Genomic DNA, 115343 nt, shown 5'->3' with positions numbered 1-115343 from the left:
CAGATGCTCCGCATGGCACGCGTAGGTGCACAGTATGTCAACGATCTAGAAGACCCCAGTTTCTTCGAGCGTGCCGTCCACGCCACCGGAGATCTAGACGAGCTGGGGCAGGGCACGACTGCTGACAAACGCCTCTTTGCCACCATCGCGGACGAACGCACGATTCTTCACTTTGGTTCGGCCTATGGCGGTAACGCCTTGCTAGGCAAGATCGCACACGGCCTGCGTCAGGGTTCATACGACGGCTGGACCTCAAAGAAGTTCATGGGCGAGCAGTTCATGCTCATTGGAATACGCGACAAGGAGACTGGACGCACCTATCACATCTGCGGTGGTATGCCCTCTGCTTCTGGCAAGACCAACTTGGCCATGATGTTGCCTCCGGCAGCGCTGGGAGAGCGCTACGAGGTGGAGTTCTATGGAGACGACATAGTCTGGCTACGCGTGGCGGAGGATGGCCGCGTGTACGGTATGAACCCCGAATACGGCACTTTCGGCGTCGCCAAGGACACTAACTGGGAGTCGAATCCCAATGCCATGAAGGCTGTCGCCGAGGGCACCGGGACACTTTTCGTAAACGTAGCGTTCAACGAGGATACAAAGGAGTTGTGGTGGGAGGGAAAGACCCCCGACTACCCCGAGGATGTCACCGGGTGGCGCGATTGGAAGAACGAGCTCATCTCCGCACGCCCGTTGGAACGCCAACGCTCCGGCGCAGACGAGGACCTGTGGTCCCAGAAAAACTCCCGCTTCACCGCCCGCCTTTCCGTGGTTCCCAATATCGCCCAGGACTACGAGCGAGCTGAGGGCGTCCCGATCGACGCCATCATCTTCGGCGGTCGTTGCCGCGACCGTGAGCCACTCATCCGTGCGGTAACGGATCTAGCCGAAGGGGTCTATGACGGCCTTACCTTGGGTGCAGAAGCCACCTTCGCCGCAGAAGGGACCGAGGGGCGCCTGCGCTATGACCCCATGTCCATGCGTCCTTTCATGTCTTTCCCGGAGGGCGCGTATGCCCGACACTGGCTGGACATCCTGGGTGCTGCAGAGCACAAGCCGATTTTTGCCCATGTCAACTGGTTCCAGCGCGATCCACAGGATGGCCACTTCCTGTGGCCCGGTTACGGGGAGAACCTACGCGCTCTGCTATGGCTTATGGATCTCAAGGAAGGGCGAGTTCAGGGCGCTCGGACACCAGTAGGCATCGTCCCAACGGTCGAGGAGCTCAACTTGGAGGGCTTCGAGGGTAATCGCACTGACCTAGAACAGCTGCTGAACATTGATATCGCCCGTTGGAAGCAGGAAATGGTGCTGCGTGAGGAGCACCTAGCGCAGTTCACGGACCTGCCTGAAGAAATCTGGGAAGCGCACCGCCGTGTAACCCAAGCACTTGAGGAGGCAGAATCCTCAGAAACAGCTGAGTGAGGCGGTTCTGGGGAGCGGATAGAAGCTGCTGCCGCTCCCCAGGCCCTCAGAGCAAGTTGAGGATTTCCCCGGTGACTGTGTCCACGTCGCCGCCCTCCGCAGCTGGATAACTAAGCAGTCCCGGTATGGTCGAGATGTTGCCGCACAAGACGTAGACATAACCGGCACCGGCAGCGTTGAGGTCTTCTGCGGTGACAGGTTCTCCCTCAGCGTTACGCGCCACCACAATGGCGCCCAAACGACGACGCAGATCGTCAAGGTCTGTGCCAGCAACATGATGACCATGACCTCACTGGCAGGAGTAATGTCAAAAGAGGCTTGGCGGGTGACGCCATCAGTCTTGTTCCCTAGGCCGATGATGATGTGTCGCAGGGCGCGATCGTTGACGGCTAGGACGCGCGGCCAGGTAATGGTGCCTTCCTCGATGCGCAGAGCCTTGCCGTGGTACAGGTGGTTGTCGATGATTGCGGCCAGGATGCTGCGGTGCCCGCGTTGCACCAGCCCCTCAGACAGGTCATCGCTCATGACAAGACAATATAGGTTTTCTGTTCCACACGGTGCTATTGAAAGAATGTTCCAGCCCCTCAAGCTTCCCCAATGAGCCGCAGCTGCGGCCTGAATAGACACTAAAAGACATCTGGTAATTCTCTGAGTTGGTTTCGCTGAGGGCCAGAAACGATGGACTTAGTCATTTGCTCCTGAGGTACCGTCACTGGGCAGCCACAGATCGCCGCGGCGTTTTATCGTCGAGCAGCTATTTCAATCTCAAGCCAAAATCGACAGGAATGCTGACGGCGTCAGCAGATGGCTGCACGCGATGGCACGAACCGCCGTTGGGCCCTGAAGCTGACGTGCGGGTGAAATTAAGGACGAGCATGCGCAAGCGGAGCATCAGCGCGGTACTGGCCACCTCTCTCATGATTAGCGGTGCCTTGGCAGCCTGCTCGGGGACAAACAAAAAGGCCGCAAACGAGTCTGCTGCAACACCTGTGGCTGCCGCAACCTTAGACTCAGGTGCAGCAACCACACCGTCTCCCAGCAGCGCCCCAAGTTCCGGGCCCGAGGAATGGGGGCTGCGCAAGCCGCTGGCCGAGGTCACTGGTATAAGTCGATTGACTAATTGGTCAGACAATGGCCTGACCTACGTGGCCTCTGTCGACCCCACAACCAAGGCGTTGGACGTTCATCACTTGCGTTGGGATGGCACTGAGGCTTGGAAAGCAACTGTTACGCCGCCGCAGGACGCGGACGCCACGACCCTTACGCCACGTATCAGCTGGGACGACGGTCTGGGCGCCGTGGCCTTCTGGTATTCCACGGATGCGGCCACTGAAAAAGCTGCCCTTGTCTCCTCCCCCATCTCCTGGTTCGACACCAAGACCGGCAGTGGCGGCGAAATCGTGCTCAGTTCTACCAAGACTGGGACCATTTTCCGCAATGCGGAGACGGTTATCGGCGGCGTGGAAGTTGATCCCGCTGACTCAGATGGAAACCTGGTCTCAGCCACTTATCTTGGAACTGGCATGAGCACTGCCCATGCCTCTCGGGAAGAGCTGACTGCCGGGCACTCAGGCGAATTGGAAATCTTCCAGAAGAACGGTGTGCTGCTCTCCACGCTGAACTCAGATTCAGCCACAATCCTGCTGACCGCGGGCAGTGAGCTTGGCGAACTCAGCATGCCGTTTCGGATCTTGAGCCAGCCCGGGCAGGCTCCCCTTGTGGTTTCTGCCGCTCCCCAGACCGTCAGCCGCCTTGAGGGCACCAGCCTGAAGTCCATCGAGGCGCCAGAGTGCACTCTGGCGCGCGAGGACGGTATTCACGCTCAAAGCAGTGCGCAGGCAGCCCTCGTCGGCAACCTGGTGGTGCCTTCTCAAGGCACGGCTTTCTGCCTGGATGACGTTGTTCAGCAGACCGATATGGTGCCCTCTGAATACCTACCTGACGGCAAGATTCTCTTGGTCTCTAAGGATCCGGTTGGCGCACCTGCAACTGCCGTAGCCACCCCCGGGACTACCGCAACACCAAGCGGGGCGACGCCGGCGACGCCAGCAAGTCAAGCTAGCCTGCCAGCGCCGGGAACCGCCACTGCACCAACAAGCACAGCGTCCACTGCACAGCCCCAGGCTCCAGGACAAGCACGGGAGCACAGCTACGCGGTCTACGACCCTGCTTCCAAGACAACTACTCCGCTTGGTCAGCGCATAGCCATCGGCGTCTCCGCCGACGCAGTTACCGTCAGCGCCATCGACGAGGCTGCTGGCACCGTGTCAGTCAAGGTCTATCAGGCCACGGACCTGGACCTGACCAAGCACTAACCGCCGCTACAGCCTGTCCCGGGAGCCTCACAAACACATATAAGGCTTCAGGGCTCTCCCTTTTAGCCCTCCTCGCGAAGGGCCTGGTCTAGGGCCTGCGCGGCGACGTCGGCTGGGTAGCCTTTGCGCCCCAACAGCGCCAGCGTCCGGCGCTCGCGCACCAACAAGTCCAGGCTGCTAGTAGTCCGGAGCTTCTTGCGGGCCAGCGCCAGCGCAGCTTGAGCCTCGTCTGAGTCGTCAATCTGTTCTAGCGCAGCGCGGATATGCTGCTCCGCTAGGCCTTTGCGTCGCAGTTCCTGCGCTACCGCGCGCCGGGCTGCGCCTTTTTCAGCGAAGCGGGTGCGGGCGAGGACGGCGGCGTAAGCGGCGTCATCTATGACCCCAGCGGTCTCCAAGCGGTCCAGCACCTCCTGGGCAATCCGCTCATCAACGCCTTTGACCGAGAGCAACTGAGCCAAGGCAGCGCGAGGTGCCGGGGAGCGGTCGAGTCGGCGCAGGACTAGGTCCCGCGCCTGCTCAAGCTCCTTGGTGTGCTCATCTGCCTGAAGCCAGGGCATCAGAAGCCTCCGGCATCCTCACCAAAAGCCGAATCCACGTCATCTAGTGGGGCGGTGCGGGCGCGCCCACCTGCCGCCTTAGCTTTGGTCTTGCCCTTTGGCGCCGTGGCCGCGGGCTCCTGCGAGTCCTCAGCAGCCTTAGCTGCCTGTTGAGCAGCAGCCTGCTCCGCTGCTGCCTGGGCGGCCGCCTCACGGGCCTGGCGGCCCGGCTCCCCTACCCCCAGAGCCGCGAGGATCTTCTCCTCAATCTCGTCAGCCAGCGCGGGATTATCCTTGAGGAAGTTGCGGGCGTTCTCCTTACCCTGTCCCAGCTGGTCCGTGCCATAGGTGAACCAGGCGCCGGATTTGCGCACGATGCCGTTGTCCACGCCCAGGTCCAGTAGGCCACCCTCGCGGGAGATTCCCTGACCGTAGAGAATGTCAAACTCGGCCTGCTTGAAGGGCGGAGCCATCTTGTTCTTGACGATCTTGACGCGGGTGCGGTTACCGACCGGCTGGTCGCCGTCTTTGAGCGTCTGGATCCGGCGCACGTCAATGCGCACTGAGGCGTAGAACTTCAGGGCCTTACCGCCAGTGGTGGTCTCCGGGCTACCAAAGAACACGCCGATCTTCTCGCGCAGCTGGTTGATAAAGATGGCGGTGGTGCCAGTGGCAGACAGCGCACCGGTGATCTTGCGCAGGGCCTGGCTCATGAGGCGTGCCTGCAAACCCACATGGGAGTCACCCATCTCCCCCTCGATCTCCGCCTTAGGCACCAGGGCCGCCACGGAGTCGATCACGATAATGTCAATGCCACCGGAACGAATCAGCATATCCGCGATCTCTAAGGCCTGCTCACCGGTATCCGGCTGAGAGACCAGGAGATTGTCTGTATCCACGCCCAGCGCCTTGGCGTACTCCGGGTCTAGGGCATGCTCGGCGTCAATAAAGGCCGCATTGCCCCCCATCTTCTGGCAGTTGGCGACGGCGTGCAGGGCAACCGTGGTCTTACCGGAGGACTCTGGCCCATAAACCTCTACCACGCGACCACGGGGCAGCCCGCCAATGCCAAGGGCTACGTCTAGGGCCACCGAGCCGGTGGGGATCACCGCTACCGGCGGACGGGTGTCATCCCCTAGGCGCATGACTGAGCCTTTACCGAAGGCCTTGTCAATCTGGGCGAGGGCGGTGGACAGGGCTTTGGCGCGGTCCTGGTTCTGCGTTGCAGCTGGCATGATGTTTCTCCGGTCTCAGGTGGCTGGGCCACGGCTTGCGGGGGCTGGTCTGTGCTGACGAGTTCCCCCTCACCGGGGGCTCGTGGACGACGTTATGCCCGACCACTGACACGAACTCCGCTGCTCAAGCCCGCTAAGGCTCAAGCACCAGATGGGCCGTCCGTGGAGAACACTAACCGAACACCTGTTCGATCTCCATCTGTGCGTCCCCGCGTGTCTCTCCCAGTTCCAGACACCGGCAAGCCAATCCATCAAGGCCTGCGTCGCGGGTCCTCGCGGTAAACCCAACGTTGCGAGTCGCTGGCATCGGTCTCATCGCAGAGCGCATCCCACACCTGGCGTGGCGGCACTCCCCGCGCCAGGGCTTGCTCTGCGGTGCAGCCCATCTCTGCTAACACCAGGTCCTGCGCTAAGGAACGGCCTAGCCCCGCGCCGTGGACCTCCTCCAGCGCACGCCAGAACTCCGAGTGTTTCACTAGCCACCTCTCACCCGGACCGGAGCTTTTAGCATAGCCAAAGGCTTACCCTGTCCCACCTTCAGAGACGGCGCCTACGCAGCCGAGCAAACAGGAGTGCCAGCGCCCCAAGGAGACAACCACCGAAAAGAAAGACCTCTGCGCCCGTGCCGCCCGTCAGAGGAAGAACTGGAACAGTGACTTTGTAATTCTTGAAACTTTCCGCAAAGGCATGCTCTATATGATCTTTACCCAACCTGAACTTGTGCTCAGTGCTGGAATCCAGCCGGAAACCAGCCGGAGAGGCCTGCTCGACCAAGACATAGTCACCCCAGGCTAAGTTCTCCACTTTGAATCTTCCCGGGAGCGGGTCTCGATCCAGGCCGAGGCATTGGCTCACACTATCTTTGACACAATCAGCGACCAGCTGCGCAGGGACAGTCGACCGCCCCGGAGAACTAAGACTCCAGACTGAACCACCTAGAAGCTCACCGTTGTCACCGTCAATTTTACTCCAACTGACTGAGCCCGTGCCCGCACGGTTAACAAACCTACCTGCCTTAATGGTCTTACCTATGTCTTTAGACTCGACCTTAACACCGTGCGGAGTGTCATCCCGAACGTAACCTGAGGGAGGGGTTTTCTCCGTCAGGACATACTCTCCGAGAGCCACAGACTTCAACAGGAACTTCCCTCCAGCAGGATCCTTGTCTGCGCCGAGGCACTTGTCAGCAGAGTCCTGCACACAGTCCGCGACTTCCATCTCACCCTGCGCTGGAGTTGTCTGTTTCCAAATCCAGACCGAACCCCCGATGATATCACCATTCTCAGTCTCCTTAACCTTGGTCCACGACACCTCTGGCAAACGCTGATTCGTGACTGACCCGATCGCTACTGTCTCACCATCATCCTTAACCGTAACAGTCCTCGCCTCATCGCTCTTCACATACCCTTGAGGAGCCGACTCCTCGACCAGGGAATATGTGCCGTAGGGAACTTCGGTGAGCCGGAAGTAACCTGCTCTGGAGTCCTGGTCTCCGCCCGGAGAGCATGGGATGGTTTTGCAGTCAGTAACGTTTTTAGCCTTCCCGGTAGGACGGGTAGGGGTAAAGGTCCAGATTGACCCAGGCAGGACCTTTGCGTCTTCATCCACTTTCTCCCAAGTAATGACTCCCTTAATCCTACGATTAGGTATAGCTTTAAGGTCCAACGGGGTAGTGGCATGCCTCTCCTCTATCTGGAACGTTGTATCCTTCTTTGCGGGAGTGTATCCCTCGGGGGCACTAACCTCATGCAAGGTGTAGTTACCCAAAGGAAGCCCTGTGACCTCGAAGTCACCGACGGCGGTATTCTTGTCAGACCCGTTATACCCTTGCTGCCCGGCGTTGTCCGTGACTTCGACGATCTTTCCGCCCGGCGCCTCTGGGATGATCCGCCAAGCCGACCCTGGCAGCCTGTCGCCAGTCTCCGCAGCAGTTTTAACCCACCTAACAGTGCCATCCTTGGACTTAGGGGAGTTGACGAACGTACAAGTGATGTCATTGGCAGAGCCAGCAGCGATATTCAAGCCGTAGGTAGGGTGATCATCGTCGCGACCTAATTTTTTATGAAGAGGAAGCTCTTTCCCAGTGTAGGAGTCTACACAGGACAGGCTACTGTCATAATCCGACATGCGTGTAGCACCGTTTGCAGGACCCTCCGCTAGAATGTATTCACGGCCCTTCTTGACGACGAATATTCCTGCGTATGCGAGAGCCCCGGTATTCTCGGTACTAGTCTCATCCTCCGCGAGCAGCACCTCATCCTTCCCCTTGACACTAATCTTGAACTGGTCCCCAGGTTTTGCTCTAGCTTTAACGTCTTTCACCAAGAACAAGGTGGAGGGAGAAGCGCAACTAGCAAGGTCGGTACCAACATTCTTTCCGACTGGATACATCTCCTGCGCATCACTATTGTTCTTGCCATTGTCTGGGTCAATAGAATATCCTCCAGTATTGGTAGCGCCTGCATCCGAGTACTGCAGAAACAAATTCCCATCTTCATCAAAAGCGGCACCGTTGAAACGGTCTGCTCTATCAACCTTCAGGTTGGGAACCTTCCCGGCTACCGGGATCTCGCGACTATTACGCTCTTTGAGTGCTTTCTCGATTTCTTCTCTCTGAACTGACACTATTTTGATGTCTTTGTGTCCGTTGCTCCACAGTAGGAACATGTCTCCGGCCGCATTAAAAACGATATCACCGTTGTCATGGTGGTCATCATTATCCAGCTCGGTAACCCTGATATACCCCACCGACCTAACCTTACTGTTCTCAAAGGTGAGCAACTCAAAGTACACTATCTGCCTGCCTTCTCTGCGATTCTCCCGATAGAATCCACCAAAATAGAAGTTGGCGTCCGCTCGTAGCGGTTCTATACCTCCAGCCACGAGGTTTTTTCTCTCCACCTTCAAGCTTGCAGGCAGATAGTCGCGGAACAGAGTCTCAGTCTGCCTCTCAGGAGTCCATCGATACAATGCAACCTTGTCGTGGCTTGAGCCAGCCCTGCGGTTAAAGGCATAAGCGACCGCGCCATTAGCGCCAATACCTAGACCATTAAACTCTTTATCTTTCTCTGAATCACTGAAGACAAAGGCCTTGACAGCCCTAGCGTTGGGCTTTCCATTTACAGAGGTGAACTTAGAGACCGTTCCGTCATCATTGCTGATCGTGTAATAGTCCCCCCGCGCACAAGATAGCTCCCCGCCGAAACGCTGCAACGGGAGCACTCCTGGAAGCCTCCCATGGGCCGCCGATACCGATATCGCCCCCAACGACCCGCTGACAGGGACAAGACCCCCGGCAAGCGCAGGGACACCATGTGCCGAGGTAAGAGACAATAGCAAAACCCCAGTAGACACCATAAGCCACAGCTTGTGCCCGATTCTCCCAACCCATCTCTTACCTAGCATCTGAGAGTGCCTCCTGCGTTCCTGTTCCAGCCCACCCAAGCTGAGGGCAGACACTAACTAGACAGGACGCTAGCAACCACATAGCCTCACTTAGTCAGCCGTTATCAGTCCGATAGTGCTCCTTTAGGCAGTAGCAACCCTGTTATGCAGCGACTCATAATGCCTTCTCATGACTCCAAGGAAACAGGCAGTAACAGGGACAGCCCCGACTCCTCAAAAGAGCCGGGGCTGCTTGCCGCTAGGAAACTCAGCGCAGAGTGACGCCCTGCTGGCGCAGCAACTCGTCCGGAACAGTGTCCGGGATCACTGATTCAGTCAGCGCAATCCGGTCAGAGACCTGGCGAAGCACCACTGACAGCGGTACGTCCAAGGCCTGACAGATTGAGGCCAGGAGTTCGGAGGAGGCTTCCTTCTGCCCGCGTTCAACCTCAGAGAGGTATCCGAGGGATACGCGAGCCTGTGAGGAGACTTCACGGAGGGTACGCCCCTGATGCTGACGGGCAGCACGCAGGACCTCACCGATCTCTCGGCGCAGCAGGACGTTCTCATGCTTGGGCATGTCCATGGCCACACGGTACCCCGTCGAAGCCACCGGGCGCATCCCTGGCCGGGCGGCAGGACGTACAGAGCGGGGGGCACGGGTAGAAGAAGCGTTTTTCATCGTCTGGCACAACCATTCATGAAGGCAGTTCATTCCCGGATCACAAGGGGCGATCGAAGAGCGCCATCTGGCTTCCGGTGAAAGAGATCCTCAGCTCTCAGGCTGAAAGAACCCTCGGAAGACGGTTGACCATTGCCGGAAGTCCAGTGCGAGAGTCATCACGCCCCTCCAGCCTTGGCCTCCAGGAGCGCAATGCCCAGTTTCAACGCTGCCACCACGCTGCCTTCACGCACTTCCTGGCGGCCCCCGCTTAGGTGCAGCTCCTGATGCAGCACACGCTGCGAACTCCAGGCAGCCACATACACAGTGCCAGCTGGGTGCCCCTCAGCTGGCCCAGGACCGGCCACCCCCGTCGTCGCCAAGCCCAAATCAGCGTCCATAACTCGTGCCACGCCAGCCGCCATTTGCCTGGCCACCTCAGGATCCACAGGGCCGGTGCGTGCCAACTGCGCCGCCTCAACCCCTAACAGCTGGGCTTTGAGTTCGGTGGCGTAGGCGACCACCGCCCCGCGCATCACCGCAGAGGCACCCGGCACACTCACAACGGCGTCGGCAAGTAAACCACCAGTAAGGGACTCAGCGACCGCCAGGCGCAACCCGTGCGCCTTGGCCAGTTCCAGCAGCCGCGAGGCGTGCTCAGCGGCAGTCACTCCGCTGCCTTCGCCTCACGCGCGAGCCGCAGAGCTTTGACTACATAGTCGACGCCGGTAGCCACCGTGACCAGCAAGGCAGCTCCGATCGCCACATACCCGACCACCTTCATGGCCTGCACCATTCCGGCCGGGGCAAACAAAGACCACGGCATCAGCAGACAAACCAACCCCAGCATTTGCAAGGTGGTCTTGAGCTTGCCTCCCATAGACGCTGGCATAACCACGTTACGGCGCAGCAGCACGAAGCGCAGGGCGGTGATGCCAAGCTCTCGCACCAGAATCACCACGGTGACCCACCACCACAGGATTCCAGCCACTGACAGCAAGATGAAGGCTGTAAGAGTCAGTGCCTTATCCGCAATCGGGTCAGCGATCTTGCCGAAGTTCGTCACCAGGTTCCAGGAGCGCGCCAGGTGCCCATCGAGCTGGTCGGTCAGCGCCGCCACCATGAACACGATGGTGGCCCACAGGCGGGGTACCCCACCGGACTGAAGCATCAACCAGATGAAGACCGGCACCAGGATCAACCTGGTCACTGTCAGGGCATTGGCGATGTTGCACAGCGGGGTTTCCTTCCCCTTCCGGGGAGTAGTTGCGGACACCGTTGACTGACCCATGGCACCAAGGTTACCCGTAAGCAGTAGGGCGCAACCCTCAGACCAGGCAGATTTTCTACCTTTTAGTTACCCTGATCACATGCCCTGCATTAAGAAAGCCTTTCAGAACGAAGCCTTGCGCCGTTTGCGCCGCCCTGGCCGCAGCCGGTCTCTCACCGCTTTGGGCATCCTTAGCCTCGCTTGGCTGCCACTGCAGGCTTGCACACCTGGCGCCCCCCACAACGGCCCCGGTACAGACCCCCGCACCAGCATCTTCAACGAACCCGTCGCCCTCCCCCGCGCCGGAGAATGCTCATCTGACCATCGGCTACTCCGGAGACCTCCTCATGCATATGCCGGTTATGGAGGACACCCCCGGTGGAAGTGGCGACATCTCAGGCCCGGTGACGGCAGCGCAGCCTTGGATATCCGGCGTTGATTTAGCCCTGTGCGGCATGGAGCTGCCGGTTTCACCTGATTCCATTCCCTCGGGATACCCCAGGTTTGCAACCTTGCCCGGCCTGCTGCAGGCGGTGGCAAAGGTCGGCTGGGACGGCTGTGCCACCGCCTCCAACCATGCAATAGACCAGGGCGAGGCTGGGGTGGATGCCACAATCGATGCTCTCACCGCCAACGGACTTGGTTATGCCGGTACCAACCGCTCTGAGGCCGAGGCGAAGAAGCCGTACCAGCTCTACCGGCTGGAACGCGCGGGACGCACCATTACGGTGGCGGAGTTGTCTACGACCTACAGTCTGAACGGTTTGGTGGATGAGACCGGCTGGAAGGTGCAGTTGAACGACGTCGCCGCCATCGCTGCCAATGCCAAAGCTGCGCGGGCAGAAGGCGCCCACGTGGTGGTGCTCCACTCCCAACTGGGTGAGGAATACAGCCCGGAGCCAGTGGCCGAGCAAGTGGAGTACGCCAAGCAGATCGCGGCCACCGGCGAGGTCGATGTGTTCTTTGGGGCGCACCCCCATGTGCCGCAACGCGCCGAAAGACTGGAGGGTGGTCCGGGCGGCAAAGGCATGTGGGCCTCCTACTCGGCAGGAAACTTCATCTCTAACCAGTCTGAGGAAACCGTTGGGGTCCTCACTTCAGCGATCGGGAACTTTGTCTGGGTGGAGGTCACGGTCACCCCTGAGGGCACGGCCCAGGTGGATGCTTTGCATTGGCATCCATTCACGGTTGATCACTACGCCGGTCACCAGCTGCGCGACCTGGGGGCGCTGCAGCGCGGGGAGTTTCCTGCGGGTTGTCAGATCAGTCAGGCGGAGGCCACCCGCCGCTGGAACTCCCTCATGGGGGTTATGGACGCCAGCACCTACACGGATACCGTGCCGCAAGCTAGTGGCTCAGCGCCAGTGGTGGTGAGGCGCCACTAGCTAGCATATAAAAGGTCTGACTGGCCCACAGGTCTGCAGAGCGGCCTAGCGACGGCGGGGCCGGTACCTAGCTGCCCCGTGGGACTCTCACCAGGAGGGGCCGCGGCCAGTCAAGCTCCAGGCGTCATCAGACTCTTCTCCCGCGGACTCGTCATCCCATGATTCTGACTCCGGCAGACCTTTGCCAGCTTGCAGTGGATCGGCGGCGTAGCGGTCCGGCAGGACGGTGGTGTTGCCGTCTACAGGACCGCCGTCCCAGTCCTGAGCTGCCCCAGCTGCTGGCGCAGCCGCCCCCGCTGAATCGGCCTCGTAAGCATCGTCTGCAGGCGCAGCCGGGGCCGCAGCATCGCCCTTGATCCACGCCAGGGTCTCCTCCAGCTGTTCAGGTTGGACCAGCACCACCCGCGCTTTGGAACCTTCGGAGGGACCGACGACCTCACGTGACTCCAACAGGTCCATGAGGCGTCCTGCCTTGGCGAAGCCCACGCGCAGTTTGCGCTGCAGCATTGAGGTGGAGCCAAACTGGCTGGAGATGATGAGCTCAGCGGCCTGCAGGAGCAGGTCCAGGTCGTCGCCGATTTCCTCATCGATCTGCTTCTTGACTTCGGGGACGATCACGTCCTCGCGGTACTCGGGTTGGAGCTGGCTCTTGACGTGCTCCACCACGTCGCGAATCTCGGATTCGTTAACCCAGGAGCCCTGCACCCGCACCGGCGAGGAAGCGCCCGGCCCCAGGTAAAGCGCATCACCTTGACCGGTGAGGGTTTCGGCGCCGTTTTGATCCAGGATCACCCGAGAGTCCAGCTGGGAGGCGGTAGCGAAGGCTAGACGCGAAGGCACGTTGGACTTAATCAGGCCGGTGACTACCTGCGCCACGGGACGCTGCGTGGCCAAGACCAAGTGGATACCAGCAGCGCGGGCAAGCTGCGTGATGCGCTGGATGGAGGCCTCTACGTCCTTGGGGGCAGTCATCATGAGGTCGGCGAGCTCGTCTACCACCACCAGCAGGTAGGGGTAAGGAGCGAGCACTCGCTGTGAACCAGGCAGGGGCTGGACCTCCCCGGCGCGCACGGCCTTGTTGAAGTCGTCCACATGCTTGAAGCCAAAGGAGGCTAGGTCGTCATAGCGGGCGTCCATCTCCCGCACCACCCATTCCAGGGCTTCAGCAGCCTTCTTGGGGCTGGTGATAATCGGCGTGATCAGATGCGGAATACCCTCGTAAATGGTCAGTTCCACGCGCTTGGGGTCTACCAGCACCATGCGGACTTCCTCGGGGGTGGCACGCATCATGATGGAGGTAATCATGGAGTTCACGAAGGAGGACTTACCTGAACCGGTCTGACCGGCCACCAGCAGGTGAGGAGTCTTGGCCAGGTTGGTGACGACGTAGTCACCCTCAACGTTTTTGCCCAGGCCCACCACCAGTGGGTGGGTCTGCTTCTTGGCGGCGCTGGAGCGGAGCACGTCGCCAAGCTTGACCATCTCGCGGTCGGAGTTGGGGATCTCAACACCGATGGCGCTCTTGCCAGGGATGGGGGTTAGCAGGCGAATCTCATCTGAGCCGACGGCGTAAGCGATGTTCTTCTCCTGGCTGGTTACCCGGGAGACGTTCACGCCACGGCCCAGTTGCACCTCGTAGCGGGTCACCTGGGGACCTCGGGTATAGCCACTGACGGTGGCGTCCACCCCGAACTCATTAAAGACGTCCTGTAGGCGGGACACAATGGCGTCATTGGCCTCGGAACGGGTGAAGTGGCCTGGGCCGGGGGTCAGCAATGAGTCCTCGGGCAGCGTGTAAGTGCGTCCATCGGGCAGCGCCATAGAGCTCATGGCGATCTCATCGGCCAAGTCCAAGGCGTCAGCGCTAGGCATGACAACCTCGTTCTCCTCCGTGATGGCGTCCGGCTCAGTTGGCGGCACTGGTCGCTCCGTGGTGCCTGCCACGGCATGGGATTCGTCAGGCGGCAGGGCGGCTGGCAGCGGCTGGCCGAATTCGTCTAGAAGCACCGGCTCGGCGTCGCCAGGCAGATCGAGCGGCACGTCAACCACGGCAGATGAACTGGCGCCGACTGGTCGGCTCGCACCAAGCCGCCCCTGGCGCCCTTTCGCGCCGGTCACACCACGGGCCGGACGGGCGGCGGTGGGGTTAGCAGGCGCCGCGCCGGTAGGCGATGCCGCAGTCGGGCTCGTGGCAGCTGGCTCAGCCTGGCTCGTGCGATTACGGCGCCCGTTGCCGCGTGGACGCGTTTCAGTCTCAATGGCAGAGCGGAAGGGTTCGTCGCCGTCATAGGAGTCCAGGCGGGCGGTGGCAGCGCCATCAGCTAAGGGGGCATGACGCCTGCGCACCAGAGCCAGTGCGCGCCCAGCCAAGGTGTCACCAGTGTCGGGGCGGAGGCCGCGCCGCTGTTCATGCGCTTCCTTGAGGTCCGCCACAGTGCGGCCGGAGACCACCAACAGGGAGAAAGCGGTCAGAAGCACCAGCAGGATTACTGCCCCAACCGAGGAGAAGAGGACGGCCAGCGGGTAGCCCACAAACCAGCCCAGCAGACCACCGGCCGACTCGAGTTGCCCCATGCCCGCTCCAAAAGCGGGGTTGCCTTTAATCACCTGCAAGATGCCCGTAACTCCGGCAAGAATCCCTAAGGTCCCCACCGAGAGGCCGAGGCGCCTGCCCGTGGAGGCGCGCAGGCGCAGCATCATAATGCCCAAGATGCCCAGGAGCACCGGCACCAGCACGCTAAGTAAGCCAACCGGGCCAGCTGCCAGGTGGTGCAAAGCTGCGGACGCAGCCCCGGATACCTTGAACCACTCGCGCAAACCGACCACAACCGCCAAGGCCAGCACTAAGAAGGCCCAGGCATTTGAGCGCAGGCCATCGCCGGAGGCGGTCTTCCGGGGTTCAGTTATGGGCCCGGATGAGGTGTTCTTAGAGCCACCCCGGGAACGCTGCGGCGAGATGCGTTCGGTCTTGGAAGCGCGTGAACGAGAGTCAGCCATGATGACTCCACGCTAGCGGCAGGCGGGCAGGGGTGCCGGTCAGCCACGCCGCCCAAGCTGCTGGGGCTTTATCACGCCTTCCTGAACTCAGTCATCGTGGGAAAGCAACCGGTCAATCTCATCGGCTCGCGGCGCGCGGGCGGGCCCCACGCGAGCCACTGCCTCAGCCGCCGCCGCATTGGCCCGGCGCGCAGCAGCAAGCACATCCAGGCCACTCATTAGGCCAGCCACAAGTACTCCGGTGTGGGTGTCACCAGCACCGGTGGTGTCCACGACGTCGCGAGCAAAGCCCGGCACCTCCACCGGTCCCCCACCGACTGGCCACAGCACGCAGCCGTGCACTCCGGTGCGTCTGACGATTAGGGCGTTCGGTGCTGCCGCCCGCATGGCAGCGGGCGATCCAAGCCGGGCTGAGAGCCCAGAAATTTCCAAGTGGTTGCCAGTTAACAGGGTGGTGCGAGCCAGCAGTGCCTTTAGGTCCTGGTCACCGATCTCGGCCTCTACCGGCCCCAGGTCGATCACCAGTCCAACGCCGTCGGGCAGTTTGAGGAGCCAGGGCATTAGCAGGGCGCGGGAGGAGGGATGGACTAGGTCATAGCCGGTGGCATAGACCCAGTCGCCTGGCCGCAGTTCCAGCAGTTCCAGGTCCTCAAGCTGCGGCTCGTTCTCCACGCCTTCAGTGGTGATGAAGGTGCGTAGGCCGGAGGCATCCACCAGGGTGGTGCAGGTGCCAATATCTCCCACCAGCTCGCCAACTAGCAGCTCGACGCCGTCGCGCATCAAGGCCTCCCGCACCAGCACCGAGTTGGGTCCGGTACCCAAGGTGGCGGCCAGGCCGGCGGGAACGCCCTGACGCGCTACCGCAGAGACCACGGTGTAGCCGCCCCCAACGGCGGGGCCGGAGGAGGTTGCGGTCACCGCGCCACCGGGCGCAGGGATGCGGTTGACGTGCAGCGGCAGGTCGATCAGAACCGAGCCGGTGGAGATGAAGCAGGCGGGACGACGCATGGGGGTCGCCTCAGGCCTCGATGACTACGGGCACGATCATGGGGCGACGGCGCAGGCGACGCCCCACCCAACGGCCCAGCGTGCGGCGCATAGCCTGCTGCATGGAGTGAGCGTCGGCGTTGCCGGAGTCCAGGGCCTGTTCCAAAGCAGCGGTGACGTCTGGGAGTACCTCATCAAAGACGGAGTCATCCTCAGCGACGCCGCGAGCCTGAATATGCGGACCGGCCAGGATGGTGCCGGTCTTGGTCTCCACCACGGCGTATACGGATACGAAACCTTCCTCAGCCAAGATACGGCGGTCCTTGAGCTCGGACTCGTCGATCTCTCCCACGGAGGAACCGTCCACATAGACGTAGCCGCAGGGCACGGCCCCGGCAATGCGGGCCTTGCCATCCAGGAGGTCCACCACCACCCCGTCTTCACAGAGCATGACGCGCTCTGGCGCCACGCCAGTTTTGACAGCAAGTGCACCATTGGCCACCAGATGGCGTATCTCCCCATGGATAGGCATCACATTGGCGGGCTGGACGATGTTGTACACGTGCAGCAACTCCTCGGAGGAGGCGTGCCCTGAAACGTGTACGCGCGCATTGCCTTGGTGGACCACCCGCGCCCCCAGCCGCATGAGCTGGTTGATAACCCGGTACACGGAGTTCTCATTGCCGGGAATCAGTGAGGAGGCAAAGATGACGGTGTCACCGGGCTCAAGGGTGATGGATTTGTGCTCACCGTGAGCCATGCGGGACAGAGCCGCCATAGGTTCCCCCTGGCTGCCGGTCGCCATAAGGACGCGCTCGTGGGGAGCTAGGGAGGCAATGTCACGGGCATCAATGAGCACTCCTCGCGGCACCTTCAGGTAGCCGCGTTCCGCGGCGATACCCATATTGCGCACCATGGAGCGGCCGATCAGGGCCACCCGCCGTCCGTGGGCGTCAGCAGCATCAAGCACCTGCTGCACGCGGTGCACATGGCTAGCGAAAGAGGCGACTACGATCTGCTGGTCCGATTCCGCGAAGACATTGTCCAGCACGGGGCCGATCTGGTTCTCGTGCCCGATCATGCCGGGCACCTCAGCATTGGTGGAGTCCACACAGAACAGGTCCACGCCTTCCTCCCCGAAGCGGGCAAAGGAGCGCAGGTCGGTGATGCGGCCGTCGATGGGCAGGGAGTCCATCTTGAAGTCACCGGTGACCAAGGCGCTACCAGCGTCAGTGCGAATCATGACGGCCATGGCGTCTGGGATGGAGTGGTTTACAGCCACGAACTCCAAGTCAAAGGGCCCGTAGCTGACCTCCTCGTGTTCCTGTACCTCGTGCAGGATCGGCCTTAGGCGGTGCTCCTTGAGCTTGGCTTCCACAAAGGCGAGGGTGAGCTCGCTGCCCACCAGCGGGATGTCTTCACGCAGGCGCAGGAGGTAGGGCACGGCGCCAATATGGTCCTCGTGTCCGTGAGTGAGTACGAGAGCGACGACGTCGTCGAGGCGTTCACGGATGTGGTCGAAGTCCGGGAGGATCAAATCAACACCAGGCTGGTCCTCCTCCGGGAAAAGGACGCCACAGTCAACGATGAGGAGCTTGCCCTCAGTCTCGAATACCGTCATATTGCGTCCGACCTCACCGAGGCCACCTAGCGGCACCACTCGCATCGCGCCGTCTGGAATCGGACCGGGAGCCTTTAGCTTGGGGAAACTCGTCACGGCACGAGTCTAGCTGCGTGTGGAAGACCCCAAGGCCCAGTCCTAAACGCACAGAAGCCCAGCCATCGCTGACTGGACTCCTGAGATCTGGTACCCCGTACCGGATTTGAACCGGTGCCGCCGCCGTGAGAGGGCGGTGTCCTAGGCCGCTAGACGAACGGGGCCTGTATTTTGTTGTGACCGGTGAACCGGCTGGTACCCCGTACCGGATTTGAACCGGTGCCGCCGCCGTGAGAGGGCGGTGTCCTAGGCCGCTAGACGAACGGGGCCTGTATTTTGTTGTGACCGGTAAACCGGCTGGTACCCCGTACCGGATTTGAACCGGTGCCGCCGCCGTGAGAGGGCGGTGTCCTAGGCCGCTAGACGAACGGGGCCAGTATTCTGTTGCGGTGAGCACACCTGTGCTGCATGAACTCCAAGGACTTAGCAGGCACGAGGCGCATTCGCTGGGGTACCAGGACTCGAACCTAGAATGGCTGAACCAGAATCAGCTGTGTTGCCAATTACACCATACCCCAATGAGGCTCTACGCCATCCAACCCGTGGGCGGCGCAGCGGGTCAGAATCTACAGGCAGGCCTGCATGGGAGCAAATCCCCATCGCGTGAACACAGACACACAGGCGACTATAGGATCTGTTTGCTTCCCTTCCAGTTCTGACGATGAGGTCCTGATGTCCCGAAAGACCTTTGCCGCCGCATTGGCTGTAGCCTTGGCCGCCTCCCTCACCCTGTCCGGCTGCGGCAACGCGAGAGGTTCAAAGAGCGCTGCTGACTCCGCCGGCCCAGTAGCAAGCTCCCGGGAGCGCGAACCGCAAGGGGATGAACCCAGTTCACAACCTGAGCCGGGTTCCTATCTGGTCAGCCCGGGTGCCCAGCCAACCGTAGCTCCGCCGCCAGGGGGGTCTTCCCAAAGCGGGGTGATCTCTATCGACCCGTCCGCTCGCCCCACCTTGGCCGCGCCACCAACTCCCTGGAGTCCACCCGAGGTCAAGTTCTACATGGAGGACGCCTCCGTCTGGTTCTACGACCAGAGCGTGGTCAATGTGGAGGCCGTCTCCAAGCAAGGCAATATTGAGGGCTATCGCACCTACGACGGGCAGTGCCTTGGCTATGTCACTCGCGATATCGAGGAGAAGACCCACAATTCCATTCTTGGAGACCGCCCGCTGTCCAGCGTGCTAGCCACCGCCAATGAGGCGAAGGTTTCTAACCTTTCCAATACTCCTGAGCGAAGCGTTGAGGCAGTTCGAGACGCAGGTGGCACCATGGAGGGCTTCTGGGTCTCTTACTCCGGCGTCTTCACTTACCACGATGGCACCCAGGAAAACGTTGAAGGCTACCGCTTTGCCCGGGTCGTGACCTCCGCAGGCTTGAAGTTCTCGGTCCAGATCATGTGCCGTCAGGGTGCGAATATCAGTCAGGACCAGTGGCTGACCATCCTGAAGGGAATCCGCCTGGAAGGCATAACCGCGGGCAAAATGAGCTGACCCTGCGGCGAAAGCAAACTGTGTGGGGCTGAGCGTAGCGGCGCTCAGCCCCACACAGTTATCTGCGAACTTAACTCCCCCAGCTCAGCCCTTAGCCCAGACGCTCCCTTAGGGAACGCAGCCGGACCAGGCAGGAATCACGGCCCAAGATCTCCATGGACTCAAACAGTGGTGGAGAGACCTGACGTCCGGTTACAGCCACACGTAGCGGCCCAAATGCCAGGCGCGGCTTAATCCCCAGCCCCTCAACGATGGCCTCGCGCAGTACTTCCTCCAGGCGCTCTGTGCCCCACTGCTCCGCAACCACTGGCTCCAGGGCGGCGATGGCGGCGTCTAGAACGGCAGGCGCAGAATCCTTGAGTTTGTCCAGGGCTTTACCATCCACGGTGAGCTCGGCGTCGGCAGTCAGCAGGAAACCGAGCATCTCCCGGGCTTCACCCAGCAGTTGGATGCGCGTCTGAATCAGAGGGGCGGCGGCAGTGAGAATCTCCTGCTCCCTGGCGCTCAGATCAGCGAAGGTGCTGCCGGATACCAGCGGCTTAGCGACCCACTCAGGGTCAGCGGGGTCGGGGTAAACGTCGGCCAGGTAAGGAACTAGACGGTTGCGGAAGTCCGCGGGATCCAGCTGGCGCACATGCTCCGCGTTGATGGCCTCGCATTTCTTGGGGTCAAAGCGAGCCGGGTTTGGGTTGACGTCATGCACGTCAAAGCTCTGCACCAGCTGAGTGGGGCTGAAGACATCCTCATCCTTGGACAGGGACCAGCCCAACAGCGCTAGATAGTTGAGCAGGCCCTCGGGGATCATGCCGCGGTGGCGATGAATAAGCAGATTGGACTCGGGGTCACGCTTGGAGAGCTTCTTGTTGCCCTCCCCCATGACATAAGGCAGGTGCCCGAACTCAGGCATGACCTGGGCGCGACCAATTGCCATGAGAGCCCGGTAGAGAACCACCTGGCGGGGGGTGGAGGAAAGTAGGTCCTCACCGCGCAGCACATGGGTGATGCCCATGGCGGCGTCGTCCACAGGGTTCACCAAGGTGTAGAGCGGGTCGCCGTTGGCACGCACCACGACGTAGTCAGGAACAGCACCAGCTTTAAAGGTGATGGGGCCGCGCACTAGGTCATTGAAGGTGATGTCTGCTTCAGGCATGCGCATGCGCAGAACGGGCTTGCGACCCTGCGCGCGATAAGCAGCCTTTTGCTCCGCAGTGAGGTCGCGGTCGAATCCGTCGTAACCGAGCTTAGGGTCCTCCCCCTTGGCGCGGTGCCGCGCTTCGATCTCCTCAGGGGTGGAGAAGGACTCGTAAAGGTAACCGGCCTCCAGCAGTTCTGCCGCCACCTGTTTATACAGGTCCATGCGCTGAGACTGGCGGTAAGGCTCATGGGGGCCGCCCTTGCCAACGCCCTCGTCCCAGTCGAGACCTAACCAGGCCAAGGAGTCCAAGATTGCCTCGAAGGACTCCTCGGAGTCACGAGCAGCGTCAGTGTCTTCAATGCGGAAGACGAAGGTGCCGCCTACATGCCGGGCGTAGGCCCAGTTGAACAGGCAGGTGCGGACCATGCCGACGTGTGGGGTGCCGGTGGGTGAAGGGCAGAAGCGGACCCGAACGGGTGAGCTGCCGACGGCGGGGATAGCGGATGCGGAAGAGGCTGTGTCACTCATGGTGAGACCAGCCTAGCGCTGGGATGTAGCCCCCAAGCTGCACCGGCACCCTCAGCCGGTGTTGCCCAAGACACCAAACCAGAGTCCGCTCAACCTGCGTGCCAGCCTGAATCCGCACCGCTAGCCTTGGCACATGGACGCCGCCAGCACTATCTCCAGCTTTGACTCAGTGACTCCTGAGGTCCTGCGTGAAAGAGCGTCACTAAAGTGGGCTCGCGATCCACAAGCGATTGGCGCCTGGGTGGCAGAGTCTGATCTAGGCACAGCACCGGCGATCACTGCTGTGTTGGAACAAGCGGTGCAAGATGGCGCCTTCGGCTACCTGCCTCCGGCACTGTCGGCGGCAGTGGCGCAGGCGACCGCCAATTTCCAGGCCCGTCGCTTTGGCTGGCAAGTGGATGCCGCTGATGTGAGTCTGCTGCCGGATGTGCTCTGCGCCTTTGCCGCTTTGCTGGACCGGCACAGTCGCCCGGGCTCAGCGGTGATTGTGCCAACCCCGGCCTATATGCCTTTTCTGACCATCCCCAGCATGTATGGGCGCAAATGCGTGCAGGTCCCATCCCGGCAGGAACCCGGGCCTGATGGCTCCTCCGCTTGGTCCCTGGACCTGGATGGAATTGCGGCAGCCATGCGGGATGGTGCCGGGGTGCTGGTGCTTTGCAACCCGTGGAACCCGGTGGGGCGGGTGCTAAGCACCGTGGAACTCGACGCCGTCGCTGACTTGGCCTGTCGTTACGGGGTGACGGTTTTTGCTGATGAGATCCATGGGCCTCTGGTGTTGGATCCCCGGCTGCAGCATGTGCCTTATGCCTCCCGGCCCGGCGCGGATCCCGCTTTGACTTTCACCGCTACGGCAGCTTCCAAAGGATGGAATGTTGCGGGTTTGAAATGCGCACAGCTGATCGCCTCAGGTGGGGCGCGGGCCAAATGGGAGTCGAGTGCGATCTCCCGGCATTTGGCATTCGAAGCCTCAATACTGGGGGCTAAGGCAGCGGTGGCGGCGCTGAGCCCCGATGGTGTGGCTTGGTTGGATGTGTTGCGCGGCTACTTGTGGGGCAATGCGCAAGTCCTCACGCATGAGCTATCCGAGGTTCCGGGTCTCACGCTTAGCTGCCCGGAGGGTACCTACCTGGCCTGGTTGGACTTGACGGGCACGCGCGCAGCCAGTGACCCGGCGGGCCACCTGTTGCGGGAGGCCCAGTTGGTGGTCAACGAGGGTGAGGCCTGCGGCAGGGGTTACGAGTCCTGCTGCCGACTAAACCTAGCTACCAGTCGGAGCATTCTGACCGAGATGGCGGGGCGAATTAGCCAAGCAGTGGCTTAAGCCGGAGCTGCTTGCCGAGGCCGTTATGAGAGCGCGCAGCTAGCTGCCAGTGCAGCTGCGCCGTCGGCCCCACCGCCCTTAGCGGCGCACCACAGGGTTGGAGAAGGCCCCTAAGCCTTCTATCTCCACCTGCACCCGCTGCCCGGCGCGAATTGGGCCTACGCCTGCGGGGGGTCCGGTCAGCACCACATCTCCTGGCAATAGGGTAAAGATGCCTGAGACGTAGGCGATGAGTTCGGCCACCGAGTGGATCATGTCGGCGGTGTTGCCGGTTTGCATCACCTGCCCGTCTACGCGTGTGCGCAGCACGGCGCTGGCGGGGTCAAAGGCAGCGGGCTTGCCAGGCTCGGGGACCTCAATCCAGGGCCCCAGCGGGCAGGAGGTGTCAAACCCTTTGGCGCGGGTCCAGGTGGCGTCGGCGCGCTGGCAGTCGCGGGCCGAGACGTCGTTGGCGACGGTGTAGCCCAGGATCACACGCTGAGCATCCTGTGGACTGAGGTCCTTGGCCAAAGATTTGATGACGACGGCGAGTTCGGCCTCGTAATGGACCTCCTGGGACCACTCGGGCAAGACGATTGGGGCGTCTGGCCCGATCACTGAGGTATTTGGCTTCAGGAAGACGATGGGCTCGGCGGGCGCCTCAGTTCCCATCTCTTGCGCATGGGCAGCGTAGTTCTTTCCAATTCCCACCACCTTTGAGCGGGGAATCACTGGAGAGACTAGGCGAGCCTCTGACAGGGGTACCACCTGGCCAGTGGCCTCAGGCAGGGTGTAGAGCGGGTCTCCTTTGAGAACCACTAGGTGGCCTTCGCTCTCCCCACCGGGGGTGGGATCGTCTGCCGGCAGGCCCTCAACAATGCCGTAGAACAGCTCGTCACCGGTAGAAAAGCGCGCAATCTTCATGGGCTTAGAGTAGTGGCTCACTGCGGCCTGCGGTCACAGACTCTGCCGCCCCACACCAGTCAAGGGTGCGGGGCGGCAAGATCCATGGCCAATTAGCGTGGCTCAGTCCTTCTGGGCGGATGAGGGCTGCCGGTGGGGACCGCCTGCCCATACTTCACCCGGCAATTTGCCCGGCAGGAAGGGGTTGTTGGTGGAGTTAAAACGGATGTGCTCCAGCTTGCCTGCCAGGTGGAGGCGGTGCTGGTGCTCCCAGTCACGCAAAGCCCCGAAGGCCCACTTGCCGAGCAGAACGATTGAGACGATGTTAATGATCGCCATCAGCCCCATGGCTACGTCAGAAAGGTTCCACACGAAGGTCAAAGTGGAGGTGGCGCCAATATAGGTGGCCACCAGAATCATGGTGCGCAGCCAGTAGTGCTTGGAGCCTTCCTTGCGGCTGAGGAAGTCCACGTTGACCTCGGCGTAGGTGTAGTTACCTAGCAGGGAGCTGTAGGCGAAGACGAAGATAATGAAGATCATCAGGTACTTTGCCCAGCCGCCCAGGGTGGCGACGGTTGAGGCAGTGGTCAAAGTGCCTGCGGCTTCTTTGGCAACCGTCTCGCCCATAGCCATGGTTGTGGCTGGGTCGTAGACGCCAGAAAGCAAGATGATCAGTGCGGTGGCGGTGCACACCACGATCGTGTCCACAAAGACACCCAGGGACTGGATGAAGCCCTGGTTGGCGGGGTGCGCAGTGGTGGCGGTGGCAGCAGCGTTAGGCACGGAGCCCTCACCGGCCTCGTTGGAGAACAGGCCACGTTTGATCCCATTGATCGCAGCCGCGTAGATGCCACCGCCAATACCGGCAAAGGCCTGGTCCAGGCCGAAGGCGCCCAGGAAGATGGAGGCGACAGCCCCGGGGATGGCGTCAAAGTTGAGCACCAAGATGACAATCGCGATGAGCGCATACAAGCCAGCCACGAAGGGAGCCATCCATTCCGCAATAGTGGCCACCTGCCGGATGCCACGGAAGACAATCGGCGCGCTGATGAGCACCAGCACCAGGCCGGTGATCCAAGGATCGATATCGAAGGCCCCCTTCATATTGCTAGCGATGGTGTTGGCCTGGGTGGCCTCGTAGGCAAAACCGAAGACGAAGACGATCACGACGGCGAAGATCGAGCCCCAGGTCTTGGATCCCAAGCCCTGACTGATGTAGTAGGCCGGTCCACCCCGGAAGGAGCCGGAGGTGTGGGGCACCTTGAACATTTGAGCCAGGGTGGACTCGATGAAGCCAGTGGCCATGCCGACCAGCGCCACCAGCCACATCCAGAACACTGCCCCGGGCCCTCCCATGGTGATCGCGATGGCGACACCGACGATATTTCCGGTGCCCACTCGGGAGGCGATTCCGATTGCAAAGGCCTGGAAGGAGGAGATGGAGCCGGCCACCTCGTCTGACTCGCGGGAGTCTGCGATTACCTTGACCATGTGGCCGAAGAAGCGGAACTGCAAGCCAAAGGTACGGATGGTGAAGTAGACGCCAACAGCGATCAGCAACCAAGCCAGGAAGCCGCCGTAGAGGTAGGTGGAAACATCGTCCAAACGCTTGGCAGCGCTATCAAAGTACTTGCCCAGGTCAGGGCCTGAGGCTGCCAGAAGTGGGAGTTGAAGGGTCATAGCCGAGAAGAATATAGGCTCCTTGTGTCCTGCCGATAGGGAAAATGTTTCGGCCCCGTGTCCGCACAAAGGACACGGGGCCGAAGCGGAGCCCACTGGGGTCAGGCAGCCCAGACGTCATCGGGCAGCCTGCCCGGCAGATGCGGGTTGCCTGTGCTTACGAAGCGCAACTGCGGCCTCTCCCCCACGATGATTTGGTATCGCTGGTGTTCCCAGTCCCGCAGCAGCCCACGCACCCACGGGGCGAGGGCCACCAAGGCCACCAGGTTGATGATGGCCCCTAGGCCCAGCGCAATGTCTGCCAGGCTCCATACGGTGGTAAGGGCCGCGCCACCGCCCAGGAAAGTGCAGCCGACGCCAGCTACGCGCAGTGCCCAGCTGGCCCAGGGGGCGCGGGTGAGGTAGTCCAGGCAGACCTCCGCGTAGGAAAACGCTCCGAGGATCGTGGAGTAAGCGAGCACCAGGATCAACAGGGTCATGGGCCAGTTGGTCCAGGATCCCAAGACGCGGGCAATAGCGTCCTGCGTAAGGGTGCCGGAAACATCTGCCTCGCCAGCTCCGGTGATTCCAGGGGTGTAGACAGCGCCATCAGACTTGCCGGCGATAAGGATCGCCAACGCCGTCGCCGTGCACACCAGCATGGTGTCCACCAGCACGCCAAAAGCTTGGATGAAGCCCTGCTGAGCAGGGTGGGCGACCGTCGCTGAGCCAGCCGCACAGGCGACGCCCCCCAGGCCAGCCTCATTGGAAAACAGGCCCCGGCGTACACCATTGAGGATGGCTGCGATCAAACCACCGGCCACGCCAGATAAGCCTGAGCGCAGGTTGAAGGCACCCGCGAAAATATCCAGGATGGCCTCCGCGGCCTGTAGTGGGTGCGTCAGAATGATGATCGCCACCAGCAGCAGGTAGCCGATAGCCATAAGCGGGGCTAGCCACTCAGTGACGCGAGCGATGGACCGCAGGCCACCGAGCAAAACCGGCGCAACTAGCAGGCTTACCAGGGCCGCCCTCACCCAGGGGCTGAGGTCTGCAGTCTGCCCCAGGGCCGCTGTCATCGCATTGGCCTGAACCATCGGCATGGCCATCCCGTTGGCAAACATGAATACTACGGCGAACACACCACCGGCCACCGGCCAGCGAAGCCCGCGAGCAATGTAGTAAGCGGGGCCTCCGCGGTAGCTGCCGTCATGGCGAGACACTTTGAACAACTGGCCCAGGCTGGCCTCACTGAAGGCGGTGGCCATGCCCAGCAAGGCCACTAGCCACATCCAGAACACCGCCCCCGGGCCGCCGAGAACCAGGGCTAGGGCCACGCCAACGATGTTGCCGGTGCCTACCCGGCAGGCCAGCCCTACCGCGAAAGCTTGGAAGGAGGAGATGCCACCTTGTGCCCCGGACCGGGAGCCAATCATTGACCGCAGTACCGCACCTATGTGCCGCAGTTGCACGCCTCGGGTAAAGATCGTCAGCCACAGGCCCGCTGCGAGCAGGAGCCATACCAGGACTGTGCCGAAGAGCAGGTTGGAGGCCCAGCCGAGTGCCTCATTGAGCTGGTGCATATCTCAGTCCTTCCAAACGCCGCTGGCGACGTCACCCGGCAGATGCGGGTTGTTGTCGCCCCGGAAGACCGGGACTTCGCCTGCGCACAGTTGTGCCTCGAAGTCGCGCAGCGCACCCACAGCCCAGGGGGCCAGGCGAACGATAGCGACCAGGTTGAGGGCACCCATGACGCCCAGGGCGATATCAGTGAGGGCCCAAACGATCGGCAGGGTGAGGACGGTGCCCGCGAAGGCAGCGCCGGTCAGGACGATGCCTAGCACCTGCTCAGCCCGGTGCTCGCCACCTAGGAAATTCACGTTGACTTGGCTGTAGGAGTAGCAGCCCAGGACAGTGGAGAACACCAGGATGAAGATTAAGACGACCATCGGCCAAGTGGTCCAGGAGCCGAGGTGCTCAGCAACTGCCTGCTGGGTCAGAACCGCCCCTACAACTCCCTTATTGCCAGGCTGATAAGTGTTGTTGGCCAAGAGGATCAGCAGGCCCGTAGCGGTACAGACCAAAATCGTATCCACGAAGACGCCAAAGGACTGGATGAGTCCTTGGCGTGCAGGGTGGGGGGTGGTCGCGGTGCCGGCAGCATTGGGGGCGGTGCCCAGACCGGCCTCGTTGGAGAACAGGCCGCGGCGCACACCGTTGAGGACTGCTGCGGTAATGCCGCCAGCCAGGCCGAAGAGGGCCTGGTCCATGCCGAAGGCGCCGCGGACAATCTGTGAGAGGACGGCGGGAATCTCAGCAATATTCAGCAGGATTACCACCAGGGCTACGAGCACATAGAGCAACGCCATAAGCGGAGCCAGCCACTCAGTCACCCGGGCCACGGATTTGAGGCCGCCCAGGACGATAGGGGCGGTGAGGAGAATGAGAGCGACGCCGACCATCCAGGGAGCTACAGCCGGGACCGAGGCGTTGATGACGCCAGCTAGAGCATTGGTCTGCACCATGACGACGGTGACGCCCACACTCACGATGCACAGGACGGCAAAGACACTGCCCCACAGCCGCGAACCGAGACCGTTCTTGATGTAGTAGGCGGGACCACCCTTGAAGGTCAGGTCGCGGCCGCGCTCTTTGAAAACCTGCGCCAGAGTCGACTCAACGAAGGCCGTGGCCATACCGATAACGGCAACGACCCACATCCAAAACAGAGCCCCAGGGCCACCGGCTACCACCGCCAGGGCTACACCGGCCACGTTGCCGATACCCACGCGGGCAGCCAGGCCTACGGCGAAGGCCTGGAAGGAAGAAATACCGCCTTCGGCACCACTGCGTGAGGTGGTGATAGTGCGGATCATTGTGCCGAAGTGACGCAGTTGGACGCCGCGGGTGCGGATCGTGAAGTAGATGCCGACGGCGATGAGCAGCGCAGAGAGGACGTAGCTGTAGAGCTTGTCGTCGATCGTGTTGAGGAAACTCTCCACCTCGGCGGTGGTCAGCGCGGGATTTAGCTGGGGAATGAGGACAGCTGCGTTCATCGTTCAGCCCCCGTTGCTGCTGCTGGCTGGCTGGTTTCTGGCGCAATGACTGTCATTTGGGTTCCTTCCGGTCAGGTCTTGCTGGTCTGTGTGGGGCTCAGTCCCAGATATCTGTGCTGAGGTCCGCGGGCAGGTGAGGGTTCTTCTTGCCGTGGAATACAGGCTCGACGACGCCGTCGCGCCGCTGCGCCTCGTAGTCCCGCAGGGCGCCGACGCCCCATTTGAACAGCCAGATAAGCGCCACCAGGTTAGTCAGGGTCATGACGGCCATGGCGATGTCCACCGCGTTCCAGACGACTTCCAGGGTTAGGACGGCTCCGGCGGTGGCGGAGACGGCGGAGACGATGCGCACCAGCCAGCTGCCCCAGGTCTTACCTCCGGTCAGGTAGGACATATTGATGTCGGAGTAGACGTAGGCCGCAATGATCGAAGAGTAGGCCAGCACGAAGATCAGGATCGCCATTGGCAGGAGGGTCCAGCTGCCTAGTCCGTGGGAGATGGCCAAGGTGGTGAGGGTGGCTGGGTTGGCGTCGGCACGGGTCCAGGTCTCGGGGCCTGACAGGAGGATCACGAAGGCCGTGGCGGTGCACACCACGATGGTGTCAATGAAGACCCCCAGGGATTGGATGAAGCCCTGCTGCACGGGGTGGGAGACGGTGGCGGTGGCGGCGGCGTTGGGGGCCGTGCCTTGACCAGCCTCGTTGGAGAACAAGCCCCGCTTGGTGCCATTGACGATGGCGGCCAGAATCCCGCCACCTAGGCCACCCACCAGGGGTTCGGTGGCGAAGGCTGAGGAGAAAATCTGGCCGATAACCTGCACGAACTGTGGCAAGTTCAGCAGGCAGATAAGGGCCACCAGGATCACGTAGATAAGCGCCATGATGGGCGCCATCCACTCGGTGACGCGGGCGACAGCGCGTATACCTCCAAATACGACGACGGCGGTGAGCACGAAGACCAGGGCTGCCACCACGATTTGGGCGCCGGAGAGGCCCGCGAATCCGGGAAGGGTGGAGTTCTCACCGGAGCCGAAGGCGGCCGCGAGGGTGCCGGCGACGGCATTGGACTGCACTGAGGTGATAACGAAGCCGCAGGTGACCACGGTGATAGCCGCGAAGATGCTGGCCAGAACCGGGTTGCGCATACCTGCACGCATGTAGAAGGCAGGGCCACCGCGGAAGGTGCCGTCCTGGGCCCGGACCTTGAAAATCTGGGCCAGGGTGGCCTCAAAGAAGGCGGTGGCCATACCTACGAATGCCACCACCCACATCCAGAAGATGGCTCCAGGCCCGCCCATTAACAGGGCTGCAGCCACCCCAAAGACGTTGCCGATACCTACACGGGCAGCCAGGGAGATGGCGAAGGCCTGGAAAGAGGAGATCCCGCCGTCGGCGTTACTGCGTGAGCCGAGAACCTGGCGGACCATATCTGGTAGGTGACGCAGTTGGACGGCGCGGCTAACTACGGTTAAAAACACGCCGGTGGCGATCAGCACCCACATGGTGATGTGGGCGGTGATCCAGTCAGCGATGGTGAGCAGGTTGGCTGCTAGTGCGTCCATAGAAGATGGCCTTTATACGCGAGGCGTTAGAAACGCGACGCATGCTCTCACAGTCTCACGGTTTGTTCTGCATCTGTCTCATCCTGTGCCTACTTCTTAGGTCAGGCAGGCAGCCAACTTCCACATGAGAGCATGGCCGCATGGCCTCCTCCCCCAACACTCCGGCACTTAACGCCCTGCTGGACTCACTGATTCCTGCCAGCGAACCCGAGCGAGTACCGGAAGCAGAGGATATTTACCTGGCCTTCAACCAGTGGGCGGAGGATACTGGCCGTCCTCTTTACCCCCACCAAGATGAGGCGCTGAGCCAGATCCTGGAAGGTCGCCACGTCATTGCTGCTACCCCAACGGGCTCCGGCAAGTCGATTATTGCCTTGGCTGCACATACGGCCTCACTGGCGCGCGGGGGGCGTTCCTATTACACGGCCCCGCTCAAGGCTTTGGTCAGTGAGAAGTTCTTTGAACTGGTGCGCCTCTTTGGGGCAGATAACGTTGGCATGGTCACTGGGGACACCTCCATCAACGCCGCTGCCCCCATCATCTGCTGCACCGCGGAGATCCTGGCTAACCAGGCCTTGCGGGAGGGCACAGAGCTGGACGTGGACTCGGTGGTGATGGACGAGTTCCACTATTACGCGGATCCACAGCGGGGCTGGGCTTGGCAGGTACCCCTTCTAGAACTCCCTCATGCTCAAATGGTGCTGCTGTCAGCCACCTTGGGTGACGTCTCTTTCTTTGTGAAGGACCTGGAAGCGCGCACGGGCCGTGAGGTGGCGGTGGTTGATGACGCCGTGCGCCCGGTGCCTCTGGAGATGGAGTACTCGGTGGAGGCCATAGGCGAGCTTTTAGAGCGCCTGGTGGGTCAGGACAAGGCCCCGGTCTATGTAGTGCATTTCTCGCAGAAGGAGGCGATTGAGCGCGCTACCTCCCTGCTGAGCGTGGACCTGAAAGCCAAGGCCCGGAAGGCAGAGATCGCTGCAGCTTTGGGCGACTTCCGCTTTGGTGGTGGCTTCGGGCAGACGCTATCCCGGCTGGTGCGCGCCGGCATTGGGGTACACCACGCGGGCATGCTGCCGCGCTACCGGCGCCTGGTAGAACGTTTGGCTCGTGAGGGGCTGCTCAGCGTCATCTGCGGGACGGACACTCTGGGCGTGGGCATTAACGTGCCGATCCGCTCGGTGGTGCTCACCAGCCTGGTGAAGTTCGACGGCGCCACCGAGCGTCATCTCACAGCCCGAGAGTTCCATCAGATTGCGGGCCGGGCGGGCCGGGCCGGCTTTGACACCCGCGGTTTCGTGGTGGTGCAGGCCCCCGAGCATGTCATTGAGAACGCCAAGGCTCTGGCCAAGGCAGGCGACGATGAGCGCAAGCGACGCAAGATCGTCCGGAAGAAAGCCCCGGAGGGGCGCGTCAACTGGACAGACAAAACCTTTGAGCGGCTGCGAGACGCCGCGCCAGAGACTCTTACCAGCCAGTTCCAGGTAACCACCACCATGGTGCTGAATCTCTTGGAACGTCCTGGTGACCCAGTCGCCGCAATGGCGGCCTTGCTAGAGCGAGTGCAAGCTGCGGAGGCTGAGCGGCGGGCACTGCGGCGCCGAGCGGTGGAGATCTACTTGTCTTTGCGCACTGCGGGCGTCGTCGAGCATGTGTCCAGCAAGCAGGCAGCAGCTGACGGCTTGCCACGCCTGCGCCTAGCGGTGGATCTACCTGCTGACTTCGCTTTGAACCAGCCACTGGCGCCTTTTGCCTTGGCGGCTATGGACCTGCTGTCCTTGGAATCTCCGGAGCACACGGTGGAGGTGGTCAGTGTGGTGGAGTCCACGCTGGACGATCCCCGACCGCTTCTTTACGCCCAACAGCGGGCTGCCCGCGGTGAGGCGGTGGCCGCTATGAAGGCTGAGGGCTTGGACTATGACCAGCGGATGGCAGCTCTGGAGGAGGTCACCTGGCCGCGTCCGCTGGCCGAACTGTTGGTGCCTGCTTTGGAGATGTACCGGCAGGCAAACCCCTGGATCGCACAGTTTGAGCTCTCCCCTAAGTCGGTGGTGCGGGAGATGGTGGAGAATGCCATGACCTTCTCGGACTTGGTCTCCCGCTATGAGTTGGGCCGCAGCGAGGGCGTGGTGCTGCGCTATTTGACGGACGCCTACCAAGCTTTGCGACAGGTGGTGCCAGAGGAGCACCGCACTCCCGAGGTAGAGGAGTTGATTGAGTGGCTGGGTGCCCTGGTGCGGGCAGTGGACTCCTCCCTGCTGGACGAGTGGGAGGCGCTAGGGGCGCTCCAGTCCGGCCAGGAGGTGCTGCCCGGCGATCGGCCGGGGGCGGATGATTCAGCGGGGGTAGAGCGTGCTTTCGGGGCCGACGCTGACGGCAAGGTGGCTTTCACCCGCAACCGGCATGCCTTCCGAGTGGCGGTGCGCAAGGAGCTGTTCCGCCGCGTGGAGTTAATGGCGCGCGACGACGTCGAGGCTCTGGGGCGTCTGGATGCTGCCGCAGGTTGGGGTGAGCAGCGCTGGGATGAGGCCCTGGGCCGTTACTGGGAGGAGTACGACTGGCTGGGCACGGACCAAGCCGCCCGGGCGGTATCCTTAGCTCCGCTAGATGAGCAGCCGGAGGACTCGGCGCTGGCAGCCGCAGGAGTATCCGAGGCTTTGCGGGAGGCACTGGAGCGTTCGGGCCGTGAAGTGTGGCTGGCCACGCAGGTATTGGAGGACCCGGAGGGCGACCATGACTGGCGGCTGGTAGCGCTGGTAGATCTGGCTGCCTCCGATCAGGCGGAGCAGGCGGTGCTGCGTCTGCTGACGGTGGGACCTCAATTCTGAACTGTGGCGGCTCCTGGGTCATCTTGTATCAGGAGCTTGTGTGTCTTGGAGTCTGCCCGGGGCGCCACGAGGCGACATCACGCCGGGCAGCACGCCAGGCCATTAAGGCTGAGCCAGATGCGCCGACCACAGTGAATATAAGTGCTCCACAGGTCAGGATCGGGCTAGCTTTCCAGTTGGGCAAGTTGGGGTCGCCGATTATGTGCTCCATCCCTAACGGCAGGATGTTGTATACGATGACTCCTAATACCCCGGCGGTTAGCAGCGGTATAGATACGCTCCAAGCCGTTGCACTTGAGGCCACAGCGGGATTCCCTGTCACGGACCCCACTGGGGCCACTATCGCGCTCACCTGCCGAAGATCCTCAGTGAGAGCCACGCCCAGGGCCAGTATCAGTATCAATCCGCCGATAGTGGAGAAGAACAACACCCATCCCTCTTCCAGAGCCACATCGGCACCAGCCACGTGCCAGCTAGAACGCACAGATACGATTGTACCTGGTAGGTAGCGGCTGGCTGTACTTTGCAGGGAGTCGAGGTCAAGTCCGGTTTTAGTTGGCGAGACAAGGATGAGTTCCTCGGAGTCTCGCGGTACCTCCTCAGTCTGGGTGACGAAAAGCCGAGGAAGCTGGCCCACCGCATAGCGCACACGGTCCGAGCCGGTAACCACTGGGGTCTTAACCGCTTGCCTGTCAGGGCACGGCAATTCCAGAGCCTTCAGCGCTGCACAGGAACCGCTTAGGTTCAACGACTCAGCGGCGCCAGGTTCAGGCGCCGATTCCCTATGAATAGCCAGGACGCCTATCTCCGGTGGCAGCTGTTCGATTATTGGAGCAGGGCTAGCATTCGCCGGGACATGCAATGTGAGCACGCTGGTACCGTAACGAGCCAGGTCTTTTTGAGATTGAACAATTATCCCGCTCAGGCTGGAAGTGTGCAGATGAACCAGTCCAGCCAAAATGATGACAGCACACATACTGAGCGCAACTGAGCTAACGCGCCTAGGCAGATGCTCGAGGAACCTACCTGCTATGAGCATTCCCGGGAAGGAGCGCAGTTGAGATACACGTACCAAAATGCGACCAACCCACAGACATACCAGGCTAATGGGAGCCCATGACAGGATGATGGTGGCAAATCCTGCTGCCGTTGCAATGTGACCAACAAAAGGCCAAGGGGCCAGCAGCGCCGGCAAAGATGCCCCAGCAGTAAGAGCCAGAAGAAATCCTGCACTGTAAATGTCGCGATCTGCCTGACGAACCCGTCTACGGCGGCGCTTACGCTCACGGATACGGGTGCGGACCAGCCCCACCATGGCTAGGCAGGCACCAACTCCTGCAAATATTGCGACTAACAGCAAGGGTGCAACCTGCCGAGTGTCTGCTGCGTTGTAGCGAGCATCCAGGAAAGGCAGAATTATGTCACAGCTCATTGCCCAAATCATGGTTGAACAGGCGATAAGAGCCGCCGCTAGGCAGTAAGGCAAGTGCTCCAAGCAATCTAGTCGGACCAGCTGACGACGACTGAGGCCTATGGCAGCGAGCATCCGCCCGGTCCTGCATAACTTCTCAGCCCCTACCGCCGCACCGATTCCCACTGTTACGAGGCCGGGGAGGAAGAGGCTACTCAAAACCAGCAGAACTGAACGCTCCAAACCGCTGCGATAGAGGTAACCCGTGCCATGAATCGCCTCTTGCCAGTCCCTGTAGCCAAAGCCCCATACCGGGAGCATTGCCTGAGTTTGCAGAGTGTCTGCAGTAGCCCTGAGGTAAACACGGCGTTCAGTCGGTGTTTCCAGCCCGGTAGGGTCTATGTAACCGGCAACCTTTCCATAGAGCAGGCTCCTACTTCCCACTAGTTCATTAGCGAGTTGCGGCGATACATATGCTTCTCCGAGGGCAGGCCAACGGTCTAGGCCCGGTGGTAGAGGCGCATCGGCGATCAATGGTTCCAGAACAACCAAAGTGACAGGGCGATTGTCAATCTCACCGAAGACGGGCAGGTATAACAGCTTGACATCACCCTCGTGTAACTCGGCTGGAATCGGGGATATTGCAGCCGAGCGTGCTTGGCCGAGCCACACGTCGTTAACCAGAACTACAAGGGACATCAACCCTAGGCAGGCCAATAATGTACCCAGCATTACTACCAAGTAGGAAGCTCTGTGACCAGCGCGTCGATGTTGAGCACGTAGTGCCCTGGCAGCCACCATCATGGAATGGCTCATGAGCATGCCTGCCTCAGACGACCTTCATCCAGGTGGTACCAGCGATCGGCAGACGCGGCAATATCTTCATCATGAGTTACTAACAGCAATGCCCGATTTGCACCTCTTACCTGCTGACAGAGGCAGGAGATGACATTCTCACGATTAGCGCGGTCCAGTGAAGCAGTGGGTTCATCAGCGATCAGCAGTCGAGGAGAACCAATCAGGGCGCGTGCTATCGCCACCCGCTGTTGTTCTCCTCCAGACAAGGAGGAGGTTTGCCGCGCTTGCACCTCTATACCTAGTTGGGCTAGTAAAACGCGCCCTTTACTAGCAGCAGCTTCGAAGGCAATACCGCCGGCCAAAGCAGGCAGAATAACATTTTCTAGAGGCGTTAGTTCGTCAAGCAGATAGCCTGCTTGGAACACCATACCGATGGTTTCACGTCTCATTTTCGCGGCAGCTGAATTGTTTCCAAACTGCACTGTTCTCCCGTTTACTCTCACCTCGCCTCGGTCTGGCTTGAGTAGACCAAGGACGAGGGAGAGTAGAGTGGATTTTCCGCTACCGGAGGGGCCCGTGATCGCAGCTACTTCACCGTTGCCTAGCGTCAAGTCAAGGCCGTTGAGTACCAGCCGGCCTCCATAACTGAAGGTAAGGTCGCGCAGGCACGCGATGGGGTTACTCATCTAGACCGCCACAGCTTCATTCCACGCATACGAGCAGCAACATCAGCCCCAGTTTGAGCATCTGTCATATTGCCACTGCAGGTCAACACATGCCCGGACCGCCGTCACTCTAAACGTATACGTCCTGTTAACAGTTGTCCCCACACCACTGTAGTTATTCAGACGAGTAGACGTGGTATTGACATTGGCGTATACGCCGTGATCATCTCCTGATGTGTCACTAAGGTACACAGTATTACCAATACGCGAGGCACTAGCACCTATGACACTAACAGTCTGAGCCGCAGCCGGAGCTACCCCCAGACTCACAGAGGCTATAAGCATAGCCGAGACGAGTAGCCGATTCTTCTTCATGGCGTTCCCTTCCGTCATTAGGAATCCATGACACCAGCATCAGTACTGGCATCAGTACTGGCATCAGTACTGGCATCAGTACTGGCATCATTGCCAGCGTAACACTATGATACCGACCTATACCACAAAAGTCGATATCTAGCACAAATATAAGTAATCGCCATTAAAACCTGCTGACTGTCAGCGGTGCACTTACCAAAAGACGCGCTGGGCGATCGCGTCCGCGAAGTTGTCCAGCGCAGCGGGCGCGGAACTGAGGTACAGGCCGGCGTCAATCAGCGAAACCTCCATCAGGTAGAAGCTCCCCTGCCCGTCTGAGACCACGTCAACGCGGTTGAACAGCAACAGGATGTCCCGCTGGGAACGCTCCTTAATGAGCCCGTGGATGGCCTTGCGAACCTTCTCACCCCAGAGCCACTCCTGCTCGGAGGGTTCGCGGGCAGTGACGATCTCCTCGTGCACCTCTTCCTCATCGGTGGAGCGGAAGGAGGGGTGCAGCATGGGGGCTTTCTCCACAGCGTGAGAGAGCACTCCGTTGAAGTAGACCAGGGAAAGCTCACCTTTGCGGTCCACCTCTTCCAGATAGCGCTGCACCATGACCGTGCGGCCGCGGCCCAGATGGTGGACGGCGTCGTTGATGGCCTCAGAGCGGGACTTGGCGTCAATGGCGGTGTAGCGGCCGGTGCCGCGTCCGCCGGAGGAGATGGCGGGCTTGACCACAAAGTCACCGAAGGCTGGGAAACGAGTGTGCACCTGGTGCTTGGAGAGCTGCTGCTCCGGCTCCAGCCACATGGTAGGGATGGTGGGCACGCCCCGTTTCTCCAACTCACGCAAGTAGTGCTTGTCTGAGTTCCAGTCCACCACGTCCGGATGGTTTAGCAGGCGTGGCACACAGCGGGCCCATTCGCGGAAGGCGTCGTAGTGGCGGCGCTTGGCGTAGTCACGCACCGAGCGCAGGACGACGATGCCAGCGTTGTGCCAATCCACGTCCGGGTCGTTCCACACCGCGATGCGCGGGTCGATGCCCCGCTCCGCCAGTGCGTCAGGCAGGGCCAGGTCGTCCGCGTCAAGGTTCGGGAAGTCAGCAGAGGTCGCCAGTGTCACGATGGGTTTTGCCACAGGGCACACGGTACCGTGTGGCAGCCCTATGGGGGACCAATGGCACAATGCGGTTATGACCACTGACGCTCAGGGCCGGCCTTTGCGCGGCTTCTATCCTCCAATCGAACCCTACGAGTCTGGTTTGTTAGACGTGGGTGATGGCCAGCAGGTCTACTGGGAGACCTGCGGTAACCCCGACGGCGTGCCAGCGGTGTTCGTGCACGGTGGACCCGGTGGCGGCTGTGCCCCTGAGCACCGACGCTGTTTCGACCCAGAGCGCTATCGAATCGTCTTGTTTGACCAGCGGGGCTGCGGACGCTCACTGCCCCACGCTTGGGAACCTGAGGCAGATCTGTCCACCAACACCACCTGGCACCTGGTGGCGGATATGGAACGTCTGCGGGAACACCTAGGGATCGGGCGTTGGCTGGTTTTTGGCGGCTCCTGGGGTTCGACGCTGGCCTTGGCGTACGCGCAGAAGAACCCGGAGCGGGTGACCGCCTTGGTGCTGCGCGGGATTTTCACACTGCGCCAACGCGAGCTGGACTGGTACTACGAGGCTGGTGGCGCGGACCTGGTTTGGCCCGACGAGTGGGAGCACTACGTGGCTGCCGCTGGTGCCGGAGTGGAGCCGGGAGGTTACATCCAGCGCTATCACGAATTGCTCATGGACCCGGACCCGGCAGTGCATGGTCCGGCAGGACGGGCTTGGACCACTTGGGAGGCGGCCACTTCCACGCTTCTGCGCGACCACCAGCATATTGCTGAGGTGCAGGATCCGGCCTTCGCCATCACCTTTGCCCGCATTGAAAACCACTACTTCTTGAACCGCGGTTGGATGGAAGACGGTGAGCTGCTGCGCGGCGCACATGTGCTCTCAGAGCATGGCATCCCAGGAGTGATCGTGCAAGGCCGCTATGACATGTGCTGCCCAATTGGCACTGCCTGGGCGCTGCACCGGGTATGGCCGGAGGCCGAGTTATGCATCTCCCCCACCTCCGGGCACGCCTTCAGCGAGCCGGAGACCCTTTCTGCGCTGATCTACGCCACCGACCGGTTTGGCTTAGAACTGGCCGAGGAAGCGGTCTCGGGTGCCACCGCCGAGGACCAGTCATGAGGTTTGGGGAAAGCATTCGCTTCACAGACCGCCAGAAGTACCTGGCATCTTTGCTCAGTATCGGTGTGGTGACCCTGCTGCTGGTGGGCTTGATTGGCGGCTGGGTGGCACTGCACGATCGCAACGAGGACGGCTCTGCCGGGCTTATTTCTGGTGTGGTGATCGTAGTGATTGCTCTGCTGGGCTGGAATATCGGCTACCGGGTGCGGGAGCGCTACCGCTTGCGTCTGCCCTTGTGGGGAGGCCTGGATGAAGAGCAAGCGCGTCTGCTGGCCCAGTACCGGCAGTGGCGGCGCTCCGGGAAGATTGGGGAGCCGCCGTCGTCGGAAGTGAAGCATGCCTCGCGTTCGGTGGCTGGTGCGGCGATGGACCACGTGCCGGGCCTATCCAAGCGGGACCGGCAGCGGCGAGCTCAGGTGCAAGCCCAGTTAGAGCAGCGCCGCGCCAAGGAGCGGGGCCAGGACTGAAACTTTGTGGGCGGCTTGCAGCTGGAGCCGTTGAGCAGGCAGTGCCCTGCGTCTCCTGAGTGTCCCGCACATCACGTCGCCACAGTCGGTCTCGACTGGACTCGCACCGGTCCGGCACGTAAAGTCTTCCTTCGTCGCCAGGCGGTAAACGCCTGCGGGACATGCCTCCTTAGCTCAGTTGGTTAGAGCACCTGACTCTTAATCAGGGTGTCCAGGGTTCGAGTCCCTGAGGGGGTACCACGGCTGGGGTTTAGGCTCCGGCAGTGAATTTCTAACCAAGCCTCCTTAGCTCAGTTGGTTAGAGCACCTGACTCTTAATCAGGGTGTCCAGGGTTCGAGTCCCTGAGGGGGTACCACGTGAGGCCGCACCGGTTCGAACTGGGTGCGGTGCGGTGTTTCCACCGGTTTCCTGCTATCCACACCGGCAAGGTTCATGGTTTTTGCAGGCACAGGATGTCTAATCGTCTAGGCGTGGGAACAACTACCTGTAACCATGTGTTGCCACTCACGTGAGCGCCTACAAAGTAGGCACGGCAGACCAGTTGTCCCACGGGCAACCAGTGGTCTGCGTCAAGACCACATGGCACCCAGGCCGCAGGGAGTACCTGCAATCCGCCTGGCGCCCCGGCCTATCAGGGCCACAGATGAGGAGAAGAAGAGAATGATGAACAAGTTGAACATCACGCAAGAGGCCGCAGCGCGCGAGCTGGAGGCCGCCCAGGCAGAGCTTGAGTCTCTGACCGCCACCGCCTCCCCTTCCCGCCTGGAGCGCGCGCTTGAGCGCGTCAATGCGGCGCAGGAGGCACTGGCACTAGCTGCCTGAACCGGCTAAGGGCCGCGCAGGCGGCGTCTTGGCGGGAGGTCTCTGCCAATCGAGTTCTTGTGGGGTCGGTACCAGATGGTGCCGACCCCACGGTTTCGTTTGCGTGGCAGGATGGTGACAGCTCTCCCAGGAAGGAAAGTCCATGCCTGCTTTAACCGTCGGTGACACCGCCCCTGATTTCAGCCTGCCGGGAGGCGACGGCGACGTCGTCGCCCTGGCGGAGTTGCGCAAGCGCGCCAAGCGGGGCGTAATCGTCTACTTCTATCCCAAGGCCTCCACCCCCGGTTGTACTAAGGAGGCCTGTGACTTCCGTGACTCGCTGGCTGCTTGGCGTGCGGCAGGCTACGAGGTGGTGGGCATCTCACCTGACTCCTCCGCAGCTATTGCACGCTTCGTTGAAAAGCGTTCCCTACCTTTCCCCTTGCTCTCCGATCCAGAGCACAAAGTCATGGAGGCATGGGGTGCCTGGGGTGAGAAGAAGAACTACGGCAGGGTGTACACGGGCGTGATCCGTTCCACGGTGGTGGTGGATCGGGCTGGCAAAGTCACTCTGGTGCTTTACAACGTCAAGGCCCTTGGACATGTTGGACGGCTGCGACGCGCCCTCGGTCTGGGGGACTGAGGCACCAGCCGGGGCTCACAGCAGGTATGGTGTGTCCCTGAGCGCGAGTGGCGGAATTGGTAGACGCCCCAGATTTAGGTTCTGGTGCCTTCGGGCGTGAGGGTTCGAGTCCCTTCTTGCGCACTACGACTTGTCGTTGGCGGCAGCTCAGTACTCTTATGGACCTGAGCTGCCAGAGCTTGATTGGGCGTTCTGGTCAGCCTATCCAAGCTGAGCTACCTGCGGCGGTATGCATGACCAGCAGCAGTTGGCTACTTCTCACAGGCAATGCCGTCGTGGTCTCGATCCAGACCGTCCCGATAGCCCGGGTTGCCGCGGTAGAGCGGAGCCGCTCCTGCCGCTTTAGCCTCCTTACAGTTGGCGTAGTAAACCTGTCCTTGCCCTTGGTCTCCCCCACCCACGAAAGGCTGAATCTGCTGCGACGCAGGGGGCTAAGCCTGTTTTGCCGCTGGCTCCTGAGGCTGCGGTTTGTGCTGCGTCGGCTGCTTAGCTGTCTGATTCTGAGGCTGCAGTTTCTACTCCGCCTGTTGCTTGGCCGCCTGTGCTTGTGCCTGACGTTCTTGCTCCGCCTGTTGCTTGGCCGCTTCTTCTTTTGCGGCCGCTTGTGCAGCCGCCGAAGCCGAGGCCGACGCCTGAGCTTCCGCCACATCATTGCGGACCTTTAGGTTCAGCTCCTGGCCAGCAGACACCTTCGTGCCTGCAGCTGTGCTCTGAGATAGAACCGACCACTCGGCTTCATTCTGAACTCCACCGCCTCCCTTCGCGGCCTCCAGGTTCACAGGCCCGGTCAGTCCGGCAGCACTGAGCGCGCTGCGGGCTTGATCTACTTTCATGCCTACCACGTTGGGGACCGTGACCTGCGCTTCAGCAGTAGCAGCTCGACTGGCGAAGGTGGACTGCTTCTCCGGCATTTCATTACAAGCACTGAGGGCGGGTCCAGCCATCAAACAAGCAGCCAGAAGTACAGCTACCTGAGAGTGACGAGCAGTCGAAGCGGGGAACCAGATTAGGGAGGGTTTTCATGCGTGATGCCTTTTGAGATGCCGGATCGGGAAAGTGGGATAGCAACAAGCAACAGATTCTCTTACTTGCATGCCGGTTTCTAACCTACATCAGATTGCCGCCCGCCCCCCACACCTTTCTGCCTACCCTCGGCCACACCTACCTACCCTGAGCGAGAGGCCAGCCATACACCGGAGACATTGGTTCCCTTGAGACACAGGCCACTGGATTCCAATTCCTCGCGCACTACGGCCAGGCCAGGATGATGGACAGTCATTACCGTCGAGCAAGCATCGATGACTTTGCCGTCATCGATCGTCAGGTAGGTCATAGTCCAGCGCATCAGTTGGTCATCCAAGGGCTCCCCTTTAGCCCGCCCCTGGTAGCGCAGCTGACCGAGCCTGGCGTCCGCAAAGACATGCTCAGCTACCACCTCAGGCCGGTCTGGAGCCTGTATATCTAGCAAGACTGGTGCACCCTTGCCAAGCCTTGAGGCGAGGCACCCAAATAACTCACGGCGCTCATGGGCAGAGAAATGCCCTAGGACACCAAACATAAGGGCGCCACTAAGGCTGTCTGGCCAGGGAGCCTCAAGCGCCCCTTCTGGACGGATCGTGACGCGCTCGCGCCAGGCAGGCTGGGCGGTCAGGCGGGCCAGAGCTAGGGCCCTCATCGCGGGGCTGGGCTCGATCCCAACTACGGTAAGCCGAGCCGCACGACTAAGGAGGAACTGCGCGGCCCGACCCGATCCACAGCCAATGTCGAGCACCGGCCCATCCGCGCTGCGAAGCATTGCCAGGAAATCTGCCAGCGCCCGCTCTTGGTCAGCAACGTATTCTGTCGCCATCAGTTCATACACAGAGGCGACTGCGGCATAGGCGTCATCACTCACGAAGATTAACGATACTGGCTCTCATTTATATCTGAGGATGGATGAGCATACGCCCCGTCACCATCAGACGGGTGCTGGCCGCCACCCCCGACCCACCCGGTAGTCTTCGCTAACGTGACTCCCACTGAGATGACCCGCAAGGATGGCCGCGCAACCGACGAATTGCGCCCCGTCACCATCACCCGCAACTGGAACGTTAACGGAGAAGGCTCCGTCCTAATCGAGTTCGGTCGCACTCGCGTCCTCTGCGTTGCCTCCTTCACGGAAGGCGTGCCGCGCTGGCGCAAAGGCAGCGGCGAAGGCTGGGTGACCGCCGAATACGCCATGCTCCCCCGCGCCGGCTCAGAGCGCTCCGGTCGTGAATCCGTCAGGGGCCGGGTTGGCGGTCGCACCCACGAAATCTCCCGTCTGATCGGCCGTTCACTGCGCGGCGTCATCGACGTCGCCGCCCTAGGTGAAAACACCATCGCCTTGGACTGTGATGTCCTCCAGGCCGACGGCGGCACCCGCACCGCCTCCGTGACTGGCGCCTACATTGCGCTGGCAGACGCCGTCGCCTGGGGCACCAAGCGCGGCTTCGTGACCCCACACGCAGGTAAGCCAGTCCTGTCTGACTCGGTGAGCGCAATCAGCGTTGGCATCATCGACGGCGTGCCTTGCTTAGATCTTCCCTACGAGGAGGATGTGCGTGCCATGACGGATATGAACATCGTCCAAACCGGCGACGGCCGTTTCATTGAGGTGCAAGGAACTGCCGAGCACCAGCCCTTCGACCGCACCGAATTGGGGGCCCTGCTGGACCTGGCAGCAAAGGGCAATGCCGAGTTGACAGCCCTGCAGGCTCGCGCCCTAGCTGGCCCCGCCGATACCCCCTTCACTATCCGCTCCGGCGAGTTGGCCTGAGCATGGCGACGCCGTCGGTCAAGGTGCCCCCGAGCGCCCTACTAGTGCTAGCCACCCACAACCAGGGCAAATTGCGGGAACTGCGTGAGGTGCTGGCCCCACTGGTGCCAGGACTGGACCCGGAGTCCATTATTTCTGCCGCCGAGTTGAATGCTCCTGAGCCGATGGAAGACGGCCTGAGCTTTGCGGCCAATGCACTCATTAAGGCGCGTGCCTTGGCCAAGGCCACTGGTTTACCAGCGATGGCTGACGACTCGGGCCTGTGTGTAGACGTGCTGGGCGGGGCGCCGGGGATCTTTTCCGCGCGCTGGTGTGGTCATCATGGTGACGACGCCGCCAATCTGCGCCTGTTGCTGGATCAGATTGCTGATGTCGCCGACCCACACCGCACAGCCCGTTTCACCTGTGCGGCGGTGCTGGTGGTTCCCGGGCAGGCCGAACCGGTGGTGGTGGAGCGCTCCATGGAGGGGCGCTTGTTGCGTGAGCCGGTGGGTGAGGGAGGCTTTGGCTACGACCCAATTTTTGTGCCCGTACAGGAGGACCTACCGGGTGCAGCTGGGCGGACGACCGCCCAGCTGAGTGCGGCCCAGAAGAACGCGATCTCTCACCGCGGGCAGGCCGTTCGCGACCTGGCCCCGCTGGTAGCCCAGCTGCTGCACGACTGAAGCTACAAGCCGTGGCCGTCACGGATTACCTTAGTGGCGCTTTACAGTTACGGTGGGTATAGCTGAGGTCTAGTGGCCTTGGGCTTCTTCTGCTTGGTCAGTGAGTACCGCGGTGTATTCCTTGACGTTGAAGGGCGTGGTGGTGTTGGTGGTGGTCACTGTGCCTGCTACCGGGCGGGTGACCCCATCAGGGGTGGTGTAGGTAGCACTCCAACTCGTAGTCAAAGTTACCTGCAGCCCTTGAGCAGGGGCCTGGTAGTAGTGGTAGACAGTGTGCTCAGGATAAGGATGGCCAGGGTCTGTAGTACGAGTGATGGTGCCATCACCCCAAGACCAGGCATAACTCTTAGGAGTGGCAGTAATAGTCACCGTGACACCCAGAACCTCAGTGCTCAGAACCCGGGGCTCTGGGTTGGTGTAGACAATCATGGGCATATCCCGGCGAGTATTTAACGACGGCGGCTGGCGAGTAATACCAGAACCATCCACCAACAGCCTAGAAACCTGGGACCGACTCACCCTAATAACCCGACCACCCTCAGAGCGCGCCGGCGCAGCGACATCTGGAACAGCAGGCTCAGCAGGCTGCTGCACACAAGACCTCCACACCTCAAAATAAATCTCAGGATCATCCACCGCAGCACAGAACTGCGTGCGCTGATTAGATGTTGAAGGATTGTCCGCACCTTGAACGTACTCACCGGTATTCATACCCGGGTAGCCAGTGAGTGCCGATGCTGCAGGAGTTCCACTAGAAACGATTTCATTACTAGTGCCGATAACCTGTACAGTATTACTCCCTGAATTGGCATCAAAATCAAAACCGGTCATAGGCGTGAGTGCATTGGTGACCAATACGGCTGCAGACATGTGCCGCAGGAGGCCTTTGACCTTCATTTGAGAACCTCACCCTCTCGCACCTTCCAGCGGCCATCCGTGTGGCGCATGGCCAGCCGCAGGGTACGATGCTCCTGCACCTCGGTCGGAGTTCCATTCCCAAATTCGTCATACTCAATAGTTCCCGGATTCGTCAGTTCAACGTCAACTCCTGAGTACTCGTAGCCTGGGGCAGGTGCGATATATGAAAGCGTGTACACCTCAAAGTTCCAATGGTCCGCCCAACCGCCATTGTCGTGCAGGTTCTTCGAATTATCAGCTACTTTTTGACAGAAGACGCAACCCTCTTCGCTTATGGCCAGCCAGGGCTGAGTATTACCGGTCGTGTAGGTGTAGGTGTACAACAACATGATGTATTTGGCAGTCTGGTTTGCTCCATCCACACTGTTTTCATCCATGCGGTCTAGTTTTCGGGGTTCAGGGGTGGACAGTGCCTTGTCCTTGCTGGCCTGCGCCTCCGGCGACAAAGACGGGGCCTGAGACGGGATCGCTGAAGCACTAGCACTAGCAGGCGGCCAAGGCACACCCGCCGCGACAGCAGAAGCCGAAGCCTCCGCCGAAGCCGAAGCCCTACGCTCAAGCTCCCGCGACACCAAATCATTCACACTCAAAGTCGGACTAGCCTCAGCCGAAGGCCTACCACTACACGCACCAACCGGCAGCACCAACAAAACCAAAGCCAACACCCCAGCCACCACACGCCCAACACGCCCGGACACCCTCTGTCTAGACCGCCGCAACCGAAAGCGGCCTCGCAAGCGATAAGCCCCAACACCCACCCCAGGCGCAGCAAACAGGTTAGGACCGACAGACCGATCCCCCTCAACCGCCCCAGGCAAAGAAACATCAACAGGCACTGAAACGCTCAACGGCCCAATAACTAGCAAGACTGTCCTCACAAAACTCAGGGAAACAAACAGGACCCGCACCCACCTCAGACCCAGATGACACCCTTGCCACCCACCTCAAACAGGCACAAGCAAAGTCTAAGCACACCACACTCCCCCAGACCCAGACTGTGGATAACCAACTACAAAATCATTAGGGCCATTGGGGAGCTGTCCGAAATTCGGTGTGTGGGGTCCGGCGGTTTTCATCAGTGAGTGATTCTCTCGAACCGTCCGGCGAAGGTGATCGCGAACGCGTTCAACGCGGGCTTCCACCTCATCACCCAGCGTGCCCGGCCTGCGCCGGTGGGGTCAAGCGACCGCGTCACGAGGTAGAGGCACTTGAGTGCGGCGGCCTCGTTGGGGAAGTGTCCACGTGCCCTGACGGCCCGCCGATACCTCGCGTTGATCGACTCGACCGCGTGCGTCGTGCAGATCACCCGCCTGATCTCGACATCGTACTCAAAGAACGGCACGAACTGCGCCCAAGAGTTCCGCCACAGTTGCACGATCGCGCGATAGCGTTCGCCCCACTCGGCGGCGAACTCCTAGAACCGGTCCTTGGCCGCCTGCTCAGACGGAGCCGTATAGACCGGCTTCAGTGAACGGACGATCGCGTCGCGGTGCTGCCGTCCTGCGTATCGGAAACTGTTGCGAATCAGGTGGACGATGCACTACTGCACGACCGTCTGCTCCCAGGTCGTGTTGATCGCCTCAGGCAGACCCTTCAGCCCGTCGCACACGGCAATGAGGACGTCTTCGACACCCCGGTTCTTCAGCTCGGTAAACACCTGCAACCAGAACCTCGCGCCCTCCTGCCCGTCACCTGCCCAGATCCCGAGGATGTCGCGTTCCCCGTTCACGGTCACGCCCATCACGGACCTTCACTTTCGAATCGCGTCGACGAAGATTACCGGATAGAGCAGATCAAACGGGCTCTTCGCAGATGGGCGGGTAGCTGGCTGAGCGCGTCGGTGCTGGGGTGAGGGTCGAGGTCTTCCGATGATGGGAGTTCTCACACTGACCATCCGGCGGAAGACCTCGACGTGCTCACCGCTACCTTCGCGATCCCTGACCTGACGGTGTTGTGCCGTCTCGACGAGCTGGGCCTTGTGGCCGTCGGCCAGCGGCTGGCCTCGGATCGGGTGGTGATCGAGTGCCGGGTCGCCGCAGGGCTGGGGATGTCCTGACACACGGCCAATGATGCGGTCCTCGCCGAGGGACGCCGCGTGCTCATCGATGACCCCGGCCGGTTCGACGGGGTTCGGCTGCTCGGCGTCGACGAGCACGTCTGGCGCCACACGAGGTCCAAGGACACGTACGTCACCGTCATCATCGACCTCACCCCGGTGCGTGAGAAGACGGGCCCCTCGCGGTTGCTAGACATGGTCGAGGGGCGCTCCAAGCAGGTGTTCAAGACCTGGCTCGCCGCCCGACCCCAAGGTTGGCGGGAGGGAGGGGCGAGGTCGTCGCGATGGACGGGTTCACCGGGTTCAAGACCGCCGCCAGCGAAGAGCTACCCGACGCGACCGCGGTGATGGATCCATTCCACGTCGTCCGTCTTGCCGGCGACGCGCTGGACCAGTGCCGTCGCCGGATCCAGCGCGACACATTCGGGCGGCGGGGCCGGAAGGACGATCCGCTATACAAGGCCCGCCGCACCCTCCACACCGGCACCGGCCTGCTAACCGAGAAGCAGCAGACACGCCTGACAGCACTGTTCGCCGACGAGCAGCATATCGAGGTCGAGGCGACCTGGGGCATCTACCAGCGGATGGTCACCGCCTACCGGCAACCCGACCGCAAGCTAGGAAAGTTCCCCATGCAGTCCGTCATCGACCCGCTGACCAATAGTGTCCCGACCCTGCTCATCAAGCTGCGCCGCCTCGGCCGCACCCTCAAGCAGCGCGCCGCCGACATCCTCGCATTCTTCGACCGCCCCGCCACCAGCAACAGCCCCACACAGACAATCAACGGCCGCCTCGAGCACCTCCGCGGATCAGCCTTGGGATTCCGGAACCTGACAAACTACATCACCCGATCGCTACTTGAAACCAGCGGCTGCAGGAACCACCCACACCCTCATTTACAACGAGCCATCAAACGGCCTGCTCGACCATTCGCCGAGTTCGCCGGCGACTTTCTCCGGGATCCGGCTGATCGTGTCCCTGGACACCTTCGCCCCGTAGACCTTCGAAGTACGCGGCAATCTCACCGGTCGTCAGACCCCGCGCGGTCAACAACACCACGATCTGATCGATCCCATCGAGACGGCGCTTCCACTTCGGGACAATCACCAGCTCGAACGACCCATCACGGTCCCTTGGGACCTCGATCTCGACGAGACCGATCTCGGTGAGCACGGTCCTCGCGCGCGTCCCGTTGCGCATGTTCTCGGCGATCGGGGTCCCGCCGTGCTCGTGGCCAAGATGTTCGATCAACTCGGCGTTCAGCACGGTCTCCAGGACATTCTTCGTGAGCTGGTTCAGCAGCCCTCCCGGGCCGACCAAGCTCATACCTGCTCTTTGGCCTACGCGAGCAGGGGTTCTACGAGTTCTTTCTGATCAATGATCTCCTCGGTCACGAGATCAATCATCTCGTCATCAGCGATGACGTCAGTCATGTCAGACACGGCCATCTCCTATCGAATTCAGGCCGGACCCTCACACACCGTCTTCCTTACAGTCTCCCATTGGGCCCTGATCTCATTAGCACCCATGGTTGACAAGAGCATCACAGCCACTGTGACGTCCGAGTTACTGAGTGTGGGTGCGGGCAGCGCCTGGGTGTTAGTGGCCTTGGGCTTCTTCTGCTTGGTCAGTGAGTACCGCGGTGTATTCCTTGACGTTGAAGGGCGTGGTGGTGTTGGTGGTGGTCACTGTGCCTGCTACCGGGCGGGTGACCCCATCAGGGGTGGTGTAGGTAGCACTCCAACTCGTAGTCAAAGTTACCTGCAGCCCTTGAGCAGGGGCCTGGTAGTAGTGGTAGACAGTGTGCTCAGGATAAGGATGGCCAGGGTCTGTAGTACGAGTGATGGTGCCATCACCCCAAGACCAGGCATAACTCTTAGGAGTGGCAGTAATAGTCACCGTGGCACCCAGAACCTCAGTGCTCAGAACCCGGGGCTCTGGGTTGGTGTAGACAATCATGGGCATATCCCGGCGAGTATTTAACGACGGCGGCTGGCGAGTAATACCAGAACCATCCACCAACAGCCTAGAAACCTGGGACCGACTCACCCTAATAACCCGACCACCCTCAGAGCGCGCCGGCGCAGCGACATCTGGAACAGCAGGCTCAGCAGGCTGCTGCACACAAGACCTCCACACCTCAAAATAAATCTCAGGATCATCCACCGCAGCACAGGTAAAGACACTCTTATCGACTTTCGGTGCATCATATTCAGAATTCACATTGTCTTCCGCCCCAGCACTTTCACTATGAGAGAGTGATGATCTTGTGGGAGTTACATGTTCTATTGCCACCTGTTCCTCGACCCCGGAAACTCCAAAACTGTCGGAGCCGACATTCACGTCAACACTCGGCTTTAATGGCACTGCGACAGCCCCAACAGCCATTACTGAGTAGAGCGCGACACAAAACACCTGAGACGTGTTCACTTGACAACCTGTCCGCCACGCAGCATCCACTTGCCATCCACATAATCCAGTGCCAAGCGCAGAGTCTTGTTTTCTTCACGCTCGGTTTGAGAACCGTTTCCAGAACTGTCATATTCCATGGTTCCGGGATTCGTGATTTGTAAATCAACCACACTGTAAGTGTTACCAGCAGAGGCTTTCCTGTGAGTAATGGTATATAACTCAAAGCTCCAGTGATCCGCCCAACCACCACTGTCGTGCAGTTCTTTAGTTACATCCACCAGATGTTTACAGAACTTACAATCATCTTCCGTAAGATCCTGCCAAAGCTTGGTGTTTCCCGTGGTGTAGGTGTAGGTATAAAGCAGTAAGAAGTACTTAGCTGCTTGCGCTACACCATCAAGACTGTTCTCGTCCATACGCACCGGCTTCCGGGGTTCGGGTGTGGACAGTGCCTTGTCCTTGCTGGCCTGCGCCTCCGGCGACAAAGACGGGGCCTGAGACGGGATCGCTGAAGCACTAGCACTAGCAGGCGGCCAAGGCACACCCGCCGCGACAGCAGAAGCCGAAGCCTCCGCCGAAGCCGAAGCCCTACGCTCAAGCTCCCGCGACACCAAATCATTCACACTCAAAGACGGACTAGCCTCAGCCGAAGGCCTACCACTACACGCACCAACCGGCAGCACCAACAAAACCAAAGCCAACACCCCAGCCACCACACGCCCAACCCCAGAAGGTGGACACCAGCGGCTAGCCCAACTCCGAGTTCCACCAGCAAACCCAGGCAAAGAAACATCAACAGGCACTGAAACGCTCAACGGCCCAATAACTAGCAAGACTGTCCTCACAAAACTCAGGGAAACAAACAGGACCCGCACCCACCTCAGACCCAGATGACACCCTTGCCACCCACCTCAAACAGGCACAAGCAAAGTCTAAGCACACCACACTCCCCCAGACCCAGACTGTGGATAACCAACTACAAAAATCAGGGATTACTTGAAGCCTCGCCAGCATCCTGTTCAGCTAGACGCCGCTGCACCGCCTTGGGAACCATGGAGTCATGCGCCTTCGCATAGCCATACAGCCAGCGCCACCCCTCCATCGCCACCACGAGCAGCACCGCAGCCATGAAGCACCAGTTCCAGCCAGGCCAGCCACCGCCAATATGGCCCTGCGCCGTCAACCAGCCTAAAAAGGTCCAAACGGTTACCGCGTAGCCATCGGGCCAAGGGACCTCCAAGTGGTCACCTCCGCTACGCCATCTGCCCATCCACCAGGCAACCAACCAACCCAACAGCAGACCCACGAAGGGCCCCCACAAGACGCTCCCCCACTGCGGCAAGGTCTTAGTAGAGGCTGCTCCCAGCGCTGTGGCAACCACGACTGCCAAGACATCAGCTGGGAGCACCAACCACCAGCGGCTCCGCCGTCCCCGAGTCCAGGGCCGGTCCGGACCGTCCGGCACAGGTGGCCTGTATGCCACTAGCCCCGGCTTCTCCTCAATGCCCTCCCCCAAGCTTCAACTCCCGGCTCAGAAAGCCCAGGTGGCGCCTGCAGTAGCCACATCCACCGGACCGGCATAAACCTCACGCGCCTCAGCTGCGGGGATTGCAGTGTCGGTCCAGGGTTGAATATGGGTCAGCACCAGGCGCCCTGCGGCTCGACGCCCACCCAGTCCACTAGTGCCAGCAGCTAGTTGCCCAGCTCGGCGTCCAGTCATATGCATGCCGCGTGGCTCATTGCCTTGCTCTGTGAAGGCAGCCTCGGCGAGCAGTAGGTTCACGCCGTCGCTCATTTCCTCAATGCCCTCACACAGGTCCGTGTCACCAGTGAAGGCCAGGGAAACAGTACTGACACCGTCCTCTCCCGGGCCCTCCACGCGGTAGCCATAAGCCTCCACCGGGTGCAGCGCCACAAAAGGAGTGATGGTGAAAGGGCCGATCTGCAGGGTTTGGCCGGGCACCGCCGTCGCAAAGGTGAACTCGGTGGCGTAAGTTTCCTCAGGTGGGGTGCCATCAACGCCGTTTAGGCGCTCCAGTAATTCTGCTGGCCCAATTGTGGGAATTGGACCTAAGGCACCGGCAGGATTCCAACGCCGGTAAACGTGCATTCCCACCATGTCGACCATATGGTCGGCATGGCAGTGAGAAATCAGCAAGCCATCAAGCTCAGCGGGGTCTAAATAGTTGAGCATTTGCCCCATGGATCCAGGCCCCAAATCCAGCACCAATGACCAGGTGCGCTCAGCACCATCGGGGCCTGCGGCACGAGCCTGGACCAGGTAGGAGGAGGCGGTGGAGCAAGGGCCGGACATCGACCCTGAGCACCCGATGATGGTCAGCTTCATGCAGTCTCCGTATGCAGAACGGCGGGGATATTGGGGGCAGCAGGCCTAGGGGGGCGCACGGCGTCCACCTCCGGGCCAAGAAAGCGACGCGCCAAGGCAGTAAAAGCCTCGGGGTCTCCGGTAGCACGGAACTGGTGAACTGGGTCTGGGGCATCGGGGCTGCGCAGCAGGTCGGCCTCCGCGAGCGCCCGGTAAGTGTCCTTCGCGGTTTCCTCAGAGCTGGTGACCAAGGTGATGTCCTGGCCCATCACATAGGAGATCGGGCCCAGTAGCAGCGGATAGTGAGTACAGCCCAGCACCAGGGTATCCACGCCCTTTGCCTTCACGGGTGCCAGGTACTCCTCGGCCACATCCAATACCTGCGGACCGGTGGTCACGCCCATTTCCGCGAGTTCCACAAAGCGCGGGCAGGCCTGCTGCACCAGCTCGATCCCGGGCACTGCCTCCAGGGCATCCGCATAGGCACCGGACTCGACTGTTCCTCGGGTAGCGATCACTCCCACCTTTCCATTGCGAGTGACGCGAGCAGCAGAGCGCGCAGCTGGGTGAATCACCTCAACCACGGGCACACCGCGCCCCACCGTGTAGCGCTCACGCGCGTCATGCAGGACGGCGGCACTGGCGGTATTGCAGGCAATTACTAGAAGCTTGACGCCAGCGTCCACCAATTCATCCATGACTTTGATGGCCAGGCCACGTACCTCAGCGATGGGGCGGGGACCATAGGGACCGTACTTGGTGTCCCCGATGTAGAGGATCTCCTCGCGAGGCAGCAGGTCCAACACGGCGCGCGCAACTGTCAGACCGCCGACTCCGGAGTCAAACATGCCGATGGGCGCGTCGTTCATATGGTCGAGACTATGTCTGCCCTTAGTTTTCCTCGACTGCGGCAAGCAGTGATTCCTGCCACCAGGTAACCATTTCATAAAGCACAACCCGCATATGGCGCAGATGCGCCTGTGGAATAGCACTCAGCGGTGGGGTCTCAAGCAACTCTTCATGCACTGCCTCGGCGGCCTGTGGTGTGGTTATCTCCAGACGCTGAGCCAGGAAGAGGCGTAGGTCATTTAGCGCCCCCAACCAGTCGGGCAACTGCCTGGCTACCACCAGCACCTTTCCGTCTGGACCGCTTGGGGCCAGCAGCTCGCGGGCCATCGCAACTAGCCGCCGATGCTTATCATCGCGCAGAGGCTCACGGATTAGCGCAGCCAAGTCGGCAGCAAGCTGTGGGTCCTCACTGGCTTGGGGCAGCAGAGCAGCCAGAGCTGGGTCCTCGGCAGGATGAGCGAGATAGGTGGTGGGTGCCTCCGCATCCTCCCCCGGCGTAAAGTCCAGGGCAGCCAGGGTGCGAGCATCAGCCAAGCTCTCTCCTTCGCGGGGGCGCGGTGGCTGGGTTACAACCTCGGGGCACTGAGCCGCATCTGACTGTGGGGCGTTGGCGACGGCGTCGCCAAGCTGAGCTGGTGGAAAGCTGCTCTCCTGAGCTGAGGTCTTAGCCTGGTTAGAACTGGGCCCGAGGATGCCCGCTACCTCACGTACCAACTGCTCCAGCACAATCCGTTCCCAGGGTTCCAAGGCGGAGTGGAAGCCGCCCGCCGTTGGCTGGAATGCGCGCATATCAGACCGCCGTCCCTGCCGAGGCGGCCTCGTCGTCGCCTCCCAAGGGTTCCAAGGTGGCGCGCAGGCCATAGGAGTGCATGGCGGCTACGTCCACCTCCATCCGCTCGCGAGCCCCTTTGGACACGACGGCGCGACCGCGCGTGTGCACCTCCAGCATCCGAGCCTGCGCCACGGTGCGTGAGAAGCCAAAGTAAGAACGGAAGACCCAAGTTACATAGTTCATGGTGTTGACGGGGTCGTCGTGAACGACTGTGCACCACCGGCGGGCAGTCTGGGGCCGCTCAAGCAACTGAGACTGCGAGCTGGCACCTGTGGTTAAGTCAGCGGTCACGCTCTCAGAGTAGCGGCAGGCCCTGCACGGTTTCTGGATTCTGGACATAGATTGCTGTCATGACATCCATCCCCAGCCTGTCCAGCACCGCCCTCCTGACCGACATGTACGAGTTGACCATGCTCCAGGGGGCGCTGCACGCCGGCACCGCCGAGCGACGCAGCGTCTTTGAACTGTTCGGCCGTACCCTGCCTTCCTCACGGCGCTTTGGCGTGGTGGCGGGCACTGGCCGGCTACTGGACGCAGTGGAGTCCTTCACCTTCACCGACCAGCAGATCGACTTCCTGCACCGCACCGGCGTGGTGGACGACGTAACTCTGGACTACCTGCGCGGCTACCGCTTCACAGGCACAATCCACGGCTATGCCGAAGGCGAGTGCTACTTCTCTAACTCCCCGCTGCTGACAGTGGAGGGAAGCTTTGCCGAAGCCTGCATCCTAGAAACCTTGGCTCTGAGCATCTACAACTACGACTGCGCCGTCGCCTCCGCCGCCTCCCGCATGACGATCGCAGCCCACGGGCGCCCCTGCGTGGACTTTGGAGCCAGGCGCGCTAATGAACACGCTGCGGTAGCTGCCGCCCGCGCCTCCGTAGTGGGAGGTTTTGTGGGCACCAGTGATCTGGAAGCCGGCATGCGTTACGGCATTCCTACCGTGGGCACTTCCGCACACTCCTTCACTCTGCTGCACGACTCGGAAGAGGAGGCTTTTGCCGCGCAGGTGGCCTGCCTGGGGCCAGGCACCACGATCCTGGTGGACACCTATGACATTGCTACTGGCGTCGAGCGGGCGGTCAAGGCCGCCCGCGCGGCCGGTGGCGAGTTGAGCGCGGTGCGTCTGGACTCCGGCGACCTAGTGGCAGAGGCCTTTAAAGTACGCGCACAGCTAGACGCCCTGGGGGCTACGACCACACGCATCACTGTCACTAATGACCTGGATGAGTATGCAATCGCCGGTCTGGGTGCAGCTCCGGTGGACTCCTATGGTGTGGGAACCAAGCTGGTTACCGGCTCTGGTCGTCCGACGGCGGCGCTGGTGTACAAGCTGGTGGAGCGTATGGGCGCCAATGGTGAAATGGAGGAGGTCGCCAAGTTCTCCTCCGGTGGCAAGGCCACGCTCGGTGGACGCAAATGGGCCGGCCGGGTGCTAGATGAACAGGGTCGTGCCTGTGAAGAGTTGATTGTCTCCGCCGAGGGGCAAGATGAGGCGCTGGCGGCGCTTAAGGCGGCCGGGGCTCGCCCGCTGCAGGTGGAGTTGGTGCGCGACGGCGTCGTGGTTGAGGAGCATCGCGGCACCGAGGCCCTGCAGGCGGCAGCTGAGCGCCACCGCACTGCCCGGGCAGAACTGCCGTATGACGGTTGGCGCCTAAGCGAAGGGGAGCCAGCCATCCCCACCCGGCATCTTGACTTGGACGGTCGCGAGACCCGTCAAGGCTGAAGCCAAAGCACCCTTTTTTGACCAGTTCGCCCGTTCTTGTCTAAAACGCCTGCGCTGCGGGCGTCGTCGTCAAGAACGGGCGAATTCGTCAGCGCTGGGGCCAGGACAGGCGGCCTCAGCGCTTTCCGACGAACCAGCGGCGCAGCGTCCGCACACGCTTTTCAATCTCCTCCGTGGAGGCCTGAGCCACCTCGGGGCCACCGCATACCCGCCGTAGCTCATTGTGGACGACGCCGTGGGGTTGGCCGGAGCGTCGCGCCCAAGCGGATACCAGCTGGGAGAGTTCCTTGCGGGCAGCAACCCGACGGCGGGCGTCGTCCATGCCGGAGTTGGCACGGCGCTGCGCCGCAGCCGCCGCCTCCCGCTTGGAAGCCTTAATCTGAGCGTCCTGACGCTGACGCAGCAGAGCCGTTACCTCTTCTGGGGACAGTAGCCCCGGCAGCCCTAGATACTCCTGCTCCTCCACAGAGCCGACCATCGCGCCGGTGCCGAACTCACCGCCGTCAAAGAGCACGCGGTCAAACTCGGCGGTGGAGTTCATGGCCTCGAAAGCCCCGAAGAGGTCGTCGGAGGCCTGCTCGGTTTGGTTGGCCTCCGCAATCAACCGGTCCTCAGGGTAGGCAAAGGCCCCGTCATTCTGCTTGGGGGCGTTGAGCACATGATCGCGCTGCACCTCCAGTTCACCGGCCAGGGCCAGTAGCGGAGTGACGGAAGGTAGGAACACACTGGCGGTCTCCCCCCGAGCTCGCGAGCGCACAAAACGCCCCACAGCCTGGGCAAAGAACAGGGGCGTGGAGGTGGAGGTGGCGTAGACGCCCACAGCCAGGCGGGGCACGTCCACCCCCTCAGAGACCATGCGCACCGCCACCATCCAGCGGTCCTGGGAGGCGGAGAAGGACTCAATACGGCTGGAAGCCCCGGAATCGTCGGACAAGACCACGGTGGGGGGCTGACCGGTGATGGCTTTTAGTTTGGCGGCGTAGGCGCGGGCGGTGGCTTGGTCGGAGGCGATCACCAGACCACCGGCATCGGGAACTTGACGGCGCACTTCGGTTAGGCGTTGGTCTGCAGCGGCCAAAACGGCGGGAATCCAGTCTCCGTCAGGCGCGAGGGCGGTGCGCCAAGCCTGGGCTTCCAGGTCCTTGGTGAGGGGCTCGCCTAGGCGGGCGGCCAACTCGTCACCGGCCTTGGTGCGCCAATGCATCTCTCCTGAGTAGGTCATGAACATAACGGGCCGAACGACGCCGTCGCGCAAGGCCTCGGCATAGCCGTAGGCATAGTCTGCTTTGGAGCGTTTGTTGCCGGAAGCGTCCTCCGCATAGGTGACGAAGGGAATGGGTGAGGTGTCTGAGCGGAAGGGCGTTCCGGTTAGGGCTAGGCGTTTGCGTGCCGGGGTAAAGGCCTCGCGTATGGCGTCGCCCCAACTGAGGGCGTCTCCGCCGTGGTGAATCTCGTCCAGGATCACCAGGGTGCGGGTGGCGCTGGTGCGGGCCCGGTGAAGGTTGGCGTTCGCAGCCACCTGGGCGTAGGTCAGGGCTACGCCGTCGTAGCGGGAGCCGAGGGCCCCTTGGGAGTTGGTGTAGGAGGGGTCCACCTGGATGCCGACGCGTGCGGCAGCCTCCGCCCACTGAAACTTGAGGTGCTCGGTGGGGCACACGATGGTGACCTTGTGGACCTCACCGGTGCTGAGCAGTTCTGCGGCGATGCGCAACGCGAAGGTGGTCTTGCCAGCTCCAGGGGTGGCGACTGCCAGGAAGTCCTGGGGCAGGTCACGCAGGTAGCGTTCCAGAGCGGCAGCCTGCCAGGCGCGCAGAGGCCTGGTGGTGCCCCAAGCAGCCCGTTGAGGGTAGGCCGGAGGGAGGTTCTCCGCCGCGAAGATGGAGGGCTGGTGGGGGTTGCTGCGTGCCTGGCTGTTGCGGGCCGGGCTCACTTATCGCCCCGGCGGAAGGGGTTAGGGAAACGGCCTCCGGAACCTCTGCCGGAGCCATTGCCTTCATCGCCTCCGCCACGCATTTGCTCATAGATAGCCTTGCAGGTGGGGCAGATGGGGTATTTGGACGGATCCCGTCCGGGTGTCCACACTTTGCCGCATAAGGCGACGACGGGGCGTCCAGTGGCGGCCGCTGCGTCGATGCGGTCGCGGCGCACGTAATGGGCAAAGCGGTCGGCGTCACCGTCGTCAGTGTGCTGCAGTTCCTCGCGCTCCAGCACGGCGGTGCCGACGCCCTGGGTCGGCTCAGTGCTGGGGGCACTTGGCGACTGGGGTCCGTGGGGGTCGCTCGTGGCGCGCGCGCCCAGGTGGGCACTCTTGCGGTTGAGGCGAGGTGCGGTCATGGGCCCAGTGTAGGCCGGCCCTGAGACCCGATCGCCGTGCGGAGCCCTGCACCACATGTGCGAAGCCTCTCCCCGCCCTGTCCCTCCCCTACTTCTCCGTTCGGACAACCTTCAGCCGTTCGGACAACCTACGACCGTGTGCATGGTTGTCCGAACGGCGCATGGTTGTCCGAATGGAGGGTGGCAGGGGGTGGGGGCGACGACGACGTCGGTGAGCTGCAGGCCGCCTCCCGGTTCAGTGCTTGGCAGTGAGTTTGGAGGCAGCAGCGCGGTCAACTAGGACCAGCGCATCAGGGTGGTTCTGCATTACCGTGGCGGGCCACTGGGCACTGATCTTGCCCTCAACGAGCTGGTGAATAGCTTCAGCTTTGTTCTCACCGGTAGCGATTAGCACGAGCTTGCGGGCCTTCATGATGGTGCCCAGGCCCTGCGTAATGCAGTGGGTAGGAACCTGATCGATATCGCCGTCGAAGAAGCGGGCGTTGTCCGAGCGAGTCTTCTGAGTCAAGGTGTCAATGTGGGTCGGAGAGTCCAGCGGACCACCGGGCTCGTTGAAGCCAATGTGTCCGTCAGCGCCAATGCCCAGGATCTGCAAGTCACAGTAGCCAGCCTGGGCCATCTTGGCCTCGTACTCGTCGCAGGCGGCCTGCAGGTCTTCACGCAGGGCGTCTGGTCCCTGGAGGGCACCCTCAGGCATATCGATGCGGGAGCGGAGGTTGCGCTCCATGAAAGTGGCGTAGCGCTCGGGGTGCCCCTCAGGCAGGCCGACGTACTCGTCGAGCATGAAACCTTTGACCTGTTTGAAGGAGATGCGGCCCTCCTGGCAGCGGCGAGTTAGCTCGTCGTAGAGCGGCAGCGGGGAAGAGCCGGTGGCGGTTCCCAGCACGGCGTTTGGTTTGGTTTTGATGAGCGCCTCGATGGCGTCAGCGGCGCGCTCAGCGATCTCTTCGTCGGTGTCCAGAATGACGAGCTCCACGATTCTTCCTTCGCTATGTCGTGGTTCCGGCCGCCAACTGGTGGCCGACTGGTTTGCGGCGCTGCTCTGCGCCCTACAGGAGAATCGTAGGACATCAGACAAATCTGTGCCGCGATTCTGGACCCAGCAGGCCGTCATATCTCAGGGAGTGCGTCACACCTGTTCAGCGGGCCTCCGCGTGCCCAGGCCAGCTACGCACGGTAGTGAGCACCTGCACCCACCGCTGGTCCAGCAGCCTCCCTCCCAGGCGTACCCCCAGCCATGCAGCCGCCAAACCCCATAGGGCACCCGCGCAGAGCAGCAGCCAACCCCACACCCAGGCCCCTTGGAAGGCAATCACCAGGAAGCCAATAGCCACCGGGCAAGCCGCCAAGGCAATCAGGCCTAGCCCAACCGCCTGAATCAGAGAAGTTACGAAGGCTATGCCGGAGGTGCGTGAACGCATCGGACTATCCCCTGGCGCATTAGTCTCGTACGGGAGCATGACGCTAGTGATGGAGGACCACGCCAGGGCACAGCCCAGCACCGCCAGCGTCACCCCCAGGACAGCCGGCAACATATCCCAGCGCCCAGTCCACAAGCCCATGACGCTCAGCAGCGCCAGGAGCAATGGCAGGAGCCACACGGTCAGGCCAAGCATCCGCCCTAAGCGGTCGTGGTACCCCCGCAGACCAGCTGCCAGATGCATCCATTGGGCGGTGGAGTCGAATCCCAGATCGTCGTGCAGCGCCCAGCCCCCAATGAGCGCCATAGCTGGCACCAAGGCCAGCAAAAGGCTGGGAGCGTGCCCCAAACTAAAGCTGAACTCAATCGGCCCCTCCCCGAGATCCACAGACACCCTGCCACGGAGCGTGTTCACCATAGCCACCCCCACCAACACCAGCGGGATAAGCACCAGGGCGACACCCTGCGCCAAGTACCTAGGATCCGAGCGCCAATACCGCAGGCAGCGCGCAGCTACGGCCGCTGCAGGTGAGGGCACGATTCGCGCTAGACGCCGCTGCCAGACCAAGGGCTCAGCCACACCGACGGCGTCGGTACGTGCCACCACCGGGCTAGCTGTTTGCGCGGCAGCTGCCTCTTGCCCGAAGGTGATTTGCTTATGCGAGCTGCTGCGCGCGCTGCGGCCAGTCATCACGCGAGCCACCACGCCATGCCAGGCCGGCAGCAGGAGAACCGGCAGGATCACCGCCCCCAGGGTCTTCAGAGTGGCTGGCAGAAACTTCCCCGCGGCCAGCTCAGCCGGAGCGGAAAAAGACCAACCTAGCGGCGTAAACGCGAGCCATCGGGAAACATCATCCAGGAGCTTCAGGTTTAGGTCTCGCGATTCCAACCAGAAGTTGAGTATGGAGGGCAATATTGAAGCCCCAAAGATCACCAAAACGCCCACCAAGGCCATCACATCCCGACCGCGACGGCTGGTGGACAGGCCGCTGCCAATCACCAGCACCCGGGAAGCCAGCACGCAGGTGGCCAGAGCAACCGGAGCCAGCAAGACGGCCAACAGGGCCGCTGCCGAACGCCCCGCCAGCGCCCAGCTTAGGGCTGGCAGCACAAAGGCCAGAGCGGTGACGATTCCCGGCAGCCCGGTGGCACCTGCGGCGGCCAGTCCCCGGCTCAGCTGCCGCGAGGGGGCAATCCACCCAGCCAAGGCACGGGGGTCTAGGGTCGTGTCCACGCCGGTGAATAGCATGGGTATCAGGCACCACCCAAGCACAGCCAGGGATCCGAGCAGTGTCAGCACCATGGCAACCTGGTGTGGAGCTTGAGCCCCCAGGAAGACCGCACCGAACACCAGTCCTGCCAGGAGGAAGAGCCCATACACGCCCCCCAGGATGGTGCCAATGATGGCCCAAATATTGCCGCGCAGCCTGTTGAAGGTCAGGCGCCACCTCAGTTTGATGAGGGTCGTAGCCATGAGAGCTCCTCGTGTTGGGTGGGGGCGCCTACGAGCTGAGCAAAGCGGGCGTCTAGGTCTTGCCCGGCCGCTACTTCAGCGGTGGTGCCAGCGGCAAGGACCCGTCCGGCAGCGATGACGGCAACGTGGGTGCACAGGCGCTGCACGGTGGCCATAACGTGGCTGGAGATAACCACTGTGCCTCCGGCCTTGGCGAAGTCCAGCAGGATGGCTTGGATGGTCTGGGCAGAGACGGGGTCCACCGCTTCAAATGGCTCGTCCAGCACGAGCACTGAGGGCGAGTGGACCAGTGCACAAGCCAGGTTGACTTTCTTGCGCATGCCTGCGGAGTAGTCAGCCACCAGCTTGTCTCCCGTGTCTACCAGCCCCAGCACTTCAAGCAACTGCTTAGTGCGGGCGAGCACGGTTTCACGGTCCAGCCCTCGCAGCAGACCGGAGTAACTGACCAGCTCGGCGCCGCTGAGGCGGTCGAAGGTGCGCATGCCGTCCGGCAGGACACCCAGCCGAGCCTTGGCCTGGGCGGGCTGTGCCCAAACATCCACGCCGTGGACGAAGGCCGTCCCTTGGTCTGGCAGGAGCAGACCGGTGGCCATGGACAGGGTGGTGGTTTTGCCCGCACCGTTGGGGCCGACGACGCCGTATACGGCCCCTGTGGGCACGTCCAGGCTGAGCATATTGACGGCGATTTTCGGGCCGAAGGCTTTACAGAGGCCACGCATCGCCAGCGCTGGGGCGCTGGGGTCCCCCAGGGCGGTGGCGCCACCGGGCTGGGTTGGTTTTGTTTGACTGGGGACACCTGTTTGGCTCATAGCTCTAGGTTAGGCAGGTCACAATCCGCGGCCCTCCTCCGGCTGGAGGATTGTGCTCTCCTTCGCACGTAGTAGCTCCGGGCGGGAGACAAAGACGCAAGGTGCGCCACCTATAGCGGGTGGCGCACCTTGCGTCTCTATGTGAGTTTGTGGCTCTCAGGCCGCCGGCTCACTTGCCGCCGGAGACGGCCTTCTTGAGGGCGGAGCCGACGGTCAGCTTGACGCCGTAGCCAGCGGGAATCTTGATCTCCTCGCCGGTGCGGGGGTTACGGCCAGTGCGAGCGGCGCGCTTGACGCGCTCAACACCCATGAGGCCCGTGATCTTGACGGCCTCACCCTTCTTGACGCTGGAGACCAGGACTTCCTGAAAGGCGCTCAGGAAGGCGTCAGCCTGGGTCTTGTTGAGGCCAGCCTTGTCGGCGATGGCGGCAATCAGCTCGGTGCGGTTGACGGACATGGTTACCTCTCGGTTGTTGGTCGGCCCGAATGTTCGGAGCCGCTGCGGCTACGTTATGCGCAAGCCGCCAGGTTTTCCAGGCAGCAACACGGATTTTTGGGCGTGTTGCCAACAAAATAGTTCACGCTAGCCACACCTGCCACAGCAGTCACAAGCGTTTCGCTGTCAGTTCTGGTTTCCGGCCTGCACAGCGTCCACGAACCACTTAGTGATGGAGGTCGGGTGGGTGATGGCAGTGCCAACGACCACCGCGAATGCTCCGCGCTCCATGGCCTGGGTGGCATGAGCTGGAGTGTGGATGCGTCCTTCAACCACCAGAGGCAGCTGCGCGAAGGTTTTGATCTCGTCGACCAATTCCAGGTCAGGGCCGTCGGTCTTAGGCCGCTCACCGGTGTAGCCGGCCAGGGTGGTGCCCAGGAGATCCACGCCAGCGTCCTGCGCTGCACGGGCGTCGTCGGCGCTGCCACAGTCGGCCATGATGATGATCTCGGGACGGGCCTGGCGCAGGCCCTCCACAGTCTGGGCCAGAGTCAGGCCGTCCGGGCGGGGGCGGCGCGTGCCGTCCAGAGCCACGATCTGACTGCCGGTGGCGGCCACGGCGATGGCGTGGGTGAGCGTGGGGGTGATGAAGACGCCGTCGTGCCCGTCCTTCCACAGGCCAATGACCGGCACCTCCACATGCTGGTTGATAAGGGCCAGGTCAGCCAGCCCTTGGGCGCGGATGCCGACGGCGCCGCCGATAACGCAGGCCTGCGCAATCTGGTCCATGGTGCGTGGGTCACGCATGGGCTCGCCGGGGTAGGCCTGGGCGGAGGCGATGAGGCCGCCGCGCAACTGGTCGAGGATGGCCTGCTTGTCAGTCATTGGATGCTTCTCTCCCCCGGCTTTGCCGGGATGGTGGGGGTTGTTTGTGGGACGGCGGGCCGATCCAGTGGACCGGCCCGCCGGGTGCTCAGGCCTGCTTTGGCAGGGTGAGCCAGGCCTCATGGGAGGCGCCGATGATTGGGGCGTTGGTGCCCAGCACCGCTGGCACCAGCTCAAGGTCCTTGGCCACAAGGTCCACGAGTTCGGCGCGTACGGTCTCGCGCAGGGGCCCCCACCACAGTTCCCCGGAGCGGGCGAGACCGCCGGAGATGATGACCTTGTGGGGGTCAAGCACGGTGATGACCGCCGCGATCGCCTGCCCGAGAGCCACCGCGGCTTCTTGATAGATGCGCTGTGCAGTGGCATCGCCTGCGCCAGCGAGGCGCTCCACGACCAGGGCGGTGGTCACCTCTGTGCTGCCAGTGGCCTCGCGGTAGCGGCGGGCGATCTGCGGTCCGGCGCCCACGGCTTCTAAATGCCCGAGACGCCCACAGGTGCAGGTCTCATCTGCGGCGAGGTGGGAAGGCATATGCCCCATCTCGCCGGCCAGGCAGTGCGCCCCGTGGTACACCCGCCCACCCAACACGATGGCACCGCCTACGCCGGTGCCCACAGCCACAACGAGGGCGCTGTCGGCGCCAGCTCCGGCGCCGAGCCAGGCCTCGCCTGCGGCGTAGGCATTGACGTCATTGTCGACGTGCACATGGAGTTGCTTGCCGCCGCTGATGCCTGCGTCCGCGAGGCGCTGGCAGACTCCTGCGGAAATCTGGGTTCCAGGCCAGTCGGTGATGGCGTCTGTGGCAGATATGACGCTGCCGGTAGTGGGGTCGATTACTCCGGCGGCGCCGATGCCAATAGCCACAGGGTTTACTGCAGTTCCGGGCGCGTCGTCGGTTCCGGCCTGGACCACCTTGATGATCAGTTTGGCGATGGCGTCAAGCATTGCCTCGGGGCCGTCGTGGGCGGGAGTCGGGCAGGAGGAGACAGGGCCTAGCAGAGCCCCGTCGGGGTCGACCAGAGCGGCAGCGATCTTGGTGCCGCCGAGGTCGACCCCGACAAGAGCGGTGCTGGCGTTGACCGTTTCAGTCACCACTGTAGGTTTCCGTCCAGGTCTCAGATGAGGCCCTGCTCGCGGGCAATCGCGAGGATGCCGGCCTTGACCTCACCCTCGAGGGCCTTGACTGGGAAGGCCATCTCGTTGCTGGCGATGGTGCCCTGCGCCTCCATGACGGTCTTGAATGCGCCGATGCCGGTGGCGTCGCCGGAGCGGCCCTGGGGCACAAACACGATCTCGAAGCCGGCGCAGATCTTGTCCTGCAGGCGGCGGACTTCCGCCCAGTCGCCCTTCTGGGAGGCAGCCCACATGTCGGCGTAAGGCTTGGGCTCGACGTTGCCGTAGCCGGGGACGACGCCGTCGCCACCGAGCAGCAGCATGCCGTCAACCACGCATTCGTGGCCGGTAAGCAGGGCGAGCGGGTGCCCGGCCTTCTCATTGGCGGCCACCAGGCGGCGGAAGCCGACGTCGTCGCCAGAGGAGTCCTTGACGCCGGCCAGGACGCCCTCGGTGCCGAGCTGGACCAGCATGTCGCGGGTCAGCTTCTTGCCGTTAAGGCGGACGGGGACGTCGTAGGCGAACAGTGGCACGTTGATAGCGCCGGCGATGGCGCGGAAGTGGTCCGCGATCTCGTTCATGTCGTTGATCGCGTAGAAGGGGCAGGCGGCCACGACGGCGTCGGCTCCCAGGGCCTCGGCGCGCTTGGCCTGCTCGATGACTCGGTGAGCAGTGGTGTCAATGGCACCGGCGAGCACGGGCACGCGGCCCGCAGTGCGCTCAACGGTGAACTTGACGGACTCGTCACGCTGGGAGTCGGTGAGGTAGGCGACCTCGCCGGAGGAGCCACCGACAAACAGGCCGTTGACGCCTCCCTCGATGAGGAAGTCGATCAGACGCCCCATGCTGTCAAAGTCGATCTCACCGTCCTTGAAGGGCGTGATGACCGGAGGGATGACGCCGGTGAAACGGGTGTCCATGGTGTTCTTCTTTCTGGTGTGCTTGTGGGGATCTTCTGTGGGCCGCGCTCAGCGGTCGAGCAGTGAGGGCACGGCGGACAGGAGGGTCCGGGTGTAGTCCTGCTGCGGGTTTTCGAAGATCTCCTTGGTGGTGTTCATCTCCAGGATCTCGCCGAAGTACATAACCGCGATGCGGTCGGAGACGTAGCGCACGGTGTTGATGTCGTGGCTGATGAAGACTAGGCCTAGGCCCAGGCTCGCCTTAAGGTCCTGCAGCAGGTTCAGCACCTGTGCCCGCACCGAGACGTCTAGCGCGGAGGTCGGCTCGTCAGCGACGATGATGTCCGGGTCCAGCGCCAAGGCGCGGGCAATCGCCACACGCTGACGCTGACCACCGGAGATCTGCCGTGGCAGTACATCCAGGGCCGAGGGCGGCAGGCCAACGAGGTGGAGCAAGTCCTTGACCTTGGCTTCACGCTCGGCGGGGCTGCCAATGCCATGCACGTTGAGCGGGTCGATCAGCGTGTCGTGGACGATCATGCGGGGGTTCAAGGCGGTGGCTGGGTCCTGGAAGACCACGGACACTGCCCGGCCTAGTTCACGGCGGTCAGCTGCGGTGTTCCCCAGCTTGCGGCCCTTGAAGAAGACTTCTCCCTTGGTGAGTTCCTGCAGGCCGACCATCACTCGGGCGGTGGTGGACTTGCCGCAACCGGACTCCCCCACAAGGCCGACGGTCTCGCCGCGTTTGACAGTGAGGGACACGTCGTTAACGGCGTGAACGGTGTCGGGGCGGAAGAGCTTGCCGGTGCGGGACTTGTGGATTACGTGTGCGTGCTTGAGCTCGATGACCGGGTCGGTCTCCGGGTTCCAGCCGCTGTTCTTTGCGTCGCTCATCAGTGGGTCTCCTTCGCGAGTACCGCCTCAAGCTCGGGCGTGATGGCGTAGACGTGGTCCTGCGCGCCCTGAGGCACGGGCTTGAGGACCGGACGCGTCTCCAGGCCGACCGTCGGGTAGGAAGAGCGAGGCGCAAAGCGGTCGCCCTTGACGAACTCCGAGGGGCTGGGGACGGTGCCGCGGACCTGGTGGAGGCGGTTGGAGCCAGCCTCGATGGACAGGACCGCACCGAGCAGGCCGCGGGTGTACTCGTGGACCGGGTTGGTGAGCAGCTCAGAGGTCTTGGCCTGCTCGACCACCTGGCCGGCGTACATGACGGTGATGCGGTGGGCCAGCTTGGCCACCAGTGCCAAGTCGTGGGAGACGAAGACCATGGCGAAGCCGAGCTTTTCACGCAGGTCGTTGAGCAGGTCCACAACCTGTTTCTGGACGGTGACGTCCAGGGCGGTGGTGGGCTCGTCGGCCATGACCAGGCTGGGGTCGCGGGTGAGCGCCATGGCGATCAGCACACGCTGCCGCTGACCACCGGAGAGCTCGTGCGGGTAGCTCTTGAGGGTGCGGACCGGGTCCAGACCCACGAGTTCGAGCAGATCCTTCGCGGAGCGGGTTCCGCCGCGGCTGGTGAGCTGCTTCATCTGAGCGGAGATCAGCATGGAGGGGTTCAGGGAGGACAGGGCGTCCTGGTAGATCATGCTCATCTCGTGCCCGCGCAGCTGGTTGTGCTGCTCGGGGGTGAGCTTGAGAATGTTCTGGCCCTTGAACAGGATCTCGCCCTGAATGCGTGCGGTTGGGGGCAGCAGGCCCATGACGGCCATCGAGGAGATGGACTTACCGCAGCCGGACTCACCCACCAGGCCCATGGTCTCGCCGGGGCGGACCGAGAAGGAGACGTTGTCAACGATGTTGACCTCTCCGTGCTGGGCGGGGAAGGCGATGGAGAGGTTCTTGACCTCGAGCACCGGGGTGGCGTCTTCGTTCTGGTAAACGAGGCGGTCACCACGGGCCCGCTCGGCCACGCGCAGCTGGGCTAGGCGCTCGGAGAGCGGCACGTCCTCTGCAGCAGCGACGGCGGCAACACCGGTGAGGCCGGAGACGGAGCCCTCAGGGTCCTTGTCCACGGCGCCAGCGGGCAGCTTGGCGTTGGCGGCGACGGCGCCCTCGGCGTCCTGCCAGGCGGCCTGGGTCTCGAGGGCTTCCTCGTCAGCCTGGACGTCAACCTTCTTGCGGATGCGCGGCGAGGCCATGGCGTCGGTCAGACCCTCGGAGAGGATGTTCAGGCAGAGGGTGGTCACCAGGATCATCAGGCCGGGGAAGAAGGTCGGCCACCAGTGCCCGCTCAGCAGCAGGGCCTTGCCCTCAGAGAGCATATTGCCCCAGGTGGGGGTGTTGACGGCCTGGATACCGGTCCCGATGAAGGAAAGCGAGGCCTCGAAGACGATGGCGTCAGCCACTAGGACCGTTGCGTAAACCATGATCGGGGCGATGCAGTTGCGCACCACGTGCTTGGACAGGATCCACGGAACGCGAGCACCCATGACCTTGGAGGCCGCGACGTAGTCCTCACCGAACTGGGACAGGACATTGGCGCGGACCACGCGGGTCAGCTGTGGGGTGTAGACGATGGCGGTGGCAATGATGATCACCGCGACGATTGGCAGCTTGGTGGCGGACATGGCGAGCACCAGCACGGCTGCGAGGGCAATGCCGGGGAAGGACATTACGACGTCGAGCACGCGCATGAGGCTCTCAGCGATCCACTTGCGGCTGGTGGCGGCGATGGAGCCGAGGACTGCGGCAGCAGCCAGGGCCAGGGCGGTGGCGCTCAGGCCGACCACCAGGGAGACGCGTCCGCCGTAGACGGCGCGAGAGAAGTTGTCTCGGCCGGTGGCGTCGGTGCCAAAGAGGTGGCTGAAGGACGGGGCCTCGGCCGGGTCGTTGGTGACGATTTCGCCTACACCTTCGACTTGGGTGACGATCGGGGTACCTGAGCCGGTGCCGGTGGTGGCCGGGTCGTAGGGGGCGATCAGCGGAGCGAAGATGGCCATCAGGGTGATGATGCCCAGGATGATGACGGCGATCTTGGAGCCCAGGGGTAGGGCTTTCCAGCCCTGGAAGCGCAAGCCTGGCGCGGAGGCCTTCTCTAGTGTGCGACGGTGCAGCATCAGATGCTCCTGATTCGCGGGTTGACCATCACGTAGAGCAGGTCGACCGCGATGTTGATGATGATGAACGCGGCGGCCACGGTGATGGACACGCCTTGGACGATGTTGACGTCGTTACGGGTGATGCCATCAAAGATGAGCTGACCCATACCCCGGATGTTGAAGATGATCTCGATGACCACCGCACCACCCATGGCGTAACCGAGGCGCAGGCCCAGGACCGTCAGGGGGGTGATCAGCGCGTTGCGTAGGACGTTGCGTGCCACCACGGTGCGCTTGGGGATACCGCCACCGATCGCTGTACGGACGTAGTCGCGGTCGAGCTCCTCAACCATGGCGGTACGCACCACGCGGGTGAGAGTTCCGGTGTTGGGGACAGCGACGGCGAAGGCCGGCAGTGTCACCTGGCGGATATAGCCCGCGGGGTCATCGCCGAAGCTAACCCACTCGGTGACTACGGATGGGAACAATCCGGCGCCACCGGGAACATCCGCGAACCACTGGATCAGCAGCAGGGCCAGCCAGAAGGACGGGGTCGCTAGGCAGAGAATGGAGATGACGCGAATGACCTGGTCCGGCCACTTGTCGCGGTAGAGGGCCGCGATCACACCGAGGATCAGAGCGAAGATGACCGCCAGGAAAATGCCGATGAAGGTCAGCTGCAGGGTGATCGGGAAGGCCTTAGACACGTGCTCGCTGATGTCCACGCCGGTGAAGGACGTGCCCAGGTCACCTTGGACCATACCGGTCAGGTAGTCCCAGAATCGCTTGAGCAGGGGGTCATTTAAGTGATGGGCGATGCGGTACTGCTCGAGGGCGTCTGCCGACGCGGCTTCACCGAGCGCTAGGCGCGCCGGGTCAGCCGGAGAGAAGGACATGACGACGAAGACGAGCAGTGTCACGCCCAGCACCATGAAAGGCAGCGCAATGATGCGCCGACCAATCAGGCGGAGGAGGTTGGACACTGGGATGCTCCTTTGCTTCTGTGCCCGCGCCACCTGGGAACGGTAGCGAGCGGAGTGGACGGCTGCTTTGCTGTCCAGTTAATTGTCTGACGTCTGACGTCGGATCGCAAGTCCTTTTGGCAGCTAATCGCGTCAGCCGGAAGTTGAGAAAGGCCCGAGAGCCCAAACGAAGATGCCGGGCACCACAGCAGTCCTGCTGCGGCGCCCGGCATCAGCGCTTAAATCAGGCCTTGGAGCCTACGCCCACGAAGGACAGACCCGTCAGCGCGATCGGCTTGAAGCCATCGAGCGTCTGGGAGTTGTAGGCGGTCGGCGTCTTGCGGTGGAAGATCGGGTAGAGCGGGACCTCCTCGGAGAGCAGGTCGAAGATCTCCTGCCACTTGGCGATCTGGGCGTCACCCTCAAGCTTGATGGCCTCCGCCAGCATGTCCTGCACCTTGGTGTGAGACTCGGAGCCCTTCCAGTGCATGCGAGTGTCGGTCCAGGTGTCACCGGCGTACCACCAGCGCATGAGCAGGTCGGCGTCGTTTCCGAAGACCGAGGGGTCACCGGGAGCAATGACGACGTCCCACTTGCCCTGGTTGCTGTCGATGAAGGAGTAGACGTCAGCAGACTTCTTCTCCTCGTAGTTGACGGTCACGCCAAGAGCCGCCAGGTTTTCCTTGATGATCGGGCGGACCTGACCGAACCAGCCGTGGTTGGAGCACAGCAGGTTGATCTCGGTGATGCCAGCCTCGGCGATGAGAGACTTGGCCTTCTCAACGTCCTGGCTGTAAACGACCTTGGCCTCCTTGTAGGCCGGGTGCTTTTCGTGCACGAAGGACTTGGCGGGAAGCGCCAGGGTACCCATGCCGGTCTCGCAGATCTTCTTGTAGTCCAGGGCGTACATGACGGCCTGACGAGCCTTCGGGTTGGAGAAGGTCGAGCTGTTGAACATCGCGAAGAGCAGCGAGAAGCCGGGCTCAGCCGCAACCTTTACCGGGTCCTTAGCCATGGTGGTCAGGTTGGCCACCGGCACGGCGTCGATGGCCTGGACGGTGCCAGAAGTCATCGCGTTGGTGCGGGTGGTGTCATCCGGCAGGACCTGCCAGGTCATGGTCTTGACCTTGGCGGGCTGAGGGCCGTTGTAGTTGTCGTTGCGCTCGAAGACGACCTTCTGAGAGCCTGCGCCATTGTCGGTCATCTTGTAGGGGCCGGTGCCGATGGGCATGAGGTCGAAGGCCTTAGCGTCAGCCTCAACCTTGGCCTTGGGGACGATCTTGACGACGCTGATGCGCTCGGCCACCAGGGAGTAGGGGAACTTAGTCTTGATGGTGAGGGTCTTGTCGTCCTTCTTCTCGACCTTGTCTAGGAAGGCGATGAACTGGGCGTACAGGGACTTGTTGGCCGGGTCCACCACGCGCTCGAAGGAGAAGACAACGTCCTCGATGGTGACGGGGGTGCCGTCAGAGAACTTAGCGTTGTCACGCAGGGTGACCTCGTAGGTGGTGTCGTCAATCTTCTGAGGCTTTTCCTTGCCGAGGGCGGCGTAGCAGTCGCGGGTGGCAGGGTGCAGCTCGGTGAGGCCTTCCATGGTGTGCCAGTTGGCAGCAACCGTGAGCGCGGCAGAGGTGGTCATCGGGTCATAACCGTTGGTGCCGAGCTCGTAGGAGATGCCAGCGGTGATAGAACCGTCGGTGGCCGCTACAGCTCCCCCGTTGGTAGCCTTCTTCTTGGAGTCACCTCCACCACAAGCACCAAGGGTCGCGGCAAGACCGGCAGCAAGACCGATAGTGCCCGAGAGCTTGAAGAAGTCGCGGCGGGTACCCGCGAGATTCGTGATCGCCATTGATTCTCTCCTGAAGTCGGACGTCTTATGTCTGACGTTGGTAGGATGACTGTAGCAGCACATCCAAGCCCGCGTGCAACAAATGTGATGCAGGTTCTGATCGAGTTCAGATGCGAGCCGCAACACACTTTACGCCAACCGTTCACGAAGGAGACGGACAATGACGTCCATCCCAGTCACCACCGAGGCCCTAACTGGCCTGACCACCCTCCCCACCACGCAGTCCTCCACGGCCATGGCCGCCATCAAGGACTACATCATCAAGGAGAACCTGGGCCCAGGCGATCCCCTACCCACAGAGTCACAGCTTTGCACCAAACTCGGCGTATCCCGCTCCTCCGTGCGGGAGGCGGTGCGCACGCTCGTGGCTCTGGACATCGTGGATGTGCGGCATGGACACGGCATGTTCGTGGGGCAGGTTTCTATGCGCCCCATGGTCGAGTCCTTGGTGTTCCGCGGGCGCCTCAACCCCGGAGATGACTTCCAAGCCCTGCGAGATGTGGTCCAGGTGCGCGAATTACTGGACCACGCGCTAGCCCCGGAGGTGGTGGCAGCTTGGAAAGGGCGCGAGGAACCAGTCCTAGACCAGGTGGTCGCAGAGATGACTAGCCTGGCAGCCACTGGAAGCTTGTTCACGGAGCAGGATCGGACCTTCCACTCCATGCTGCTGGCCCCCTTGGAGAACCACCTGTTCCGCAACCTAACTGATGCCTTCTGGTCAGTGCACACTCTGACCGTTCCCCTGCTGGGAGCCTCTACTCCAGAGAACATCAACCGCACGGCGCTAGCCCACGCCCAGATGCTGGCCGCCGCCCGCGCCGGAGACCTGGACGCTTACCGCGCGGCAGTGCACGAGCACTACCTCCCCTTGAAGCAGGTGCTGGCACAGGGCTGATCGACTGGCCCCCCTGGGACCCCGGGTGCCGCTGCCTAGCTCAGGGCTGCGAAGGTGCCTGCGGCGCGCACCCGCTCAAGGTTGAGTTGTGGGTCCTGTGGCTCGAGCAGGCGCTCAAGCCAGGACAGGCGCGCATGCTCCAAGCCCTCCCGAAGCCAGGTGGTGTTGACCTGCTCCATGGCGTGGGTGCCTCCGGGCCAAACGTGTAGTTCACAGTCCCCGCCGTCGCGCCAAAGCGCCGAGGCGAAGGCCACTACCTCATCCCGGAAGGTCTCCGCGCTTGCCACGGTGAGGAAGAGGGGCGGCAGGTCGGCTAAAGCGCCAGGAATATCTGCGGCTCTCCCGGCGACGTCGTAGATTCCGACATCCTCGCCGCCGCGCCTACCGGGTAGGACCTGCTCCCAGGCCCAGTTGTTCCAGTTCGCGGGCCACAGCCCGTCATGTGGGTACTGCCTGGCAGAGCTTGGTGCTGGTACGCCATCGGCTCCGGGTAGGCCAGTGCGGTCGTCCAACATCGGGTAGTCAAGCAGGCATCCCAGCAGCTTTGGCCCGGATTGGTCCCGGCTAGCCAGGGCCAGACTCGCCCCCAGTCCACCTCCCGCGCTCGCTCCCGCCACTATGACGCGGCCCGGGTCCGCACCGAGATCCTCGGCGTGCTGTACCGCCCACCGCAAGGCAAGCAGGCAGTCATCACTGGCCGCAGGCGCCGGGTGTTCTGGGGCCAGCCGGTACTCGGGGCTCACCACCACTCCACCGAAACGCTCGGCCCAAGCTAGAGGTGCAGCCAAGTCGTTGTAGCGACAGCCGAGGATCCGACCGCCGCTGTGCAATGACAGGAACAGAGGCCCGCACCCTTCCAGCTCCGCGGTCAAGTCCTTGGAGGTTGGGTGCCCTACTGTCAGCACCATTTCACTGCCGTCGGGACGCCTGACGGCGTGCTCCTCTAGCTGCGCCTCTGGACACCTGGCCATCAGCCGTTCACGTACCTCTGGCGCGGGGCTACGCAGAGTCGAGAAGGTGGAGCTTGTCAGGGGCAGCAGAGCGCCAACTGCATCCAACTGTTCCAGCACCAGCTGGGTGGCAGGGTCATAGGGAGGACGAGGCAAAGGGGAAGTCACAATCCAAGCCTACGCGCCGCTTATAGCCCCGTCAGGCGCCAACCTGACGGGGCCTAGCGGCAGGCTCAACGGGTATAGCCGAGCCAGGCACCAGTTGTGCTGAAAAGTGATCCCCGGCCACCGATCCAGGTGGTCCCAGTAGCCATGGCGCCACTCGGGTGCAGGTAGTACCAGGCACCCCGATCAATGATCCAACCGGTGGCCATTGCACCGGAAGCTTGCAGGTAATACCAAGTGCCCTGATCGTTGAGCCAGCCGGTGTCCATAACCCCCTTACCGTCCAGGTAGAACCAGTTACCACCCGCATTAATCCATTTACTCCGGACGGCATTGGCACTGTTCTGGAAGAAGTACCAGGAACCAGCGTAAGCTACCCAGCCGTTTTGACGCTCTTTCTTGCCGTCTCTATACGCAGCCACTCCAGAAGCACCGTAGCCACCGCTGCGGATCTTTAATTCATTGCCCAGGTTAGGGGTTTGCATGCCTTTGGGAGTGAAGGTCACTACGTAGGCGGGCCATCCTGCAGCAGCCACCTCAGCAGCTGGGTACCAGCGCGTACCCAGACGGTTTAGCGTATCGATGGCCTGGTCGAACATGTAACTGTATTTGCCGGTCTGGAAGGCATATTTGGGGCGCAGGATCTCCAGGTAACCACGGCTGTTTGACGTATAGGTCCCGTGGTGACCAAGTTTGAGGAAGTCAACTTGCCCGATCAGCGGCGCAATCTTGTCTTCGTCACCGTCAGTGTTCTCAATGTCTGACGACAGGAAGGCGCTCCTCCCGAAGGCGGTCACCTTCGCACCCCAGGCGCTTAGGTTGGCGTCTCCGATGGCCGCGTGGTATTTGTAATCCTCTTCATAGTTGACCAGTTCAATGTGCATAGCACCAAAATCAAAAGACGGCGATGCCGTATGCGGACGCTCCGGCGTCGGCACCACTGGCGCTCCGGGCACTAGGTGCTGAATGAGTGCCGCACCATACTCATTTTCTGCAGCTTTGGCGGCTGCGATCATCTTGTCGTAAACGTACCGGTTGTCCCACAGGCGGTTCGAGTCGGAGATCCAGTTGTCATTGTATTCTGGAGTGTAGATGCGCTTGGGTTTGAAATGTTTGATGATCTTGGCTGCCAGACCGGTGTGGTCCGAGTGGGCGTGGGTGCCAAGATAGAACTCCACGTTGCTGGAGTTCACGCCGAGCTTCCTTAGATAGGGCCAGAGAAGAGTTATCGGCGTGAGTGTGGTGCTTAAGGTCGGGGTGATTGTGGTCTGGTGGGTTAACTCGGTGTGGTGCTTGACGTCCGCGAGTAGATGCGCAGGCCGTGAGAACACGGTCCCCGCGGGCCAGGCTGTGCCCGATCTGCCAGACCCCGATGAAGAAGTCCGGCCGTACCGCCGCCGGCGCCCAGCGGTGGAAGTGCACCGCCTGGCGTGCCTCGAGCACCGCACCCAGACCACAGGCCCCGCCCGTACGGGCCTACGGCCGGGCAGGTGGAGGACTTGCACGACGTTCCTGGCGTGGGCGACCGGCAAGGACAGCCAGGCCGACCTGGCCCACGGCAACGACAGGGCGTTTTGCCGCCGGATCGCCTGGTGCTGGGCCGTTGAGGTCCCCAAGGCGCCAGCCACCGGCGAGGTGCACTCCCAGGTGTTCATCGACGGGGTGTGGCTGGCCCACAAGTGGGTGCTCCTGGTTGCCCGCAGTCAGACAGGAGTGATCGGCTGGCAGTGGGCCGCCAGCGAGAGCGCCGCCGCCTACACGGCCCTGCTGGCCCCCATCGCCCCACCCGACCTGGTAACCACCGACGGCGCCTCAGGGGCCCTCAAGGCCATCAGAGCCACCTGGCCCGACACCCCCGTCCAGCGCTGCCTGATCCACATACGCCAAGACACCGTGCGCGACCTGACCCTGCACCCGCAGACCACCCCCGGCAAGGCCCTGCTCGGCCTGTCCCGCAAGCTGCTCAAGGTCTCCACCCCCGAACAAGCAGCCCAGTGGCTGGTGAAGCGCCCCAGGTTTTGTTCCGCTTCTTTTAGTGGGTGGTCACCGGTGTTGGTGTCCGGCGTTGATTGTAGGTGTGGATGACCTCTTCGGGCGTCTGGTAGCCCAGTGCCTGATGGAGGCGAGCGGTGTTCCACCAGTGCACCCACGACAAGGTCGCAAATTCCACCTCGGCCAGGGATTCCCACTGCCCGGTGTAGATGAGCTCGGTCTTGTACAAGCCGTTGACGGTCTCGGCGAGCGCATTGTCGTAGGAATCCCCCACGGTCCCCGTCGACGCCTTGATCCCCAGGCCCGTGAGCGTGTCGTTGTAGACAATCGAGACGTACTGGGAGCCGTGGTCACTGTGATGCACGAGCCCTTCCAGGTTGCCCCGAGCCTGCGCGATCGCTTGATCGAGAGCTTCGAGCGGTAACGCTTCGGTCTTCATGGACGAGCGTGTCGACCAGCCGACGATCTTGCGGGAGAACACGTCGGTGACGAAGGCCGTGTACACGAACCCGACCTTCGTTCGAACGTAGGTCATGTCGGCGACCCACAGTTGGTTGGGCCGATCAGCCGTGAACTGGCGTTCGACCAGATCTGGGCGCGTGTCTGCCTGCCTGCCCTTGCGGGTGGTGATGGGGGTCCGGCCTCTGCGAACACCACAAATCCCCGCCGTCCGCATGAGCCGGGCGACCTGCTCGCGTCCGACACTCCAACCGGAGCGTTTGAGGGCATGCCACATCTTGCGCACCTCATACACCCTGTAGTTCGCCTCGAAAATCGTGGCGATCTCCCCGATGAGGACGGCATCATTGAGCGAGCGTACCGACGGGGGCCGAGTTTTCGCCGCCCGGTAGCCCCGCGAGGACACGAACCCGCCGGCGCGTTCACGGTTCAACGTCTGACAGATGAACTCGACAGAAAAACGATCACGATAAGCGTCGATGAAGGCGATCATTTCCGACGTTGGGGGTCGAGTTCCGATGCGAAAAAAGCCGACGCCAACTTCAAGATCTCATTCGTGCGCCGCAGCTGCGCGTTCTCCTTGCGCAGCCGGCGAATCTCTTCACTCTCCGACGTTGACACTCCCGGGCGCGTTCCAGAATCCACTCGGGATTGGACCACCCAGCGCCGAAGAGATTCCCTCGATGTCCCCAGCTTCATCGCGGTATCAGCGATCACGCTCGTCTCAGACGCTCCAGGATCATCCCGAAGACGATCCTCCACAAGGCGCACAGCCCGATCCTGAAACTCTCTCGGATAGTTCCTTGGCATGCGAAATCCTCTCACAACAACCGCGGAACAAAACCTGGGGCGCTTCACTGGTGACCCTCAACGACTACGCCACCCCCAGTACAAGGACTGGCTGGCCGAGCGCACCACCGCCGCCCAGGACCCCCAAACCGCCGCCCGCACCCCCCGCACGTGGTGGTTACACCCACCCCCGGGCACGCCGCGCCTACCGACGCCTGGAACACCTGGCCCGCCAGGGCCAGCTGTTCGCCTACCTCACCGACCCCTCCGGCCGGCCCCGCCCCGCTGGAACGCACCACCAACCCCGTGGAGTCCGTCAACGCCCAGGTCCGCGACCAGCTACGCCACCACCACCGACCACCAGGCCGCCATCGCCGAGTGGACCCTGCACACCTACACCCAAGCCCCCGCCACACCAGCCGCCCTCCTAGCCCACTGGACCGCACAGGACCGCCCCCAACGCACCCGCACACCCAAGCCCACAACCAGCCACCCCAACACCCACCCCGCCGGACCAGGCACCACCCCCACACCCGAAGAAAGCCTATGGGCACGCAAAGGCTGGGCAGGACGAACCAGCTAGCACCACACGACACGCCGACCTAAAACACCACGTTCACGCCAATAACCCGAGTTCGCCACCCAAGGCAAGGTCGAATAGGTCCAGGTGGGCAACCCCGGATACCTTTAGCGACTGTCGCCGCCGGACATCATCAGGCGGGACACCTATTGGGTTTGGGATTACTGAGCCTCTTCTGCGGAACTCGCGTCGTCATGGTCTTCATGCGAGGTCAACAGCCCGTTCTCATCGGGGGCCATCACACGACTTATCCACATGGTGTTTCGCTGTTCTTCCGGCAAAGACTGGCGCGCGTTCCAGGCGCCGTAGGCGAAGTCTCTGCGTCCCAGCCGGATCGCCGACTCTACCACGAACTGGCGACAACGGCGGAAGACGTCGTCGGAAAGGTCGGGACCGGGACGCCAACGGAAATGTGCTTGCCCACCTAACGCTATCATGACCCTCGGCGTATATGCCAAGAAGAACGTGTACTCTTGGACGTCTATCCCCAGAACGAGAATTCTCACCCAACTATCCAAGTTCTCCAACCACTCGAATGCCTTCTCTCCGACCTTCCCGCCATTATCTCGGATATCGAAAACTGAAGGAAGAAAGCTCGGCTTGGTCGTGATGGGGGGCCGTCCCGGGTAGTAGCTCTTGCTTTGCTGATACCCCTGCACCAGCGTCTCGAAGCCGAGGCGCAGGTACTGAAAAGCAAGCATGCGATCTTCGACTGCGCCAGAGCTGCAGTCATCTGCTCGGTGTATGTACTCGCGCACATTGGGATCACGCACAAAGCCGAGCAGCGACACTTCGGCGAACGGGGTGCTGAGCCCTTGCTCGGCTGCGTCAGCGAGGAAGTTGAGCCCGTTCGCGATGTGTCTGTCGATCGTCTGCTTGTTGCTTTGATTACCGTGGTGTTTGAAACCAACACGGGAGTTGTTCAAAGCAATCATGGCACTGCGATGGCCGGACAGGTCACCGCCCTGAGTTTTCATACGATCGCTGACGGTGTCAAACAGCTTCGCGAAGTCCTTGCTCGGAGTGGCCACTTGATGGGCCTCCGCAATAAGGCTCAGCATAGACTCGACTGCATCGTGGATGGTCGAGATGCTTACCGCATTGAGCGGCTCCGGCTCCTTCGCTTGGTTCTCTGCAAGATCAGACTGGTATCTAATGATGCTCAGCCACTCGACGTGTTCCCTCTTCAATTCCATGTGTACCCTCTCCCTTACGACCATACTACTAAACAACGGGAGTGCGAAGACCGCAGAGAAAACCCTCTGGAGGCGAAAAAACAGGGGCGGTGCTGATTCTCGGTCGAGTTTAACACTGTCCCCAGGGTGCACGCGTTAAATTCCTTGAGTGATAGCGAAATACTCCCGGTTTTTCCGCAGCCGAACACCATAGAGGACCGAACGCTGCACCCATCCGCGAGCGCACATAGGCCGCTATGGACTGTGTTTAGCCCGGGGCGATTTACCAAAAGGCAAACTGACCCACGCCCATATTCCCAACTTATCCCCCGCCAAGGAACAAAGAGGACATTTACGCAGGTCAGGGGCGTTCTGTGGAGCCCAGGGGGCGCGTGTCGAACTCATTCCTGCTCGCGACCGCGTGTTGCTCGTTCAGGGAAGGCTCTCGTGTCCACCATCCAATCGATCGACATCAAGAATCATCACTTCTCGGATTGCGTGCAACGCCGTGAAGGACGCGCCCAGGACCGCCCGCTCAAAGTGCGCCCCGAAGCGGCTATCACGGACCGAGAGCCGTGATGGGGACGACACAGACGCCGTCGGGACGCCGGTAGCTGAAGCGGCCTCCTGTCACCACTATGAGCGCAGCCGCCTCGCCATGTCTCTCGCGATCGATCTTGCCGGCCATCCGCAGTAGTGAAGCCGCAGCAGCATCTGCCGCAGACTCTCCCAGCTTTACCTCGATCCCGGCCCATCTTCCGTCCGGGAGCTCGAGCACCGCATCGACTTCGTGCCCTGTCTGGGAATCGCGCCAGGAGGCCAGCGCTGCACCTAAGGACTGGCCGTAGACTCGCAGGTCGCGCATGACCAGAGACTCGAAATGCAAGCCCGCAGCATTGAGGTCCTGACGCAGCTGCCGAGTCCCGACCCCCAAGGCCGCCGTCCCCAGCGAGGGGTCGACAAAGTGGTGGACGGCGGATGCGCGCAGCCGAGTCCGAGAACGCATATGAGGACGCCAGGCCGGAACGGGCTCGATGAGCATGAGGCGCTCTAACGCATCCATGTAGTTCGCGAGGGTTTCCGACGCGATCGGCCCCCTGGCCCCGCCGACGTCCTTCGCGAGTGACGTCAGATTCAGCGGAGTCGCTGCAGACCGTCCAAGGGCGGCCAGCAGTCGTGTGATGTTGCCGGGGTTTCGCCGGGGGCCCAGTCCCGGAACATCCACCTCGGCGAGCGTTCGCAGATAGTCGCTCAGCCACAATGACGCCTCTCGCTCGCCGACATCGAGCAGGTCCGGCCACCCGCCGACCACGATCCGCTCCAACAGTCCATCGATGCTCAGGCCAGAACTCGCGCCGATGGGATCAGCCCCGTCCAGGAGACGTTGCAAGCTGACCTCACCCGTGGAATGCCCGGTCTCGAACAAGGTCATCGGCCGCATGCGCAAGCGCGCAATCCGTCCCGCACCCGAGTGGACCCGCGCATCATCGCGCGGACGAGAGGAGCCGGTGAGGACGTAGAGACCTCTCCCGTCATGGTCGTCGACAGCGCGACGCACAAGATTCCACAGACGCGGGGTCTCCTGCCACTCATCGAAGACGATCGGGGCCGGGGAGGAGAACAGCTGCTCGGGCGCCACCTCGAGGGCTGCGCGAGCCGCCTCATCGACATCCATCCTGAACACCGAGGCTGCGACCTCAACAGCAGTGCGCGTCTTCCCGACCGCCTTGGGACCGTCGATGAGCACAGCCCCAATCGCCGCCATCCGCCGGTTCAGCTCGCCGTCCACCACTCGAGGTCGATAATCAGTCATACATGAAGTCTACAGTTCGTCATTCTTCAAATCGAAGTTTCGTCATTCCAGCCAGAGGCAGATACCGCACCCCACACTCAACCAGGCTGCCAGTCCTACACGACCAGCAACTCGAGCAGGTCTTCCAAACCGCCCTCGCCAAACTCATCCAGCGGCGGGACCTGATCGACTGGGACCTGCTCCACACCACCCTCTGCAACACCACCGAGCTGGAGGCTCAGGCGGTGCAGGAGCGCGCCGCGATCGACGTGATCGCCCGGATGATGGAAGACGCGATCGCCGACAACACCACCCGGGTCCAGGACCAGCACGCCTACCAGCAGCACTTCGCCCAGCTCGAAACCCAACACCAGCAAGCCGTCGACCAGCTCGCAGGCACCGGGATGGAGATCACCCACCGCCAACGACTCCACGCCGACCTGACCAACTACCGCAGCGCCCTCACGAGGCTGGAGTCGGCTGGCGAGTTCAACCCCGCCACCTACCACGTCCTCTGCCAAAACATCGAAATCACCCCCGACGGACAGACCACCGTCGTGTTCAAAGACGGGACGAGGATCAGCGTCGAGGACTGACACACACAACGGAAAATGTCGTGCAAATCCTCGGGGAGTGTCCTCCGCCCCCCGTACACGCCAAGTCCGCCCCTGAATCTCAATTCATCAGGGGCGGGCTGGCATCGTCAAAGATGCTCCTCGAAGGTGTCGCTAGCTAGGCCAGCGGCATGTATGCCTCGGTCACCAGCTCGTCAGCGGACACCTCCTCAGGCGTGTTCAGGTACAGGTTGAAGGCACGCGAAGCGAGCGTCCCATCGCGCAACAGACGTAGCCCCCAAGCTGCCAGCCACTCACTCATGCAGTCATAGGCCTGCGAAATCCGCTCATATGGCCCAACAACACGCGCAACCAAGCACTCACGCTCAGGCAACTCGTGGATCACCAACGGAGCCACCGCGGTCGTCCCCGGGGCGACAGGAATGAAGATCTCCTCATCGACGTCATGCTCTGTGAACTCGTCATGATGCTCAATGACGCCATAGGGGCCAATCGGCGTGATCTGCTGGCGAGTCACCTCGGGCATCATGCGCTGCCAGAGCAGGTGCTCGTCGGCATAGGCGGGGATGATGTCGCGCAGGGCGACGATGGTCATGGCGGGGACGACGCGGCGGTCGATGGAAATGGACATGCTGGATTCTCCTTGAATAAGTCGGGTGATGAGCGCCAGCCGAGACTGGGCCGCGCGCGATTCATCGACCAGCGAGTCGCGCTGGAGCTCCAACGCAGCAAGCCAAGCCGGAGTACCACGGGCAGCGAGCAGAGCCGAGATTGCAGAGACGCCAAACCCAACATCGCGAAGGTTGCGAATATCAGCCGCATCTCGCAACTGGTGCGGGGCGTAGCGGCGATACCCAGTCCATGGATCGACATCGGCGGGCACTAGGACGCCGTGCGCGTCGTAGTGACGAAGCATGCGTACCGACAGTCGGGTCAGTGAGCTGAACTCCCCGATCGACATCAGGTTGGTGGTCTCGGTCATGCATCCAGCATGACCTCTCACACGATGTCAGAGTCAAGAACTCGGCGACACAGCAGCTCTCGCGCGCATCGAAACGCTATGACTAGGTGTTTTGCCCCGAAATCGCGAACTCTCACTCGCAGGGCCCAAAATGGCACAAGAACACAACAACGTGCCTGCTGGCGCGTGAGTATATCAACGCCAGCAGGCACTTAGTGGACTCAAAGGGGAAGCAATCGAACTTGACGGCTTCCCCTTCAGCAAAAGGGTCTTCCGTCTCCCCGTTCAGCACCTCCATAGGAACCTCGCGATTGTCCTCCGAGTACCAAGACGTCACCACGAGCCTGTCTTCATGCAGGTAGATTTTGTCGACAAAGTATTCCAGAACGGAATCCCTCACTTCTGGATTGTCGAAGTCTGCATGAAGGAACCTAGCGAAGTACGCTTTTATCGAGTGCTCGTCCTCGAAGAGCGACTGCCTGACCGTCTCAGCCTCTATGGCGTCGTTCAGGGCATCCTTGCGCTCCTGAAGCTCTGCCATGCGCCTCTGCGTGGCCTCGTTGAATATTCCCGCCTCTATCGCCTTGACGAAGTTGGCAAGCCCTTTCTCAACGTCCCTGCGCTGCTGCTCAAGACTGGAGAGATACTCGGTGCTCTTGTAATTATCCTCATAATACTTTGCCGCGTCAACGGCGATGGATGCGAGATTCTCGCTGTCGTCCAGCAGCCCTTTGAGAACGCCCGTGACGGCGTCCTCTATCCACTCCTTGCGCACGGGTCTCTTCGTGCACCTCTTCGCCCTCTGCTCCTTGCAGTAGTAGTAATAGTGCTTGGCTCCCGTCTTGCTCGTGCCAGAGACTCCCTGCATGGAGCCTCCGCACTCGCCGCAATAGAGCTTGCCCGTAAGCCAGTAGCGCGGCGCATCCTGCGCCTGTGCGCTCGCCTTTCTCCTTGAGCCGTTGCGCTTGTTCTCGGCAAGCCTCCTCTGCGCCCTGTCGAACAGCTCCTCGTCTACAATCTGGGGCATGCCGCCCTCGACGGTGACGCCGCCGTGGCGATACTCGCCGATATATGCCCTGTTCTTGAGCAGCTTGTTCATGGTCTTGACGCCAAAGAGCGCACCGCGCATCGTCCGAAGCCCTTTAGCGTTGAAATCGTCGCAAATGGACTGCATCGCCTCTCCGTCGGCATAGCGCGTGAACATGTCCAGCACGAAAGGGGCAACAGAGTCATCCACCACGTAGTGCTTCTCATCGTCCACGCCGTATCCCCACACCTTGTGTCCGTTGTAGAGGGCGTGCTCCGCGTTGTAGGTCATGCCGCGCCTGATGTTCTGCGACAGCTGCCTTGAGTAGAACTCTGCCATGCCCTCCATCATCGTCTCCATGAGGACCGACTCCGGCGAGTCGTCGGGTGTAGGCTCCGCGATGAGGCAGACGCGGCAGCCAGCGTCTCGAATCCTGCGCTTGGCGTCCGCTAGCTCGTAGCGGTCACGCCCCAGCCTGTCCGTCTTCCACAGGATGAGGACGGCTGGCCTTATCGTGCCCACCTCGGAGAGCATGAGCTGGTACTGAGGACGGTCGCTCGTCGTTCCTGACATGGCGGCATCCTCGTACTCCTTGACTATGTGGTATCCGTGCGCCTCGGCGAACGCCTGCGCCTGCTCCCTCTGCTGGTCGATGGAGGCCTCGTTCTGGCTGTGCGACGAGAATCGGTAGTAGGCTATGGCGAGGTTGTTGTCGTTCGGCTTAAACTTCTTCTGCCTTGTCATCCCTCCACACCGTAGCCTATTACTCCCGTCTCGACTTCGGTAATCACGTCATCGGGTATGTCATCAACGGCGATTCGACAAACCTCATTAAGACGAGGATTATAGATGCCCAGATACTTGATACCTTGGAATTCTGGATGAATTGAATGAAGCCCCATGCGCCAGTACATGAGCAGCTGAAGCGTATGCTCCTTCTTCATGGGCATCTTTGACACCTTGAAATCCCAGAGAGTATCCGAAGTCGTGAAATCACCGTCTCCCGTACTTACGGTATCCGTATATCCACCCTCGAATGTAAATCCATCGAGTATTTTGGGACCATAGACCTCAAGGAAATGGAGCGAGCGTTCGACCATCGTTCTTACGTTCTGAATTGTCGACTTATCAGGATTGATTTCATCAACTGGTTTATAGCCCATGATTCCGGCACGGAAACAGACGTCGAATCCTGACAACTTCAAAGCATTCGTGAGGGAAGCATCGTCAAGGCCCTTAATGCCCGCCATCATCTTCAAAGCCTTAGTGCCTTCTCCTACGAGTTGCGCTCCCATCATCGAAATCTTGAAAGCATCTTCTGCAGACGCTCCCGACATGAAGCGAGTCATATAATCAACCGCCAAGCCCATTAGGCTTGCATGGACATTCTCCTCTGGATTCAATGCCTCTGCGCCATCGCCTAAAGACTCGGGTTTGAACTCCTTTGGCTTGATATAACCGCCCCTTGGCTGTTTTACTTGCTTAATACGTTGTGTTACAGAACATCCCATAATTAGTCCTCCTGATTTTTGTTATCTGTTCTAACGCCTGTATGATTGTCCACATACTCCTTCGCCGCAAGGCGCAGGAACGCAGACAGAGAGAGGCCGTACTTCTCGGCACAGCCCCTGAGTTCATCACGCTCACTGTCCGTGAGCGATATGGACACGGACACGCGCTTCTCTTTCTTGTTGCCATCTTCCATCGGAACCGCCAGACATAAATCGCTCATATACATAAGTTTATTGTGCCATGGAATGACTCTGTATGCAATAAATCTTATGTAAGTCTTAGTAATACTGGCTCTCGTCATCGTACTTGTGCTCATCGGCCTCTAACAGGTCGCCAAACCGCAGAGAGATATCGCGTGCACGGTTCTTGACGCTATCCCGCTTCTTCTGGAGCGCCTGCCATGTCTTCTCGCAGTTTGCATAGAATTTCGGGTACCTCTCCTTGACCTTGTCGATGACGAATTCGGCAAAGCCTGAGGGTGCAGAATCGACCTCCTGTGCGTCTTTCATCAACTCATCGACCTGTTTTGCCCTGTCGGCAATCAGACGCGCCCTGCGGTCGTTCTCGGCCTTCTGACGGGCAATCTCGTCCTCTCGTGCTATCAGGTCATCGGCCCACCTTTTGGCATTCGCGATGATTTGACCGTCGTCGTATATATTAGGAGTCCCCATGGCGTTCCTGAGTGCGTATGTCACCTCGAACACATCATGCTTCTTCCTGTCGGCGTCCTCGATGTCCTTCTTGGCTTTTTTCCTTTTCGGCTCAAGCTCTGCCAGTTCATTCTCTGCGTCCGCGACTCGCTCCTGCACGTCCTCAAGGTCGCCTATCATCTCGTTAACCTCAGCGTTAAGCCGCTCCTTCTCGCGCTCCATATAATCCTGAAGTCCTTCAAGATGGTCGTACTTGTCTTCCACTTCCTCGTGCAGCCTTTCGTTCTCACTCTCAAGAGCGTGCCTCAGCGCATTCGCTTTCTCAGCTTCCTTCATGGCTGCATACTCGTTCGCCGACAGACCGTGACGCTTCGTCTGCTTATTCTGGATGTGCTCCTCCTTGTATGCCCTCTTCTCGTCGTCGGTCATGTCTTTGACCGCCTCGGGGTCATACGCCTTCAGCTCGTCAACAGGCCAGCCCTTCTCCTGCATCTTCTTCGGATAGTCGCGGTTGAGCTTGGCGAACGTCTTCAGGTTCACGACGCGTGAGCCTGCCAGCTTTCCGTCCTTGTCGTATGCCATCGAGATGATGTGCTCGTGAGGCGCTCCCTCGTCGTGGTGGCGTTCCCTCATGCGCACGTCCTTATCCTTCACGACGCCAAGCTCGCACAACACGTCGTATGAGTCAGAGAAGAACCTCTCCTGCTCCTCTGGAGTCTGAGAATTTATCCACTCGCCGTCGGGCTTGACGATAAGCGCTATCGCCACGGCCGCATCTGACCTCAGGCCTCGCCCGAGGTACGACGTCTTCTTGTACTCCGTCTCGTAATCTGCGACCTCTTCCTCTATCGCCTGCGTAGCATCCCAGCCCTTCGAGTAGGGTCCGAGATGGAGGTTGAGGTCGCTTCTCGTCGGGTCGAGATTCTTCGTCTTCGACGCTCTCTCCTCTCCCGCCTCCATGGCTATCGCCCTGAGGCTACCAGCGTGCTTTCCGCTCGCGGCACCTCTCTTCAATTTCAACATCGGCATGCCGACCTTGATTCCCATTTTCGACACCTCCTTCGTCGTTTGTCTCTCATGATTTTTCGGCAGGGGCATTCCCTTCGTGGTAGCCCCGCCGTGTAGGACTTACTCGCACTCATACCGAGACATTGTCGTAGTCAAGTGCGAGTATCTGCCCTCCGACTTATCTAGCGATAAGTCTCCTGGCCAAGAGGGCGCTGCGCCCCTCTTAACTCCCCGCTGGACTCGTATGTTGTCTCGCCACCTTCCGTGCCTGAGAACGCATACCCGTCAGTGTCGGTCGCACCCGAAACTTCAGGACAAGCGACAGGCGCATCCTTCCAGTTTTCGAGGTACTCCCGAAGCATCGAGGCATCGTCCGGCACGTCGGGGAACATGTCCCTGAGTGCCTTCCCGAGCCTCTCATCGGCTCTTCGCTGCGCCATGGTCTTTGCCTTGCGCACCTCGTTCGCTTTTTCTTGGAGCTTCTTCAGCTCCGCATCGAAATCTCTCATATCGCCACCTCATCTTTCCAATCAATCGTCATTTCGATTCACAATCCCAAGCGACGCCCTCACGGCCTCGTAGCCGCTCCCGAGGTCGGCAGGTGTCGTGCTGTGGGCACGGCAGTACTCGAAGACCTTCGTGCGGTAGAATCCGCGCTGTCTTCCGCCAAACCCTATGTATCCGCTTGTGTCGTCAAAGCGTTGCGCCTTCTTATAGACCCTCAGGTCAGGGCACCACTTCTCACAATTCGTCTTGAGCACGTCGCCGCTCGCAGTCTTGTCCCGCATCCACTCGCCGTCAGCGCAAGCAAGCTCCGCTATGCGAGCAATGAACGCCTTACGGCTCATCTGCATCCGCATTCCCTTGTGCTCCGATTCCAACCATGAGTCGTAGCACATGGACAGATAATCGTTAGGCACGAAATCCGATGGAATGGCATCCTTGATGTCCTCCCAGAACTCAGCAACCGTATCGTTGCCCAGCACCCACTCTCGCTTGAGCTGGACGGCCTCCTCAGGCTCTGGAAGCTCGTAATACTTGTCCCACTTCACGAGCGATTGATAGGCCATGTACTCGCAGAACTCGCGAGACACCACCCACTCGGAGCGGATTGTCTTGTCGTCTGCCTTGCCAATGAACTGACCCGTGAACGGAACGTAGATGTTCCTGTCCAGCCACGCGTCGCCCTTGTCCCTCGTCTTGGGGATATCGTTAGCCGCACAGACAATGAGTGCGTGCGGCGTGTAGTCGAACACGCCCTTGTTCTTTCGCTCTACGCCTATGGCGTCGTGCGAGATGATGGACTTCAGACGTGAGTTGTCCTTCAGATACGCACCTGTATCGGAATCCTCGCACGTGATGAGCGAGACACCGACGATGTTGGACACGCCGAAGCGTCCACCATCGCCACCGCCTGCAAGCAGGGCTAGGCTCGATGTCATGCAGCCGTCGTAGCCAACCAGTGCCTTCAGGTGGTCAAGGAACGTGGACTTGCCGTTGTGCCCTGTCTTGTTGTAGACGGTCACCATGACACGCCAGTTGTGGTAACTGCGAAGTGCAGCCCCTGCCACCTTGACCAGAAGGTCACGTCCGCCCTCATACGGCACGTAGGAGTCCAGCAGCTGCCAGAAGTCAATCACGGTGCCGTCTGGCATCGTATGCGTGGGCACAGGCGGTTCTGTGGCAGGAATGGCAGTATCACTCTTCCTAAGAGCCACAAACTCAGGGTCAAAATCAAGCAGGAGACCATTTCTGTAGTCCCAGATGCCGTTTGCCATGAAGACAAGGTCTGGGTCATCGCACTCGCAAACGCGGTTCTCGCGACGTGACGCCATGTCATGCAGCTTCTGGACGAAGTTCTTCTTCCAGTTGCCGTTCACAGCGCCTGCTATCTCGTGGCACCATGCGTCTATCTGCCCATCGCCAATCTCATGGTAGATGCCCTCTGACCAGCCGTACATGGCGAACACGCCCTCTGACGTCTCCTTCTCGATAGTCTCCCTCGTGCACACCATGCGGATGCGCTCGCACGCGAACACGAGCTCTGCCGCCTGCACAGGGTCGATGCTCTTGACGAGTGCCCAGTTGCGGATGCTGCGTCCGTATCTCTTGCCCGGTTCGGGGTTGTCCGGCGCCTCGTTCATGCGAACCCACTTGATGAGGTCGTTTGTGGTCTTGACCACGTCCTCGGAAAGCTCCGACAGGCTCTTTCCTGCGCGTGCACGCAGGGCACAGGTCACTGCGTCGTGCAGTGCCTTGTGATAGTTCTCGCCACCATAGAGATAGGCGGGATTGTAGACATCTCCTTGATTGCCAGACGGACAGCCACGACCCATCCTCCAGTCCGCATCCGTAGACGCATCTGGCGCTTGATATACGGGCGAAATCGTGTTATTATTCACATATATGGATGAGGCAGTTCCCTTTGCTGGCATGGCGCGGGAGCTGTCTTTTTTTATGCAGCTCATGAAATATCACCTCCTCGACTCTTCGGCATTACAGCCTTGTAATGCTCGTCAATCCACGTGCTCAGGTCTTCTGCCTTGTAGAAGACCGCACGGTGGAATTTGTAGAACACAGGCCCCTTATGCTGTGCTCTCCACGTGCGAAGCGTGGCAGGGGCTACGCCCAGCCTGTCAGCCGCCTCATACGTGTTCAGAAAATCCTTCTTGCTATTCTTCGCTTCCATGTCTCATACCTCCTGATTCAACTTCTCGAACAAACAAAAAGCTCCTGCCAAAACCAGAAGCGGACACAACAAAAAAGTCATGTCTATCTCTGGTTTTGGCAGGAGCTTCGTTCGTCGTTATTTCACCTGCGACGCTCGGCGGTATTCCACCTTGCGCTCGACTCTTATTCCCGGCAGTAACCCCGCATCAAAGACGGGACGGGTGCTGAGCCTTTGTTTATCTATTTCAATAATACTCTGTAAACAAACAGAACGCAAGACAAATATTCGCATTCCAGCAGGTCAGAGACTTATTCCACTCATATATGAACGGAAACAAGCAAAAAATATTTTTCACGACTTCTGGCGGGATAGCCAGAAGAGCACAACAGCGACAGCTGGGGGCTGACCAGATGTGTGACCAGATTAAAATATCGTTCTGGTCAGCTTTATTGAGAGCTATACGCTCGTTTATAAGGGGAATTTTTCAATTCTGACCAGATGACCACATGACCAGATAAAAACCGACTTTTTTTATTACGTATATATACCTTCTTCAAATTTTTATAAAAAAGTAGAGAATAATGTGGTCATCTGGTCAGACGTGTTTTTTATCCTCATAAATCACCCGAAACGGCTGACCAGAACCTGACCAGAACGTCTTTCTTTGCTGGTCAAGTGGTCAGCTAATACGTTTGTTTATAAGGATTCGCGTGTTTTTGTCACGTTTCGCGCGTCGTATGACAGTGTGCATTTCGGACGCTGACGCGTCCTCAATGCAAGATAGGACGACCTTACGGCCGCCGGATTCAAATAAACGACAGATTGAGACGGGGCACGTGAAAAGAACATGCAGACCTAACCATGCCGCCCTTCCTCTGTGCCCTGTCTATTTTCTGGAGGACAACGGAGGCGCGAAGCGCCGTAGTTGTCCGACCAAACTAGAATGTCGCGGACGGCGCCAGCCGTCCCGACCCACATCGCCAGGTCAATCCTGCGGCTCAAATAGCCGTTTTAAGGCGCAAAAAGACCTTGGACGAGGATTTCCCCATCCAAGGTCTTAAAGTCGCTCTACGGGCTTCCTAGAGCGTCTTTCGCAGTCAATAATCGTCCGCGAATCTATATACAAGCGCCAACTCATTCCTCACGAAATAGAGTTCAACGCTTCCTCTTTTGGTGGAGATGGGGGGAATCGAACCCCCGTCCGACGGTGATGCAACAGGACTTCTCCGGGTGCAGTTCGCTAATAGTTTTCTCAGCCCCGGCGTCTCACGCGAACAAGGACGCCGACGGACTCAGTCACCTAAATGTTCCAAGGTCCCCGGTGACGCAGGACCTCAGCAGTGGCTCCCTAGATGACGCCAGGACCCGGGGCGGAAGCAATCCCCGGGCTGACGGACTTCGGAGCTCGCTCAGGCGGCGAGGGCGAAGTCGGTGCGAGTGTTATCGGCACCTATTGGTTTGCACAGAGCGTTGACGAGATGACTGTGCATCCTCGACCCGCTTCTCCTGAACCCATGACCGTCGTCGAAACCGATCATCCCCTGTGTAGTTATCACCGGCGCCACAACGCCGACCAGAAGTTTAGCAGCCACACCGCCCCACCAGCAGCGGGCTGTCTCACAGCTCAGCCCTGGCGCCGGTTCACCGCCGCCATCGCACGCTGAGCCTCACGGTTATCCTGAGCCTCCCGCAGAGCCTGCCGCTTGTCCCAATCCTGCTTGCCTCGAGCCAACGCGATCTCCAACTTGGCGCGCCCACCCAAGAAGTAGAGCTCCAGCGGCACCACGGTGTAGCCCTTGGCTTGAACCCGGGTGGCCAACTTGGTCAGCTCTGTACGGTGCAGCAGCAGCTTGCGTTTGCGCCGGGGAGTGTGGTTATTCCAGGTGCCTTGCAGATACTCGGGAATATGGGCTCCCTGCAGCCAGGCCTCACCGTAGCGATCAAACTCGATCCAGGCTTCCGTCAAGGAGGCCCGGCCCATGCGCAATGCCTTCACCTCAGTGCCGGTGAGCACCAGACCAGCTTCAAAGCGGTCTTCAATGAAGTAGTCGTGGCTGGCCTTCTTGTTGCGGGCAATCGTCTTGTGAGCGTCAGAGGCGGCCTTAGCCTTCTCCCCCGCCGTCGGCTTCTTGGACGGCATCGGTTTCTTGGCAGCCATGATTCTCCCCTCTCAGACGGTTGCTGGCGTGAGCGTCGAGCGGCGCCGACCGCATCGGTGACGAGGTCGGCGCCAGCTCAAGCGCGGTGTCTCAGCCTACGCGGTCCAGGGCAGCTTGCCTATTGCCCTGACTGCGCGCCTCAGAAGCCAGGCAGACTCATCGGGTCCACAAAGGATCCGTTGATACGAACCGAGAAGTGCACGTGTGGTCCGGTGACTCCCCCGGTCGAGCCGGTAAGACCAATCTGCGCCCCTTGGGAAACCTGTTGCCCAGCTGACACTGAGAAGGCAGACAGGTGGCAGTACTTGAGGATCACGGAGTTGCCATCCACGACCCCATTGATGAACACAGCGTTGCCGCAAGAGTCATCCCAGCTGGTAGTCACCGAGCCAGAAATAGCGGCGTACTGGGGCACACCGGTTCCTGCTGCCAGGTCCACGCCGTCGTGCAGGCGGTAGTAACCCAGGATCGGGTGCAGGCGCATACCAAAAGGCGAGGTTACGATCAGGGGCCCGGAGATCGGGTGCGCGATAGACCCTCCACCCAGGTTATTGGCCGCGTTGCCGCCGCCTCCGCCTGAACCTCCGCCGGAGCTGCCGCCACCCTGCTGCTGAATTGCCTTGCGGTTTTCCTCTTCCAGGCGGGCGATGGTGGCGTTGGCGTTAGCCTCGTCCTGCTTGGCTTTGGTCTGCTGAGACTCGAGGGTCTTCTTCTGCTCTTCGAAGGTGTTGACGGCGCTCTGCTTGGTGGCCTTGAGGGTGGCTACCTCATCGCGTTTGGTCTTGGCAGTGTCTTTGGCCTCCGAGGCTGCCTTCTTGGCAGCGTCAGCTTCCGTCTTAAGTGTGGTCACGCGCGTGGCGACGGCGTCCTGCCGGGCCTTGCGGTTAGCGGTCTTGGAGCGCTCGTTCTCCGCCTGCGTGAGGACATCCTGTTCAACGCCGGCAGCAATCTCAATCGAGGCTGCCCGCGTGGTCAGGTCGCCAACGGATTCTGAGGAGAGCACAAAGCTCCAGGAGTTCAGCGAGTTGTCCCCCTGATAGGTGGCTACCACCAGGTCAGCGATCGCGGTCTGGTTTTCCGAGAGGTGTTGGTTGGCAGCGTCACTCTGAGAATTGAGTGTCTGCTGCTCGGCCTTAGCGACGTCGAGCCGGTCAGAAGCTGTCTTCTGCTCCCGCTCCTTTTGCGCCAAAGTGGTCTCGGCTTTGCTCAGCTCAGTTTCTGCTGTCTGAAGGCTGGTGGTGGCGTTCTGCAGGTCAAGGTAAGCCTGACCGAGTTCCTTGGAGACACCTTCTAGCGAGGAGGTCAGCTCGGCCTGGCGCCGCTGAGCGTCAGATCGGTTGGCCTCGGCGTCCGAGCGCTCATCTGCTGCCGCCGTGAGATGCACGCCCAGTAGCCCGAGCTCTCCGCCCCCAACCGGGATCAGGGCGAAAGTTATTACAGCTACTGCGGCCAGTCCCATACGGGCCCGGCGCGCTAAGCGTTTTCTCTTTACTTGGGTTGTGCTCACAGGGATCACACCTTCGTGTACTTGGACAAGGACATCACCGAAGAGAAGGTGGCTAGGACGATTGCTGCGATCAGCAGCCAGGGAGCCAACCTGACGACGTCGGCCGCGGAAATAAAGGCGGTGGTGAAGGAGATCGAGTCCGCCAACCAGCGGTCCACGATGTAGTGCACGCCAAGCCACAGGGCGCCAATCGCGCCGACTGCACCAACCAGTGCGGCGATAACACCCTCGAGCACGAAGGGCATCTGCACGAAGAGGTTCGAGGCGCCAACCATGCGCATGATCCGCACCTCTTTGGAGCGGCTCAAGGCCGACAGGCGGATGGTGGTGGAGATCAGTAGCACCGCAGCAACTGCCATGAGCCCAGCTAGTCCGGCGGTGATCCAAGAGGCGCGATTGATGACCAGTACCAGTGGCTCTAGGGTCTCGCGCATATCTACTACACGATCCACTCCCTCACGGCCAGAGAACTGCTCCGCTACCGCCTGGTATTTCTCAACATCCACCAACTTGATGCGGAAGGACATTGGCATCATGTCTTCCGTGGCATTGCGGCCGATCTTGTGATCGCCGTATGCCTTCATGAAGTTCTTGTAGGCCTCGGCCTTGGACTCGATCTGGTATGAGGCCACATAGGGCTTGAGGGCATCTGATTTTAGGAGTGACTCGGTGGCGTCGAGCTGCTCCTGGGTGGCCTCGCCCTGCGCGCAGCGGGGGTTGCCGGAGCGGCTCGGGCACATGAATACCGACACCTCAACCTTGTCGTACCACTCGCCCTTCATGACGCCGATCTGCTGCTGCAGCAAGGCTGAGGACCCCACGAACAGGAGGGATACGAATGCCACGAGGATGACGGAGACAGTCATCGACAGGTTGCGGGCCAGGCCTTTGCTGGCCTCGGTGATCATTCGACGCAGGCGCATCTGCTTCCTTCCTCAGAGGTTCGAGCCGAAGACGCCGTGCTGCTGGTCGCGCACAACCTCTCCTGCTTTCAGCTCGATGACGCGCTTGCGCATCTGGTCAACAATGTCGACGTCGTGGGTGGCCATGACGACTGTGGTGCCTTGCCGGTTGATCCGATCTAACACGCGCATGATGCCCACGGAGGTGGAGGGGTCCAAGTTGCCGGTGGGCTCATCAGCCATGAGGATCTTGGGGCGGTTGACCATGGCGCGGGCAATGCCGACGCGCTGCTGCTCACCACCGGAGAGCTCGTGCGGGAAGCGCCGTTCCTTGCCGCCTAAGCCCACAAGGTCCAGGGCCTCAGGCACTGCCGTGTTGATGAAGTGGCGGGATTTGCCGATCACTTCTGGCACCAGAGCCACGTTCTCCTCGACGGTCTTGTTCTCCAACAGCTCGAAGTTCTGGAAGACGAAGCCCATCTCTCGCCGCAGCTGGGGCACCCGCCAGGAGGAGACCTGGGCTAGGTCCCGGCCTAGGACGTGCACGGTGCCGGAGGTGGGGCGCTCTGTGCGTAGCACTAGGTTCAGGAAGGTGGACTTGCCAGATCCGGACGCCCCGACGAGGAACACAAACTCCCCGCGCTCGATCTCAAGGCTTACATCGTCGAGGGCCGGGCGGGCTCCTCGTTTGTAGACCTTGGATACGTGGTCGAATCGGATCATTTGCTACTCGCTCCCGGTGACGGATCCACACGGATATTTCTCAGACCTACGCCACGGTACGCAGCCAAGCTGTGTGAAATCGTTTAAGACACGCTCTTTCTGGATGCATTCCAGTGACACTCTGAGTCACTACATGTCACAAGTTGCTCACGATTGTTACGTGCCAGAAACGACCTAACCTCAGCCCGAGACCCCCTGACGAGCGGCAGACTCCTACGCAATGACTGGCACGACAATAGGTGACCACCCCACAGAAAAGCCGAGCTTTCATGCAATTCCTAACGAACTGCTAGCAATTACGCAACCACGGGGCCACGATGGGATAACTTCCACAACGCGGCCCGCCCTCAGATTCCCAGGGATTGCGGGCCGCGCGCAGCAGCTCAGGCAAGCGCCCCCTCGAGTTCATCTACAGGCAGCTCCCAGCTTGAGTCTGGGAGCTCGCTGGAAACCTGAGAATCTGCATCAAGACGGTTAACTGACTCTAGGCACTCCCCTACCAAGGGCACGCTGACTGGTTCCCCAGGCTCAGTCTGTAGCTGCGCTTCTGCCCGCTCGCGGTCGGCTGGCTGCCCGGTGTCGGTCAGCTGCTCAGATGTAGCCTGCTCGTGGCCCTGGGCGGTTGTTTCCCCCTCCCCCGGTTCCGTGCGGCTACTGCGCACGAGCCGCCCAAAGCGACTCTCTCCGCGTGACAGATCGTGGCCAGCACTGCTCAGGTTGATGACGTTGCTGAACCCAGCTCCACGGTCACCATTCCAGGTTTCCTGAGAGAAGCGCCCGGTCATGAGCACCGGGTCACCCTTGGCCAGAGAAAAGCTCAGGTTCTCAGCCAAGGCGCCCCAGGCCTTAGCGGTGAACCAGATGGTTGGCTCATCAATCCAAGTTGCGCCCTCGCGGTGACTTGGCGTCACCGCCACGCGAAAGCGGCAGAAGGGATTGCCGGTGGTGCGGCTCAGGACCGGGCTAGTTCCCACAATGCCCTGGAGGGTCAGGTCGATTTGGCGGCTCATATTGGTGCTCCTTCTGGCCGACCTAGGCAACGGTGGTGGCCGACCACCACCAGGGTTCACCACCACTGCCCCCCGCCTCACCGTTAGCACACCTAGCAGGCCGCCATCACTGCATGGCGCCCGCCTGTGGAGCGCAGGAACTCCAGCTCAGAGACCGAAAGCCTGCTGCAAAATACGGTGCCGGGCCAACACCCGTCCAGCCGGTGTAGACAGCCCCCGCTCAACCACGGATTCCACCAAGTGCCGTGCCTGGGTCAGATAGCGCTCGGACTCAAATCGCGCCCGCTTAGAGCGGGCCCTTTGCGTCAGCGTCATTGCCAACAAACCCAGAACTGCCAGCAGCAAGCCAACCCACAGTGGTTGCTGCTGCACCACCCCCAGCACCGTCATGACAATTCCCAGCAAGGTCAACAGCAGGCCGCCCCACCAGCCCAGTTGCAGCAGCGGCGTGTTCCGCAGTGGCAACGGCACCGCCCCGACTGCCTCCGCCGTCTGCGCCGCCAACTGATCGGGAGAAATCACAGCATCCTCAATTGAACGCAGCCAGATTTGCGGCAACCCGGCGGTTGCCCGGCGTAGCCAAGTGGTCTGAGCGGCGGCGACAGCGGCGCGAGCGGGAGGCTCCGGCCGGGCCAGTGCCTTCCCTAAAGGCCAAGCCAGCGCAGCTCGCACTGAGTCGGCCACCACATGCGCCCCGGAGGCCCGCAGCAAGGCCTCCACCACCGGCTGCTCTAAGCCCGGCTCCAGATCGACCGGCTCCTTGGCCATGCAGCTGACCAGACGGCGGGAGATCGCGTCCATCTCCGCGCAGACGGTGCGTGCGGCATTTGACTCGCGTGCCACGCGTTCACACAGGATCTTGCGGAAAGCTGCCAGGTTGTCCCCGCGTACAGCGGACACCGGCAGCACCTGGACGCGGGCGAGCCCGTCAGCGTCCAGAAGCTTGCGCACGTCGTCGACCAGCGCTTGCTGGCCTCCCTCAGGGAGGGTATCCACCTGGTTAATGAGCACCAGCATGTCTTCTTGGCGGGCCCCCAGGCCACGCAGGTACCCCTCGTGTAGCGCCGCATCGGCATACTTCTGCGGGTCAACCACCCACACCAGGACATCGGCCAGCGGTACCAGCCGGTCTACTTGCAGGGCATGGTCCTGGGTTACGGAGTCATAGTCCGGTACGTCCAGCAGCACTAGGCCAGCCAGTTCCTCCTGGTCGGAGGCGTCAAGCAGGGACTCCCGGCGGATTCGCCGCTCGGGAGAGACGCCCAGGAAGTCCAGCAGTGCGCCGGCGTCGTCACCCCAAGAGCAGGCGGCTGCCTGGGAAGTGGTGGGGCGGCGCGCCCCGACGTCGGCAAACTCCAACTGGGTGATTGCGTTGAACAGTGAGGATTTGCCAGAGCCAGTGCCCCCGAAGAAGGCCGCCACAGTGTGATCCACACCCAGGGCTAAACGGTCCGAGACGTCGTCCAGAGCTGAGCGGGCCGGGATGGCCAGGGAAGCTGGCACCTCACCTGGGCACAGGTCCAAGGCCGCGTGCATCCGCTCCAGGCGCGCCTCCAGGTGAGCCGCATCCAAGGGCTTGCTGACCATCATTCAAGTCCTCCGAACTCTCCGGCCCGCGTCAGTGGCCGCAATTCAGCGGCCCGCAAGCGCAGTGCCGCAGCCAGTCCCGGATCCGGGGCCAGGTTGCGGGCGGTCCCGGCAGGAACCAAGCCACGTACCGCATGCTCAAGGGCATTCGCCAATTTATCCCGCGCAGTATCCGCCGCCACCTTCAGGCCCATGCAGCGGAACACATTTACCGCACCGGTAACCCCCACTGCCGCAGCCACCAACAGATCAGACAGGCTCTGTTCTGTCAGCCCGTGCGGAATCTCACGCACTCCACAGTCTTTAAGCAAGCCCACGCGCCAGGTCTCCAGCACGGAAGTGGCCTTGCGTGAGGCATCCGCCAACACAGCAGGCGGCTTAGCACCGGCCGCGCCCCACAGCGCCCGTAGGTCAGCTGACAAGGAGACGAGCGTGGCCTCAAGCCGAGAATGGACCGCATCCAGCGCATCCTTAGCCAAGAGTTCCAGGGCCTCGCTGCGCTGACGAGTGCGGCGTCCAAATAGGCCCGCAGAGAGCCGTCTGCCCGGAGCCAAAGTTGCCAGACCGGCTAGGGCGCCACCCGAGGATGCCAGCGTGAGCCAACGAGTGGTCGGAGCTCCCTGCCCGCAAGAACCCGCCTGAACCTCGCCGGTCAGGTCGGAGATTGGCGCACCGAGCAGTGCCGCGCGTCCTTCCTCCAGCGTGTCGGCGGCCCGGGCCTGAGCGTCGACGTCGTCGGCCAGCTGCGTGAGGTCACTGCAGAGGCTGGTCCATAGGCTCTTGCCGGTACGGCGCAGCAGGCTGGCGGCCCGGTGGCGACCCGCGAGCAGCCAGAGCCAGTCATGGACTTCCTGAACGGCCTGGGCGGACAGCATCCCTTTGAGCGGCCCGGCGTCATCCACCACAAAGAAGGGCGCGTCTTCCAGCCCCAGAGCGGATAGGCGCTCTATCAGGTCGCGGCGCACCTCCCCCAGCACCTTCGCGTTGACGCGGTTGAGCACAACGGCGATGGCCGTGCCCCGGGAGACGGCATCTTCCAAGGTCGCCCAGGGGGTTTGGTCCCCGTAGCGAGCCGCGGTGGTCACAAAGAGCCACAGGTCTGCGGCTTCCAAGAGGCGTGCGGCCAGGTCCCGGTTGGCCTCGTGCACAGAGTCCAGGTCGGAGGCGTCCACCACCGCCAGGCCGGCGGGGATCTCCTTGGACAGCACGGTCAGACAGACTTGGGCCACCGGGTGAGCGGAGATAGAACTGGCGTCCTCAGGGTTAGCCACCAGAACTGGGGTGCGCGTCGTGGGGCGCAGCACGCCCATGGGGGATACCTCAGCGTGCAGGACGGAGCTGACCAGAGTGGATTTGCCTGCGCCCGTGGAGCCGCCAACCACCACGATGGCGGGGGCATCAGCATCTTTCAAGCGGGGCAGCACATGGTCATGAACCTCCCCCTGTAAGCGCACACGCAGACGTCGGGCGTCCTCCACGCCCGGCGCGTTGAGACCCAGGTCGAGGCGTTCAAGGTCCCCCAGCAGGTCCGTCAGGACTGCCACTAAACGGCCACGGCTGAGCGTGCCGCTGGCTGCACCTTCACTTGGGATAGGTGCGTCTGCGGTCGGGCGCTCGGAGCCGGTCGGGAACATACGCCAACCATAAATGGCCGGAGGCCAAGATCGGGTACCAAGAGGGTCAACCCCCGGTACCAGATGGTGCCCCCACCCGGACTCGAACCGGGAACCTGCGGATTAGAAGGCCGATGTTCAAGAGGAAGCAAGATAGTTATAACTACTCAAATTGCAGGCAATACGCTCCTCATAGAGCATTTGAGTGCAGCAATAGGTGCAGCAATATGACATCAGTCGCCTCGCCGGGACGTGTCACGACCTGGAGGAAGCCCAGCCACAACTGGCGACGGGACTCGGACTGTAAGTGCTTGTTGGAGGCCGAAGCGCCTGATGGTGCGCTCATCGAGTTTTTTATCGACCCAGACGGCTTCGGGGGTATCTCCCCCAGCTTCCTGGTAACCCCGCCGGATGGCGAGTCCGTTTCAACGGACTCCACAGAGGAGTGGCCGGCGGTGGAACAGTATGTTCCACGCCAGGATTGGCCGGAGCCCATGTTCGCCGGCAAGAAGTGCCCAACTCGGTACCCGGATGTCGCCATTTTGGAAGCCATCGAGCAGTACAAGTTGGAGGACATAGCCAGCCTCGATGGGGACTGGACCTGGGGCGAAGATTATTTAGATGAACACGACATTGAGGCCACCGACAAGCAGCTCGACCTTATCGTGCGCGCTGGCGCCAAGATCGACGCGATCTTGGCGGCGGACAGCCAAGAGGCGCGCGAGCTGGCCTTAGATGGTGCGGTCGGCGTCATTCTAGGGACACGCACCCCAAAACAGGCCGGACGCGCTTACGCCGACGCTGTTGACGCCTGCGAAGATGCAAAGCTCGTCAACCAGGGAGCGATGATCGCCTCTGACCTACTGGGCACGCCATTAACAACCATCGCTGAACAGGGGCGGGTCACCCGCCCCACCGTATACCGCTACCTGGGCCGCCGCCCCTAGACCACCATCAACGCCTGGATAGACCGGGACTGGACACAAGTGAGGCCCCACCCTTTGCGGGTGGGGCCTCACTTGTGTCCAGGGGTACGCTTGATGTCAATAGTCCCCCCGCCGCCTCTCACCGCAGCTGCGGTGACGCGCCCTGCGGGGGTCCTCCATCTCCAGGGGCAGGCGGCCCCGGAGCAGGCAGAGTCACAGCAGGTCCCTGAGGGCCTTCCCCTGGGCCAAGAGGAAAATCAGACTGAGGCACACCGTGACGGCTCGCCAGGAGCCTGGTCTCCCAGCAAGTCGCCTCCCAAGCTGCCGCCAAGCGCCTGTACTTCTGAGCTGTCGTCTCAACGTCTCGGCGCTCCCGCCACGACGATCGGACCGCCTGAAAAAGCGCGACCACAAACGGGGAGCCGAACGCGGCCACGATGACCGACACTATCAGATCAACCCGCACCACCTCTGGTCACCCCCTCAGCCTGAGCCGCCAGCACATCGGCGCTGATCGCCCGCACCACCTGCAAGCGCCGCTCCGTGGCACGCAAAGACGTCTCCGGCTCCTGACCAGGCTGCCAGCGAATCCCCCAGATCCGGATCACCCGCTGAAGCAACCCCAGCACCACGCCGAGGATGAGCCAGATCCCCCATGACGGCCAATCATCACCATGAAGCAGCCCAGAAGCCGCGAGCGCTGACAGGCCCACGGTGACGATGGCGGCCGCGGGGGCTTCTACTCCCCACCAGCCGCGCCAGGCGGATGGTGCAGCAGCTAGGGCGCCGAAAGTGGCGACACCCGCGCCGATCTTTGAGGAGGGCTCGCTGACTACTGTCGGGGCGATGATCGCGGCCGTCATACCAATGGCGAGGCAGGCATACGCCGATGCGGCCAGGAGTGAGAGGATGCGTGGGGGGACGAGGGTGCCCCAGGCCCATCTGGCTGTGCGGGGCCAGGACCAGCGGCGCATCGTCTCAGGCCTCCGTGTCCTCAGACGCTAGAGCTCCGGCGACCGGGCCCTCATAAACGCCGCCGGTGTGCACCACTGCCACCAGTAGCGCGACGATACCCGCAAGCTGCTCGAGCACCCTCAGCCACACAGTCACCTGCTCCTGCGTCAGCCACCCTATGGCTGCGCCGAACGCTAGGATCGCAGCCGCCAGCGCGTAGGCGGCCTTGCGTCGCTGTGGAGTCAGCCAAGCGACAACCCCGGGCCGATCCCCCTGCAAAGCCACATGCTTGCCTGTCATAGCGGCCGCCCCTCGTTCAAGGCGCGCTGCAGCGCCATCACTGTGAGGGGGCCGAGGAAACCATCCTCGGGCACGCCCAGGCGGGCCTGCCAGGCCCTGATGGTCTGAGCCCCAAGGAAACCATCCGCGGGCACACCCAGGCGCCGCTGCAACTCACGGACCGCCTCAGAGCCGCCCTTTTCAGAGAAATTCCAAGCCGCTTCGCCGATGTTGATCAGATGGGCGCGATCCGCCGTGGACTGACCAGAAATAACACCATCGACGGTGGTACCCAGCACCTCCTGGAATCGGGTCACGGTGGCAGGCCCGAACCAGCCGTCCACCACCAGAGCCTTTCCTCCTGGCGCTGATGGCGCTGATGGCATGGTGGTCGCACCTGTGTAAGCGTTCCACGCGCTCCGGTCGCCGAAGAAAACATTGAGATCCAATCCGCCACTCCACCCATTGATGCGGCCATTGGAAGTGTACTGGTGCATCACCGCCTTGCCAGAGAAATTCCGCCATGGGCGGCTCTCCCAGCCTCGAGGACTCATATCCGCATACTGCGCCACCCACGCGCCTAGGTCCAGTTCCGTGCATGTATTCCAGGGGAACACACTGGCTGAGGCGTAGATAATTGGTTTGATGCCAGTGCGCTCAATGGTCCGACGAGCCATGCGCCACAGCCAGTCCGCATTCCCCCAGGCGTAATTCTCGTGTTGCTCCCAATCCAGGGCCAGGACCACCCGACCACTCCAACCCTGGATTTGATCGATGAAGAAATCAGCCTCAACCTCGGGCGAGGTAATGCCGCTAATGTAGTGGTACACGCCCGTGGCTTTCCCAGCTGCAAGGCATTGCTCCACAGCCCGCACACAATCCGGATTGACATAACTCGTGCCCTGAGTGGCTTTCACTACCGCTCCGTCACAGTCAAGCGCAGACAGGTTGATTCCCTTCTGCCACGAGGACACATCCACAATCCTCAACATGTTGTTCTCCTTCTTCTGGTTGGTTCAGGCATGGAAAAGCCCCGGACCTGTGTGGGCCGGGGCCAGGAATATTGGTGAGCAGCGTTTAGGACTGCTGATTCTGCTGAGCTTGCTGCAGACGGGCTTCGGCCAGTGCCAGGCGCGTGGCTAGTGAGCTGATCTCCCTAGCCAGGCTCTCGATGACCAAATCGGCGTTAATCTGCTCCGCCTGCTCGGCCACAGTGTCATTCATGAGTGTTCTCCTTCTTTGTGTGGGGGTTGGGGGCGGGGCCATAGACGTCGCCGCCGACGCTCATTGACGCCTCGGCGTCGCCCGGGGTCTGTGGGGGCATGACCCACAGGTCCTGGCCGGTGCGGTCTTCCCAGCCGGTCTTGGTGTCGAGGATGCGGGCGCCCTTCACCAGGACGCTGACCATGACCCCGGGGCTGCCGTGCAGCTCAACGTGCCAGGGGGTGGCGTCTGGGCCCCACTGGTCCTGCACGAGCCGTGCGGCCACGGGGGAGCCGTCCTGTGTGGACGCCAGGGCGATCCAAGGGGCTTTGGGGGCGCCGATCGCGGGGACATAGGCAGGAAGCACCCACATGCCCCGCCCTTGGGAGTCGAGCGCGAGGGTCTGCCAGTATTCGACTCCGTCATAGGGGGATTCTGTGGAGGAGTGCCTGAGCAGCAGCCCACCGCGACGCTCGGTTTCCCCAGGCACAGCCATCACGAAATTCTTCGTTCCCTTGACATGCATGCCAGAGCCGTTCAAGAACAGCTCTACGGCAGAGGAATAGCCCATGACAGTATTCGCCTTATTGGCCCAAAAACCGCAATTCCCCCACACCATGGTCGTCATTTGGCAACTCTCTTCAGCCACCCTCAGCGGATTGTGTCCCTCGCCCTTAAAAAACCACACGCCGTGAACATCGACGCCGAGCTGACGGTTAGCGGCCCAGGTCATCACCGTATTGGTTTTATTAGCAAAAAAGCCCGTGCTATCACCCCAGTCCCCACACATCAGTCTGACCGTTTGACCGGTGGCTTCGAACACACGCGAAGAGTTGTAACCGAGAAGCGCGCCAATTGAATTGCCGCTGATGTTCAGCGAGGTCTTTTGACACGTCAGAGATGCAACCGCAGGCGATAGCAGTACGGATGGTCTGGTGATCGGATCGGCGTTGGCATCCCACGAGCCCCCATAGAGCTGCGCCGTCGGCCCCATCATCGACAGATAAGATTGCTGCCCCTGACCGGCGGTTTTCAATGGTCCCGCGAGTATCAGAGCAGGCTCACCCTGCGGGTGCTGGCGGGCAGTGATAAAGGCCTTGCGGTCCCACCTTGCGTTGGTGGCGTAGAACACCAGCCCGGTACCCCAATTGGAGTGCCCCCACTTCCCAGGATCAATATCCACCACATTATCGGCGGTGCCGATGTCTCGGAACGCCGTCGCAGACCATTCATCCTCAATTGAGAAATAACCCTTCGCGGTGACCTGGCCGGTGGCTGAGTCAATCCAAAATGTTTTGGTACCCGCATTGGAATATGCTGTTAAACCTTGTGGGGTCATCACGACACGAGCGCCCGTTTTGGCGGTCTGGATGGTCGCTCCAGTGATTACTTTGCCGTCCAGGGCATCACCCTTGATGTGTCCTCCTTCAATCGCGTTGACCGCGATCGTTTTTGCGGTGACCGCACCAGCCGCGAGCAGCGGCGTGGTGATACTGCCAGGCTCGATCAGGGTGGTGCCGACTGCCTCCTCGACGCGGACTTCCGCGAACTCCACAGACCCGGACGTAAACGTCGCCTCCGCAAACAGCCCCAGGGTGCAGGCGCCGTTTTTATCCGTGGCTGGCAGCGTGAACTGCGTCTCCAGTCGCGTCCAAGCTGTGGGGGCCCCACCAAGAACAGCAAAAATGTCTGCGACGCGCATAATATTTACGCCTCCGGTTGAGTTATGGTGCCGCAGGTAAACAGATGCCGGGTTAGACCCGGTAAACGATGGGAAACGCACCATTAACGAGAGGCGATAGGTCGCACCCGGCTTGAGAATCATCGAAGCATCCCTGTGCTCCGGAGGTTGAAGATAGCCGCCAATTTGCTTACCTGTTGCTTTCAATACGAGGACGTTCCCGGACACGGCGTTGTCGGTCTTCCAGGAAGCCACGCCAGCGGCAAAGTTCCACTCTGACTTGTTCTCTAACAGCGGGTCTGGGAAAAGCGACCCCGCAGACACACTAATACGCTCCGAAAACAGATTCCGGATGAACCCCGAATCACTAAACAGACTCTTAATGAACCCCGCATCGAGGGTACCGACGGCAGCCCGGATTTTTTCCGCCGTGAGCCACCCCACCTTGGCGTTGGTAATGGAAGCATCCGCCACTTGTAGGGTGCCGACGGCAGCGTCAGCGATCTGCGCCCGATTAACAGCCTTCTCACCGATGAAATCAACACCGATTTTGACCTGCCTCCAAGCAGGGCCGTCCCACACGAAACGCCGCAACGCCGTAGTACCGGCGCGCACCTCCCACACCGCGCCAGAAGGTTTCCCCTCACCATCCTTCGCGGAAGGATTAGCTGCGGCCACGGTATAACGGCCATCAGCCGTGGTCGCTTTAGCAGCCGCCGCATCAGCAACGGATTGAGCCGCGAGCGCCTTCGCCGTGGCAGTGTCAGCCGCAGTCTTGGCTTTCACCGCCTCAGCTGCCGCATGGTCAGCACGATCCTGCGCCGCCGCAATGTCTGTCACATCCGACCAGGTGGCACCGTGCATGTCAATCGGCGCAGTGCCAGCCCATGTCACATTCGGAACCACAATCCGAGCGGGCGTCCACGGCACCACGACAGTGCCGCTGATAACATGCCGTACCGCGCCAGGAGGCACCTCCACATCCGCCATCGCGGCAGCGCCAAGCCATTTCCCATCCGCAGCGTAGGTGTACGCTGAAAACTTACCTTTCACGGGACTGTTCCCGGGGTTGGAAACCGTCATTGAGAAACGCATTACCCGCCCGGCCGGCACAATCAAAGCCTGATTGTTCCCATGCAGCAGGTAGGCCCGGTTGTCGTTACTGAAATCAGGTGAACCGTTACTCCCTTTGAAACGCAGCGTGCCATAATCAACACGAGTCACGTTCTTACCGAAAGCCCACCGCGCATTCCACGTTCCCGCCGCAAGGTTAGGGGACGCGGCAGCAGCAGCGGCCGCCGCAGCCTGAGCCGCGAGCGCCTTCGTCGTCGCCTCTGCGGCTTTAGACTGGGCGGCAGAGGCCACCCCCGAAGCCGCAGTGGCCGCGGCCTGAGCCTGACCAGCTTTAGAGTCAGCCTGCTCGGAAATCTTCTTCGACGCTTCAGCCAGAGTCCGGGCCTGTGTGGCGTTCTCCGTGGCGGTGGCGGCGGTAACCTCTGCGGCTTCAGCAGTACGTTGCGCGTCCGCAGCCTTCGCTTCGGCGGCCTGCTGGGCCTTAGCGGCAGCCTCAGCAGCAACCTTCAAAGCTGCTTTTTGTGCTTCCGAAAGCGTCGAGTCTTTAAGACCGTCAGCGTAGGCCTTGGCGGCGCGTTCCGCTTCGGCGGCTTTCACCTCAGCAATTTTTTGCGCGGCAGACGCTGCGGCATCAGCCTTACTAGCCGACGCTGCAGCTGCCTTAGCATTCTTGTCCGCTTCCGCTGCAGCAGACTCCGCAGCCGCGAGCTTGCTGCTAAGCCCCTCAACAGTGCCTTCGATTGTGTCGATCTTTTTCGCCTGGGCCTCCACCTGCGCGCGCGTGGTGGCCCCGTCTCGAGCTGCCTGGTCTGCCTTAGCCTGCGCTGCATCCACTGCCTCGCTGACTTTTGAACGGACCGTGATCCCAGCGGTGTTCCCCGGATCGGACTTACGGTCGACTGTGTCAACTGCGACCAGTCGGTAAAAGCGTTCTTGGCCTATGACGTCCTGGCGATCAAGCACGGTGGTAGGGCCGTCCAGGGAAAGTTCCGCGAGATCTGTCCATGGTCCGGCAGCCGAGGAAGCCTCCTGCACGAGGACATGACGCAGCCAAGACGGCGGAATGATGGGACCTCCAGGCCCTGCCAGGTGCCGGTCCCAGGTCACCGTCACCAGTCCGTGCTCACATGCCAGGTGCGCAGCGGTGGGAGGCGCCAGAAGCTCAGGCTGAGGAATCTGCACGGTGAACGGGTCCGACCACAGACCCGGGGTCGTGGCATAGGTGCCACGGGCTCGGACCTGCACCTGGAGGGCTTCACCAGGAGAGCCTTCGCGCAGGTCCAAGCTGGTTGAGGATGCTGATCCAGCAATCAGCCAGGGGGCGCCGACGACGTTGCGGCGCACGGCCAGATCGTAGGAGGAGATTTCCATCGCGGAGGCGTCCGTAGCTGTGCTCACCGGCTGCCAGGTGGCGCGCAGTAGACCGTGCACCGTGCGATCTGCGACAGGAACAGCCTCGGCTCGCACAACCAGGCCTAGGACCTTCGCGGGCGTGCGCTTGTCCTGACCTTGCGGGGCAGGACGAACTCCGGAGCCTGAGGTCGAGGCTCCACCAGTGACGCCCTTAGTCCTTTTGGCGACGTGAGAGAGGACATCGTCTAGCCGCGTGCCAAAGGTGGTGTGCCCGCTGACGCCATCAGCGTTGCGCGTCACGGACACCTGAGCGACGCGCATGACTTCGCGGCCCGCCGACCGCTGGACCGTGATCCAGTCTCCGGCTGTGTAGTCTCTCCAGGGCAGCAGCAGAGCGTCTGATGCCACCCACTCCCGCTTGGCTTCAACCTGGGCTGACGCACCGGAGGCAAGAGTTGCCTGAGCGACCAGGCGGGCGGTGGCCTCTAGCTCAACGCCCCCGGCCTCCACAACACGCTCGATCCGCCGCAGACCTGCCGGAGCCTGATCGTTGTGGATGCGCCAGACACGACCGCCTTCGCCCTTCACCAGGACGTCCGTGCACAAGCTGGTCCAAGTTGTCGCCTCCGGGGCAGCGGCCGTGCCCACAGCCAGCGGCCACAGCACCTTCTCACGCCGACGGGCCAATGCTCCATCCGGGTTATGCACCCGCATGGTGCGCCCCGTCCACTCGACGTCGCAGAGTCCAAGGTCACGCAGAGAATCCACCACCGTGGCCAGAGTGACAGCCTTGTCAAATGCCAGCGTGACGATGTTGGCCCACTTCTTGCCAGCGGAGTCCGCCACAGTGGTGCAATCAAGCGTCAGGCCTTTTCCCCACCCTCGCTTGGTGGCCGCGTCCCACAGAGACCGCAGAATCACGCCCGCGTTGGCAGACAAGAAATTCCACTTCCCGTCGGAGTCCTGCGCAGCAGGTGGCACATCCCACACGACCGCCTCCGCGAGCTGGGAAGACACGTGTGCTGCATGCAGAATCCGTGGACTTGTGCCATCATCCAGTAGGTTGCCCTCGACCTTCTGGGAAATGAAACGCGCACCGGGGGGTTCCAGCCAGGTGATGCCGTCGTGGGTGATCTCAATAGCGATCTCCACCTCAGAGTCAAGCAACTCACCGCGCACACCTTGCGTTCCAGCAGGGTAAGTCAAGGCCACCGTCGGCATGTCCGCCACCGGCACCGTCAGCGTCACATCGAGATCGTCTGGGAGCACGCCGAGGCGGCCTCCCGAAGGCATATAGGCAACAGCGCGCAGATCAAGCATCAGTAGGCCCTCCTCGCACGGATCTGGGCGGTTCCGCCCGTGACGGTGACCGCGTGATGCCCACTGGTATCAGGGGTGATAGAGAATCCGCCAGCGGACAGAGACAAGCCTGAGGAGGCATCAACAGCTCCACTCCTTGACCATGATCCAGCCGTAAAGGAGGCGCGGTAGAGCGCGGGCTCCAGCAGCAAGGCCTTCCCGGGGGGGACCACCCCACTCCAGGTCATGGAGCCCCCTGAACCTTGATCCGTGATCTTGACCGGGGAGCCTGGAGAGGCCACCAGTATGACTGCGTCGGAGATCGGCATTGCGCCACCATCGATCTTTGACAGATCGGCGGCCGCCATCTCGGTGGGCACCGGGTCTCTCCACACTCCCTCCGGAAGCTCCAGAGACACACTCACAGTCGCAGCTACAGCTGCAGGAAAAAACTTGGGTTCAACCGATCCGGACAAGCGAGCAGTGGCCTCTCGCACCGGAGCGCCCGCAGGCCGATGCGTGACCCGCAAAAGTCGCCCGAAAGGCCGAAGCAAAGCCGCGAGCGCTCGGAGGTTTTGGTCCAGGGTGGCGCGCTTTTGGTCGTCTGCTTGGACCAGCAGGCCGAGGACTAGCGTGGCCGGAGCGGCGGATGTGGGTGGTAGAGGGAGGACGCCAATGCGTCCGGGAACCTCCACGTTGGGCAGGCGGGGCGCGCCCCAGGTGGGCAGGCTGGTTGCATTGGTGAGGCGCCAGCGGCCCTGAGGGTCGTCGAGGTCCTGCCCGTCGATGGTGTACTCGCTCACGAGCTCTCCTGTTCCTGTCAGATCGCTGCGGCCAGGCGGATGCCGGTGGCCACGTCGTCACGCAGGGAGCTTGTCCGACGGGCGACGGGGTTGTTTTGGATGATCGTCACGGAGGTGCCGACAGGATCTGCAGGAGCTTGTGCGGCAGTGCGGGCGTGTGTCGTGGACAGGGTGCTGGAGGCGCTGATCGTTGCGCCGACCTGGATTTCAGAGGTGATGTCGTTCATCGTCTGGCGCAGGGAGGGAATCTGCGCGCGCAGGCCCTTCTCGAGGCCGCCCATGATCCAGCGTCCGGCAGGCACGAGGAGGGCGCGGTCATATGCTTCAGGACCTTTATGCGATGCGATCCAGGAGCCGATTCCTGAGACGAAACCTTTGACTTTTTGGAAGGCGCCGGTGAGGCCGTTGAGGAAGCCCTGGATGATGTTGCGGCCTGCATTCCACAGCAGGGTTCCGGTGTTGCCTAGGGCGGAGAGGATTCGGTTGGGGATGCCCGTGACCCAGCTGACGACGGAGTTAAAGGCGCCGGTGAGGCCGTTGTAGGCGGATTGGCCTGCCTGTGTCATGAGTGACCAGAGATAGGCTCCAAGAGCCGAGAGTGCCGCCACGATCCGGTTGGGAATGCCGGTCACCCAGTTGATGATCTCGTTCCACTTGTTGTGAAGCCAAACAGCGATAGACGTCCAGAGGTTGGTCCACCACTGAGTGAGACTGACGCCGATGGCAATCACCGAGTCAATGGCAGCTTGCCAACTGGTGGACACCCAGGTTTTGATGTCTTCCCACTTCTGGGAGACCCACGAAGCGATCGACTCCCATAGTCCCGTCCACCAGGCTAAAAACTGCTGGCCCTTCTGGGAGACCCAAGCTGTGACTGATTCCCATTTGGTGGCCAGCAGCACGATGGCGGCGATCACGGCTGCGATACCAACGATTATCCAGGTGATCGGGGATGCGAGAAGTGCGGAGTTCATCACCCATTGGGCAGCAGCAGCCACGCCTAGGCCAACGGCGAGCGCGCCAAGAGCGATGACGATGGCTTTAGTTGCGGCAGGATTCTCCTGCATCCAGGTTGAGACTTTCTGCATCGGTTCGACCATGGCGCCGAGAGCGTCACCCAAGGCGCTGAATACCGCCGATCCAAGGGGTTCCAAGGCCAGGGCGGCGTTGTTCTTGACCAGCTTCCACTTCTCGGCGAAATCAGCTGTCTGCGCGCCCACGCCCAGGATCGTGTCCTGAGTTGCGCCCGTGGCACCGACCAGGTTGTCCAGGGCGAGTGTGCCGGATTCGACCGCGCCTACAAATTGGGCGGCTGCTCTGGTGCCGAAGATGCCGGACGCTAGGTCAATGGCTTTAGCTGTGTCACCGGCTGCGATCAGGTCCTTGATCTCCCCGGTGACCCGGCGGAATGCCTGCTGTGGATTCTCGCCCTTCTTGGCGAGAGTCACCAGCCCCTTAGACATCGCCGTTAGGGTCTGGTTGGAGTTCAGGCCCGCCTTGTCAAGCGACCCGATGAGAGACGTTGTCTCCTCAAAGGAGAACCCCAGAGTCTTCATCGCTGGCGCGCTTGCTGCCGCTGAGGACGCCAACTCATTCATGCCCACACCTGTGGCCTGCGAGACCCTGAACAGGCCGTCCATGGCCCCCTGGACCTTGTCCCCCTCGATTCCGAAGGCGGAGAAGGCCGCAGTCGTCTTCTGGACGTCGATGTCCTGGCCTAGGATCCTGCCCGCCTCTAAGTACTGGCTGGCGACAGTCTCCAGGGTGTCACCGGTCAGCCCCAAGCGCGTGTTCAGGTCGGCCACGACAGGTCCGACCTTGTCGAACTCCACAGGAACCTTGCTGCCGACGCGCTTGGCAACGTTAACCATTCCATCCAACGCCGCACCCGATGCGCCTGTGCCCACTCGGATCGTGTCGGCGAGGTCGTCGAATTTTGCTCCGATCTGGTACAAGCCCGCGCCCACTCCGGCCACAGCAGCAGTCACTGCGGCCGGAGCCAGCACTCCTCTGGCTTTCCCAAGGAGGGATGTCCCCAGCGTTTGGCCAGCTGACGCGCCAGCTTTGTCTGCGGCTGTGTCAGCGCCTGTGAGCATCTGAGTCATCTGGGAGGCGATCGCTCCCTGAGAGCCCGCCAGCGACGGAATGATGGACAGATAGGCTTTTGCGACTGAGGCTTCAGACACAGGACACCTCCTAGGGTGCGGACTCCCACCAGCTGTTGAAGTCCTTGATCGGGATTGGCTTGGCCCCCAGGCTGGTGTCCGAAGAGCGGGCGCCGGGCCTCGATACCGGCTCAGGTCTCGGGCTCGGAATCTGCCGTCCGGTGTTGGAGCGCTGCCAATTGGCGATGTTCAAGGCGTCTAGGACGGCGGCAAGAAGTTGTTCGGAGAGGCCCCATAAGGCGTCCTCCCCGTGGACTTCCCGCGCGTAGGCGCTTGTGCGTGGGGCTCGCATCAACAGCACGAGCAGGTGCCGCCAGGACAGGGCAGGTGTGCCGAGATCCTCTAGATGCAGCCCGATTGTGAGCAGGTCATACTCAATCGCCTCCCGGTGTTTGCTCAGCTCCCGGCAGACGAAGAGAATTCCCCCAGTGTGACAGAGGAAGCCTCCTGCCATGCTTCGACGAGCGCCGCGACCTGGTCACCACTCATGCGCGCATAAATGCCCGGAACGTAACGCTCGAGCATCTGTCTCTGCAAAGAAGCGATCTCTGCGAGCAGCTCAGGATCGCTACTGATTCCCTCACCATCCTGAGCGGCTTTGATCCTGGGGGTCAGGGCTGTCAGGTCAGCTGAAAGATCTGCATCCAAGAACTGCATCTTGGGGAGCGCGTAAATCTTGTCGTCTTGCGGCAGCGTGAACTCGAAAAGGTTCTGCTTGATTGATGCCTTGGAGGCGGGAACCTGGAAAGTCATAATCAGCCTCCCGTCACAACGCCATCGTCGGTGAAGATGTAAATACTGTTTCCCTTTGAGTCAGGATAGGCCGCTAGCGTGACCGGCCACGTGACCGCGTCCTGCTTGGTGAACGACACCTCTCCGATTTCGGTGACTTGCCCATCCGGCACATAGATCAGCACCCGGCGCTCTCCATCTTTGATTTTGAAAGCCCAAGACTTGCGCGGCTGTTCTTTGGCTCCCAGAACCGCAGTTAGCTGCTTGCCATTTGTTCTGCTGGCTTCTTTCACTGTCACGTTTCCAGCCCAGTTGCGCAAAGATTCCTCGTTGGTCTCGAGGTGCGCCCATGAAAGCGTGCCCTTGAAGGATTGCAGAACCCTGCGAACTAACGTTCCAGACCAGTCCTCGATGTCCGCAGTGGAATACTCGGGGCTCATCTTAAGGCCGTCCTTGGAAATGTAGCCGGAGTCCGTGAAGCCCACAAGAGCATCACGGGCGGTCTTAGGCCCAGTTGTGGTCGTGGGAGCGGACAAAATCGCGCCCGTGGTCTCCTGGTCGGGCGCCCCGACAAAGATGTTGGTGGTGCTGACTGGCATTGTTTTTCCTCTCAGGTGGTGGTGATCCGTACCGCCACCTGGTAGGAGGCGGAGACTCGGTAAAGGGAGGGGTGGTCAGGATCAGGGTTCGGATATGGCGCTCCTAAGGTTCTCACGTCGTGGCAGACAAGACTGTGCAGGCGCCCACTCATCGCTGCTTGGTGCAGAAGTGCCTCGACCCTGCGGGCGAGGTCCTCGGCATCAGACTCGCTGGAAAGGTCTCGGCAATCGATCGACACGGTTGCGATGTCCAGCACCAAAGTGGAGCGAGTCCCGCCAGTGCGTGTCACCCCAACAGACTGATCTCGAAACGTTGTAGGGCTGTGACCTGCAAAGCACTCAACCCTAGGGAGCTGACCAGCCAGAAATGCCCTGATCTCTTCGGCAACGTCTGGCGCCTTAAGCAACTCTGCCATGGACGTTCACGCCCTAGAGGCGGCGCTTAAGGCTCGAGTCAGCGCTTTGTCTCTTGCCTCAGCCAAACGTGCGTGCATAGTGGCGGCACGAACGACGATCATCGGGCGAGGAGACCCGCCGTAGTTCGCCTGGTAGAGGTTTGTTTCGAAACCGTCTCCTGCCTCAGCAGCGACCGCTTCCCCCATTCGTTGGAGACGGGCCTTGACCCCCTCAGAGTTGAGGACTTGCTGGAAACCTTCCGAACTGAATTCAAAACGAACGCTGGTGGACATGTTCACCCCTGCCACTGAGTCAACGTGACGACGCTGTGAGAAACAGCGCCCGTTGGAGACTTCCAGGACTGTGACGCACCTGTGGCGTGGTAGCGGGCGCCATGCCACTCCACCAGATCGTGGGCTCCCACCTGCACCTCTGGCGGCAAAAATAGGGTCAGGCGTGCCACCGCCGACTGCCTGCCGGACAGGTTCTCCGATGTTCCTGCGGGCTGCACTGAGCAGCCGCCGACGATTGTGGTGCTCGCCGGGGCATCATAGTCCGGGCGGTCTTTGCCTCGCTCGGAGACGATGGTCGGACGAATGATTGTGACCGTGTCACAAGCCCAAGAGGGTAGCGCCATAATCAGGGCCTCCTAAGTGTGTACGGCTCGAGAGTTTTGACGTCGCGTTCCAACAGCGTCAGGCCACCAGCGACACCGGCGCCGGTAGTCCCATAATTGATGGACACGCCTCCGGCCTGCTCGTGCGTCACGCCGGTTGGAGAGGACAGCGCCATCGCTGCCACTTGCAAGACAGTCTGAGTGAGTTCTGGTGCCTCCTGGTACCCATGACGCATGGTGACTCGTATTCCCTGGTAGCGGTCGGTCCACACGCCGTCACGTCGGCGTAGCGTGCCCAGGTGAGACCATTCCAGGTCTCCGAGTTCCTCAGGGGTCCATTCGTGCACGCGGCCACCACGGTGAGGGCACTTCTCGGTGAGCGCAGTGATCTCCTCGACGCGCATGGATGGCAGCTCAACAAGAGCAGCCCCCGTCCCGTCAAGGATCACAGTCTCAGTGATGACTGGAACGACATGCCACCCGCAATACCGGCGGACCGCAGCCGATGCGGCATCCAGGAGAGACGTCGCACGCGGATCAGCCGCCGTGATTGCGCCCCGCGTGTAGGCCGCGAGCGCGGCCGACGACGCAAGTGCGGGTAGCTGGCTGGACATGCTTTGTTCTCCTCACTTGTTGGAGGGGTTGGCAGCTTTGTTGCGGCTGGTGCGGGTTCGTGATTCAGTCTCAGGTTTGGGTTGGGTTCTGGGGGTGAGGCCCCAGGCTGCAGCGTCAGCTTCGGTGAGCAGGAGAGTGGTGCGGCACCCGTTGACGACGACGTCATAGGGGGTGAGGGCGGTCATAGGGTTCCTCCCGGTGAGAGTGAGGGATCGGGGCGCGTCCAACTTGGACGCGCTCCGATCCCCTTTGATCAGGTCCGGATCAGGCCAGTGAGGTCTTGACGAACGCGGCGGGGCGGGTCACACCGAAGGCGACTCGCTCCTCAGCCAGCACCGCGACCATGTTTCGCACGAAGAAGTCTGCGTGCGAGTTTGACAGCGTGACAGTGGTCTGCTCGCGGTCCCAGAGCACAGCCTTGGTGAAGTCACCAATCAGGGCTGTGCCTGCGTCGATCGCCTCAGATTCCACAAGCGGCACGCCCCACAAGGTGCGGGGACCGATCGAGAAGGGCCCTGCGCCAAGGAACTTGCCCGTCGCTCCGTTTTCGCGGGCGAGATCGACCGTCTCAATGTCTGCAGGAGCCATCAGGATGCCGTTGGGCACTGCGCGTCCCACGACCCTGGCCTTGGTCAAGGCTTTGCGCACGGTCGTGAACAAATCCGTCTCAAACGACTGAGACTGCACTCCAGAAGTTGAGAGGATGCCAGTGATGGAGTTGGAGGAGCCATCGCCCTTGAGCATGGCGGTTTCCTCGGCTTCTGCCACGTCTGCTGCAAGCTCATCGTTGATCAGACCTTCAAGCTGCTTGGCATCCGCGATCGCGCGGTTGGTGGCAGGAACCCATTCCGCGATGGTCACAACGGGCACCGAGACCCGTTCGAAGGCCCAGTCGCCTTCAGGCTTGTACCCGCCCTGGACCGGATCCACGGGGGCGGTGGTGGATGAGGTGGTTGCCTCGGGAACGACTGCCGCCTTGTTCGTGTGGGTGGTTTGGCGGACGAACTCGACAACGTCGGAGTGGGTGGAACGCGTGGACACAAGATCGCGCAGGGTCAGGGGACGGCGGCCGAGCAGCTCGATGATGCCGGAGTCTTCTGGCGTGACGAGGGCCCCTGCACTCGTGCGGGCGGCGCCGGTGAACAGGCTCTTGACCTGGATCGGGGTGGTCTGCACCTGTGCGCGGTCCGGAATGCGGCCACCGAAGCCCTTGAGCAGGGCCTGGTAGGCCGAGGACTTGACGACGGTCAGGCCCAGGTTTGCTGCTTTGGGCAAAGATCGAGAGACCTGGCCGGTGATTTCAACGTCTTCAGTAGGCAGGCCGACCTGCTCGGTGAAAGTCTTCACCTCGGCGAGCAAATCGGCGTCCTTCTTGGCGGTCTTGGCCTGGTCGAGCAGATCAGCTGCTTTTTCCATGAAGGCGCGGTAGCTGCTGGTCTCCTCTTCGGTCATCTGGCGGTTATCGTCAATCGCCTTCTGGGCGATCGCCTTAGCATCCTGGGCGGCTTTGAGGGCTGATTCCTTGAGGAGGGTGAGCTTGTTCATCATGGGTTCCTTTCATTTCAGAGGGTTGTGATGACCGCGCAAGCGGCCTGGGCTGCCAGGGCGCGTGCGGACGCTGGCACATGCTGCTCCTGGCCCTTGGCCCCGGCGGGCTCCTCGGGCTTGACAGCAGGTTCAGCGCTGGCCTTCTCCTGGTCGTTGGTCTGATTCACTTCGGCAGCATCAATCACTGCCTGGATCGCATCAATAGCAGTGTGTAGCCCATCAAGATGCTTCTGGGCGAGAACCCGCCCAGCTTTCATGCCTGTAGCAACCGCGTTAACAGCGTCCTTGACGGCCACGACGCTGGTGTCTTGGTTGGCGCCAACTGCCACGAATGAAAACTCGTAAACTTTCAGGGCACGCAGCTCGTTTGCTTTGGTGCCGTCTTCAAGAGTCACGGTCGCGGAGTCAAGTACGTCAAACGCAAAAGACATTTGGGTCAGACGGCGGCTTTTGACGAGCCGGTAAACTTGACGGCCTTTAGGTAAGTCCAAGTCGAACTTGCCGCGCACCCACCAGCCATGGTGGTCTTGGCCCATGTCTGCGGCTGAGGCGACCCAATAATCTGGATCGTCCGTGCGATGACCAAACAGGCCCGGCAAGGTATTGCCTGACTGCTTCCATTCCTTGATGGTGTTGGTAAAAGCTCCGGGGGCGATCACGTCACCATAAGCGTCTGGAACGCGAGTAAAAGTGGCGGCATAGACCACGAATTCGCCATCTTCGAGATCGTCAGCAGGACCTGCTTTGATCTTGACTTCTGCGGTCTTGAAATTCATTGAAGATCACCTTTCACGGAATAATAGTGGTGATGGTGCAGCGACATTCAGCGACTTCATCTGCGCCACCGACAGGATCTCCTGGCCATGCCATGCCGTTGGAGAAGACGCCGTCAACTGGCACCGTTTCTCCGTCGAGTTGCGCGTGCGAGGCGCGAGGATTACCCGAAGTCACAGTCCAGACCTTCATCGCCTTAGCTGGGGCGACCTGGCGGGCGCTCTCGGTGACTGCAAAGGAAGCGAAGGTCGTGGCTAGGGTGACCGCAGCTGCGGCACCTCTAGAACCGACCGCCTCCTCGAAAACCGCTGCCGGGGAGGGGAGAGCCTGGTCCTCCTCGCTCTCGTCATTGCTTGCCAGGGCTCTGCTCAGGGCGTGGCGGGTGGTGGAGTTGATCGCTCCGGCACGGGACTCACAGACTGCGCGCAGGAATTTCCTGGTGCGATCAACGTCATAGATGGTCGCGGGGAACCCCAGTGCGGCTGCCGCAGCTGGGCCGATCTCACTGGTGACACTCAGGGCCACAGACTCCAGGTCGTCAGCCAGCTCCGTGTCCCACCGCTGACAGTCCCACCAGTCGCGATCTGATTTCGCTCCAATGACAGACAAGACGGCAGCGCGTTGGCGCTTGAAGAACTTGCTCAAGGTCTTGGCTGCCTGCTGCTTGGCGGACTCAAGCTGTGCTGGTGACGGGGCGAAACGCTTGGGATCAGACTTGGTCAACAGCTCAAGACTCTTTGGCTCGCCTTCCACGTCCGTAGGGGCTGCGTCGCCGCCAGCAGTGGTCACTGACAACGGCCGAATTAGGTCGTCTCCACCAGGCAAAGCAGGCAGGTTCCGGCGAGCCCGGGCCTCGTTCGCGGTCATGAACGGGCCGCCAACGCTCTGGTAAAGGCTGGTGGCCTCCTCTGAAAGATCGCCACGCATCTTGGCGGCGATGTCGAACTCCACGTAGAGCCTCCGGCCGTCGTTCACGAGGTCAGGGATGAGTTGCAGGGCCAGCTCCTGCTCAATCTGGTCAAGCCACGGACCAAGAGTGTCCTGATACAGCTGCTTGTGTTGCTCCTTGATGTTGGAGAACGTTGCGTGGTCAAGGATTCCGACCATAGGGGCGGGCACATGGAAGGCCGCAGCGACCTCCTCACGCGTGAGCTTGCGGACCTCGACGTACTGCAGCTCATCGGCGGTCTGGGCGACCTTGACAAAGGTCATTCCGTCCTCAAGGATCGGCGTGCCTCCGGCCTCAGATGAGTTGGCGCCCACGTATTGGTTGTGCCAGGAACGGCGGAACTTCTCCCGGGTCTCCTCGGACCAGCGGGGCGCATCAGCAGGCCGTTGGAGGTACCCAGACGCCCGGGCTCCATTCTTGAGAATTTGCGAGCGCATACGGCCAGCCTCGAAGCCTTCAGCCAGAGCCTGCCTCAGCGCCTCCATGGGTGGGGTACCAACCAGGTCCCCTGACGGGGAGTACCCTCTGAAGTGAACGATCTGGTCAGGAGTGAAGGCCTGGCGTCCTTTGTCACCTCTGACCTCGAAGCAGTCGGGTGCGAACCAAGAATCACCCTTGGGAGTGACCATCCGAGGAGGCAGACGCACCAGCCCAAAACCCCCCGTTCCCTTCCCCTTTACTTTGAGCCAGTAGGCCGTGTCGTAGATGCACATGTCGTGCACCAGGTCGTTCAGAAGCCGGTACCTCGTCGTGCGAGGGTTCGGACGGGCTAGAAGCTCCGACAGAGGATGATCAGTCACCCTCCGCCGGTTTGTGTCTGAGACGCGTTCAAACACTTTGGGGGACAACGACGCGATGTTACGAGCGAGGAAGTCGACTACAGTCCTGACGCTGCCCTGGGTGCGCCAGATCTCCTCATAGTCAACATTCCAGCCGTCAGTCACGCGCAGCGACAAGGACGGAACTGAGCGCGGCCGAGCAAGAGATTGAACGCTGCCGGTGGAGACCACAAACGTCACAAGGAACCTCCTACGATAGGCCTCTGGATGAAGTCGATGTGATCACGCTCGACCACGACCTCGCCGTCCACCGGGGTCGGATCAGCGCCGACGCTGTAGAGGGTGACG

At 61.5% G+C, this 115343-nt stretch carries 101 protein-coding genes, 7 tRNA genes, 1 other RNA gene and 3 pseudogenes (2 of these 112 cut by a window edge); 22 read left to right on the top strand and 90 right to left on the bottom strand.

Annotated features, from left to right (window positions below):
* On the top strand, positions 1 to 1425 hold the 3' portion of the coding sequence (locus DR039_RS07790) for a phosphoenolpyruvate carboxykinase (GTP) (protein ID WP_111836819.1). Its footprint begins 447 nt before the window's first position; 1425 of the gene's 1872 nt are visible here — the last part of the coding sequence; the start codon falls outside the window, past its left edge; it ends in the stop codon at positions 1423 to 1425.
* A gap of 163 nt (positions 1426 to 1588) precedes the next feature.
* Here DR039_RS07790 and DR039_RS07785 read toward each other — a convergent pair.
* A pseudogene (locus DR039_RS07785) lies at positions 1589 to 1905 on the bottom strand (formate--tetrahydrofolate ligase); the annotation flags it as partial.
* 395 nt (positions 1906 to 2300) lie between these two features.
* On the opposite strand from DR039_RS07785, the gene DR039_RS07780 reads away from it, so the two are divergent.
* Positions 2301 to 3740: a RodZ family helix-turn-helix domain-containing protein gene (locus tag DR039_RS07780; RefSeq protein ID WP_111836818.1), complete on the top strand. Its 1440-nt coding sequence runs from the start codon at positions 2301 to 2303 to the stop codon at positions 3738 to 3740.
* Between the two features lie 62 nt (positions 3741 to 3802).
* Here DR039_RS07780 and DR039_RS07775 read toward each other — a convergent pair whose 3' ends face one another.
* The 7 genes from DR039_RS07775 to pgsA form a co-directional block, all read right to left on the bottom strand.
* Positions 3803 to 4297, bottom strand: coding sequence for a regulatory protein RecX (locus DR039_RS07775; RefSeq protein WP_111836817.1), 495 nt, complete (start codon positions 4295 to 4297; stop codon positions 3803 to 3805).
* Complete coding sequence (gene recA / locus DR039_RS07770) at positions 4297 to 5511, bottom strand: recombinase RecA (RefSeq protein WP_111836816.1); 1215 nt, start codon at positions 5509 to 5511, stop codon at positions 4297 to 4299. The genes DR039_RS07775 and recA overlap by 1 nt, the downstream gene beginning before the upstream one ends.
* 251 nt (positions 5512 to 5762) lie before the next feature.
* Positions 5763 to 5987 carry a DUF3046 domain-containing protein gene (locus DR039_RS07765; RefSeq protein ID WP_111836815.1) on the bottom strand — a complete coding sequence of 75 codons (225 nt, stop codon included), beginning with the start codon at positions 5985 to 5987 and terminating at the stop codon, positions 5763 to 5765.
* A gap of 61 nt (positions 5988 to 6048) precedes the next feature.
* Positions 6049 to 8916: a SpaA isopeptide-forming pilin-related protein gene (locus DR039_RS07760; RefSeq protein ID WP_111836814.1), complete on the bottom strand. Its 2868-nt coding sequence runs from the start codon at positions 8914 to 8916 to the stop codon at positions 6049 to 6051.
* A gap of 247 nt (positions 8917 to 9163) precedes the next feature.
* Positions 9164 to 9517, bottom strand: coding sequence for a helix-turn-helix domain-containing protein (locus tag DR039_RS07755; RefSeq protein WP_111836813.1), 354 nt, complete (start codon positions 9515 to 9517; stop codon positions 9164 to 9166).
* A 218-nt stretch (positions 9518 to 9735) separates the two neighbouring features.
* A complete protein-coding gene (locus DR039_RS07750) occupies positions 9736 to 10227 on the bottom strand; it encodes a CinA family protein (protein WP_111836812.1) in 492 nt (163 codons plus the stop codon).
* Positions 10224 to 10847 (bottom strand): CDP-diacylglycerol--glycerol-3-phosphate 3-phosphatidyltransferase, encoded by a 624-nt coding sequence (gene pgsA, locus DR039_RS07745; RefSeq protein WP_111836811.1) that lies wholly within the window; start codon positions 10845 to 10847, stop codon positions 10224 to 10226. The genes DR039_RS07750 and pgsA overlap by 4 nt, the downstream gene beginning before the upstream one ends.
* A 50-nt stretch (positions 10848 to 10897) precedes the next feature.
* Between pgsA and DR039_RS07740 the strand changes: the two genes are divergently transcribed.
* The gene (locus DR039_RS07740) at positions 10898 to 12211 is read left to right on the top strand and encodes a CapA family protein (protein ID WP_318268930.1); all 1314 of its coding nucleotides are present in this window, start codon (positions 10898 to 10900) and stop codon (positions 12209 to 12211) included.
* Positions 12212 to 12298: 87 nt separating this feature from the next.
* Here DR039_RS07740 and DR039_RS07735 read toward each other — a convergent pair whose 3' ends face one another.
* The 7 genes from DR039_RS07735 to DR039_RS07705 all read right to left on the bottom strand — a co-directional run bounded on the left by DR039_RS07735 (position 12299) and on the right by DR039_RS07705 (position 18430).
* Positions 12299 to 15208: an FtsK/SpoIIIE family DNA translocase gene (locus tag DR039_RS07735; RefSeq protein WP_111836809.1), complete on the bottom strand. Its 2910-nt coding sequence runs from the start codon at positions 15206 to 15208 to the stop codon at positions 12299 to 12301.
* Positions 15209 to 15295: 87 nt separating this feature from the next.
* On the bottom strand, positions 15296 to 16216 hold the full coding sequence (locus tag DR039_RS07730) for a PfkB family carbohydrate kinase (protein WP_111836808.1): 921 nt from the start codon (positions 16214 to 16216) through the stop codon (positions 15296 to 15298).
* 10 nt (positions 16217 to 16226) lie between these two features.
* On the bottom strand, positions 16227 to 17861 hold the full coding sequence (locus DR039_RS07725) for a ribonuclease J (RefSeq protein WP_111836807.1): 1635 nt from the start codon (positions 17859 to 17861) through the stop codon (positions 16227 to 16229).
* A 139-nt stretch (positions 17862 to 18000) separates the two neighbouring features.
* A tRNA-Glu gene (locus tag DR039_RS07720) sits at positions 18001 to 18076 on the bottom strand.
* 29 nt (positions 18077 to 18105) lie between these two features.
* Positions 18106 to 18181: transfer RNA gene (locus tag DR039_RS07715), tRNA-Glu, on the bottom strand.
* Positions 18182 to 18210: 29 nt separating this feature from the next.
* A tRNA-Glu gene (locus tag DR039_RS07710) sits at positions 18211 to 18286 on the bottom strand.
* A gap of 72 nt (positions 18287 to 18358) precedes the next feature.
* A tRNA-Gln gene (locus tag DR039_RS07705) sits at positions 18359 to 18430 on the bottom strand.
* Between the two features lie 154 nt (positions 18431 to 18584).
* On the opposite strand from DR039_RS07705, the gene DR039_RS07700 reads away from it, so the two are divergent.
* Positions 18585 to 19400, top strand: coding sequence for a hypothetical protein (locus tag DR039_RS07700; RefSeq protein ID WP_111836806.1), 816 nt, complete (start codon positions 18585 to 18587; stop codon positions 19398 to 19400).
* 91 nt (positions 19401 to 19491) lie between these two features.
* Here the strand turns inward: DR039_RS07700 and gltX are convergent, their stop codons facing one another.
* A complete protein-coding gene (gene gltX / locus DR039_RS07695) occupies positions 19492 to 21063 on the bottom strand; it encodes a glutamate--tRNA ligase (RefSeq protein ID WP_111836805.1) in 1572 nt (523 codons plus the stop codon).
* Positions 21064 to 21196: 133 nt separating this feature from the next.
* Here gltX and DR039_RS07690 point away from each other — a divergent pair, with 133 nt between their 5' ends.
* Entirely contained in the window at positions 21197 to 22387 is a 1191-nt protein-coding gene (locus DR039_RS07690) for a MalY/PatB family protein (protein ID WP_111836804.1), read from the top strand.
* Positions 22388 to 22465: 78 nt separating this feature from the next.
* Here DR039_RS07690 and DR039_RS07685 read toward each other — a convergent pair whose 3' ends face one another.
* From DR039_RS07685 to DR039_RS07665, 5 genes are all read right to left on the bottom strand, one after another.
* The gene (locus tag DR039_RS07685) at positions 22466 to 23290 is read right to left on the bottom strand and encodes a fumarylacetoacetate hydrolase family protein (RefSeq protein ID WP_111836803.1); all 825 of its coding nucleotides are present in this window, start codon (positions 23288 to 23290) and stop codon (positions 22466 to 22468) included.
* Positions 23291 to 23392: 102 nt separating this feature from the next.
* Entirely contained in the window at positions 23393 to 24949 is a 1557-nt protein-coding gene (locus DR039_RS07680; RefSeq protein ID WP_111836802.1) for an alanine/glycine:cation symporter family protein, read from the bottom strand.
* Between the two features lie 101 nt (positions 24950 to 25050).
* Positions 25051 to 26511: an alanine/glycine:cation symporter family protein gene (locus DR039_RS07675; RefSeq protein ID WP_111836801.1), complete on the bottom strand. Its 1461-nt coding sequence runs from the start codon at positions 26509 to 26511 to the stop codon at positions 25051 to 25053.
* A 3-nt stretch (positions 26512 to 26514) separates the two neighbouring features.
* On the bottom strand, positions 26515 to 27984 hold the full coding sequence (locus DR039_RS07670; protein WP_111836800.1) for an alanine/glycine:cation symporter family protein: 1470 nt from the start codon (positions 27982 to 27984) through the stop codon (positions 26515 to 26517).
* Between the two features lie 97 nt (positions 27985 to 28081).
* Entirely contained in the window at positions 28082 to 29545 is a 1464-nt protein-coding gene (locus tag DR039_RS07665) for an alanine/glycine:cation symporter family protein (protein WP_111836799.1), read from the bottom strand.
* Positions 29546 to 29685: 140 nt separating this feature from the next.
* Here DR039_RS07665 and DR039_RS07660 point away from each other — a divergent pair, with 140 nt between their 5' ends.
* Entirely contained in the window at positions 29686 to 32370 is a 2685-nt protein-coding gene (locus DR039_RS07660) for a DEAD/DEAH box helicase (protein ID WP_111836798.1), read from the top strand.
* A 28-nt stretch (positions 32371 to 32398) separates the two neighbouring features.
* On the opposite strand, the gene DR039_RS11125 is transcribed toward DR039_RS07660, so the two are convergent.
* The 3 genes from DR039_RS11125 to DR039_RS07645 form a co-directional block, all read right to left on the bottom strand.
* Positions 32399 to 33076, bottom strand: coding sequence for a hypothetical protein (locus DR039_RS11125; RefSeq protein ID WP_126622233.1), 678 nt, complete (start codon positions 33074 to 33076; stop codon positions 32399 to 32401).
* Positions 33077 to 34593: 1517 nt separating this feature from the next.
* Positions 34594 to 35265, bottom strand: a complete 672-nt coding sequence (locus tag DR039_RS07650; protein WP_111836796.1) for an ABC transporter ATP-binding protein — start codon at positions 35263 to 35265, stop codon at positions 34594 to 34596.
* Between the two features lie 546 nt (positions 35266 to 35811).
* Positions 35812 to 36738, bottom strand: coding sequence for an ATP-grasp domain-containing protein (locus DR039_RS07645; RefSeq protein WP_111836795.1), 927 nt, complete (start codon positions 36736 to 36738; stop codon positions 35812 to 35814).
* Positions 36739 to 36793: 55 nt separating this feature from the next.
* Between DR039_RS07645 and pip the strand changes: the two genes are divergently transcribed.
* From pip to DR039_RS07615, 7 genes are all read left to right on the top strand, one after another.
* Entirely contained in the window at positions 36794 to 37837 is a 1044-nt protein-coding gene (gene pip, locus DR039_RS07640) for a prolyl aminopeptidase (protein ID WP_111836898.1), read from the top strand.
* Positions 37834 to 38304, top strand: a complete 471-nt coding sequence (locus DR039_RS07635) for a hypothetical protein (RefSeq protein ID WP_111836794.1) — start codon at positions 37834 to 37836, stop codon at positions 38302 to 38304. Before pip ends, DR039_RS07635 begins: the two co-directional genes overlap by 4 nt.
* A 163-nt stretch (positions 38305 to 38467) precedes the next feature.
* Positions 38468 to 38544 (top strand) — tRNA-Lys (locus DR039_RS07630).
* A gap of 39 nt (positions 38545 to 38583) precedes the next feature.
* Positions 38584 to 38660: transfer RNA gene (locus tag DR039_RS07625), tRNA-Lys, on the top strand.
* Positions 38661 to 38968: 308 nt separating this feature from the next.
* Positions 38969 to 39127: a hypothetical protein gene (locus DR039_RS11315; protein WP_170166835.1), complete on the top strand. Its 159-nt coding sequence runs from the start codon at positions 38969 to 38971 to the stop codon at positions 39125 to 39127.
* A gap of 142 nt (positions 39128 to 39269) precedes the next feature.
* Entirely contained in the window at positions 39270 to 39749 is a 480-nt protein-coding gene (gene bcp / locus DR039_RS07620) for a thioredoxin-dependent thiol peroxidase (protein WP_111836793.1), read from the top strand.
* Between the two features lie 41 nt (positions 39750 to 39790).
* A tRNA-Leu gene (locus tag DR039_RS07615) sits at positions 39791 to 39872 on the top strand.
* Positions 39873 to 40000: 128 nt separating this feature from the next.
* Here DR039_RS07615 and DR039_RS07610 read toward each other — a convergent pair.
* The 3 genes from DR039_RS07610 to DR039_RS07600 form a co-directional block, all read right to left on the bottom strand.
* Positions 40001 to 40150, bottom strand: coding sequence for an excalibur calcium-binding domain-containing protein (locus DR039_RS07610; protein WP_111836792.1), 150 nt, complete (start codon positions 40148 to 40150; stop codon positions 40001 to 40003).
* 114 nt (positions 40151 to 40264) lie between these two features.
* Positions 40265 to 40660 (bottom strand): PASTA domain-containing protein, encoded by a 396-nt coding sequence (locus DR039_RS07605; protein ID WP_170166877.1) that lies wholly within the window; start codon positions 40658 to 40660, stop codon positions 40265 to 40267.
* A 254-nt stretch (positions 40661 to 40914) separates the two neighbouring features.
* Positions 40915 to 41643 carry an SAM-dependent methyltransferase gene (locus DR039_RS07600; protein WP_111836790.1) on the bottom strand — a complete coding sequence of 243 codons (729 nt, stop codon included), beginning with the start codon at positions 41641 to 41643 and terminating at the stop codon, positions 40915 to 40917.
* Between the two features lie 129 nt (positions 41644 to 41772).
* On the opposite strand from DR039_RS07600, the gene rph reads away from it, so the two are divergent.
* Both rph and rdgB read left to right on the top strand, forming a co-directional pair.
* Positions 41773 to 42546 carry a ribonuclease PH gene (rph, locus tag DR039_RS07595; protein WP_111836789.1) on the top strand — a complete coding sequence of 258 codons (774 nt, stop codon included), beginning with the start codon at positions 41773 to 41775 and terminating at the stop codon, positions 42544 to 42546.
* A gap of 2 nt (positions 42547 to 42548) precedes the next feature.
* On the top strand, positions 42549 to 43211 hold the full coding sequence (gene rdgB / locus DR039_RS07590; RefSeq protein ID WP_111836788.1) for an RdgB/HAM1 family non-canonical purine NTP pyrophosphatase: 663 nt from the start codon (positions 42549 to 42551) through the stop codon (positions 43209 to 43211).
* A gap of 69 nt (positions 43212 to 43280) precedes the next feature.
* On the opposite strand, the gene DR039_RS11120 is transcribed toward rdgB, so the two are convergent.
* The 3 genes and pseudogenes from DR039_RS11120 to DR039_RS07575 all read right to left on the bottom strand — a co-directional run.
* The gene (locus tag DR039_RS11120) at positions 43281 to 44108 is read right to left on the bottom strand and encodes a zinc transporter (RefSeq protein WP_126622231.1); all 828 of its coding nucleotides are present in this window, start codon (positions 44106 to 44108) and stop codon (positions 43281 to 43283) included.
* Positions 44105 to 44632: a DUF6318 family protein gene (locus DR039_RS07580; RefSeq protein WP_267489832.1), complete on the bottom strand. Its 528-nt coding sequence runs from the start codon at positions 44630 to 44632 to the stop codon at positions 44105 to 44107. The genes DR039_RS11120 and DR039_RS07580 overlap by 4 nt, the downstream gene beginning before the upstream one ends.
* Positions 44633 to 45204: 572 nt before the next feature.
* Positions 45205 to 45876: pseudogene (locus tag DR039_RS07575) on the bottom strand (IS256 family transposase); the annotation flags it as partial.
* 165 nt (positions 45877 to 46041) lie between these two features.
* On the opposite strand from DR039_RS07575, the pseudogene DR039_RS07570 reads away from it, so the two are divergent.
* Positions 46042 to 47078: pseudogene (locus DR039_RS07570) on the top strand (ISL3 family transposase); the annotation flags it as partial.
* A 16-nt stretch (positions 47079 to 47094) separates the two neighbouring features.
* On the opposite strand, the gene DR039_RS07565 reads toward DR039_RS07570, so the two are convergent.
* The 8 genes from DR039_RS07565 to clpS all read right to left on the bottom strand — a co-directional run bounded on the left by DR039_RS07565 (position 47095) and on the right by clpS (position 52853).
* Positions 47095 to 47511, bottom strand: coding sequence for a transposase (locus tag DR039_RS07565; protein ID WP_197719057.1), 417 nt, complete (start codon positions 47509 to 47511; stop codon positions 47095 to 47097).
* A gap of 273 nt (positions 47512 to 47784) precedes the next feature.
* Positions 47785 to 48234: a hypothetical protein gene (locus tag DR039_RS07560; protein WP_229116881.1), complete on the bottom strand. Its 450-nt coding sequence runs from the start codon at positions 48232 to 48234 to the stop codon at positions 47785 to 47787.
* 377 nt (positions 48235 to 48611) lie between these two features.
* Entirely contained in the window at positions 48612 to 49220 is a 609-nt protein-coding gene (locus DR039_RS07555; RefSeq protein ID WP_126622227.1) for a DUF6318 family protein, read from the bottom strand.
* A gap of 362 nt (positions 49221 to 49582) precedes the next feature.
* On the bottom strand, positions 49583 to 49837 hold the full coding sequence (locus DR039_RS11550) for a hypothetical protein (protein ID WP_229116880.1): 255 nt from the start codon (positions 49835 to 49837) through the stop codon (positions 49583 to 49585).
* Between the two features lie 291 nt (positions 49838 to 50128).
* Positions 50129 to 50944 (bottom strand): MBL fold metallo-hydrolase, encoded by an 816-nt coding sequence (locus DR039_RS07545; RefSeq protein ID WP_111836783.1) that lies wholly within the window; start codon positions 50942 to 50944, stop codon positions 50129 to 50131.
* Positions 50941 to 51771, bottom strand: a complete 831-nt coding sequence (gene murI, locus DR039_RS07540; protein ID WP_229116895.1) for a glutamate racemase — start codon at positions 51769 to 51771, stop codon at positions 50941 to 50943. Before murI ends, DR039_RS07545 begins: the two co-directional genes overlap by 4 nt.
* Positions 51772 to 51814: 43 nt before the next feature.
* Positions 51815 to 52561: a DUF2017 family protein gene (locus DR039_RS07535; protein WP_170166876.1), complete on the bottom strand. Its 747-nt coding sequence runs from the start codon at positions 52559 to 52561 to the stop codon at positions 51815 to 51817.
* Position 52562: 1 nt separating this feature from the next.
* Complete coding sequence (gene clpS / locus DR039_RS07530) at positions 52563 to 52853, bottom strand: ATP-dependent Clp protease adapter ClpS (protein ID WP_229116894.1); 291 nt, start codon at positions 52851 to 52853, stop codon at positions 52563 to 52565.
* A 101-nt stretch (positions 52854 to 52954) separates the two neighbouring features.
* Between clpS and DR039_RS07525 the strand changes: the two genes are divergently transcribed.
* Positions 52955 to 54331 carry a nicotinate phosphoribosyltransferase gene (locus tag DR039_RS07525; RefSeq protein WP_111836779.1) on the top strand — a complete coding sequence of 459 codons (1377 nt, stop codon included), beginning with the start codon at positions 52955 to 52957 and terminating at the stop codon, positions 54329 to 54331.
* Between the two features lie 115 nt (positions 54332 to 54446).
* Here DR039_RS07525 and DR039_RS07520 read toward each other — a convergent pair whose 3' ends face one another.
* The 13 genes from DR039_RS07520 to DR039_RS07460 all read right to left on the bottom strand — a co-directional run bounded on the left by DR039_RS07520 (position 54447) and on the right by DR039_RS07460 (position 69548).
* Positions 54447 to 56261 (bottom strand): DEAD/DEAH box helicase, encoded by a 1815-nt coding sequence (locus DR039_RS07520; RefSeq protein WP_111836778.1) that lies wholly within the window; start codon positions 56259 to 56261, stop codon positions 54447 to 54449.
* Positions 56258 to 56665, bottom strand: coding sequence for a DUF3039 domain-containing protein (locus tag DR039_RS07515; RefSeq protein ID WP_111836777.1), 408 nt, complete (start codon positions 56663 to 56665; stop codon positions 56258 to 56260). The genes DR039_RS07520 and DR039_RS07515 overlap by 4 nt, the downstream gene beginning before the upstream one ends.
* A gap of 235 nt (positions 56666 to 56900) precedes the next feature.
* On the bottom strand, positions 56901 to 57641 hold the full coding sequence (gene nagB / locus DR039_RS07510) for a glucosamine-6-phosphate deaminase (RefSeq protein ID WP_111836776.1): 741 nt from the start codon (positions 57639 to 57641) through the stop codon (positions 56901 to 56903).
* 163 nt (positions 57642 to 57804) lie between these two features.
* Positions 57805 to 59559, bottom strand: coding sequence for a transporter (locus DR039_RS07505; RefSeq protein WP_111836775.1), 1755 nt, complete (start codon positions 59557 to 59559; stop codon positions 57805 to 57807).
* Complete coding sequence (locus DR039_RS07500; protein WP_407641280.1) at positions 59535 to 60368, bottom strand: ABC transporter ATP-binding protein; 834 nt, start codon at positions 60366 to 60368, stop codon at positions 59535 to 59537. The genes DR039_RS07505 and DR039_RS07500 overlap by 25 nt, the downstream gene beginning before the upstream one ends.
* 169 nt (positions 60369 to 60537) lie before the next feature.
* Positions 60538 to 60825, bottom strand: a complete 288-nt coding sequence (locus DR039_RS07495; protein ID WP_111836774.1) for an HU family DNA-binding protein — start codon at positions 60823 to 60825, stop codon at positions 60538 to 60540.
* 165 nt (positions 60826 to 60990) lie between these two features.
* The gene (locus DR039_RS07490; RefSeq protein ID WP_111836773.1) at positions 60991 to 61689 is read right to left on the bottom strand and encodes an N-acetylmannosamine-6-phosphate 2-epimerase; all 699 of its coding nucleotides are present in this window, start codon (positions 61687 to 61689) and stop codon (positions 60991 to 60993) included.
* Between the two features lie 88 nt (positions 61690 to 61777).
* Positions 61778 to 62779, bottom strand: coding sequence for an ROK family protein (locus tag DR039_RS07485; RefSeq protein WP_229116879.1), 1002 nt, complete (start codon positions 62777 to 62779; stop codon positions 61778 to 61780).
* A 23-nt stretch (positions 62780 to 62802) separates the two neighbouring features.
* A complete protein-coding gene (locus tag DR039_RS07480) occupies positions 62803 to 63720 on the bottom strand; it encodes a dihydrodipicolinate synthase family protein (protein ID WP_111836771.1) in 918 nt (305 codons plus the stop codon).
* A gap of 48 nt (positions 63721 to 63768) precedes the next feature.
* Positions 63769 to 64593 (bottom strand): ATP-binding cassette domain-containing protein, encoded by an 825-nt coding sequence (locus DR039_RS07475; RefSeq protein ID WP_111836770.1) that lies wholly within the window; start codon positions 64591 to 64593, stop codon positions 63769 to 63771.
* A complete protein-coding gene (locus tag DR039_RS07470; RefSeq protein WP_111836769.1) occupies positions 64593 to 66755 on the bottom strand; it encodes a dipeptide/oligopeptide/nickel ABC transporter permease/ATP-binding protein in 2163 nt (720 codons plus the stop codon). Before DR039_RS07470 ends, DR039_RS07475 begins: the two co-directional genes overlap by 1 nt.
* Positions 66755 to 67720, bottom strand: coding sequence for an ABC transporter permease (locus DR039_RS07465; protein ID WP_111836768.1), 966 nt, complete (start codon positions 67718 to 67720; stop codon positions 66755 to 66757). Before DR039_RS07465 ends, DR039_RS07470 begins: the two co-directional genes overlap by 1 nt.
* Positions 67721 to 67943: 223 nt before the next feature.
* Entirely contained in the window at positions 67944 to 69548 is a 1605-nt protein-coding gene (locus tag DR039_RS07460; RefSeq protein ID WP_111836767.1) for an ABC transporter substrate-binding protein, read from the bottom strand.
* Between the two features lie 160 nt (positions 69549 to 69708).
* Here DR039_RS07460 and DR039_RS07455 point away from each other — a divergent pair, with 160 nt between their 5' ends.
* Positions 69709 to 70443, top strand: coding sequence for a FadR/GntR family transcriptional regulator (locus DR039_RS07455; protein WP_229116878.1), 735 nt, complete (start codon positions 69709 to 69711; stop codon positions 70441 to 70443).
* Positions 70444 to 70478: 35 nt separating this feature from the next.
* Here the strand turns inward: DR039_RS07455 and DR039_RS07450 are convergent, their stop codons facing one another.
* The gene (locus DR039_RS07450; RefSeq protein ID WP_229116877.1) at positions 70479 to 71561 is read right to left on the bottom strand and encodes an alpha/beta hydrolase fold domain-containing protein; all 1083 of its coding nucleotides are present in this window, start codon (positions 71559 to 71561) and stop codon (positions 70479 to 70481) included.
* Between the two features lie 65 nt (positions 71562 to 71626).
* A complete protein-coding gene (locus DR039_RS07445; RefSeq protein WP_267489831.1) occupies positions 71627 to 72889 on the bottom strand; it encodes a ComEC/Rec2 family competence protein in 1263 nt (420 codons plus the stop codon).
* Between DR039_RS07445 and DR039_RS07440 the strand changes: the two genes are divergently transcribed.
* Complete coding sequence (locus tag DR039_RS07440) at positions 72792 to 73643, top strand: transposase (protein ID WP_170166874.1); 852 nt, start codon at positions 72792 to 72794, stop codon at positions 73641 to 73643. The genes DR039_RS07445 and DR039_RS07440 overlap by 98 nt on opposite strands.
* On the opposite strand, the gene DR039_RS07435 is transcribed toward DR039_RS07440, so the two are convergent.
* Positions 73591 to 74819, bottom strand: a protein-coding gene (locus DR039_RS07435) for an IS3 family transposase (protein ID WP_111836765.1) whose coding sequence is annotated in 2 segments (ribosomal slippage) — positions 73591 to 74528 and positions 74528 to 74819 — 1230 coding nt in all. Because the reading frame shifts where the segments join, the coding sequence is not laid out codon by codon here. The two genes, DR039_RS07440 and DR039_RS07435, sit on opposite strands and share 53 nt — an antisense overlap.
* On the opposite strand from DR039_RS07435, the gene DR039_RS11665 reads away from it, so the two are divergent.
* Positions 74818 to 75381, top strand: coding sequence for a hypothetical protein (locus DR039_RS11665; protein ID WP_126622226.1), 564 nt, complete (start codon positions 74818 to 74820; stop codon positions 75379 to 75381). The two genes, DR039_RS07435 and DR039_RS11665, sit on opposite strands and share 2 nt — an antisense overlap.
* Before the next feature lie 158 nt (positions 75382 to 75539).
* Here DR039_RS11665 and DR039_RS07430 read toward each other — a convergent pair whose 3' ends face one another.
* Both DR039_RS07430 and DR039_RS07425 read right to left on the bottom strand, forming a co-directional pair.
* Positions 75540 to 76574, bottom strand: a complete 1035-nt coding sequence (locus DR039_RS07430) for a hypothetical protein (protein WP_126622224.1) — start codon at positions 76572 to 76574, stop codon at positions 75540 to 75542.
* A 538-nt stretch (positions 76575 to 77112) separates the two neighbouring features.
* Positions 77113 to 78366 (bottom strand): ATP-binding protein, encoded by a 1254-nt coding sequence (locus DR039_RS07425; protein WP_111836763.1) that lies wholly within the window; start codon positions 78364 to 78366, stop codon positions 77113 to 77115.
* A gap of 2 nt (positions 78367 to 78368) precedes the next feature.
* On the opposite strand from DR039_RS07425, the gene DR039_RS07420 reads away from it, so the two are divergent.
* Positions 78369 to 78941, top strand: a complete 573-nt coding sequence (locus tag DR039_RS07420; protein ID WP_111836762.1) for a hypothetical protein — start codon at positions 78369 to 78371, stop codon at positions 78939 to 78941.
* 136 nt (positions 78942 to 79077) lie between these two features.
* Here DR039_RS07420 and DR039_RS07415 read toward each other — a convergent pair whose 3' ends face one another.
* The 16 genes from DR039_RS07415 to DR039_RS07340 form a co-directional block, all read right to left on the bottom strand.
* On the bottom strand, positions 79078 to 79902 hold the full coding sequence (locus tag DR039_RS07415; RefSeq protein WP_111836761.1) for a MerR family transcriptional regulator: 825 nt from the start codon (positions 79900 to 79902) through the stop codon (positions 79078 to 79080).
* A gap of 112 nt (positions 79903 to 80014) precedes the next feature.
* Positions 80015 to 81652 carry a recombinase family protein gene (locus DR039_RS07410; protein ID WP_111836760.1) on the bottom strand — a complete coding sequence of 546 codons (1638 nt, stop codon included), beginning with the start codon at positions 81650 to 81652 and terminating at the stop codon, positions 80015 to 80017.
* Positions 81649 to 82419, bottom strand: a complete 771-nt coding sequence (locus DR039_RS07405) for a hypothetical protein (RefSeq protein ID WP_111836759.1) — start codon at positions 82417 to 82419, stop codon at positions 81649 to 81651. The genes DR039_RS07410 and DR039_RS07405 overlap by 4 nt, the downstream gene beginning before the upstream one ends.
* A 2-nt stretch (positions 82420 to 82421) precedes the next feature.
* A complete protein-coding gene (locus DR039_RS07400; protein WP_126622222.1) occupies positions 82422 to 82640 on the bottom strand; it encodes a plasmid mobilization protein in 219 nt (72 codons plus the stop codon).
* Between the two features lie 58 nt (positions 82641 to 82698).
* Entirely contained in the window at positions 82699 to 84117 is a 1419-nt protein-coding gene (locus tag DR039_RS07395; RefSeq protein ID WP_170166873.1) for a plasmid recombination protein, read from the bottom strand.
* Positions 84118 to 84260: 143 nt separating this feature from the next.
* Entirely contained in the window at positions 84261 to 84587 is a 327-nt protein-coding gene (locus DR039_RS07390; protein WP_111836756.1) for a hypothetical protein, read from the bottom strand.
* Positions 84588 to 84608: 21 nt separating this feature from the next.
* A complete protein-coding gene (locus DR039_RS07385) occupies positions 84609 to 86546 on the bottom strand; it encodes a phage/plasmid primase, P4 family (RefSeq protein WP_111836755.1) in 1938 nt (645 codons plus the stop codon).
* Complete coding sequence (locus DR039_RS07380) at positions 86543 to 86767, bottom strand: helix-turn-helix transcriptional regulator (protein WP_111836754.1); 225 nt, start codon at positions 86765 to 86767, stop codon at positions 86543 to 86545. The genes DR039_RS07385 and DR039_RS07380 overlap by 4 nt, the downstream gene beginning before the upstream one ends.
* Positions 86768 to 87920: 1153 nt before the next feature.
* Positions 87921 to 88291: a transfer-messenger RNA gene (gene ssrA / locus DR039_RS07375) on the bottom strand.
* Positions 88292 to 88373: 82 nt separating this feature from the next.
* Positions 88374 to 88907: an SsrA-binding protein SmpB gene (gene smpB, locus DR039_RS07370; protein ID WP_111836753.1), complete on the bottom strand. Its 534-nt coding sequence runs from the start codon at positions 88905 to 88907 to the stop codon at positions 88374 to 88376.
* Between the two features lie 140 nt (positions 88908 to 89047).
* Positions 89048 to 90415 carry a M23 family metallopeptidase gene (locus tag DR039_RS07365; protein ID WP_229116876.1) on the bottom strand — a complete coding sequence of 456 codons (1368 nt, stop codon included), beginning with the start codon at positions 90413 to 90415 and terminating at the stop codon, positions 89048 to 89050.
* A 5-nt stretch (positions 90416 to 90420) separates the two neighbouring features.
* Positions 90421 to 91338, bottom strand: coding sequence for a permease-like cell division protein FtsX (ftsX, locus tag DR039_RS07360; RefSeq protein WP_111836751.1), 918 nt, complete (start codon positions 91336 to 91338; stop codon positions 90421 to 90423).
* A 12-nt stretch (positions 91339 to 91350) separates the two neighbouring features.
* On the bottom strand, positions 91351 to 92040 hold the full coding sequence (gene ftsE / locus DR039_RS07355; protein WP_111836750.1) for a cell division ATP-binding protein FtsE: 690 nt from the start codon (positions 92038 to 92040) through the stop codon (positions 91351 to 91353).
* A gap of 383 nt (positions 92041 to 92423) precedes the next feature.
* Positions 92424 to 93050 carry a single-stranded DNA-binding protein gene (locus tag DR039_RS07350; protein WP_111836749.1) on the bottom strand — a complete coding sequence of 209 codons (627 nt, stop codon included), beginning with the start codon at positions 93048 to 93050 and terminating at the stop codon, positions 92424 to 92426.
* Between the two features lie 147 nt (positions 93051 to 93197).
* Positions 93198 to 94637, bottom strand: coding sequence for a GTPase (locus tag DR039_RS07345; protein ID WP_407641279.1), 1440 nt, complete (start codon positions 94635 to 94637; stop codon positions 93198 to 93200).
* Complete coding sequence (locus DR039_RS07340) at positions 94637 to 96271, bottom strand: P-loop NTPase family protein (protein ID WP_111836747.1); 1635 nt, start codon at positions 96269 to 96271, stop codon at positions 94637 to 94639. Before DR039_RS07340 ends, DR039_RS07345 begins: the two co-directional genes overlap by 1 nt.
* 206 nt (positions 96272 to 96477) lie before the next feature.
* On the opposite strand from DR039_RS07340, the gene DR039_RS07335 reads away from it, so the two are divergent.
* Complete coding sequence (locus tag DR039_RS07335) at positions 96478 to 97197, top strand: hypothetical protein (RefSeq protein ID WP_126622220.1); 720 nt, start codon at positions 96478 to 96480, stop codon at positions 97195 to 97197.
* 434 nt (positions 97198 to 97631) lie between these two features.
* Here the strand turns inward: DR039_RS07335 and DR039_RS07330 are convergent, their stop codons facing one another.
* The 18 genes from DR039_RS07330 to DR039_RS07255 all read right to left on the bottom strand — a co-directional run.
* Positions 97632 to 98150: a hypothetical protein gene (locus tag DR039_RS07330; RefSeq protein ID WP_111836079.1), complete on the bottom strand. Its 519-nt coding sequence runs from the start codon at positions 98148 to 98150 to the stop codon at positions 97632 to 97634.
* Positions 98151 to 98154: 4 nt separating this feature from the next.
* Positions 98155 to 98430 (bottom strand): hypothetical protein, encoded by a 276-nt coding sequence (locus tag DR039_RS07325; RefSeq protein ID WP_126622218.1) that lies wholly within the window; start codon positions 98428 to 98430, stop codon positions 98155 to 98157.
* The gene (locus tag DR039_RS07320; protein WP_111836746.1) at positions 98427 to 99401 is read right to left on the bottom strand and encodes a GH25 family lysozyme; all 975 of its coding nucleotides are present in this window, start codon (positions 99399 to 99401) and stop codon (positions 98427 to 98429) included. Before DR039_RS07320 ends, DR039_RS07325 begins: the two co-directional genes overlap by 4 nt.
* 85 nt (positions 99402 to 99486) lie before the next feature.
* On the bottom strand, positions 99487 to 99633 hold the full coding sequence (locus tag DR039_RS11310) for a hypothetical protein (RefSeq protein ID WP_170166872.1): 147 nt from the start codon (positions 99631 to 99633) through the stop codon (positions 99487 to 99489).
* Positions 99626 to 105040: a carbohydrate binding domain-containing protein gene (locus tag DR039_RS07315; protein ID WP_111836745.1), complete on the bottom strand. Its 5415-nt coding sequence runs from the start codon at positions 105038 to 105040 to the stop codon at positions 99626 to 99628. Before DR039_RS07315 ends, DR039_RS11310 begins: the two co-directional genes overlap by 8 nt.
* Positions 105040 to 105822, bottom strand: coding sequence for a hypothetical protein (locus DR039_RS07310; protein WP_111836744.1), 783 nt, complete (start codon positions 105820 to 105822; stop codon positions 105040 to 105042). Before DR039_RS07310 ends, DR039_RS07315 begins: the two co-directional genes overlap by 1 nt.
* Before the next feature lie 17 nt (positions 105823 to 105839).
* Positions 105840 to 108008 carry a phage tail tape measure protein gene (locus DR039_RS07305; RefSeq protein ID WP_111836743.1) on the bottom strand — a complete coding sequence of 723 codons (2169 nt, stop codon included), beginning with the start codon at positions 108006 to 108008 and terminating at the stop codon, positions 105840 to 105842.
* Between the two features lie 10 nt (positions 108009 to 108018).
* Positions 108019 to 108441 carry a hypothetical protein gene (locus DR039_RS11110; protein ID WP_126622216.1) on the bottom strand — a complete coding sequence of 141 codons (423 nt, stop codon included), beginning with the start codon at positions 108439 to 108441 and terminating at the stop codon, positions 108019 to 108021.
* Positions 108384 to 108740: a hypothetical protein gene (locus DR039_RS07295; RefSeq protein ID WP_111836741.1), complete on the bottom strand. Its 357-nt coding sequence runs from the start codon at positions 108738 to 108740 to the stop codon at positions 108384 to 108386. The genes DR039_RS11110 and DR039_RS07295 overlap by 58 nt, the downstream gene beginning before the upstream one ends.
* Positions 108741 to 108742: 2 nt before the next feature.
* The gene (locus DR039_RS07290; protein WP_111836740.1) at positions 108743 to 109318 is read right to left on the bottom strand and encodes a phage tail tube protein; all 576 of its coding nucleotides are present in this window, start codon (positions 109316 to 109318) and stop codon (positions 108743 to 108745) included.
* 11 nt (positions 109319 to 109329) lie between these two features.
* Positions 109330 to 109608, bottom strand: a complete 279-nt coding sequence (locus DR039_RS11105) for a hypothetical protein (protein WP_126622214.1) — start codon at positions 109606 to 109608, stop codon at positions 109330 to 109332.
* Between the two features lie 401 nt (positions 109609 to 110009).
* A complete protein-coding gene (locus tag DR039_RS07280) occupies positions 110010 to 110351 on the bottom strand; it encodes a hypothetical protein (protein ID WP_111836738.1) in 342 nt (113 codons plus the stop codon).
* A gap of 2 nt (positions 110352 to 110353) precedes the next feature.
* Positions 110354 to 110944, bottom strand: a complete 591-nt coding sequence (locus tag DR039_RS07275; protein WP_111836737.1) for a hypothetical protein — start codon at positions 110942 to 110944, stop codon at positions 110354 to 110356.
* Positions 110945 to 110956: 12 nt separating this feature from the next.
* Positions 110957 to 111130 (bottom strand): hypothetical protein, encoded by a 174-nt coding sequence (locus DR039_RS11305; protein WP_170166871.1) that lies wholly within the window; start codon positions 111128 to 111130, stop codon positions 110957 to 110959.
* Between the two features lie 79 nt (positions 111131 to 111209).
* Entirely contained in the window at positions 111210 to 112490 is a 1281-nt protein-coding gene (locus DR039_RS07270; protein ID WP_197719056.1) for a phage major capsid protein, read from the bottom strand.
* A gap of 17 nt (positions 112491 to 112507) precedes the next feature.
* Complete coding sequence (locus DR039_RS07265; RefSeq protein WP_111836735.1) at positions 112508 to 113269, bottom strand: HK97 family phage prohead protease; 762 nt, start codon at positions 113267 to 113269, stop codon at positions 112508 to 112510.
* A gap of 13 nt (positions 113270 to 113282) precedes the next feature.
* Entirely contained in the window at positions 113283 to 115235 is a 1953-nt protein-coding gene (locus DR039_RS07260) for a phage portal protein (RefSeq protein WP_111836734.1), read from the bottom strand.
* Positions 115232 to 115343, bottom strand: partial view of a hypothetical protein gene (locus DR039_RS07255; RefSeq protein ID WP_111836733.1) — the final stretch only. Its footprint extends 113 nt past the window's final position; the window shows 112 of its 225 coding nt (coding positions 114-225); the start codon falls outside the window, past its right edge; it ends in the stop codon at positions 115232 to 115234. The genes DR039_RS07260 and DR039_RS07255 overlap by 4 nt, the downstream gene beginning before the upstream one ends.

The sequence above is a fragment of the Actinomyces bovis genome (assembly GCF_900444995.1).
GTDB classification, from domain to species: domain Bacteria; phylum Actinomycetota; class Actinomycetes; order Actinomycetales; family Actinomycetaceae; genus Actinomyces; species Actinomyces bovis.
This window is presented reverse-complemented; position numbering and strand designations above follow the sequence as displayed.

What these genes read in the sequence shown, in the direction of transcription:
- DR039_RS07325 (WP_126622218.1), bottom strand. Translation starts at nt 98,430, where the DNA reads ATGACAGGCAAGCATGTGGCTTTGCAGGGGGATCGGCCCGGGGTTGTC.
- DR039_RS07735 (WP_111836809.1), bottom strand. Translation starts at nt 15,208, where the DNA reads ATGGCTGACTCTCGTTCACGCGCTTCCAAGACCGAACGCATCTCGCCG.
- DR039_RS07730 (WP_111836808.1), bottom strand. Translation starts at nt 16,216, where the DNA reads ATGCGTCGTCCCGCCTGCTTCATCTCCACCGGCTCGGTTCTGATCGAC.
- DR039_RS07430 (WP_126622224.1), bottom strand. Translation starts at nt 76,574, where the DNA reads ATGGAATTGAAGAGGGAACACGTCGAGTGGCTGAGCATCATTAGATAC.
- DR039_RS07270 (WP_197719056.1), bottom strand. Translation starts at nt 112,490, where the DNA reads ATGAACAAGCTCACCCTCCTCAAGGAATCAGCCCTCAAAGCCGCCCAG.
- DR039_RS07265 (WP_111836735.1), bottom strand. Translation starts at nt 113,269, where the DNA reads ATGAATTTCAAGACCGCAGAAGTCAAGATCAAAGCAGGTCCTGCTGAC.
- DR039_RS07400 (WP_126622222.1), bottom strand. Translation starts at nt 82,640, where the DNA reads ATGAGCGATTTATGTCTGGCGGTTCCGATGGAAGATGGCAACAAGAAA.
- rph (WP_111836789.1), top strand. Translation starts at nt 41,773, where the DNA reads ATGACCCGCAAGGATGGCCGCGCAACCGACGAATTGCGCCCCGTCACC.
- murI (WP_229116895.1), bottom strand. Translation starts at nt 51,771, where the DNA reads ATGTTTGACTCCGGAGTCGGCGGTCTGACAGTTGCGCGCGCCGTGTTG.
- DR039_RS07680 (WP_111836802.1), bottom strand. Translation starts at nt 24,949, where the DNA reads ATGACCCTTCAACTCCCACTTCTGGCAGCCTCAGGCCCTGACCTGGGC.
- DR039_RS07690 (WP_111836804.1), top strand. Translation starts at nt 21,197, where the DNA reads ATGGACGCCGCCAGCACTATCTCCAGCTTTGACTCAGTGACTCCTGAG.
- DR039_RS07780 (WP_111836818.1), top strand. Translation starts at nt 2,301, where the DNA reads ATGCGCAAGCGGAGCATCAGCGCGGTACTGGCCACCTCTCTCATGATT.
- DR039_RS07490 (WP_111836773.1), bottom strand. Translation starts at nt 61,689, where the DNA reads ATGACTGACAAGCAGGCCATCCTCGACCAGTTGCGCGGCGGCCTCATC.
- DR039_RS07660 (WP_111836798.1), top strand. Translation starts at nt 29,686, where the DNA reads ATGGCCTCCTCCCCCAACACTCCGGCACTTAACGCCCTGCTGGACTCA.
- DR039_RS07280 (WP_111836738.1), bottom strand. Translation starts at nt 110,351, where the DNA reads ATGGCGCTACCCTCTTGGGCTTGTGACACGGTCACAATCATTCGTCCG.
- DR039_RS07330 (WP_111836079.1), bottom strand. Translation starts at nt 98,150, where the DNA reads ATGCGCCGCTGGTCCTGGCCCCGCACAGCCAGATGGGCCTGGGGCACC.
- recA (WP_111836816.1), bottom strand. Translation starts at nt 5,511, where the DNA reads ATGCCAGCTGCAACGCAGAACCAGGACCGCGCCAAAGCCCTGTCCACC.
- DR039_RS07395 (WP_170166873.1), bottom strand. Translation starts at nt 84,117, where the DNA reads ATGGGAATCAAGGTCGGCATGCCGATGTTGAAATTGAAGAGAGGTGCC.
- DR039_RS07390 (WP_111836756.1), bottom strand. Translation starts at nt 84,587, where the DNA reads ATGAGAGATTTCGATGCGGAGCTGAAGAAGCTCCAAGAAAAAGCGAAC.
- DR039_RS07290 (WP_111836740.1), bottom strand. Translation starts at nt 109,318, where the DNA reads ATGCCAGTCAGCACCACCAACATCTTTGTCGGGGCGCCCGACCAGGAG.
- DR039_RS07635 (WP_111836794.1), top strand. Translation starts at nt 37,834, where the DNA reads ATGAGGTTTGGGGAAAGCATTCGCTTCACAGACCGCCAGAAGTACCTG.
- DR039_RS11315 (WP_170166835.1), top strand. Translation starts at nt 38,969, where the DNA reads ATGAACAAGTTGAACATCACGCAAGAGGCCGCAGCGCGCGAGCTGGAG.
- DR039_RS07675 (WP_111836801.1), bottom strand. Translation starts at nt 26,511, where the DNA reads ATGCACCAGCTCAATGAGGCACTCGGCTGGGCCTCCAACCTGCTCTTC.
- DR039_RS07315 (WP_111836745.1), bottom strand. Translation starts at nt 105,040, where the DNA reads ATGCTTGATCTGCGCGCTGTTGCCTATATGCCTTCGGGAGGCCGCCTC.
- smpB (WP_111836753.1), bottom strand. Translation starts at nt 88,907, where the DNA reads ATGGCTGCCAAGAAACCGATGCCGTCCAAGAAGCCGACGGCGGGGGAG.
- DR039_RS07295 (WP_111836741.1), bottom strand. Translation starts at nt 108,740, where the DNA reads ATGACTTTCCAGGTTCCCGCCTCCAAGGCATCAATCAAGCAGAACCTT.
- DR039_RS07405 (WP_111836759.1), bottom strand. Translation starts at nt 82,419, where the DNA reads ATGGGATGTTCTGTAACACAACGTATTAAGCAAGTAAAACAGCCAAGG.
- bcp (WP_111836793.1), top strand. Translation starts at nt 39,270, where the DNA reads ATGCCTGCTTTAACCGTCGGTGACACCGCCCCTGATTTCAGCCTGCCG.
- DR039_RS11120 (WP_126622231.1), bottom strand. Translation starts at nt 44,108, where the DNA reads ATGAAGGTCAAAGGCCTCCTGCGGCACATGTCTGCAGCCGTATTGGTC.
- DR039_RS07760 (WP_111836814.1), bottom strand. Translation starts at nt 8,916, where the DNA reads ATGCTAGGTAAGAGATGGGTTGGGAGAATCGGGCACAAGCTGTGGCTT.
- DR039_RS11110 (WP_126622216.1), bottom strand. Translation starts at nt 108,441, where the DNA reads ATGGCAGGAGGCTTCCTCTGTCACACTGGGGGAATTCTCTTCGTCTGC.
- DR039_RS07350 (WP_111836749.1), bottom strand. Translation starts at nt 93,050, where the DNA reads ATGAGCCGCCAAATCGACCTGACCCTCCAGGGCATTGTGGGAACTAGC.
- DR039_RS07775 (WP_111836817.1), bottom strand. Translation starts at nt 4,297, where the DNA reads ATGCCCTGGCTTCAGGCAGATGAGCACACCAAGGAGCTTGAGCAGGCG.
- DR039_RS07605 (WP_170166877.1), bottom strand. Translation starts at nt 40,660, where the DNA reads ATGCCGGAGAAGCAGTCCACCTTCGCCAGTCGAGCTGCTACTGCTGAA.
- pgsA (WP_111836811.1), bottom strand. Translation starts at nt 10,847, where the DNA reads ATGGGTCAGTCAACGGTGTCCGCAACTACTCCCCGGAAGGGGAAGGAA.
- DR039_RS07495 (WP_111836774.1), bottom strand. Translation starts at nt 60,825, where the DNA reads ATGTCCGTCAACCGCACCGAGCTGATTGCCGCCATCGCCGACAAGGCT.
- ftsE (WP_111836750.1), bottom strand. Translation starts at nt 92,040, where the DNA reads ATGATCCGATTCGACCACGTATCCAAGGTCTACAAACGAGGAGCCCGC.
- DR039_RS07515 (WP_111836777.1), bottom strand. Translation starts at nt 56,665, where the DNA reads ATGACCGCACCTCGCCTCAACCGCAAGAGTGCCCACCTGGGCGCGCGC.
- DR039_RS07665 (WP_111836799.1), bottom strand. Translation starts at nt 29,545, where the DNA reads ATGGACGCACTAGCAGCCAACCTGCTCACCATCGCTGACTGGATCACC.
- DR039_RS07700 (WP_111836806.1), top strand. Translation starts at nt 18,585, where the DNA reads ATGTCCCGAAAGACCTTTGCCGCCGCATTGGCTGTAGCCTTGGCCGCC.
- DR039_RS07335 (WP_126622220.1), top strand. Translation starts at nt 96,478, where the DNA reads ATGACATCAGTCGCCTCGCCGGGACGTGTCACGACCTGGAGGAAGCCC.
- DR039_RS07455 (WP_229116878.1), top strand. Translation starts at nt 69,709, where the DNA reads ATGACGTCCATCCCAGTCACCACCGAGGCCCTAACTGGCCTGACCACC.
- ftsX (WP_111836751.1), bottom strand. Translation starts at nt 91,338, where the DNA reads ATGCGCCTGCGTCGAATGATCACCGAGGCCAGCAAAGGCCTGGCCCGC.
- DR039_RS07565 (WP_197719057.1), bottom strand. Translation starts at nt 47,511, where the DNA reads ATGAGCTTGGTCGGCCCGGGAGGGCTGCTGAACCAGCTCACGAAGAAT.
- DR039_RS07425 (WP_111836763.1), bottom strand. Translation starts at nt 78,366, where the DNA reads ATGACTGATTATCGACCTCGAGTGGTGGACGGCGAGCTGAACCGGCGG.
- DR039_RS07415 (WP_111836761.1), bottom strand. Translation starts at nt 79,902, where the DNA reads ATGACCGAGACCACCAACCTGATGTCGATCGGGGAGTTCAGCTCACTG.
- DR039_RS07525 (WP_111836779.1), top strand. Translation starts at nt 52,955, where the DNA reads ATGACATCCATCCCCAGCCTGTCCAGCACCGCCCTCCTGACCGACATG.
- DR039_RS07545 (WP_111836783.1), bottom strand. Translation starts at nt 50,944, where the DNA reads ATGAAGCTGACCATCATCGGGTGCTCAGGGTCGATGTCCGGCCCTTGC.
- DR039_RS07420 (WP_111836762.1), top strand. Translation starts at nt 78,369, where the DNA reads ATGAAGTCTACAGTTCGTCATTCTTCAAATCGAAGTTTCGTCATTCCA.
- DR039_RS07410 (WP_111836760.1), bottom strand. Translation starts at nt 81,652, where the DNA reads ATGACAAGGCAGAAGAAGTTTAAGCCGAACGACAACAACCTCGCCATA.
- DR039_RS07650 (WP_111836796.1), bottom strand. Translation starts at nt 35,265, where the DNA reads ATGAGTAACCCCATCGCGTGCCTGCGCGACCTTACCTTCAGTTATGGA.
- DR039_RS07725 (WP_111836807.1), bottom strand. Translation starts at nt 17,861, where the DNA reads ATGCGAGTGGTGCCGCTAGGTGGCCTCGGTGAGGTCGGACGCAATATG.
- DR039_RS07385 (WP_111836755.1), bottom strand. Translation starts at nt 86,546, where the DNA reads ATGAGCTGCATAAAAAAAGACAGCTCCCGCGCCATGCCAGCAAAGGGA.
- gltX (WP_111836805.1), bottom strand. Translation starts at nt 21,063, where the DNA reads ATGAGTGACACAGCCTCTTCCGCATCCGCTATCCCCGCCGTCGGCAGC.
- DR039_RS07460 (WP_111836767.1), bottom strand. Translation starts at nt 69,548, where the DNA reads ATGGCGATCACGAATCTCGCGGGTACCCGCCGCGACTTCTTCAAGCTC.
- DR039_RS07535 (WP_170166876.1), bottom strand. Translation starts at nt 52,561, where the DNA reads ATGCGCGCATTCCAGCCAACGGCGGGCGGCTTCCACTCCGCCTTGGAA.
- DR039_RS07670 (WP_111836800.1), bottom strand. Translation starts at nt 27,984, where the DNA reads ATGAACGCAGCTGTCCTCATTCCCCAGCTAAATCCCGCGCTGACCACC.
- DR039_RS07470 (WP_111836769.1), bottom strand. Translation starts at nt 66,755, where the DNA reads ATGCTGCACCGTCGCACACTAGAGAAGGCCTCCGCGCCAGGCTTGCGC.
- DR039_RS07475 (WP_111836770.1), bottom strand. Translation starts at nt 64,593, where the DNA reads ATGAGCGACGCAAAGAACAGCGGCTGGAACCCGGAGACCGACCCGGTC.
- DR039_RS07505 (WP_111836775.1), bottom strand. Translation starts at nt 59,559, where the DNA reads ATGGCTACGACCCTCATCAAACTGAGGTGGCGCCTGACCTTCAACAGG.
- DR039_RS11310 (WP_170166872.1), bottom strand. Translation starts at nt 99,633, where the DNA reads ATGAATGACACTGTGGCCGAGCAGGCGGAGCAGATTAACGCCGATTTG.
- DR039_RS07500 (WP_407641280.1), bottom strand. Translation starts at nt 60,368, where the DNA reads ATGAGCCAAACAGGTGTCCCCAGTCAAACAAAACCAACCCAGCCCGGT.
- DR039_RS07320 (WP_111836746.1), bottom strand. Translation starts at nt 99,401, where the DNA reads ATGTTGAGGATTGTGGATGTGTCCTCGTGGCAGAAGGGAATCAACCTG.
- DR039_RS07480 (WP_111836771.1), bottom strand. Translation starts at nt 63,720, where the DNA reads ATGGACACCCGTTTCACCGGCGTCATCCCTCCGGTCATCACGCCCTTC.
- DR039_RS07275 (WP_111836737.1), bottom strand. Translation starts at nt 110,944, where the DNA reads ATGTCCAGCCAGCTACCCGCACTTGCGTCGTCGGCCGCGCTCGCGGCC.
- DR039_RS07380 (WP_111836754.1), bottom strand. Translation starts at nt 86,767, where the DNA reads ATGGAAGCGAAGAATAGCAAGAAGGATTTTCTGAACACGTATGAGGCG.
- rdgB (WP_111836788.1), top strand. Translation starts at nt 42,549, where the DNA reads ATGGCGACGCCGTCGGTCAAGGTGCCCCCGAGCGCCCTACTAGTGCTA.
- DR039_RS07685 (WP_111836803.1), bottom strand. Translation starts at nt 23,290, where the DNA reads ATGAAGATTGCGCGCTTTTCTACCGGTGACGAGCTGTTCTACGGCATT.
- pip (WP_111836898.1), top strand. Translation starts at nt 36,794, where the DNA reads ATGACCACTGACGCTCAGGGCCGGCCTTTGCGCGGCTTCTATCCTCCA.
- DR039_RS11665 (WP_126622226.1), top strand. Translation starts at nt 74,818, where the DNA reads ATGCGAAATCCTCTCACAACAACCGCGGAACAAAACCTGGGGCGCTTC.
- DR039_RS11305 (WP_170166871.1), bottom strand. Translation starts at nt 111,130, where the DNA reads ATGACCGCCCTCACCCCCTATGACGTCGTCGTCAACGGGTGCCGCACC.
- DR039_RS07345 (WP_407641279.1), bottom strand. Translation starts at nt 94,637, where the DNA reads ATGGTCAGCAAGCCCTTGGATGCGGCTCACCTGGAGGCGCGCCTGGAG.
- DR039_RS07340 (WP_111836747.1), bottom strand. Translation starts at nt 96,271, where the DNA reads ATGTTCCCGACCGGCTCCGAGCGCCCGACCGCAGACGCACCTATCCCA.
- DR039_RS07755 (WP_111836813.1), bottom strand. Translation starts at nt 9,517, where the DNA reads ATGCGCCCGGTGGCTTCGACGGGGTACCGTGTGGCCATGGACATGCCC.